We start from the raw sequence: 115,343 nt of genomic DNA on the forward strand, positions 1-115,343 counted from the left end.
AGCAGAAGATGATACTCGCGTGAAGCTTACAATAAAAGCCGATATGAATCCGATGATTAAAATGGTAGCCAGTAAGCCCATCAAGAAGTTTCTGGAAGTATTGAGCGATGCCATTGCCAATCATCAGTATTAATATAAAGCTGTCAGTTATTGCTTATTTGCAATTGGCTGTCAGCTTTGCTCTTTTTCATTATATCACAAATTGCACCTCTTTAAAGGCATATTCACGCTTTTGCTTATTAGTGTCTACAAGTGTTAGCAAGCCCATCTCGTTTACCGAAGCTATCTGTGCCTCAAATGTCTCCTTATCGTCCCGGTAGCTGTAGGTACCTTCCTTGCGATACAGGTTGGTCAGGTAATCGTCATTTATCAATGCCATGCGGTGTGTTTCCAGCTGATGGTAACGCTCATTAATATTGTCGAGTAATAGTTCCAGTAATAGTTCCAGTTCAAAGTGCTGACCAGTTAATTGTTTCAGCGAAATCGGGTTGGGGGCATCAGAAATAAACGCTTCCTGGTTGACATTCAGACCAATGCCCACAATGCAATAATCAAGTGCACTTCCCAGTATCGAATTCTCAATTAAAATCCCTGCCACCTTGGAGTCATTAATGTAAATATCATTGGGCCATTTAATGGTGGCATCTTGTTGGCTTACTTGCTTAATGGTGTCAATCAGCGCCAGTGACACTGCTTTTGAGATATAAAACTGCAGGTGTGGCGCCAAAAATGTTGGTTTGAGCAGCAGGCTGAATGTGAGATTACTGTTTTGTTCACTCTCCCATTTATTGCCTACCTGTCCTTTGCCCGCTGTTTGGTGGTTTGTAATCACAACACTATGCTCAGCCAGTTTTCTTTCGTTTAAGAGCCGTTTGAGTTCGGTATTGGTAGAACCCAGTTCGGGGTATACTAAAAAATCAGGTGCTGAATATGTCATCATTACAGTTTATTGTGAAAATATGTCAGGCCAGGCGGCTCATTATCTATTTGACAAAAATAGATGTTTATAATTTTTTAAAAGTAGTATCTTTGAGCAAAAGTATACCATTGCCGGAAAATGTTGATCCAACAGGAGTCGTGCCCCAGGTATATTTTAACCTATACTTTATAACTGCAAAACAAAGCAACAGAAAAGACAACAACTGCGGATGAATGAAGAGAATTACTCTGCTAAACAATTAGCAGATGCTATTGTTGAAGGTATTCAGGATAAGAAAGGCACAAATATTGCTATCTTGGATTTATCAAAATTAGATAATACGATTTGTCAGTATTTTGTGATTTGTGATGGTGAAAGTACTACACAGGTAGATGCGATTGCTGACGGGATTGAAGATTACGTGCGTAAGCATTTAGGCGATAAACCAAATCATGTTGAAGGGCGCGAAAATGCGCTTTGGATTTTATTGGATTACTTCGATGTGGTGGTGCATGTTTTCCATAAGGAGCAGCGAGGGTATTATAACCTTGAGGCGCTGTGGGCCGATGCCAAACGTACGGATATAGAAAACCTATTTTAACTAGAAAGTAAGCACATGTCAAACGGAAAACCGAATACGCCGGGAGGTGACAAGGATAAGTCAAAGTTTCCGAAATTTAATCTGTATTGGGCCTACGGCTTAATAGCCATTGCACTTATATTGGTCAGCCGAATGGACTTCGGACAGGGACCTCATAAGATTTCCTACAGTGATTTTAAAAATGAGGTACTTGTTGGAGGTGATATCGATAAAATCATTGTTGTACGAAATGAAGGTGTTGCCGAAGTAACCATTAAAGAGGATAAGCTGGATAAGTACAAGCACCTGTTTAATGAAAATTTGACCAATTCTGGTCCGCCAGCTGCAGGTCCACATTTTACTTTTAACTTATCTACAATTGATAAGTTTGACGAAGCGGTGGCATTGGCCGAATCAGAGCAAAACACAACCATTCCAGTAGATTACGAAACGCGAACCGATTTCTTTGGTGAGTTTTTTACTTTTATGTGGCCACTGTTACTATTGGTGGCTATCTGGATATTCATCTTTCGCCGGATGGGTGCACAGGGTGGCGCCGGTGGTGCCGGTAATATATTCAACGTTGGCAAGTCAAAAGCCAAAATGTTTGATAAAGAGTCAGACATTAATGTAACATTCAAAGATGTGGCAGGCCTGGTGGAGGCCAAGCAGGAACTTGAAGAGATTGTTGAATTCCTGAAACGTCCTGAAAAATATACCGAGTTGGGGGGTAAGATACCTAAAGGCGCCTTATTGGTAGGCCCTCCGGGAACAGGTAAAACATTATTGGCAAAAGCTGTTGCCGGTGAGGCCAACGTACCGTTCTTTAGCATGTCAGGTTCAGACTTTGTGGAAATGTTTGTGGGTGTTGGTGCCAGCCGTGTGCGCGACTTATTTAAGAAGGCCAAGGAAAAATCACCTTGTATCGTGTTTATCGATGAGATTGACGCCATTGGTCGTGCCCGTGGCAAAAGCCCTAACATGGGTGCCAACGATGAGCGTGAAAATACCCTGAACCAGTTACTAACCGAAATGGATGGTTTTGGAACCAATAGTGGTGTAATTATTCTGGCTGCCACTAACCGTGCCGATATTCTGGATCGCGCCCTGATGCGTGCGGGACGTTTCGACCGTCAGATACATGTAGAGTTACCAGACCTTAAAGAACGTAAAGCTATCTTTGAAGTACACCTGCGTCCACTACGCCTGAAAGATGATGTGGAGAGCGATTTCTTGGCAAAGCAAACACCTGGCTTCTCAGGTGCCGATATTGCCAATGTATGTAATGAGGCGGCATTGATAGCGGCTCGTGGCGATAAAAAGATTGTTGAGAAAGAAGATTTTCTGAGTGCAGTTGACCGAATTGTTGGCGGTTTAGAGAAGAAGAATAAGATTATTTCAAAGGATGAGAAAAAGGCCATTGCCTATCACGAGGCTGGTCATGCTACCATCAGCTGGTTACTGGAATATGCTCACCCGCTGGTAAAGGTAACGATTGTGCCAAGGGGTAAAGCTTTGGGTGCTGCCTGGTACCTGCCGGAAGAACGCCAGTTAACAACTACCGAGCAAATTTTGGATGAGATGTGTTCAACGCTTGGAGGACGTGCCGCTGAAGAAATCATGTTTGGTAAGATTAGTACCGGTGCCTTGAATGATCTGGAGAAAGTAACAAAGCAGGCTTACGCAATGGTGTCCTATTATGGCATGAGCGATAAGGTGGGCAATATCAGTTATTTTGATTCTTCAGGTCAGTCTGATTACTCATTTAATAAACCATACAGCGAGAAGACAGCTGAATTAATGGATGAGGAAGTAGGACGTATTATTGATCAGCAATATAAGCGCGCTAAGAAAATATTGGTTGAGAATCATGAGAAGCATACTAAATTAGCTGAATTGCTACTTGAAAAAGAAGTGATTTTCAGTGAGGATCTCGAAAAAATATTTGGTAAACGCATTTCGGAGCATGTTATTCAGGAAGAGGATATAAATGATAATGAAGCTGCTGAAGACTCAAAGCCTGCAGCCGAAGCATCTTCGGATGATAATGCATAATCGAACAAAAAAAATATCAGATAAAGCACGGGCCAACATTTTAAGTAGGCTTGAAAGTGCTGATCAAAAAAACAGCGGACTGATGCCTGAGAGGGTGCAGTCCGCTGCTGTTTTTTCATCGCCAGATAATTTGTTATCCACCTTTATTGACGAGTTTGAGAAGGTTAATGGTCAGGTGGTTGTCTGTGATAATCAACTGGCGGTGGCGAGGCAACTGGTCGAACTGGCTGACGAACACTGTTGGAATAATGTCTTTTGTCTTGAAGAGTCATTGTTGCCCTATATACCCGATTCAATTCAATTGGGTAATGATGAAGATTTCGAATCGATGCAGGTAGGAATTACCGGATGCGAGCTTTTGATTGCCCGGACAGGCTCCGTTATGGTGAGCTCGGCAGTTGCATCGGGGCGCCGCTTAAATGTTTTTCCACCGGTGCATGTTATCATTGCTAATGTTGATCAGTTGGTGCCATTTTTAGATGATGCCATTAGCCGTTTCAATGAAAAATATAAGGATAATATGCCATCTCAGGCAACAGTCATTACCGGCCCAAGCCGCACGGCAGATATTGAAAAGACCTTAGTTATGGGTGCGCATGGTCCAAAAGAACTTATCGTGCTAATTCATCAATAATGATGATTTTCTTTTTTGGCAGGATATGTTAACTTTGCACCACTAAAGATAATCGATGAATAATTTCTTACAGCGCACTTTAACGGGTATCTTGTTCGTAGGAGCAGTAGCCGGTTCTATTTTTATACATCCCATTGCCTTTTTTCTGGTGTGTTTGCTGGTAGCTGTATTAGGTATTTTAGAATTAGGTCGATTATTGGAACGTAAATATGGTAAGCTCAACATATTTGCATCACTTCTGCTGGGGCTTACATTTCAGGTCTTAGTGTTTCTCGATTCGCAAGGCTATATTGACCGAACATGGTATGTGATTTTAATGCCAATGGTGTGGTTGCCTTTTGTATATGAGTTATTCAAAGGAGGGGAAAATCCTTTTCAGCGCATCGCATTAACGCTGATGATACCTGTGTATATTTCGCTTCCCTTATCGTTTCTGTTTTTAACTGGTTGCATTAATGGCGTTTTTCAGGCTTCCATTCTGTTAGGCTTTTTTATTTTGGTTTGGAGCAACGACTCTGGTGCATATATAGTAGGGGTGAGTATAGGTAAGCATAAATTATTTGAACGAATATCTCCAAAAAAGACCTGGGAAGGATTTATTGGAGGCATCATATTTACAATTGTAGCTGCAGTCATTATTTTTAAGTTATCGGGTATTGCCAGTCTGGGTGTTTGGATAGGAGCAGCCTTAATTGTATCGATTTTTGGTACCATAGGCGATTTGGTTGAATCGATGCTTAAGCGTAATGTTGACATCAAAGATTCTGGTTCTATATTACCCGGACACGGAGGAGTGCTGGATCGATTTGATGCAGTGTTGTTTGCAGCCCCAATGGTATTTGCCTTGTTTGTATTATTTGGATAAAAGGATTAAGAAGTAACACAATGACAATTCATAAAGAAGGATACGGAACGATTATCGTTGTGCTGGCTTTTTTGCTGGCACTTAACTATGGAATATTTTTTCTGACAGGTGTTGAGGTCACTAAATTTACAAGTCTGGCCTCGTTTGTTGTATTTGCATTAGTACTCAATTTTTTTCGCAATCCTAAGCGTGAGGCTGTTGTGCAGGATGGAGCTATCATTGCGCCAGCTGATGGTAAGGTTGTTGCCATCGAAGAAGTAGAGGAGGATGAGTACTTAAAAACTAAGTGCCTGCAGGTTTCGATTTTTATGTCGGTGTTTAACGTGCATATCAACTGGTTTCCAATCAAAGGTATTGTGAAGTATTTTCGTCATCATAACGGGCGTTTTATGGCAGCTTACCTGCCAAAGTCATCCACCGAGAACGAACGTACCAGTGTTGTGATTGAGAACGAAAAAGGTACGCAGATTCTTGTACGTCAGGTGGCGGGAGCAATGGCTCGTCGGATTGTTTGCTACGCCGAAGAAGAAAAAGGGATTGAGCAAGGTCAGCAAATGGGCTTTATCAAATTTGGTTCGAGAGTTGACTTGTACCTGCCGGTCGATACGCGCATTGATGTGGAATTAGAGCAAAAAGTAACCGGGCGTCAGACCATATTAGGATGGTTAAAATAATCCCGAGCAACTAACAATATAGAGAGCTGTCCTACCGGGATGGCTCTTTTTTTTATCCCGATGCAACTTCTATGGCTTAAGTTTGTTATGTACAGGCAAACAGATTTTAGTGCTTTTACGCATGAAAATATAGGCGCAAAATAGGTAATTAAATACTTTTATATATTTTTATCGCCTTGTTCATACAATAAACACTGAAGCTTGAAGTCGTTAATAAAATCATGTTATTATGAGTCAATCATTATCTATGGCAGGTAATCTATCGGAAAAAAAAGAATCTACGCTAAGTGGCATTTGGCTTTTTATATTTATTGAGTTACTCCTATTTGCAGGTCTGTTTCTGTTATATGGAGTTTACAGGTATAAAAATCCGGTAGCTTTTGACCTGGCAGCAGGTGAGTTAAGTATCACATCAGGTGTGCTGAATACCATCATTATCCTTGGGGCGAGCCTCGGTATGGCGTATTCATCAGTAGCCATACGTAAAGGCAATAAGATGGCAACCCTATTCTGGTTATTGACAACGCTGTTTATCGGATTTATGTTTTTGGTGAATCGCTATTTTGAGTGGAAAGGAAGAATTGATTTTGGCTTCTTTCCGGGCAGTGAGGAGTTGGCCCGTTTGGGGCACGGTGATGTGCTATTCTTCGGGTTATATTTCTTTATGACCGGTTTGCATGCCATTCATTTACTGGTTGGATTTATCGGATTAATCTATGTTACCAGCCGTGTTAACAATAATTCTTTAAACGGTGGCAATTATGCATTGCTTGAGAAAACTGGTTCGTATTGGCATCTGGCAACACTCATTTGGGTATTGATTTTCCCACTGTTTTATTTATTGTAAATCTAAAACCTTAAAATTATGGATAAGCAAAATATCATCTCCGCAAAATCATATACCCTTGTTTTTATTGGTTTAGTATTACTGACGCTAATATCGACCGGGTTGAGTTCACTCAATTTGGGTTATATCAGTACCATTATTGCATTCGGATTAGCCATTGTTAGTGCTCTGGTAGTATTATCAAAGTTTATGAATGTAAAGCTTGATGGCAGCTTTGCCCGCTTGCTATTGGCTGGCATACTGGCATTGGCGTTACTCATCTTTTTTGTGGGATTTGTAGGTTAAAATCATTTATATATACAAAGAAAGGCGATGGTATCCATCGCCTTTCTTTGTATATATAAATGTTTTGTTCTTAGTGTTCGTCCTCAATATGAACAGGCTTTGATTTCTCAGGTAAAATCAGGTTTAGAATAACACCTACTAGTGAAGCCAACCCAATGCCGGCCAATGAAAAGTTACCAAAATCAATTACTGCGCCTCCAATCCCAACAGTGAGAATAACCGAGACAATCACCTGATTGCGTGTTTTGGTTAAGTCAGCTTTAGAATCAACCAATGTGCGGATACCAACACTGGCAATCATCCCGAATAATAGTAGCATAATGCCTCCCAGGACTGCCTGAGGGATTGATTTAAGTAATCCACTAATCTTACCAATCAGCGAAAAGCAAATAGCGGTAATTGCCGAAATACGTAATATTTTAGGGTCTGTTATCTTCGTTAAAGAAATGGCTCCGGTAACCTCTGAATAGGTGGTGTTGGGCACACTACCTATCAGTGCAGCAAAAGATGTAGCGATACCATCACCCAGCATGGTGCGATGTAAGCCCGGATCTTTTACATAGTTTTTATCAGCAACCGCACCAATGGCATACATATCGCCCACGTGTTCAATAAGTGGAGCAATGGCAACCGGTATCATATAAACAATCGCTTTCCAGCTCCATTCAGGCATGGTAAATGGCGGTAGTGCAAACCAGGCTGCATCTTTAATGGGTGTGAAGTCAACTTTTCCCAGTATCAACGACAACACATAACCGGCCACAATACCCAGGAATATTGGAATCAGTTTGATAAGGCCTTTGGTATAAATAACAACGATAATAGCAGTTAATAAGGATACCACAGCAATCAGCCAGTCAGTTTTAGCCATATCAACCCCTACCGAGGCTAATGAAAGTCCAATTACCATGATAACGGGCCCAACTACCACTGAAGGAAACAGGCGTTCGATAAAGCCTAATCCCCGGGCTTTAATAAGCGCCGAAACGGTGATGTAAACGATACCTACAGCAATTAATCCGGATAAAGTTCCTGGCAATCCAAAAAGCTTGGTTGCTTCCACAATAGGCGCAATAAATGCAAAACTACTCCCCAGAAAAACAGGTACCTTGCCTTTGGTGATTAAATGAAAAATTAATGTTCCTACACCGGCAGAAAATAAGGCGATAGATGGATCAATACCTACCAGTAACGGAACTAATACCGTGGCACCAAAGGCCACAAATAAGAATTGAATGCCAATAATGACCTGTTTACTAAGGTGCATTGAAGGTTTTGTTTGCTTCATGATGACGATTACGTTATGTGTTTGACGCTGCAAAAGTAAGCATATCAATGTAATTACATATGGATTAGTTCTTATTTAGTGACTTTCTCAATAAGAATGCGGGATGAGTGTTGCAATTTTTGGGCAAGCCAATTAAAAATATTAGGTTTGTTTGAATTGACAGTATACCTATGCAGAAAACACTAACAAATCCTAACGCCGGTTTTGGGGCAATGGCTGTTTTTATGACAGCTGTTTCTACCATTTTAGGAGCCATCTTATTTTTACGTTTCGGATATGCATTAGCAAATGTTGGTTTGGGAGGTTTGTTAGCCATCATCATTATCGGGCACGCTGTTACAGTGCCTACAGCACTTGCCGTAGCCGAGATAGCTACCAACCAGCGCGTACAAGGTGGTGGGGCTTATTACATCATTTCACGTTCTTTTGGCCTTAATATTGGAGGCGCCATTGGTTTGGCCTTATACTTATCGCAAGCCATCAGTGTGGCTTTCTATATTATCGCCTTTGGCGAGGCATTTGATCCGCTCATTCCTTATTTACCTTTTGAAGTTGATGCGCTTGTTTTTAAAAAGATAGTGACCCTGGTGCTGATGACTATCCTTTCTGTGGTAGTGCTGTTAAGAGGTGCCAATATTGGAATGAAGGCACTTTACGGAGTAGTGGCCCTTTTGTTTGTATCCATCCTGTTCTTTTTAATGGGAAACCCAATTTCAGAAGGAATCGAACTGAGTTTCAATAATACCATTGAAGGTGGCGACACCTTTTTTATGGTTTTCACCATTATATTTCCTGCCTTTACAGGTATTGCGGCTGGCCTTGGCTTGTCAGGCGATTTAAAAGACCCTAAGAAAGCCATTCCTAAAGGTACTTTGCTGGCTACCTTGGCCGGTATGATTATTTACGTGTTGGTGGCGTTTAAAATGGCGCTTTCGGCCACACCTGAGGATATGCAGGCCGACCAGCTGATTATGTCGCGTATTTCAGTTTGGGGACCTATTATACCGGTTGGTTTGGCTGCCGCTTGTTTGTCTTCGGCTATTGGTTCGTTACTGGTGGCACCGCGTACTTTGCAGGCCATTGGTTTTGATTGTATCATGCCTTTTGACCATTTTAATAACTGGATTGCTAAAGGTCGTGAGGCTGATAATGAGCCGATTAATGGCAGCGTGATAACCATTGTCATCGCATTTTTCTTCATTATTATTGGTGATGTTAATTTTGTTGCCGAGATAATCTCCATGTTTTTCATGATTACCTACGGTTTTATCTGTCTCATTTCATTCCTCGAACATTTCGCAGCCGATCCATCTTATCGCCCCACCTTTAAATACAATAAGTGGTATTTCTCACTTATTGGTGCCATCCTTTCTTTCTGGCTCATGTTCCAAATGAAGTGGACGTATGCAGCGCTGGCATCGCTTTCAATGGCCATTACCTATTATTTTATAACGGTAAGTAACCCCGAAAGGCAAGGTCTTGAAAAACTGTTTAAAGGTGTGATTTTTCAGCTCAGCCGACAGATTCAGATATTTATTCAAAGGGCCAATAAAGATGAGGAAGAGAGCCATTGGCGACCTTTTGCCATTTGCGTTACAGAAGATTCATTTAAACGACAGGCTGCCTTTGACCTGCTGAGGTGGGTGTGCTATAAGCATGGATTTGGTACCTATATCCATTTTATTAAAGGATTTCTGAATAAGGATACATACGATGAGTCGCAAGAAGCACTGAGCAGGTTGATTAACCAGGCCGAGGGCAGCAAAAGTCGCTTGTACCTCGATACGATCATTAGTCCGTCTTACACATCGGCCATTGCCCAGGTAATCCAGCTATCGGGCATAAGTGGAAAAGGAAATAACCTCATATTATTTGAGTTTTCGCGTAGTAACCCTGAAGCCTTAAAGCATGCGTTGGAGAACTATCAGTTATTTGATGCGACGGGTTTTGATGTATGTGTGCTCAATTCGTCCTATAAAGGTTTTGGCTATAAAAGGGAGATTCATGTGTGGATTGGAGCCCACGATTTTCGTAATGCCAACTTGATGATTTTGCTGGCTTATATCATTTCAGGACATCCGGAGTGGCGTAATGCCGTGATTAAAATATTTGCTTTCTTCCCCGAAAGTCAGGTTGAGAAGCAACGCAAACGACTGTTGGGCCTAATTCAGGAAGGACGCCTGCCGATTTCACCTTCCAACGTTGTGTTTTTGCCAATGAGCGGCGATGAAACGCCTCGTCAGGTAATTATGCAGCGCAGTACCGACGCCGATTTGGTTATCGTTGGGTTTAAGCCTGAAAATTTTAAGGATGCGCCTGAGGCCATGATTGATTTTGGTGATATGAGCAACATCTTGTTTGTTAATACCTCTCACAAAAAGGATATTTAAGAAGTAATGAAATTGAAAGACAGATCTGCCGGCGATGTTTTTTCCGTTGTTGAAGCATGGTGCTCCAGGCATCATCAAATATTGATTGGAAGTATAATGGTGTTGTTCTCAATTTTTTCATTATTACTTTTCAACCTGCGAGTCAGCGAAGGCGGCGACGATAGCACCTACATCATACGGGCCGTTAATTTTATTAATAATGGTACATATCCTTCATTTCAGGGGCCGCTTTATCCCTTGTTTCTATCACTATTGGTAGGCTTGTTTGGTATAAAGTTGGGCTTGCTTAAGCTATCATCTTTTGTGTTGATGCTGGTGGGTATTTGGTGTACATTCAGAGTTTTCAAAGAGCGTATTAACTATACATTGCTATTTTCCACTTTATTAATCAGTAGTTTAAGTAGTTTCTATATCTATTTTAGTAGCCAGACCTACAGTGAAGCTCTTTTTATTTTAATTCAGATACCTGTTTTTGCCTTCGTGTTTAGGTTGATAGATGATGCCTCTGATCAATGGGCATGGAAACCGCTCATCCTGTTAAGTCTGACGATTGTAGCCGGCTACCTTACACGCACCGTTGGTGTTGGAGCTTTAATTGCTGTACTGCTGTTTATGACCATCAGTAAGCGTTGGAAGGAAATGGGGGTATTGCTAATTTCATGTGCAGGTATTCTTTTCCTGTTTATACTGATAAAACAAGCCATATGGAGTAATGGGTGGTTCGACGGCGGACAGGCCAGTACACTATTATACAAGCATCCATATCAACTCGATCAGGGAAAAGAAACACTATCAGGTTTTATCAGCCGTTTTATTGATAATTCAAATCTCTATCTCTCAAAGCATTTTCTGCATATGATAGGCCTAAAGGATGTCGCTGTCAAATCAACCAACGGACTGATTACGTTAGTGCTGTATGTGCTGTTTTTAGGTGGGAGTTATCGTGCATTTAAACGTAATAAATACATCCTGTTTACTGCCATCTATGTGGCTACCATGCTGGGCATAACTTTTATAGTCCTGCAAAAGCTGTGGGATCAGTATCGCTTAATTGTACCATTCTTTAGCATGATGTTGTTGGTTGTGCTTTATGGCTTATTTCAGCTGGCTGAAATAAGTAAAAGTAAGATGGTACAGCGATTAGTGTTAGGGCTTGTCCTGTTTAGTGCAGGTAGTGTTTTCTCTCATTCTGTTTCGGAAGTGGATTTACTAACGCTAAGAAAAAACCTGAGGGGTGATTTGTACGAAGGGTATACCGATGATTGGCGTAACTATTTGTCGATGGCCGAATACGTGGGAAAAGAGTTGCCTGAACAGGCATATGTAGCTGTTCGAAAGCCCAATATGGCACGTATATATGCCAATGGTAAAAAGTTTTACGGTATATACAGGTACGATACTGATGATCCTGACGAACTGTTGAAGCGACTGAAAGAACGCCAGGTGAGTCATGTGATAATGGCCAGTCTGCGTAAGAATCCGGCGATTAATAACGGACAAACGATTAATACTATTCAACGCTATTTATACATTATATCGCAAAAATATCCATTGGTTTTTAAGCTTGAACATCAAATAGGTACCAGTGAACCGGCTTATTTATTCAGAGTGGATTATGATGCTGCAAAAATTGGTGAATGACAAAAGGGCTGACAATGAAAGTTAACGAGGAGCGGAGAGCTTATTTTGAATCTAGGGCAAAAAACTGGGTAAAATACCGAAAGAGAAGAAGCTACTATTGGGATTCAATTACGCGCTATTGTAATTATTTTATTCATGATGAGAGTTCTGTTTTAGAAATAGGATGTGGCTCGGGAGAGTTACTGGCAGCTGTCAACGGGAAAAGTAAAACAGGGATTGATTTTTGCTCACCCATTCTTGAACAGGCCCGTGAACAGTTTCCTCACATTCAGTTTGAGCTCATGGAAGCCGAGAATATACAGCTGAATCAAACTTACGATGTCATTATTCTGTCGAATTTGATTGGGGTAATAGATGATATCGAGCACGTATTTAACCAGCTAAAGAAAGTGTGTCACCCGGAAACCCGGATTATTGTCACCTATTATAATCGTATTTGGGAACCAATTATACGTCTGGCCGAATGGGTTGGCATCAAAAAACGGACACCTGAGCAAAACTGGTTGTCAACCGGTGATATTGCTAATCTGTTGTACTTGTCCGACTTCGATGCGTATAAAACCAATCGCAGCATGCTGATGCCTTACCGCATACCACTGGTGTCCGGATTACTCAATCGTTTTGTTTCGCGATTGCCTTTTTTTCAGCTATTTGGTTTGAACCAATTTGTGTTTGCCCGGCCCTTTCCGCCTCGCCTGACGCAGGAGGAGGTTGACCAGCGTTATTCTGTGTCTGTAGTGGTGCCTGCACGCAACGAAAGTGGTAATATCGAAGCAGCTATTCTGCGAACACCACAAATGGGCCGATTCACCGAACTTATTTTTGTTGAGGGAAATTCAACTGATGATACCTGGGCGACCATACAGCTGATGGCCGAAAAATATAAAGATACGCACCGTATTAAAATTATGCAGCAGGACGGAAAAGGCAAGGGTGATGCTGTAAGAAAAGGTTATGCAGCTGCTGAAGGAGATATTCTGATGATATTAGACGCTGATTTGACGGTGCCGCCTGAAGACCTGCCAAAGTTCTACAACGCAATCACCCGTGGAAAAGGCGAGTTTATCAACGGTGTTCGGCTGGTATATCCCATGGAGAAGAATGCCATGCGCAGCCTAAACACCATTGGTAACCATTTCTTTTCGCGCCTGTTTAGCTGGATACTGGAGCGGCCCATCAAAGATACCTTGTGTGGGACTAAGGTCATGTTCAGGAAAGACTATATTAAGCTGGCACGAAACAGAAAGTTCTTTGGTGATTTTGATCCTTTTGGTGATTTTGACCTGCTTTTTGGAGCCTATAAACTCAACCTTAAAATAATTGATTTACCCATTCGCTATCGCGAGCGCAAGTATGGAGATACAAATATTTCGCGTTTTAGTCATGGCTTTATTTTGCTGCGCATGTCGGCTTTTGCAGCAGGTAAAATTAAGTTTTGGTAGATAAAATACCGGTTGATAACTTGTCAGAGCGGCTATTTTTTCCAAATTTTACGGTCTTGTAACTTATTAATGGCACTGCTGTCACCTGACCAAACAACTTGAACTGGTGCCTTATGCTGATACTTAAATAACTATGAAAATAGCCATATTCCCGGGTTCATTCGATCCCTTTACAGTCGGACACGAAGATGTTGTAAGAAGAGGTTTAAGCCTTTTCGATAAAGTGATTATTGCCGTTGGTTATAACTCCAATAAAAATGATTTCTTCCCGTTGGAAGACCGGATGAAATGGATTCGGGACGTGTTTGTAGATGACGAACGCGTGAGTGTTGAAAAGTATGAAGGATTAACCGTTGATTTTGCCAAAGAAGTGGGCTGTACCCATATCTTAAGAGGTATCCGCACAGCAGCTGACTTTGAGTACGAGCGCGCTATTGCACAGGTTAATAAGGCAATGAGTGGTTTTGATTCGGTCTTTCTGTTAACAACGCCTGAGCACACGCCTGTTAATAGCTCCATTGTTCGCGACATTGTTAAGCATGGAGGTGATGCAGGTCAGTTTCTGCCAAAAGCTATTCAGATTAATATTCAAAATTATCTGTAATGCGCTTGTTTGTTCTCCTGATAGCCTTATTAAATATAGGCTCGCTACTGGGTCAGCAGCCGCTCAGGTGGGTTACCGTTAAGGGAAATGCACCTGATTATGCGGGCTATGATCTTGTCGTGCAAAAGGTAGTTAATCCCATTTCTATGGAAATGGCTGATTTAATGGTTGTCAGGGTGAATGAAAAGGGTGATTTTGAGCAAAGTATCGAACTGGCGGCAGTTACGCATGTCAGTATTGACATGGGGAAATTTCGGGGCCATATATATCTGGAACCAGGTCAAAGCTATGAACTGGTGCTGCCTCCTTTCAAACCACGCTCCGATGCCGATAGATTTAATCCGTATTTTGTACCTGAAGAAATAGAGTTAGGAATAGCCAACGCCGATGCCCAGGGACTGAATCGATCTATTACGGCTTTTGACAACTATCTGACTGACCAATACAATGGTAATGCAGTGCGCATTTTTGCCAACGCCGATGTAAAGCTGGCCAATCATATCATGAGTACAACGGATAGCCTGCACTCATGCACTCACCCTTATCTTTCGAAGTACCGGCAGTATGCCTATGGCGAATTGCGCATGCTGGCCTATAAGCGTAATAAGCGAAAAGCCATTTATGAAACCTTCAAAGGCGATTCTATTAGTGTTATGATGCCTTCGTTTATACAGGCTTTTAATATCTATTTTAAAGGCTTCTTCAATTATTATTTCTCGTCATCGGCCGGTGAGGCATTGCGCGATGCCTATGCCAAAGGAGCCCGCTTCGACAGTTTATCAACTATTTTGCAGAAGGACACTTTGTTCGCTGATGGCCTTTTTGCTGAATTAGTATTATTAAAAGGTTTTTATGATGGTTTTTACTCAGGCCGGTATGAGCAGGAAACGATTATTCGCCTCTTTAAAGAAGCTACCGAGCAAAGTAAATTCTATCGGATTAGAGAAATAGCAGCGGGTTTGCATAAGCAGGTCACCTGGCTGCGAACAGGCTCAGCTGCGCCACAGTTTACGCTTTATCGACTCGATGGTAAAGAGCGTTCTTTAAATGATTATGAAGGCAAATTTGTTTACCTCAACTTCATGCATACCAGCAATCATACCTGTAAGGAGGAATTGCAGTTGCTGAATGTGCTGTATAAACAACTGCGACGTGAATTGACGATTGTCACTGTTATTATGGATGAGGACCCAACTGCCGCTGAGCAACTGGTGAAGGCTAATAAGTTTAAATGGGATTTTTTGCATTATGGAGCCATGCCCAAAGTGGCGCTTGACTACCGTATTAAAGCCCTTCCGGCCTATTTTGTGATTGATCCAACTCAGAAGTTGCGCTTATCGCCTGCTCCATCGCCGAAGGAGAGCTTTACCCCAATATTTATGGAGGCCCAGCGTAAGTACCATTATGAGCAATTGCGCCGTGAGCAACCAAAGCAAAAGAGTATTTACGATTTGTAAAACGTTATCGGTTAATAGCCTGTACACTCTCTGGGGATAGTGGCGATCATAACTGACTTTTCCTTAATTCATTAGTTGATTCATGATTTTATCAAAGCAAAGTATTGACCACCTTTACGTATGTTTTTGCTTTTTCATGCTTACACTTTTTTATTTTTACCCGGGTCAACGTATGCTTTAACTAGGGTTAAAAATATATTTAACCCGGGTTAAATTACTAAATGCACAGTAGGTTTTTTAAAAAGTTTGCTTATGAAAAAGCATACTCCTGCCGTATAATTACCAACAATGTACCTTAGAAAATAGAGATAGCTTATTTCTTTACCCGTCCCGGGTTTTTGCTGATAAAGTCTTTCCAGCTTTTAGAACCACCGGATAGAGTTACTCTCTGGTTTTGAAGAAAATGGCAATAGGCAGCTGCCAATCCATCGGTGGCATCCAGGTATTTGGGTAGTTCACCAATCTTAAGCAGGTTTTGCAGCAGCATGGCTACCTGTTCTTTGGAGGCACGGCCATTGCCCGTGATGGCTTGTTTAATGCGGAGAGGTGCATACTCAAAAATTGGTACCGAGCGCGAAAGAGCGGCCGCCATGGCTACCCCTTGAGCGCGACCCAGCTTCAGCATCGACTGTACATTTTTGCCATAAAAAGGTGCTTCAATGGCCAGCTCATCCGGGTGGTAGGTGTCTACCAATTGAACCACACGCTCAAATATCTTTTGCAGTTTCAGGTAGTGGTCGCCGTATTTATGTAGTTCGAGCACACCCATGGTCACCATCTCGGCCTTGTTGCCTATGGCGCGTATAATGCCATAGCCCATAACGGTTGTGCCGGGATCGATGCCTAATATAATGCGCTCTTTAGCCAAGCTGTACCTCGTTAAGAATAGAACTAAAGGTTAAACACTTATCGCCGAAGGTGCCCTTGGCGTTGTTAATCAGGATGGCGTTGTACTTATTGATGGTGTCCAAATCAGCGGGGTTATATACCTGCATCTGGCAGGAATAGTTAGTGTTACCTTCCTCTACAACGGCCATTACCTCATATAATTCAACACGGATATTTTTAACCAAATCTTTCATGGTTGGTACGTAATTGCGGTTCATCCACTGCTTCCAATCATCCACAATGGTATCGTTAATCATAAAAGTGGTGTTGAATATATACATAGTCAATTAGTTTATACAGTAATAAATAGGCAGAAGGCAGAAGTCTGTTTAAAAATCTTCTGCCTTCTGCCTTGATTTTTTGTTTACTTGATAATATCAAATCCAGTATAAGGAACCAATGCCTCAGGTACTCTGATACCATCAGGAGTTTGATTGTTTTCAAGGATGGCAGCCACAATTCGTGGTAATGCCAATGCACTGCCGTTAAGCGTGTGGGCCAGTTGTGCTTTTTTCTCACCGTCCTCTTTGTAACGCAATTTCAGGCGGTTAGCCTGGTAGCTTTCAAAGTTTGATACTGAGCTAACTTCTAACCAGCGCTCCTGAGCTGCTGAGTATACCTCAAAATCATAGGTGAGGGCAGATGTAAAGCTCAGGTCGCCACCACACAAACGCAGAATACGCCATGGTAATCCCAGCTTCTCAACCAATGTTTGAACGTGAGCCACCATTTTGTCAAGAATCTCGTATGATTCATTTGGGTGGGCCACTTGTACAATCTCTACCTTGTCGAACTGGTGCAGACGGTTTAATCCGCGCACATGGGCACCCCATGAGCCAGCTTCACGACGGAAACAAGCTGAATAAGCACAGTGCTTAACCGGCATTTCTGAAGCCTTCAGAATCACATCGCGAAAGATGTTGGTAACAGGTACCTCGGCCGTTGGAATCAAATACAGGTTATCGGCTGTAACATGATACATTTGTCCTTCTTTATCGGGTAGCTGCCCGGTGCCAAAGCCCGAGTCTTCGTTTACCACTAATGGTGGAATCACCTCGCTGTAACCTGCTTTTTCAGCTTCATCAAGAAAGAAATTGATCAAAGCGCGCTGCAAACGTGCGCCTTTGCCCTTATACACCGGGAAACCGGCGCCTGTTATCTTGGTGCCTAATTCGAAATCAATCAGGTCATATTTCTTAATCAAATCCCAGTGAGGCTCTTTTACCTCCAACTGTGGCATGGTGCCGCCGTTTTTCACTTCCACATTGTCTTCCTCGCCTTTACCCGGAGGAACAATCTCATTAGGGATGTTAGGAAGGGAAACTAACTGCTCGTTCAGCTGCGATGTTATTTCATCCAGGGAAGTGTTTAGATCCTTGATCTTATCTTTTAATTCACCGGTGCGTGCTTTAGCCTGGTTAGCTTCTTCAGCTTTCCCCGCTTTAAACAACTGACCAATCTCTTTGGATAGGGCATTCATCTCTTGCTGAAAAGATTCAGCTTCTACCTGTGTTGCTTTTCGGCGGTTATCCAATTCGATGATGCTGTCAACGATTGTGCTGGCATCGAAGTTCTTTATTTTCAGTCGCTCAACGACTAATTCTTTATTGTCCTGAATGAATTTTAACGTCAACATATTGTTGTATGGTTAGCGAGTAAAAAAAATCTCCTGAAATTATTACGAAAGTAATAAAAACAGGAGATTTAATAATCTTTTCAAGAATCTTATTCAGCAGTGAATGGTACTACTGAAACATAAGATCTGTTGTCTTTCTTCTTGCGGAAAGCTACAGTACCTGTTACCAAAGCGAATAATGTGTGGTCTTTACCAATACCAACATTCTCACCTGGGTGGTGCTGAGTACCACGCTGTCTAACGATGATGTTACCAGCTTTGGCAGCCTGACCGCCATAAATTTTTACGCCAAGTCGTTTACTTTCCGACTCTCTACCGTTCTTCGAACTACCGACGCCTTTCTTATGTGCCATCTTATTCTAATTTTTTGAGTTTTTAACCTACGATTTCTTCAATCTGAATTTGAGTGAAGTACTGACGATGTCCGTTCTTCTTTTTGTAACCTTTTCTTCTTTTCTTCTTGAAAACGATTACTTTATCACCTTTAACGTGTGATAGAACTTTCGCCGTTACTTTAGCACCTTCTAAAACAGGAGCGCCAATTTTAACGTCACCTTCGTTGTCTGTTAAAAGTACTTTTTCAAATTCAACTGTAGCACCTTCCTCGGCACTCAATCGATGCACAAAGATTTTTCTTTCTTTCTCTACTTTGAATTGCTGTCCAGCAATATCAACAATTGCGTACATGTCACCAATTTTTATGGTTTTATCCAGGAGGTGGACTTCCGTTTTAAAGCCACTTTTTCGACCCCACAGGATTCAATGGAGTGCAAAAGTATATAAAATTACTTTTCGGCACAAATATTTTTGTTACTGACAGCTGAAAATTAGTTTTTTATGGCTTGAAATCGAGGCCGCTGATAGTTATAAAACGGTGTTGGCCTGTCAATGTTTAAAACTAATTGTTATATTTGCTTGAATACAAAGAATAACACTCATTCACTCATTTTATTGCATTCATTAGCAAATGAGTGAAGATCTAATAAGCCGCTATGAGTAGAAAAAAAATCAAGTTAAATATTCTTGGTTTGTCATATAGCCAGACTCAATCTGGAGCCTACGCGCTGGTGTTAGCCGAAGAGGATGGAGAAAGGCGTATTCCAATTATAATTGGTGGTGTTGAAGCCCAGTCTATAGCCATTAAGCTTGAAGGATTGGAGCCTCCTCGACCCCTAACACATGATCTCTTTTTAAATTTTTCTAAGTCTTTTAATATTGATGTTATTGAAGTAGTTGTTTACAAACTTGAGGAAGGAATTTTCTATTCCGAGCTGGTTTGTCGTCGTGATAATGAGCAACTGCATATCGATTCGCGTACATCAGATGCTGTCGCTTTGGCTCTGCGTTTTGGCTGTCCTATCTACACTTATGAAGACATTATTGAAAAAGCTGGTATTGTGCTTGATTTCGATAAGAAGGAAGAAGGTCACTCAATTACTCCGGTGGAGCGTAGTGAGAGTAAATCAGTCAGTACAGAGTACAAATCAAAAACGATTGCTGAACTGAAGAAGATGCTTGATGAAGCCATCATGGCTGAAGATTATGAAAAGGCCTCTAAGATCAGAGATGAAATTAACCGAAGAGAAAAGTAGAAGTATTACCCCCCTGAATCATTTACATTATTCAATTTAATCCTAATCCTTATGAAGAAATTTCTTCTAGTAGCTACTTGTCTCCTTATGGGACAGTTGATATTCTCGCAAGATACAACTGAACAAGTGGTGGAAGTTGGCACTGCGGCTTCATTTGATATGATGAGCATCGTGAGAGGCTTGTTTGGTATGGCTGTGTTAATTGGTATAGCCTGGTTATTTAGTCTCGATCGCAAAGCAATCTCCTGGAAAGTGGTAGGCATTGGTTTAGGTATTCAGTTGTTGTTGGCTGTGTGTGTGTTATATGTGCCTTTTGTGCAAAGTCTCTTTGAGTTTTTAGGAAAGCTGTTTACTCTGGTACTTGATTTTACAAAAATCGGCACAGAGTTTCTGCTTGGGGATTTTTTGGATACCTCTAAATTCGGTTATATTTTTGCTTTCCAGATATTACCAACCATCATATTCTTCTCGGCGCTGACCAGTGTTATGTTTTACCTGGGCGTTATTCAAAAAGTAGTGTGGGCATTGGCCTGGATGTTAACGAGGGCCCTTAAGCTGTCAGGAGCTGAAAGCTTGTCAGTTGCGGGTAACATCTTTCTTGGACAAACCGAAGCGCCTTTAATGATCAAAGCCTATCTGCCTAAGATGAATGCCTCAGAAATGTTTTTAGTGATGGTGGGAGGTATGTCCACAGTGGCTGGTGGTGTTCTGGCTGCCTACATTGGTTTTTTGGGTGGCGATGATCCGGTACAGCGACTGATGTTTGCCAAGCATTTGTTAACCGCATCGGTGATGGCGGCTCCGGGTGCTATTGTTATCTCCAAGGTGCTCGTTCCTCAAACTGAAGAAATAGTTTCTGAGATTAAAATATCAATGGATAAAATTGGCAGCAATATACTGGATGCCATGAGTAATGGAACTACCGAGGGGTTAAAGCTGGCTGCCAATGTGGGTGCTATGCTACTGGTGTTTTTTGCATTTATCGCCCTTATTAACTATGGATTTGATAAGGTGGGTGAATGGACAACATTAAATAATTCGATTGCGCAGTGGACCAGTGGACAGTATGAACACTTTAACCTTGAATTTATTCTGGGCTATTGCCTGGCGCCACTAATGTGGTTGATTGGTGTGCCTTCGCAGGATATTGCCCTGGTGGGCCAATTGTTGGGAGAGAAGATTATTGCCAGTGAGTTTGTAGGCTATACAAGTCTGGCAGGATTTAAAGCTTCAGGTGCTCTGACAAGCAGTAAATCGGTTATTATGGCTACATATATGCTTTGTGGATTTGCCAACTTTGCTTCCATCGGCATTCAAATTGGGGGTATTGGAGGTTTAGCACCCAATAAGCGCGAATTCCTTTCACGCTTTGGATTTAGAGCATTGCTGGCAGGAACTTTAGCATCATTGATGTCGGCCACCATTGTAGGTATGATTATGGGCTAAAAAAAGCCTCTGACTTAATTGCAGAGGCTTGATATTTTGGGTCGAAATCAGGCTATTAGATGCCTCTTGCGTCAACCTTTACTGGTTGCTGAAGAATGAGTGTTAAACCATCTGAGGTTTTACAAACAGCCACAATGTTAAGTGTTTTATTCATCGAACTACCTTGTGGGAGTTTGATGCGAATTTCACCTTTCTTAGATGAAAGCTTATGAGCTGGTGACAAATTTTTGTGGTAGTATTTATCTTCAATCAGTTTGCCTTCATAAAACTCAACCGATTTAATGGTTTTAGCACCTTCTCCTGCCAATGATACAACTAGGTTATAAGTGCCGTTTGTTCTTATATTATCAACTTTTTGAACGTTAATAGCCGGGTCAGGGCGTTGCTTGCCAAGGTTGGTGTAGCGCTTCAGCCCAACGCCAGGTAAGCCATTTTTATATTCGTACTCGGCTGTTAGCTGGCCATCTCTGTCATAGCGTTTACAGATGCCGTTCAGTCTACCATCTTTGTAGGGTTGTTCCTTGTAAACTTTACCGGTTGAGTGGTAGGTAAGGCGCATGCCATCTTTCTTATTGTCGGCATAATTGATGCTCTCCAATAGTTTGCCAGTTGTAGAATAACGCTTGGATAATCCATGGCGAATAGCCGACTTGCTTCCATCTTTAAACTTCATGGATACTTCCCATTCAACAGGAGCGTTAAGATCATCGTTAAAGTGGCTCTTTTTAATAAAAGTTCCATCGGCATTATTGTTGCCTGTCTTTACGACTTGTTTCTGTGGTCCGAAAAACTGGCAGCTGCTAAAAATCAGCGCCAAAGCGACCGTAATTAAAATTGTCTGTTTCATTTTTAAAGGGGGTAGTTTTAAAATTAAGGATTAAAAAAAGGCTGTCAATTACCTGACAGCCCTTCCTATTTTGTATGCTTATACTATAAAAGAGCATCCAGTTTAGATGCCAAAATAGTTTTAGGAACAGCTCCTACTTGTTTGTCAACTACTTCACCGTTCTTGAAGAACAGGATAGTTGGGATGTTACGAATACCAAACTTCACTGAAGTACCTGGGTTGCTGTCAACATCCATTTTTGTGATAACGGCCTTCTCACCGTACTCTTCTGCCAATTCTTTTACAATAGGAGTTACCATACGACATGGTCCACACCATTCTGCCCAGAAATCAACCAATACAGGTTTATCTGAATTTAGTACTAACTCTTCAAAATTGGCATCAGTAACTTCGATCAACATAGCAAATCTGTTTTACTTTATTAGTATAAAAATTTTAACTTCTTAATTTGAAAGTGATTGCCAAAGTTATACAAAATAATTTCGGCATGTTCAAAAATACACAATTTTTAGTATATACATGTAACAAAAGAAACCTGATTCTTGTCAAGCACCTTTATGCAATACTCATTTCTATATCTTCATGTTCGTCAATGTATTTAATGAGGTCATCGTTCAGATCAACCCGCATGCTGCGCGATAAAAATTGCACCGCATTCTTAGTCTCCGGGTCTTGTACCATAAACTTTAACGTTACATTGCCTTCATTTGTTTGCAAAATATTCGATAACTCAGTTATTAGCTCTTGCGAGATGGCGTTAAGCGGTACTTTCAGCGTAATGGTGTTAACCAGTGTATCTCGTAATTCGCTCAGAAACTTAATGTTGTTGATTTTAAGTTCCAGCTCTTCCTGGTTGAAACGTTTAGGCTGTACTCGTCCTTTAACCATTATAAAATAGCCAATCTCCAGATAGGGCAGATACTCGGTGAAATCATTACCAAAGAAAGCGAACTCGTAGGAGCCGGTGTAATCCTCCATGGTCATAATGGCGTATGGATTTCCCTTCTTCGTAGTGCCACGTCTGACATTGACCACACTGCCAGCTACAGTGATATCTCTACCTCGTATTGCCTCCAGGTCATCCAGCTGCTTAAGGCGGTGGTGGATGAAGAAGTTCATCTCCAGTTTGTACTGGTCTAGCGGGTGAGCCGACAGGTAAATGCCAATATACTCCTTCTCGTGGTTAAGCTTTTCAATAATGGAGTATTCAGGGCAGTTGGGCATGTCGGGCGTTTTGATTTCAATGCCAGCGCCTATTGCTCCAAAAAGTGAGTTTTGCGATGATGCTTTATCAGCCTGGAAGCGGTTGCCATAGCGGATAAGGTGTTCAATAAAGTTCAGTTCATCGTTCTCTTGCTTGCCAAAGAATTGAGCCCGGTGATAATTACCCATGGTGTCGAATGCACCCGAGTAGGCCAATGCCTCAATGTTTTTCTTGTTGACAGTGGTTAATGGCAAGCGCTCTACAAAGTCATAAACCGATTTGAATGGCCCATTCTTTTCCCGTTCCTGGATGATAGCATCTACAGCTCCTTCTCCAACACCCTTAATACCTGCCATACCAAAACGAATGGCTCCTTCCTTGTTTACCGTGAACTTGCGGTACGATTCGTTTACATCAGGTCCCAATACGTCCATCCCCATGTTTTTACACTCTTCCATGAAGTTGGTAATCTTGGTGATATCGCTGAGGTTGCGGCTTAATACGCCCGCCATAAATTCAGCCGGGTAGTGCGCTTTCAGATAACCTGTCTGATAGGCAATGTAGGCATAGCATACCGAGTGCGATTTGTTGAAGGCATAACTGGCAAATGCTTCCCAGTCTTTCCAAATCTTTTCAATCAAATCTTCCGGTTTGGCAATGGTTGTCTTGCCATCTTTGCAGGCCTGCACAAATTCCTCACTATCCAAACAGCCTTTAATGAACTTCTCCTTCAATTTGTCCATCATGGCCATTATCTTCTTACCCATGGCTTTACGGAGCGAATCGGAATCGCCTCGCGTAAAGCCCCCTAAGGCCCGTGATTGAAGCATCACCTGCTCCTGATAGACTGTAATCCCGTAGGTGTCTTTTAGGTAAGGTTCCATCATGGGATGGTCATAAACAATCTCTTCTTTACCATGCTTACGGGCAATAAACGAAGGTATGTATTCCATTGGTCCCGGACGGTACAGGGCATTCATGGCCACCAGGTCTTCAAAGCGGTTTGGCTTAAGGGCCTTTAAGTGCTTCTTCATCCCGGGCGACTCAAACTGGAAGATGGCGGTGGTTTCACCTCGGCTAAAGAGTTGGAAAGTCTCTTCATCTTCGAGGTTGACATTGTTAATATCTATATCAATGCCCTTGGAGAGCTTAATGTTACCAAGCACTTCTTTAATGATGGACAGGGTTTTTAATCCCAGAAAGTCCATCTTTAGCAGGCCAATGTCTTCAACGAAACGACCATCGTATTGAGTGGTAAGTAGATCTTCGCCTTTCGTCGGCATTACCGGTACATGTTCATCCAGCGGATTTTTACCAATGAGTACTCCACAGGCATGCACACCAGTTTGCCTTACAGAACCTTCCAATGCCTCTGCAAACTTTATGGTTTTGGCAATTAGCGGATTGGAGGACTCCTTTTCTTCCAGTAATGCAGGTTCTTCCTTATAAGCTTTTTTGAAACTCATCTTAGGTGCTTCGGGCACCATCTTGGCCAATCGATTGGCTTCAGCTAGTTCCAGTCTTAGAACACGTGCCACATCTTTAATGGAACTTTTAGTGGCCATGGTACCAAATGTGCAGATATGTGCCACTTTCTGCTGACCATATTTATCGGTCACATAATCAAGTACATCCTGACGTCCATCATCATCAAAGTCGATGTCGACATCGGGCATGGAGATACGATCGGGGTTCAGGAAACGCTCAAACAGCAAATCGTACTTAATGGGATCGACGTCGGTAATACCAACACAATAGGCAACGGCGGCACCGGCAGCAGAACCACGTCCAGGCCCTACGAGTACACCATTGTCTTTAGCCCAGTTAATAAAGTCCTGTACAATCAAGAAGTAACCCGGAAAACCCATAGTTTTAATGGTTTCCAGCTCGAACTCCAATCGTTCTTTTTTATCATCAGTTAACTCATCACCCGGATAACGTTTTTTGGCCCCTTCAAAAGTCAGGTATTCCAGGTAGTCGGACTCTAACTTAATGGGTAATACCTTGTCATATCCGCCAAGCTTCTCATAGCGTTCTTCGCCAAACTCTTCAATTAATTTAGATTCATCAAACTGCTCCTTGTACGATTCAAGCGAACCAAAATCCTCAGGAATATCAAAAGGTGGCATAATCGGGTTAGAGTCCAGCTTAAAGTATTCTACCTTCTCAGCTATCTCTGCTGTGTTGGCTAGCGCTTCGGGAACATCAGCAAATAGCTCATTCATTTCTGCTGTGGTTTTAAACCACTCCTGCTTGGTATAACGCATACGTGTAGGATCGTCATAATCGCGTCCGGTACTTAAGCAGACTAATACATCGTGGGCCTCAGCATCTTCAGGATTCATAAAATGCGAATCGTTGGTGGCGATAATCTTAACGCCCAGTTCTGCACTCAGGCGTCGTATTACTTTATTTACTCTTACCTGATTCTCCCACACATCGGTTCTTAAGCGTGGATCGTTGTTTCGGTGACGCATGATTTCCAGGTAGTAGTCCTCGCCAAATACATCTTTATACCATAAAATGGTTTCCCGTGCCTTGTCGATGTTACCGGCCATAATGTTCTGAGCTACTTCGCCTCCCAGACAAGCACTGCTGACAATCACACCTTCGCTGTATTGTTCGAGTAACTCCTTATCAATTCGCGGCTTGTAGTACATCCCTTGAGTGTGGGCAATAGACGTAAGTTTCAGCAGGTTTTGATACCCTGTATAGTTTTTAGCCAGTAAAATGATGTGGTGACCTCCCGAATCGGTTTTATCGTCTTTTCGCAAGTGTCCTCTTTTGGCTACATAGGCCTCAACACCAATGATGGGTTTTATGTCAGCCTTGCTACATGCCACATGAAATTCTTTGACCCCAAACATGGATCCATGGTCGGTAATAGCTACAGCTGGCATGCCATCTTCTTTAGCTTTGGCCGCAATATCCGCTGTTTTGGCTGCTCCGTCCAATATCGAGTATTGCGAGTGCACATGCAGATGTACAAAAGGTTGCGGAGCGATGTTTTTCTTGGCTTCCTCCCACTTGCGCTCTTCCTCTTCAATCGATACTTCATCAAACGCTGAACTGACTTTGAATGATTCGTATTCAATGCCGGCCAGCTCAATGGTGGTAGGATTATTAAGCTTAAAGGCCTGAATTTGATCAGGCGACATATTCAGCAACTGCGTTGGCAGACCATCCACCCTAATTAGCTCAAGAAAACAGCGTGAGGTGGCTTCCACATCGGCAGCTGCGTTATGTGCTTCGGCAAACGGCACGCCAAATAGTTTTAGGTGCAGCTCGGTTAGAGTCGGATTTTTGAGTTGTCCTTTTCGTTTTAGGTCACAATATTCTTTACTGCCCGTCATGGTGTCCAGTGTTGGCGCGTTGACCAACACTTTTTCATCCATTTCACAGCGGAGTAGTTCGCATCCAACAATGTTGATGTCGAAGGATACATTGTGCCCAATCACAAACTTGGCTTGCTTGACGTCTTCAATGAAATCGAGTAAGGCCTCTTTTAACGGAATACCTTTCTCGTGAGCTATTTCGGTAGAGATACCATGGACCGCTACTACGTCTTCGGGTATTGTGTAGCCGTCTGGTGTGATAACATGGTTTTTGGCAAACAGAAAATTACCCTCTGTATCATGACACTGCCAGGCTAATTGCACCATTCTTGGCCAGTTGTCAAAGTCATCTAAGGGGGCTTTCCATTTTTTTGGTAAACCGGTTGTTTCGGTATCAAATATTAAAAACATCTCAGTATCAGAATTTTCTATTTCCTTGCTTATTCGTCTGGGTGGTTGGCGAAGTTAATGAATTAATAGGGGAATGCCGAAGGGAAACAAGTTAATGTGTTGTTAGTATTTAGCGCTTTCAAATCGGAAAAGTACCAGTTTTCATATGGTTGTTACCGGCTAAAAATAAATGACTTGTATTAATATTTGCGCTCAAAACATTGGCGGATACATTTATTAGCTTTATCTTTGCAGTCGCAAAACGAGTTTTTGCAATTGTTTAATTTATAAAACGTAATACTATGCCTGTAAAAATTAGACTGGCACGTCACGGACGTAAAAGGTATGCTTACTACCACATTGTAGTAGCCGATAGCAGAGCGCCACGCGATGGTAAGTTCATTGAAAGAATTGGTTCTTACAACCCGAACACTAATCCTGCTACAATCAACTTAAACTTTGACAAAGCCCTTGAGTGGTTAGGAAAAGGTGCTCAACCAACAGACACTACTCGTGCGATTCTTTCGTACAAAGGTGTGATGATGAAGAAGCACTTGTTAGAAGGTGTTAAAAAAGGCGCTTTTGATGAGGCAGAAGCTGAAAAGCGTTTCGACGCTTGGTTAGCTGGAAAAGAAGGAAAGATTCAGGCTAAAAAAGATCAATTAGCAGGTGCTAAAGCTGACGCTACTAAAGAGCGTTTAGAGCAGGAAGCTAAGATCAATAGCGAAAGAGCTGAGGCCCTGGCTGCTAAAAAAGCTGAATTAGCTGCTGAGGCAGAAGCTGCTGCTAAAGCTGCTGCTGCAGAGGCTGCTGGTGAAGAAGCAGAAGAAGTTGCTGAAGAAGGAGCAGAAGAGGCTCCAGAAGCTCCGGCTGCTGAGTAATTCAGACCGATCTTTTTCAAAAAATATAAAAGCCATCCGTTAGGGTGGCTTTTGTTATTTTATGACGATCGATTGCGCAACAATACCAGGGTGGACTACAATTATGACTGTTTTATTATCAGTACTTAAAGTCTTTTAAGATGTTAACTGGTCTAGAAAATTAATGAACCTGCAAATACCACCAACCCACCTAGAATAAAGCCTGTGTGCACTTGCGCTGGCGTGTGTGCTTTAAGATACAAGCGTGCGGTACCCACCATTCCGGCAATAATAATGGCTAAGGAGAATAGTATCCAAATATCCAGGCCGAAGCGAAAAGAAAGCGCCAGGAGCGCACCAGTTAAACCACCGATACCTATCATGTGCATACTAATTTTCCAGAAGAGTGTGATAAGTAATGCTATTGCAATTGCAATGATAGTGGCCAGCATAAAGCTTTGAATAAAACTTGGCACAACCGGTATGCGACTTAAAAAGAAATAACCAAGGCAATAGAAAATACCTGTGAATACCGTTGGAAGAATGCGTTCTTGCCGGTTCTTCATGTATATGCTTTTAATAACACCCAATAACATAAATAGGGGCATGAGACTCAGCGGCAATGCACAGGTGCTTAAAAATACAATCAGGTAAATGATTCTTTTATGATCGAGCGGAAGATAGGAGAAGTGACCACCAATATTAAAGATGAGGAACAATCCCAGTGTAGGAATGAGCATGGGATGAAATACGGTGGATATTATTTTAGAGAAGGTGCGCATTGGGTGTATTAAAAAGCCGGTATTAACCGGCTGTTATTATAATTCTTTTCTTAATCGGGCCACAGGAATATTAAGTTGTTCACGGTATTTGGCCACCGTTCGGCGTGCAATATTATATGATTTTTCTTTAAGAATGGCTGCCAGTTTATCATCCGTTAACGGTTTGCGTTTGTCTTCATTGGCAATGCATTCCTCAAGTATTTTCTTAATTTCCCGGGTACTCACTTCCTCACCGGAATCGGTTTGCATACCTTCTGAGAAGAAATACTTCAATGGGAAAATCCCAAAGTGTGTTTGGATATATTTGCTGTTAGAAACCCTCGAAATGGTTGAGATATCCAAATTGGTTCTCTCGGCAATGTCCTTCAAAATCATTGGTTTTAGCTTGGTTTCATCACCTTCTAAAAAGTAATCATGCTGATAATCGAGAATAGAATTCATCACGGTCATTAGCGTATTCTGCCGTTGTTTGATGGCGTCGATAAACCACTTCGCTGAATCGAGCTTCTGCTTAACGAACATGACAGCGTCTTTCTTCTCCTGCGTCTGATTCTTTTTGTTACTGCTGTAATCTTGCAGCATATCCGAGTAGGCATTGCTGATGCGCAGTTCGGGTACGTTTCTGTTATTAAGGCTTAACTGAAACTGTTCGTCCTCAATCTCCAGGATGAAATCCGGAATAATGTGCTGAACAGTTTTGGTCATTGGGTTGCTGTAGGAGCTACCAGGTTTGGGGTTGAGTTTAAGAATTTCGCCAAGCGCATCCTTTAGCTCATCTTCATCGATGTGAAGGCGTTTGGCTATCTTATCGTAGTGCTTTCGCGTAAACTCCTCGAAGTGATGCCTTAAAATCTGGTAGGCATTTTCTATGTCGGGGAAAGTACGGTCTTTACGTTGTATTTGTAAGATAAGGCATTCCTGCAGATCACGGGCAGCCACGCCAGCAGGGTCAAAATCCTGCACAATCTCCAGCACATCCAATGCTTCGCGTTCGTCAACCTCTATGTTTTGAGCAAAAGCCAAATCGTCAATAATCTCATCTACTTCTCTGCGCAGATAGCCATCTTCATCCACATTACCAATGATGTATTCTGCAATATTTCGTTGTCTGTCTGACAGAATACGCAGCCCAAGCTGAGCTATCAGATGCTCGTGAAATGTAGCGCCAGTTGAAAAAGGAATGTCTTCGTGTTTATCGTCCTTTGAAAAGTTACGTGACTGAAGCTTATAGGCTGGAATATCTTCATTGTTGATGTACTCATCAATAGATAGTTCATCGCGTTCAATTTCCTGCTCAGGTGCATCCATTTCATCCTTGTCCGGATCAGGTTGTTCGCGTTCCAGTTCCAGAATTGGGTTTTCTTCCAACTCTTTTTTTATTCGCTGCTCAAGCTGTACTGTTGGAATTTCCAGCAGCTTTATCACCTGTATCTGAAGAGGTGATAGTTTTTGAAGTAGCTTTTGTTGTAAACTCTGTTTTAACATTCTTCTTGCTTCGTTCTTGTCATGCCTGCGCCGAGCGCAATGCTTACATCCCTTAATGGTGAGTTTCAACAAAATTAAGATTTATTCATCAAAACCTATATACGCGCTCCGTTTTTTGATGAATATTAAAAAGAAATGCCGGATATCTGTCATATCCGGCATTTAATATCTTGAAAAACATGCGCTTCAATTAAAATTCAGCTGTTTTTGGTGTGCGTGGGAATGGAATAACGTCGCGAATGTTGCCCATGCCCGTTACAAACAACATCAGGCGTTCGAAACCTAAACCAAAGCCACTGTGCACAACCGAGCCAAAACGACGGGTGTCAAGGTACCACCACATCTCTTCGGCTGGTATGTCCATCTCCTCCATGCGATAAACCAGTTTATCGTAGTCTTCCTCACGTTGCGAACCACCAATAATTTCACCAATCTGTGGGAACAATACATCCATTGCCCTCACTGTTTTGCCATCATCATTCTGCTTCATGTAGAAGGCTTTGATGTCTTTCGGGTAATCGGTCAGGATAACTGGCTTCTTGAAATGTTTTTCAACCAGGTAACGCTCGTGTTCCGACTGCAGGTCGCTGCCAAAGCCATCAATTGGGTACTTGAATTTGCCTTTTTTGTTTGGCTTCGAGTTCTTTAGTACTTCAATGGCCTCGGTATATGGCAGGCGAATGAAGTCGTTAGCTAATACAAACTGCAATTTTTCAATGAGCTCCATTGAGCGCTCGTCGGCTTTTTTGTTCTTTTCTTCCTCTTGAAGCCTTTTGCTCAAGAATTCCAGATCGTCCATGCAGTTATCCAATGCATATTTGATCAGGTATTTAAGAAATTCTTCAGCCAAATCCATATTATCATCCAAATCGTAGAAGGCCATCTCTGGTTCAATCATCCAAAACTCCGCCAGGTGACGAGATGTATTAGAGTTTTCAGCACGGAAAGTTGGTCCAAAGGTGTAAATTTCGCCCATGGCCAAGGCTGCCAGCTCACCTTCCAACTGACCTGATACTGTCAGATTGGTGGCTTTACCAAAAAAGTCTTGTGAATAATCAATGGCACCTTCCTCTGTGCGCGGCATATTATCGTAATCCAGCGTGGTTACTTTAAACATCTCACCAGCTCCTTCAGCATCTGAAGCAGTTATAATTGGTGTATGAATATTAACAAATCCTTTCTTTGTATAGAATTCATGCACTGCAAAAATCATGGCGTGACGAATGCGAGCGATGGCTCCGAAAGTATTGGTGCGGTAGCGCAAATGAGCATTCTCACGTAAAAACTCCAGTGTGTGCTTCTTAGGCTGAATCGGGTATTTTTCCGGATCGCAATCGCCCATCACCTCAATTTCTTTAGCCATTATCTCTACCTTCTGGCCGCTACCAGTTGATTCTGTTATCTCACCATTGATAGAAACAGCTGCACCTGTAGTGATACGTTTGAGTAATGCCTCATCAAAGTTAGGTACATCAACAACTATCTGAATATTATGAATGCATGATCCGTCATTTAGTGCAATGAAATTAACTTGTTTATTACCTCGCTTGGTTCTTACCCAACCTTTCACATTAGCTTGCTTACCAAATTCGGTACTTTTCAGCAGCTCCACAATTTTTGTTCGACGAATCTGTTCCATTTTTAATATCTATTTATATTCAGGTTTGCAAAATTAATGATTTGTTTTTATTGAGCGCTAAGTCACTGGTTAAATGCAAGTGAATTACACATTTTTCTGTCAGATTATATATAAAAAAAGGTGACTCATTGCGAATCACCTTTCTTTTGCCTGCATACGCAGTTTATTTTTTTGTGAATCGCTCCATTTTATTGTCGTAATTAATGTAGTAACGCCCCTTTTCGATACCGGCCACATTTACTTCTGAACCATAGCCCTTAAATACAATGCCTCCATATTCATCATAGATTTCGTATAATGTAGGAGAGGAGAAGCTGATCTTATCATCTACTTTATTGGGCGAGAAGGTTACTTCAGCCTGTGTTGAAATCATTTTTGTTTCCTGCGAGTAACGTGGCTTATTACGATAGTCAACTTGCTTAATTCTGAATTTATTTTCACCAGTATGCTGACGCACATCTACACTGTAAGTGTTTGATTGGTTGGAACCATTGCCTTGAACTTCGCCTACTTTTACCCATTTGTTCCAGCGGTATTGCTCAACAATAAAAGGTAATGCGCCGGCTTCTTTGGTGGTTGTCCAGTTTAATTTGTTGTTGGAAACTGTCAGATTAACAACCTCAAAGGTTGCTCGCGGATTAAGCACCTCAGGATTCAGTACTTTGGGTTCGCAGTCATCTTTAAATTTGATGCCTACAATAATGGCCTCGCCTAAGGTAAACTGAAATACTCCTAAATCAATCTCAAAGGCGCTTGAATTAATTTCGTCAGTTGTCGTTTGGCCGTTTACAGTTACTTCGTATACGCAGAACCCAACACCGGAAGCGGCAAATGGATTCTTTACATACAGGTTTTCACCCTGAAATGTGCCTCTCAGCTCAAGCTCACCAGCTTGAACGTTAACCATGGTTAAAACCGTCGCAAAGAATAATAGAAATATCCGTTTCATTTAGGCTAGACTCAATTAGTTATTTTTGGGATACGCAATTTATAAAATTAGACCCAGATAGCAAAAAAATCACTCCGAACGATTCAAAAAATCCACGACCGGACGTATTTCTTTGATTAAAAATCATTTCTGAGGTGGTTCTACCCAATCTCCATGCTCTTTTATCAGGTTAATTAGTTCGTCAACGGCCTCTTCTTTTGAGAGGTTTCGTTTAATCAGTTCACGTTTTTTAAACAGGCTAACCGTATCAGGACCGGAGCCGATGTAACCGTAGTCAGCATCAGCCATTTCGCCAACGCCATTTACCACACAACCCATAACTGCCACTTTAAGCCCTTTAAGGTGCGAGGTGCGTGCTTTTACCTGTCGTGTTGTTTCCTGCAGATCAAATAATGTTCGGCCACAACCCGGGCACGAGATAAATTCTGTTTTGGTAAATCGTACCCTTGATGATTGTAAAATACCGAATGCCGTGTTAATGATTTCCTGATGTTTTATCTTCCCCAGATTATGTAAAAACAAACCATCGGCTAAACCATCTAGAAATAAGATACCTGCATCAGCTGCCGATTTTATCTGAAAATCTTCATCGTTATCGTCCTCATAGTTATTGTTTAGCACCACAGGATGTGTTAACTGCTGCTCAATCAGTTTGAAGATAAGTGCTCTTTGCTCAACGGGCCGGTTGATATGGGATGACTCCAGTAGAATAATAACTTGTTTGTTTTCACGCAGCTTTTCAGCTATTTCATCGTTAAATCCTGGGTAAGAGATTGCTAAAAAGCAGTTTTCAGGGAGTTCAGGGGTGTCGATAAATTCTGTAGTAGTTAATACCGGAACGGTATTAGCTGAGGTGTTGGCCGTTTTCCATGCCTTGAATGGGATAAGGTATTTCTGATAATGGTTTCTGACATCATCAGGACTTTCAATCATCAGATAGTCGGGTTTAAGTGCTTTTCCTGTTGTAAACTCATCAACAGCCTCGCAAATCACAACAGGAGCATTGTCGCCACCAATATTGAGTACAACATGTGTTTTTCGTCTGTTGTATTCAAAAGGGGTGAAATACAGCTTATCCATTGAGGGTATTGGCTGATGGTTATTTCTGGCAGTGATATGTTTAACCAGTTTTGTGGCAACCGGCACTTCTTTCTCAGGATCTTCGGTCAATGAAACACGGATGGTATCACCCAATCCGTCAACAAGCAACGCGCCCGAACCAACGGCCGATTTTATGCGTCCCTCATCCTCACTACCTGCTTCCGTAACGCCCAGGTGGAGCGGGTAATTCATATTTTCCTTCTTCATGGCTGTTACCAATAACCTCACTGTATGCACCATGATGCGCGTATTGCTGGCTTTGATGCTTAAAACAATATCCTTAAAATCAAGCTCTTCACACGTTCGAAGGTATTCCATACAAGCTTCAACCATGCCTTGAGGGGTATCGCCGTAACGGCTCATAATACGGTCAGAAAGGGAGCCATGATTGGTGCCTACTCGAATAGCAGTGCCATATTGTTTGCAAACACCCAAAAAGGCTGACAGCTTTGACTTGGCTACAGCCAGTTCTTCGTTGTATTGTTGGTTGGTATAGTCAAAATTGAACTTTTTGGCCCCACCAGAGAAATTACCCGGATTGATACGGACCTTTTCTACATTGGAGGCTGCTACCTTGGCAGCATTAGGATTGAAGTGGATATCAGCTACCAGCGGTGCCTCATAGCCTTTATCACGGATGATGCGCTTCACTTCTTCAAGTGTGTGTGCCTCACTACGTCCCTGGGTGGTAATGCGCACAATGTCAGCCCCGGCATCCAATATGCTCATCACCTGGGTGGCAGTCGCTTCTGCATCTAAGGAATTGGTGGTGGTCATCGACTGGATTTGAATAGGACTGTTTCCGCCAATAGTTTTAATACCAACTTTAACCGGACGTGTCGGGTTGCGGTGATAATTAAATAAATCTTCGCAGTATAATGGCTCGTGTGACATCTGATTGTAAATTGATTCAATGATTAAATGCAAAAGTAAGCATTAATGTTTAGCGGGCTATGCACAATTATCAAAGTAAATGATGACTCGCATTTTTTAGGTCTTTATCCCGATTCATTTCTTTATCGTACTTTTGAGATATTAAATCAATCAGTATGTCAATTGTTGTAAAAAACGTTGTTAAGGAATTTGGGCAACAGAAAGCTCTTAAGGATGTTTCATTTTCCATATCTTCAGGTGAGATAGTTGGTTTCCTTGGACCTAATGGTGCAGGCAAATCGACGATGATGAAGATAATCTCAGGTTTGTTACCGCAGTCGGCCGGAGAAGTTGAGGTGTGTGGCATTAGTAACAACGATTACAATGAGGCATTTCGTCGGAAGATTGGTTATTTGCCGGAGCATAATCCCCTATATCTTGATATGTATGTGAAAGAATACCTTTTGATGGTGGCTGAACTATACAAGCTGGGTAATAAACGAGCGCGTGTTGATGAAATGATTGAACTGACTGGTTTAGGCTTAGAACAGCATAAAAAGATTGGTGTTTTATCGAAAGGGTATCGGCAACGAGTGGGGCTGGCACAAGCGCTGATTCATGATCCCGAAGTGCTCATACTCGATGAGCCAACCACAGGCCTAGATCCCAACCAGATTCTGGAAATACGTAACCTTGTAAGAACTGTAGGGCAGGAGAAGACGGTGATGCTGAGTACCCATATTATGCAGGAAGTGGAAGCTATTTGTGAGCGCGTAATAATTTTAAACCGGGGCGAATTGCTTATCGACCATCCTTCCACCGATTTATCACAACTAGAGGCTGGTAATAGTTCAACGGTGTTTGTTGAGTTTGATCGGCAGCCCACTTTAGATGAACTGCGAAATGCTATTGAAGCAGGAGAAATCAAAAACGTATCGGGATATGGCTATGAAATTAATGCCCAGGCCGATATCCGAAAGGCTGTTTTTGACTTTGCGGTGGCACAGGGATTAACCATACTGACCTTGACCCGACAAGAGCGGAACCTGGAAAGTGTGTTTCACGGATTGACCAAAGAATAGTATCTGGCATTTAGGGTGCTAGCTGTCTGATAATCCAGTTGTTATCTTCTAAGCGGTACTGAAAGCGATCATGCATCCGATTGGCCTTACCTTGCCAGAACTCGATGCTGATGGGTTCTAGTAAGTAACCGCCCCAATGCAGCGGGCGTGGTATGCTTTGATCTTCATACTGTTTCTTCAGTTGCTCAAACTGATTGGTTAGTTGCTGGCTACTGTCTACCACCTGGCTTTGGTTGGAAGCCCATGCACCCAGCTGACTTTCGCGTGGGCGCGACTGAAAATATTCATCCGATTTTAGTGAGGGTACTTTTTTAATGGTGCCTCGTATGCGCACCTGACGCTCCAGTTCAGGCCAGAAAAAGTTAAGTGCAGCCTTGTTTGTTGCAGAAAGTTCCTGCCCCTTCTGACTGTTGTAATTGGTGAAAAAGACAAAACCATCTGAATGTACATCTTTCAATAAAACTATCCGACAATTGGGCATCAGGTCCTTATCTACCGTTGCCAATGTTACTGCAGTAGGTTCATTGCACTGGGCAATCAAGGCTTCCTGTAGCCAATCGTTAAACTGTTGAAAAGGAGAGGTTTTCAGGTTTTCTTTTTGAAGGTAGCCCTTGGTGTACTCTTTACGTATATCTGCCAATTTGTTCATTGTTCTGTCATTAATTAAAATCAGAACAAGAAATGATAACTATTGTTTACAACATAAGAGGCCTTAACTGAGCAAACTTTTTAATGAGCTTTGTGTTTAAGGTCTTTAAACTTTCAATTAACAGACAGAATCTTTATATATGAAAATATATACAAAAACAGGAGACAGGGGACAAACAGATTTACTGGGTGGCGTTCGTGTTGCCAAAGATGATATCAGGGTAGATGCCTACGGAACATTCGATGAGGTCAATTCTTTTATTGGTCTTTTGCGTGCTAAGCTCGCTCCAAAACATCTCTGGCAGGATAAGCTGCATCATATTCAGGTTGAGCTGATGAATACCATGAGTCATCTGGCAACACCTTATGAACTGAAGGATAAGAATACCATGCCTTTGCCCGAAGGGATGGATAAATTCTGTGAAGAATGGATTGACGAAATTGAAGCAGACTTAAGCAGCCGATCGGATCATTTTATATTACCCGGTGGCAATGAAGTATCGGCCTTATGCCATGTAGTGCGTTCACAGCTGCGTAAAGGAGAGCGTAAACTCACCACTTTGCATCGGGTTCACCCCGTTGAGCGTTCAATCTTGTTTTTTATTAATCGTTTGTCCGATTTGTTTTTCAGTTTATCAAGAGCAGCCATGGAAGAGGCGCACTTAACTGAAGAGCGCTGGAAAGCCTTTCTGTACAAACGGGGGAAGTGATGGAATGTATATAGCTGTTAGCTTTTTTTCTACCTTTGCAGCAAAAGTATTTCAATGATTGAGAAACATACCTGTCGTCAGATTGGCGTTATTGTTAAAACACACGGCATTGCCGGAGAAGTTGTGCTGCGATTGTTTAATGAATTTTCCATTGATGATGTGGATGTGGAGTTTCTTTTTCTGGAGTTAGATGGTGGTTTAGTGCCTTTTTATCTGGAGGAGGCGCGTGAGAAAAATCAAACCGATGTATTGGCAAAGTTAGAGCAGCTGAAAGATGATCAGCAAGCTTTAAAGGTGATTGAGGCACCGGTTTATGTCCAAAAACAGGGAGAAGAAGCGATTGAGGAAGCACCTTTTTCGGCCTATCAGCTGGTGGGTTACGAAGCCCAGGCTGCAGGTCATGGCTATATTGGCGAGATTGTGGCCATCCGTGAGATCTCTAAAAATCCGTTGTTTGAGCTGGATAATGATGGAGAAGAGGTGCTGATTCCGATAGTTGACCATTTTATTGCCTCTATTGATGATGAGCAGCGACTGGTCATTTTTGATTTGCCCGAAGGATTAATATAGCCAACAGCTGCATAAAGCTAGCTGTCGGCAGATTCTCTAAATGCCTGAGTTCAAAATTTAGTTCAAACTCAGGTTAAAAGTCTTTTCCTTCATATTGAGAGATGGTTTTGCGCCATTCCGGCAGTAGCTCCAACCCTTCTTCGGTGGTTTTATTGAAGCCAACCATTACTGAGCTACACGTGGCCTTAACCGTTTGTGTGGCGTTGCATACCACCTGTTGTTCCATCTTTAAGCTTTTAGTTCCCAAGCCAACAATGGCAGTTTTAACTTCTATGGTGTCTTTCAGGTAGATGGGGGTGAGAAAATCAGTGTTAATGTTCACTACAATTAGCGTTTCTTCATTAGCAAATATGGTTTTGCCCAATACCTCGGTCATATAATACATACGGCCGAGATCAAAATATTCCTGAATGATGGTGTTATTTACATGACCTAAGCCATCTATGTCGTTAAACCGGATTTGGACCGGTGTACTATGCTTATATATTGTTTCTTTCATGTAACTATAACTTATAGCCAACAACTTTGTTTACTCCCTTATGATTGTAACCTGCCCATCCTTAGTTAATTTGATAATGCTCGATGGAGCCGGATTTTTCATTTCGTCTTGCCTGAACTTAACGATGTAATCAACTCCTGCCTTTATTACTTCATTCACTTGAGCAAAATTCTCAGGTGATGGCTCGCCGTTCGAATTGGCAGATGTTGATACAATAGGCTTTTTAAAACGGGCACATAACTCTTTCGAAAACTGTTCCTCAGTGATGCGGATGCCCACACTGCCATCGGCTGCCAAAAGATTAGTTGCCAGGTTTTTGGCATCATCATAGATAATTGTTAATGGCTTAGTGGTGAGTTCGGCCATATCGTAAGCTACCTCAGGTATGTCATTCGCGTAGCCGGCCAGCTTGGCTGTATTGTCAAGCAAAACCAGCATGCCTTTAGAGTTGTCTCGCTGCTTTAGCTCATAGACACGTCTTACTGCGTCGGCGTTAGTCGCATCGCAGCCTATGCCCCAAATAGTATCTGTTGGGTAAAGGATAATACCGCCTTTGCGCAGCACTTCAAGTGCTTGTTTTAAATCGTCGTGCATGGTAGTTTGTTTTTTACGAAGATAGAAAAAGGCGATTGAAGATGATAATGGATTGCCGGATTTTAGAAATGATAGGTTTGTCAAGGGCTTCCTTGTAAGGAATCAATTAATGAAGCTTCTGATATAAAAAAAACCTGACAGGATGCCAAATCCCATCAGGTTGTTTTTTGTACGTTAAACTATAAACTACTTAACTATTAAACTCCTCAACTAAGCAAGCTGTTAATTATCTTTTGTCTATAAGTCTAGCATCTATTATTCTGTAATTAAACCGCAACATTATTTTCGCGCAGTGCGTCATTCAATGAGGTCTTTTTATCTGTTGACTCTTTACGCTTACCAATAATCAGGGCTGCAGGCACCTGGAATTCGCCGGCAGGGAATTTTTTGGTATACGAACCAGGAATGACCACAGAACGCGGAGGTACATAACCTTTGTATTCAACAGGTTCAAATCCGGTTACATCAATGATTTTAGTAGAGCCGGTGAGTACAACATTGGCTCCTAATACGGCTTCTTTACCTACGCGACAGCCTTCTACAACAATACAACGCGACCCGATAAAGGCATCATCTTCTATAATTACCGGAGCTGCCTGCACAGGTTCCAATACACCACCGATACCAACACCACCACTTAGGTGTACGTTTTTACCAATTTGTGCACAACTGCCAACAGTAGCCCAGGTATCCACCATGGTACCACTTTCTACATAGGCGCCAATATTTACATACGATGGCATCATTACTACGCCACTCTGCAGATAAGAACCATAGCGTGCTACAGCGTGAGGTACAACGCGAACACCAAGCTCTTTATAATTGTTTTTCAGGGCAATTTTGTCATGGAATTCAAATGGGCCCACCTCAATGGTTTCCATTTGCTGAGTTGGAAAATAAAGAATAACAGCTTTCTTCACCCATTCATTTACAATCCATTCGTCTCCCTGTGGTTCTGCCACACGAATTTCTCCTTTGTCCAGTTGTTCAATTACTGTTTTGATGGCTTCAACGGTTGCCGGGTTATTTAGCATCGACCTGTCTTCCCAGGCTTTTTCAATGATACTCTTCAAATCGCTCATTTACTTCTGATTTTTATGTTTGATGGCAAAAATAGTTCTTAATTATAAGACTTCACTATAAAAAACTAGTATGCAATTTTGTTTTAACTAATTAGTTTTTACCTGTTAAAAGCTGTTAATTATCTCTCCGTTTGTTGAAAAAATAACACGCTACTTACTAACTTGTTTTATCTTAACCTTGCCTAATCTCTGTATATGAAGAAAATCTGTTTATTAGTTGTCTTTTTAATTTGTGTGTGTGCTTTGTCTGCTCAAACCAGGCAAGTGTGGTTGCACGGTAAAGTGGTGACACAGGGTGATAAACGCAATATACCACTTGCTCAGGTGGCCAGCTTTAAAAAAATGAATGTATTTGCGGCTGATTCAGCTGGTGAGTTTAAGGTGATACTAGATGCCACTGACAGCATAAAAGTATTTGCTTTGGGCTTTGAGGCCCGCACGTTTTATTTGGATAGTCTCCATATTGACCCCGATTTAATGTATCTGTTCCCACTTAAGGCTGCTTCTTACCAGATTCAGCAGGTGGATGTTAATTCGAACAAGCATTATATGGATTATCAGGATAAGCTGAAGATGATGAGGAGTAAGCAGATGGAAATGGACCTGATGTTGCCGGCTGATATTGAACTTGGCCGTAGACCAGATGTTCCTGTAGATATACTGCCTACTTACCGGAAAAATCCGCCAGTGCTGGCTGCGTTTTTTCAGCCGGCTAATGTTATCTATTACTATACATCTAAAACAGAAAAGCAAAAGCGAAAAATGATGAAGTTGCTGAAGTATGAAAAACAGCGGCAGATGATGACGATAGAGATGTTAAGTGAAGTGAGTGGGTTTAAGGGAACTGAATTGGATGAGTTTATTATGTATTGTAATGCACACATTAAGTTTAGTGAAATGGATACGCCACTTAGTATCAAATACAAGGTGGTTGATTTGTTCGAGGAATATAAAAAAGATGAATAGGATGCGCGCACTGATAACGATATTGGTTTTAATGGCTACTCAATGGCTAATGGCTCAGAATGAAGATGATCGCCGTGTTATTCTGGTAGGTAAGGTTGTTAAAAGTGACAGTGTCACAGCGGTGCCATTTGCCTTTGTGGCCAACAGTCAAACAGGTTATGGTAAAGAAACCAATGAAAGTGGAGTGTTTAAGTTAACTACTATGGCTTCTGACACCCTGTTTTTCAGGTGTCTGGGTTATCAGGATACCATGCTTGTTGTTAAGGATGAAATGCTTAGTGATACTTTGCTTTTGGTAGTCAATGAAAAAAGCTATGAACTAGGGTCAGTTGATGTGCTGATGTTTAAGTCTTATGCCTCATTCAGGCACATGGTGGCCAATATGGATATGATGCCCGATAACCGCTATCACATGCCCATTAGTGTTAATGTAATGGCCGTTAAGAAGGCTATTCGGGAAAAGGATAAAAGGTTCGGTCCTGGTATAGCGTTTGGCAGGGGCAGTGCTACCCGAAAAGAAAAACAGTACGCCGCTTTTTCGGCCAACGAAAAACTTTATGAACGATTCAGGGAGTTGACTTCAAGGGAAAATATGCAATACCTGACAAAGTTGGATGGAGCCCAACTGGATTCGTTTTTAGTATTTCTAAGAACTAAGCATAAAATCGATCCTGATTTTAGCGATTATAAAATGATGGAGGCTATTAATCTGGTGTTTGAGGAGTTTCTCGCTCTAAATTCGGATACCCTTAAAGCTGGAAATAATGACATGTATCACCCTTGAAATTGAACTTACATTTTCTTGAAAATTATAAATGAAAATTAAATATGCGTAAATGGCATAATATGAGGGTGTAAGAATAGGATATGCAAATCCATTATTAATCATTTTATTTCGACTGCTTATTTATATATAGCAAGAAGGTGTAAATAGTAAGCGTATAAGGCCTCGAAAATACGAATTGTAAAAAAAAACGATATTTTTTTGACTATTTCTTTGGTGTTATGAAAATCAATCCTACATTTGCTAGCGTAAAAAGCAACAACGGTGTTTCGGGTTAACCAGAAGTGCCAATATTTTTTTTAAAGAGACAATTTCAAGATGAAATTCAATTTATCACTCATTCTCAACATTATTATTATTCTCGTGGTCATTATTATTAGAACCTAGAGGAGTGAGAATGCTATGTAGATAAACAAACGATATAAGTTACTAAGAGCTTTTCTCACACATACGGGAAAAGCTCTTTTTTTTGATACAAACGGAAACGATACAATGAAAATAACACTTAGAAGCGCAACATCAACACAAGGTCGGCGTATGGCCGGAGCCAGAAGCTTATGGCGTGCCAATGGCATGAAGGAGCAGCACTTTGGTAAGCCGGTTATTGCAGTGGTTAACTCCTTTACGCAGTTTGTGCCTGGTCATGTGCATTTGCACGATATTGGACAGATGGTGAAGCAGCGTATCGAAGCCAACGGATGCTTCGCTGCTGAATTCAATACCATTGCCATTGATGATGGTATCGCCATGGGGCATGATGGGATGCTGTATTCGTTGCCATCACGCGATATCATTGCGGATAGTGTGGAATATATGGTCAATGCGCATAAAGTGGACGCCATGGTTTGTATCAGTAACTGTGATAAAATAACGCCTGGTATGCTTATGGCTGCTATGCGCTTAAATATCCCAACCGTATTTGTTTCTGGGGGTCCAATGGAAGCCGGAAAGGCTGGAGGCAAGGCGCTTGACCTGGTGGATGCCATGGTAATGGCTGCTGATGATTCAGTATCGGACGCTGAAGTGGAAGAGGTGGAACGCAATGCATGTCCAACCTGTGGGTCCTGTTCGGGTATGTTCACTGCCAACTCAATGAATTGCTTAAATGAAGCAATAGGTTTGGCTTTACCAGGTAATGGAACCATCGTTGCCACACATGTCAATCGTAAACGCTTGTTTGAAAAAGCTGCAGATTTAATCGTTGAAGTTACCAATCGGTACTATGGCGAAGGCGATGAGTCGGTTTTACCACGTTCAATCGCCACCTACAAGGCTTTTGAAAATGCTATGACACTGGATATCGCTATGGGGGGTTCTACCAATACGGTATTACACATTCTGGCCATAGCTCATGAAGCAGGTGTCAACTTTACTATGGATGATATAGACCGTTTATCGCGCACTACACCTGTTCTATGTAAGGTGGCTCCTAACTCGCATTACCACATTGAGGATGTGAATCGTGCAGGTGGTATCATGGCGATATTGGCTGAGCTGAACCGAGGTGGTTTATTACATACCGATGTGAGTCGTGTTGACTTCCCAAGTCTGAAAGAAGCTTTAACAGCTTATGATGTGATGGGTGACTCAGTATCGGACGAGGCAAAGGATGTTTATTCAAGTGCACCTGCTGGCATGTTCAATTTAACCATGGGCTCGCAGAAAACACAATACGCACAACTGGATTTGGATCGTGAAAAAGGCTGTATCCGCAGTGTGGAAGGCGCTTACTTCAAAGATGGTGGTTTAGCCGTATTGTTTGGTAACCTGGCCGAGAAGGGTTGTATCGTTAAAACTGCCGGTGTAGATGAGTCCATCTTCACTTTCAATGGTACAGCTAGAGTATACGAGTCGCAGGATGATGCCTGCGAAGGTATCCTGTCGGATGAGGTGAAGGCTGGTGATGTGGTGATTATCCGCTACGAGGGCCCCAAAGGCGGTCCGGGTATGCAGGAAATGCTATATCCTACCTCTTACCTGAAGTCGAAGCACCTGGGTAAAGCTTGTGCCTTATTAACCGATGGTCGTTTCTCTGGTGGAACATCAGGTCTGTCAATTGGTCATGCATCGCCCGAAGCGGCTGGTGGAGGTAATATTGCACTGGTGCAAAACGGCGATCCTATTTTAATTGATATTCCAAATCGAAAAATAGAATTACAGATAAGTGAAGATGAGCTGGCTCAGCGTAGAGCAGCCGAAGAAGCAAAGGGTGATAGGGCCTTTAAGCCTGGTCATCGCGAAAGGTATGTATCAAAAGCCCTTAGAGCCTATGCCAGTTTGGTAAGTGCTGCTGATAAGGGAGCAGTAAGACTGATTGACTAAAACATTAACAGGGATAGCTATTAGCAAGTAACTATCAGCCATAAGCTAAATATTATGGAAACACAAACGCAAACATCAACCATGGAAGCCAAAGAAATGAAAAAGAAACGGATGAGTGGCTCCGAAGCCGTAATGCAATCTTTGTTGCATGAGGGAGTAGATTTATTATTCGGATATCCGGGTGGGGCGATTATGCCGGTGTACGATGCACTTTACCACTACCAGGATAAGTTGAACCACATTCTGACACGTCATGAGCAGGGAGCTGTTCATGCGGCTCAGGGCTATGCGCGAGTCACTGGCAAAGTTGGCGTTTGCTTTGTTACAAGTGGACCTGGTGCAACCAATGCCGTTACCGGTATAGCCGATGCCATGGTGGATTCAACACCGCTTGTTGTCATCAGTGGTCAGGTGGCTTCACCGTTATTAGGCACCGATGCTTTTCAGGAAACTGATGTAGTAGGTATCACGCAGCCGATTACCAAATGGAATTACCAGGTGAAGCGTGCCGAAGAAATACCGGAAGCTATAGCCAAAGCTTTTTATATTGCACGAACTGGTCGTCCCGGGCCTGTGTTGATTGACATAACTAAAGATGCTCAGTTTGCTCAATTCGACTTTGAATACAAGCCTGTTAATAAGGTGCGCAGCTATAAACCACGAACGGCCGTAAAGGCAGATAAGGTCGCTGAAGCGGTTCGGCTAATTAACCTGGCTAAAAAACCTTTGGCCCTGGTAGGACAAGGAGTGGTGCTTGGTGGTGCTGAAAACGAACTGATGGAGTTTTTGCAAAAAACAGGTATGCCTGCAGCCTGGACACTTCTGGGATTGTCAGCTATGCCATCCGATTTTGAACAGAACGTTGGAATGCTTGGAATGCATGGTAATTACGGGCCAAATGTTAAAACCAATGAGGCAGACCTGATAGTGGCTATCGGCATGCGCTTCGATGACCGTGTAACGGGTAATGTGCAGAAATATGCCAGCAATGCCAAAGTGGTGCATCTGGAGATTGATCCAGCAGAAATCAATAAAATCATTTACGCCGATGTGCCGGTGTTGGGCGATGTGAAAGAATCATTGCCAATGTTAACCGACATGGTGTCGAAGAATAATCATGAGGCCTGGTTAAGTGAGTTTAAGGCTTGTGATAAAATTGAAACTCAAAAAATTATACAACCAGAGCTTTTTCCGGCCAAGGAAGGCTTAACCATGGGAGAAGTGATAAGGCGCGTGACTGAGCAATACAGTGATGATGCCATCATGGTAACCGATGTTGGCCAGCACCAGATGATGGCATCACGCTACTTCAAGTTTAAACAAACAAGAAGCGTGGTAACATCCGGCGGACTGGGAACAATGGGATTTGGTTTGCCAGCGGCTATGGGTGCTAAATTAGGTCAACCAGATCGTCCGGTATGCCTGTTTGTTGGCGATGGCGGATTTCAGATGACCATACAAGAGCTGGGGACTATCTTTCAAACACAAGCTGATGTGAAGATAATTCTGCTGAATAATAACTTCCTGGGAATGGTTCGTCAGTGGCAGGAGTTGTTTTTTGACAGACGCTACGCATCAACCGAATTGATTAATCCCGATTTCCAGATGATTGCCAAAGGGTATGGCATAGCCACCGAAAAAGTAACCGAACGTGATGATTTGGATGCTGCCGTAAACCGTATGGCTGAGCACAAGGGAGCCTATTTATTGGAAGTGGTGGTTGAGAAAGAAGGTAACGTGTTCCCGATGGTACCAACGGGCGCTTCAGTTTCAGATATTCGCCTTGAATAGTACCAAATTAACAGATTACCAAATCGACAATTCAACATTTAAAGAAGATGAAACAAGAATTCACATTATCAATATATTCTGAAAACCACGTAGGTCTTCTAAACCAGGTGACAACCGTCTTTACACGTCGTCATATTAATATCGAGAGCCTGACAACTTCAGAATCAGCCATTCCGGGCATTCATAAGTTTACCATTGTGGTATTTACATCTCGTGAGCAGGTCAATAAGCTGATGTTGCAAATTGAAAAACGCATTGATGTTATTAAGGCCTATGTATTTACGGCCGATGAAATTGTGCATCAGGAAGTAGCATTGTATAAAGTAAAAACGGAGTCTTTACTCAATGGTAATGAAATTGAGCGTTTGGTTCGCCAGTATGGTGCGCGTATTCTAGAGGTGACCAAAGAATATACGGTTATCGAAAAGACCGGGCACAAGCGCGAAACACAAGAGCTGTTTGAAAAGCTTGACCATTTTGGTGTTCAGCAATTCGTTCGTTCAGGTCGCATTGCGGTAACCAAACTCAAGGAAGAGCTGCTGTCTAATTATCTGAAAAAGCTCGAAAAAGAGAAGAGTCTTTTAGACTAGAGTTAAGTATCAAGACTAAATAATAAAGAAATAAAAGCTAGTAGCTGGTTTCTAATGATCAGTTGCTCAAAGAAATAAACATTAATCAAATAAAATCATGGCAAAAATTAATTTTGGAGGCGTTGAAGAAAACGTTGTAATGAGGGAAGAATTCCCATTGGAAAAAGCACGTGAAGTATTAAAAGACGAAACGATTGCTGTAATTGGTTACGGTGTGCAAGGTCCAGGGCAATCCCTTAACCTGAAAGACAACGGTTTTAACGTGATTGTTGGTCAGCGCAAGGAATCAAAAACATGGGATAAAGCAATTGCTGATGGTTGGGTTCCTGGTGAAACTCTTTTCGAAATTGAGGAGGCGCTTGAAAAAGCAACAATTATCCAATACTTGCTGTCTGACGCTGGTCAGATTCAGATGTGGGACACTGTGAAAAAGTACTTAACACCTGGTAAAGCACTTTATTTCTCACACGGATTCGGAATCACTTACAAAGAGCGTACAGGTATTGTACCTCCTGCTGATGTGGATGTTATCCTTGTTGCTCCAAAGGGATCAGGTACTTCATTGCGTCGTATGTTCCTTGAAGGACGTGGCCTGAACTCTTCGTACGCGATCTTCCAGGATGCTACAGGTAGAGCCAAAGACCGTGTTATCGCATTAGGTATCGGTGTTGGTTCAGGTTATCTGTTTGAGACAGATTTCAAACGTGAAGTATACTCTGACTTAACTGGCGAGCGAGGTACCTTGATGGGATGTATCCAGGGTATTTTTGCTGCTCAGTATGAGGTGTTACGTGCCAATGGACACACACCTTCTGAGGCATTTAATGAGACTGTTGAGGAATTAACTCAGAGCCTGATGCCGTTGGTAGCTGAAAATGGTATGGATTGGATGTATGCCAATACATCAACCACCGCTCAGCGTGGTGCTTTGGATTGGTGGAAGCCTTTCCGTGATGCGACTAAGCCAGTATTTGAGAAATTATATTCTGAAGTAGCGGCCGGTAACGAGGCACAACGTTCAATCGACTCTAACAGTCAGGCCGATTATCGCCCTAAGTTAGAAGCTGAGTTGAAAGAGTTACGCGATTCAGAAATGTGGCAGGCAGGTGCTGCTGTTCGTAAATTGAGACCAGAAAACCAATAATATGAGAGCTATCGGGATTATCTGATTGTAGCTGATCCCGAAGCTTAACTCTTTTGTGAGATATAAAGAGCTAGCAGTTAATAGCTATTGGCTGATAGCTTTTTTGTCGCAGACAAAACAAAATCCGAAGGGGATAGGAATTCGGAAAACCCAAAAAACATTAATCATGGATAATAAAGTTTATATATTCGATACCACTTTAAGAGACGGCGAGCAAGTGCCGGGATGCCAGTTAAACACTATTGAAAAGATAGAAGTAGCCCGTCAGCTCGAGAAGCTCGGCGTGGATGTGATTGAAGCTGGATTCCCCATTTCGAGCCCTGGAGATTTTAATTCGGTGGTCGAGATTTCAAAGGCTGTTCAAAATCCAACTATTTGTGCTTTAACACGCGCTGTTAAAAAAGACATTGAAGTGGCGGCCGATGCTTTGAAGTTTGCCAAGCGTGGCCGCATACACACCGGTATTGGTACATCACCTTATCACATCAAATACAAATTAAATTCTAACGAAGACGAAATTGTAGAGCGTGCAGTGGAAGCTGTTAAATACGCCAAGCGATTTGTTGAAGATGTAGAATTCTATGCCGAAGATGCTGGTCGTTCAGACAATGAATACCTTGCCCGCGTGGTGGAAGCAGTGATAGCTGCCGGAGCTACTGTTATTAATATTCCGGATACAACAGGTTATTGCCTGCCATCCGAATATGGTGCAAAAATTGCCTATCTGGTTAATAATGTGCCTAATGTCGATAAGGCAATTCTTTCTACACACTGTCACAATGATCTGGGAATGGCGACTGCCAACACATTAGCAGGAGTTGTTAATGGGGCCCGCCAGGTGGAAGTCACCATTAACGGATTAGGTGAGCGAGCTGGTAATACATCTCTTGAAGAAGTGGTGATGGCCATGAAATCGCATCACGATCTGGACTATAGAACAGGAATCGATACGAAGCAAATCATGAAAACCAGCCGATTGGTTTCTACCTTGATGCGTATGCCGGTTCAGGCCAACAAAGCCATTGTAGGGCGTAATGCATTTGCTCACTCATCGGGTATCCATCAGGATGGTGTGTTGAAAAATCGTGAGAACTACGAGATCATCGATCCGGCTGAGGTAGGTGTAAAAGAGTCTAGTATTGTATTGACTGCACGTAGTGGTCGTGCTGCATTGAAGCACCGTTTGCATGTGTTGGGTTACGAATTTGAAGGCCCGGAATTGGACGAAATCTATCAGCAGTTCCTTGATTTGGCCGATAAGAAAAAAGATGTGGCCGATGAAGATTTGGAAGCATTGGCTGGTTCTGAAAAAGAAAAACAAGATCGTTCTATTAAGTTAGAATCCTTGCAGGTGATTTCAGGTAGCTCAACCATACCAACTGCAACAGTGGCAGTGAGCTTCAATGGTGATGTATTTACCGAAACCGCTTCGGGCAATGGCCCAATTGATGCTTCTTTCACCGCGGTTAAAGCATTGGTAAAAAGGAAAGTGCACCTTGAGGAGTTCCTGATTCAGGCCATAACGCGTGGTAGTGATGATTTGGGTAAAGTTCATGTCACAGTTGAACACAAAGGGCATACATATTACGGCTTCTCGGCTAATGTGGATATCATAACCGCATCGGTTGAAGCGTTTTTAGATGCCATTTCAAAAATCGGATAATTAGTGATTAGTCAGTAGTTAATAGGCAGAAGGCGGAAGATGTTGCCAAGTGCCTAAAAAATAAGCTAACGGCTCACAGCCAGCAGCTAATAGCTAAAAATATGGGAAAAACATTATTTGATAAAATATGGGACAGTCACGTTGTCAAAACGATTGACGACGGACCTAATGTCCTTTATATCGACCGTCACTTCATCCACGAAGTAACGAGTCCACAGGCTTTTGGTGGTATAAAAGCCAGAGGAGGAAAAGTAGCACGTCCATCGCAGGTGATTGCTACACCTGACCACAACATTCCTACAGTTAACCAGCATTTGACCATTCAGGATGAGCTATCGCGTCATCAGGTGGAAACGCTGAAGAAGAACTGTGAGGAGAATGGCATTACCATGTATGGTTTGAACCATCCTTATAATGGTATTGTGCATGTTGTGGGGCCTGAGTTGGGTATTACACAGCCGGGTATGACTATCGTTTGTGGTGATAGCCACACATCTACACACGGTGCATTTGGTAGCATTGCCTTTGGCATCGGTACCAGTGAGGTGGAGATGGCTTTGGCCACACAATGTATCATGCAGCCTAAGCCAAAGAGCATGCGCATTAACATTGAAGGCGAGCTTGGTAAAGGAGTGACTTCAAAAGACATCATCCTTTACATTATCTCTAAGTTATCAACAGGTGGTGGAACCGGCTATTTTGTTGAGTTTGCAGGTTCTGCTATTCGCAGCCTATCGATGGAAGCCCGCATGACTGTTTGTAACATGAGTATTGAAATGGGTGCCCGTGGTGGAATGATCGCACCTGATGAAACCACTTTTGAATACATCAAAGGACGCGAACAGGCTCCTAAAGGTGAAGCATGGGATAAGGCAGTGGCTTATTGGAAATCACTGGTGACTGATGCAGATGCTAAGTTCGATAAGGAACTGACTTTTGATGGCGCCGATATTGAGCCGATGATTACATACGGTACCAACCCTGGCATGGGTGCTAAAGTGTGTGAGTACATTCCTACGCTTGATTCGATTGAAGATAGTTCTCAAGGTTCTTTCCAGAAGTCGATGGAGTACATGGGCTTTAAAGCCGGTGATAAGCTGGAAGGCAAGCAGGTTGATTACGTTTTTGTTGGTAGCTGTACTAACGGTCGTATAGAAGATTTACGTGCTTTTTGTGAGGCTGTAAAAGGCAAGCAAAAAGCTGAAAGTGTTACTGCCTGGATTGTACCTGGAAGTAAGCAGGTTGAGAAGCAAGCTATTGAAGAGGGTTTAAAGGAGCAGTTGGAAGCAGCCGGTTTTGAATTGCGTCAGCCTGGTTGTTCAGCTTGTCTGGCGATGAACGATGATAAGATTCCGGCAGGTAAGTATGCGGTGGCTACATCTAACCGTAACTTCGAAGGTCGTCAGGGACCTGGTTCACGTACTATGCTGGCTAGCCCGTTAACAGCGGCTGCTGCTGCAGTAACGGGTGTTGTAACTGATCCACGTACCATCTTTAACTTATAATCAGGAGGAAGAAATATGCCAATAGATAAATTTGTAACAGTGCAGACTTCGTTTGTTCCAATGCCAATCGAAAATGTGGATACAGACCAGATTATTCCGGCCCGATTCCTGAAGGCAACCACCAAAGATGGTTTTGGTGATAACCTGTTTTACGATTGGAGATACGAAAAAGATGGTTCACCCAAAGCCGGTTTTGTATTAAACAATCCAGCATACTCAGGTACTGTGTTGGTAGCTGGTAAAAACTTTGGAAGTGGCTCCAGTCGAGAGCATGCGGCCTGGGCAATTGCCGGCTATGGATTCAAAGCGGTTGTTTCCAGCTTCTTCGCCGATATTTTTAGAGGTAACTCTTTAAATAATGGTGTGTTGCCGGTTCAAGTGTCTGAAACATTTTTAGCCGGATTATTCAAGGCGGTTGATGCGGATAATAAGGCAGAAGTGAAGATTGATTTGGAGAATCAGACCATCACTAATGTTTCAACAGGCGAGTCAGAAGGTTTCGAAATCAACTCCTACAAGAAAAATTGCTTAATGAATGGCTACGACGATATCGACTATTTATTAAGCCTGGGTGAGGAGATCGAAGCATACGAAGCACAGGCTGTTAAGTTCTAGCAGAACAACAGCTGATTAATGTTTAGCAGAGTTTGATAATAGATAGAAAGTCATCTCGACTACCGTTCGGCGCGCCATCGCCGAACGGGGTCGGAATGATGAAAAACTGGCTAAACAGATAGCAAAACCAATAACCACAAAAACCAAGAGATTACATGACTATAGAGCTAATGGATACCACTTTACGCGACGGCGAGCAAACTACCGGGGTGTCGTTTAACGAATCGGAGAAGCTGGCCATGGCGACCATGCTGCTCGAAGAGTTAAAGGTGGACAGGATAGAAGTAGCATCAGCGCGGGTCAGCGATGGCGAATATCGGGCGGTGCAGAAGATAACAGAGTGGGCCGCAAAAAAAGGTTTGCTAGATAAAGTTGAGGTACTGGGTTTTGTTGACGGAAGAACATCTCTGGAATGGATACAAAGTGCCGGAGGAAGAGTCATTAATCTGCTGACCAAGGGATCGTTGAAGCACGTTACCGGGCAGTTGGGCAAAACGCCCGAAGAGCATGTAGCTGATATTAGGAAGGTATTGCAGGCTGCTGAAGAAATGGATATTGATGTAAATATCTACCTGGAAGACTGGTCGAATGGGATGATTGACTCACCCGACTATGTTTATTTCATGCTGGATCAACTGCAGGATTCAACCATTAAGCGTTTTATGCTGCCTGATACACTGGGTATTTTAAACCCGGATCAGGTAAAAGAGTTCTGCTCTTCTATCATCACGCGCTATCCAAACCTGCATCTTGATTTTCATGCCCACAACGATTACGATTTGGCTGTGGCTAATGTGTATGCCGCTATTAAAGCAGGTGTGCAAGGCATTCATACAACCATCAATGGTTTGGGCGAAAGAGCAGGAAACGCACCTTTGGCCAGTGTAGTAGGTTTAGTGAACGATCAATTGGGGGTTAAAACAAATATTGAGGAGGCTAAGATCACAAAGGTCAGTCAGTTGGTCGAAAGCTTTTCAGGCATTCGCATACCAACCAATAAACCGTTGACTGGCGAGTTTGTTTTTACGCAGTGTGCAGGTATTCATGCCGATGGCGATAATAAGGATAACCTGTATTTCAACCGCCTGATGCCTGAGCGGTTTGGGCGAGTGCGCAAATATGCGTTGGGCAAAACATCGGGTAAGGCCAATATCCTTAAAAACCTCGAAGAACTGGGGATTGACCTTTCTTCTGAGGAAATGAAAAAGGTAACAGAGCGTGTTATTGAGCTGGGTGATAAAAAAGAAACGGTAACTACCGAAGATTTGCCTTATATTATATCAGATGTGCTTAAGAGTTCATCTATCAAAGAGCACATTAAAGTAAAAAATTACAGCTTGCAATTGACCAAAGGACTGATGCCTTTAGCCAATGTGAGTATTGAGATTGATGGTGAGCTACACCAGGAAACAGCCAATGGCGATGGGCAGTACGATGCTTTTATGCATGCCATCTGGAAGATTTATGAGAAACTGGGTAAAAATCATCCGGTACTGGAGGATTACATCGTAACTATCCCGCCAGGCGGAAAGACAGACGCGCTTGTAGAAACAGTTATCTCATGGGAGTTTAAGGGCAAACTATTTAAAACACGTGGCCTGGATGCTGACCAGACTGAAGCAGCCATTAAGGCAACTGTTAAGATGCTTAACCTGATTGAAAACGGAAATTTGAAAATTATAAACTAGACTGTTAGATATTAGACCAATAGATGATAAGACAAATTCTTATCGGAAAAAGGTCTAACAGTCTAATGTCTAATAATCTATTATCTAACGATGAAATTAAACATTGCAGTTTTGCCGGGTGACGGCATCGGACCAGAGATAGTGGCACAAGCACAGAAAGTAATTGATGCGATTGCCGTTAAGTTTGACCACGAAGTAAACTACACAAATGCACTGGTTGGTGCTACGGCAATCGACAAGGTGGGAAATCCTTATCCGGATGAAACGCACGAGATCTGTATGAATTCTGATGCTGTGCTTTTTGGGGCCATTGGTGACCCTAAATACGATAATGATCCTAAGGCTAAAGTGCGTCCTGAGCAAGGATTACTGGCTATGCGCAAGAAATTGGGATTATATGCCAATATCCGTCCGGTAACAACATTCCCATCTCTTTTAGATAAGAGCCCATTGCGTCTGGATATCGTTGAAGGAGCTGATTTTGTAGTGGTACGTGAGTTAACTGGCGGTATCTATTTTGGTGAGAAAGGGCGCTCAGAGGATTTGAAAAAGGCCTTTGACACGTGTACCTACACAACAGAAGAGATTGAGCGCATTCTGAAGCTGGCTTTCTCATATGCCGGTAAGCGCGATAAGCGTTTGACTGTGGTAGATAAGGCCAATGTACTGGCCACTTCTCGCTTGTGGCGCGAAACAGCTCAAGCTATGGAAGCTGATTATAAAGATATAGAGGTGGATTACATGTTTGTTGATAACGCTGCCATGCAATTAATACAGTGGCCAAAGAAATTTGATGTAATGGTCACAGAGAATATGTTTGGCGATATTATCAGCGATGAAGCTTCGGTTATCACTGGTTCACTTGGCTTGTTGCCATCAGCATCAGTAGGTATTCATACTTCTGTGTTTGAGCCTATCCATGGTTCATACCCACAGGCGGCTGGTAAAGATATTGCCAACCCAATTGCAACGGTATTATCCGCTGCTATGCTTTTGGAATCACTTGACCTGCTGGACGAGGCCAAAGCAGTGCGCGATGCTGTTAATGAATCACTCGATGCAGGTGTGGTGACCGAAGATATAGCCCGAGATGGCAAAGCAAGTAAAACGTCGGAAGTAGGCGATTGGCTCACTAATTTCATCAAGAATAATTAATAGTACCAAACCTGTCAGTTTCATATGAACTGACAGGTTTTTTGTTACAAATCCCAACAACAAAATGACAACAAAAAACGGAATAGCAGCTTTTAAGGATTATTACCCAACACTGGAGGCTGTCCGACAAGCTAAAAAGACAATAAGTGAGGTGGTTGAAACAACGCCACTGATGCGCAACTTCAACCTCTCAGAACAGTATTGTTCCAATATCTACCTCAAAAGAGAGGATTTACAGACAGTACGTTCATATAAAATTCGTGGTGCCTACAATAAGATTAAGAGTCTGACCAAGCAGCAGGTATCTTCAGGTATTGTGTGTGCCAGTGCTGGCAACCATGCACAAGGTGTGGCCTATTCGTGCAAAAAACTAGGCATCAACGGCTTTATATATATGCCCACCACTACGCCTAAGCAAAAGGTGAATCAGGTCAAGATGTTTGGGAAAGGCTATGTTGAGGTGGTGTTAAAAGGTGACACTTATGATGATGCTTACAATGCAGCTATGGAAGAGTGTTCACGTACGGGTCGAACATTTATTCATCCCTTTGATGATCCCCAGATAATCGAAGGTCAGGCCACCGTTGGACTCGAAATATTAGAGCAGACCGATAAGCCCATCGATTATATCTTTGTACCCATTGGCGGAGGTGGATTAATCTCTGGCTTAGGGGCGTATATCAAACAGATCACCCCGGATACAAAGATCATTGGTGTTGAGCCTGCAGGAGCACCGGCCATGCAGCAGTCTATGGAGAAAGGCGAGGTTGTTGAGCTGGAGGAGATAGATAAATTTGTGGATGGAGCGGCGGTTCAAAAGGTGGGAAACATAACACTGCCAATATGCCGACGCGTGATGGATGATCTCATACTGGTACCTGAAGGTAAAATCTGTACAAAGATATTAGAACTGTATAACTACGAGGCTATTGTGGTGGAACCGGCAGGCGCATTGAGTATTGCTGCACTGGATTTTTATGCTGAGCAGATTATTGGTAAAAATGTGGTTTGCATACTTAGTGGCAGTAACAACGACATTACCCGTACAGAAGAGATTAGAGAACGCTCCCTCCTGTACGAAGGCTTGAAACACTATTTTATAGTACGTTTCCCGCAGCGTGCAGGGGCTCTGAAAACCTTTGTTGATAAAGTACTGGGACCTGGTGACGATATCACCCATTTCGAATACAAAAAGAAGACAGCCCGTGCCATGGGGCCTGTTGTGATTGGTGTTGAAGTGCAAAAGCCTGAAGACTTTGAAGGTTTGCAAAAGCGCATGGCGGAAAATGGATTTGTTGCTGAATATTTAAATGAGAAACCAGATCTGTTCCAGTATCTGATTTGATTTCAATAAGATAATAAGCAAAAAGCGTCTTGCAGTGCAGGGCGCTTTTTTGCGTTTTACAATCTGAGTTTGTTAATGACTAAGCAATTCCGTTATCTTTGAGGCATTAACCCATATAACCAGTTGGCTTGGACCAGTCCGGCGAAAATATTAACCTGTCACTCATCCAAAATGGCAATCACTTTGAGTTTGCGCGTTTAATGGATCGCTATTCTGATGCACTTTATCTATTTGCAAAAGGTATATTGGCCAGCTCTCCTTTGGCCGAGGAAGTGGTGAGTGATATCTTCGTTAAAGTGTGGCAGACACGTCATCAGCTCGATAAGGTAGCTAATATTAAAAGTTACTTGTTTAATGCTGTCAGGAACCAGGCTATTACCTATCTGCGCAAACAACACCAGGAAGTGGTTTCCATAGAGGATATCAATCATTATTATTTCGAACCGATAGATACTCCTGATGAATCCGCACTTAAAGAAGAGCAGTTAAGGCGGATATACAAAGCTATTGATTACCTGGCTCCACAAACCAAAATGGTATTTTCTTTGGCCAAGATACAGGGACTTAAGTACAAGGAAATTGCGGAATTACTGAATATCTCAGTTAAAACGGTTGACTACCACGTGGCATCGGCCGTTAAGAAAATTTGCGAATCCATTGATAAGGAGGAAGGTGGAAATGGCTTAAACACCTTACGTATTTTTCTTGCTATATCTGGTTGTTAACGGTGATGGTATGACTTATAGATTGTGATATGCATCCTTATTTTTCGTTAAAGAAATCGATTGCTATTTGATTTACCATTTTAGGTTTCGATCCAAAGACATAATGATTAGTATTTGGCAATATACATAGTTGAGAATTCTCGATGTAATTGGATAACTCTACAGCATGTTCATTTTTTATCCCATCTTTATCCCCTTGCATAATCATTGTAGGTATTTTAATTGACTGAACCTTTTTATCTTCCACATAAACTTTCGTCAGCCACATTTTTTTAGTGTTCTCAAGATAAATATCTGATCTTTCAGGTTCTTCCAGCAATGGTAAAATGTTTTTACTCCACCATCCATCCTTATTCTTAGCCCACTCAATCATATCATTTCTCATCCAGTTAATTGAGCCTTCACTAAGTGCATCTAATCGTATATTAGCACCTATAGCAATTAATTTTCTTACTTTGTCAGGTCGGTCTGCTGCGAGCTGCAGTCCCACTACAGCACCATCACTAAAGCCAAGTATATATAAGCTGTCCAGCTTCAGATAATCAATAAACTCTGATATCCTTTCGGTAAGATAGGGATAACTTAAAGAGTCAACATGGCTTGAACGACCATGTCCCGGACTATCTATTGCAATAACTTTAAAATGTTCCGAGAAAGTGGGAATTGAATACATGAAGTTCGAGATGGATCCTAATCCACCATGGAGTAACAATAAAGGAGTACCTTGTCCATAAGTCTCATAGTAAATTTTATTACCATTAATTGTTGCATACTTTCCAATTTCAAGATTTGAACCGTAAATGTTTTCTTTTGTTGATTGACCATAACCGTTTATTAAAGAGAAGGTCATTAAAAATACTAACAAATAAGTTTTCATAAGATTGTTTTTAAGTTCATACCTTGCTTATAGATAGCGGCAGTATATCAGTTAGATATAATCGAATTTCAAAATTTTATTAAAAAAAATCAAAAAATTCACTGGGGATTTTCATGCTCTTTGCGTCATGTATATGCAAAGCAGATGATGCATGGATAATATTGAAGAGAAATACAGATTACTGGCCAAACAGTTGAATGGCGAACTGACTGATACTGAGCATGAGTTATTAACTGATGAACTAAAGCAAGATGAAACATTAGTGGCTAAGCAGCATGTTCTTCAGATGTTCTGGCAAAAGTTTTTTCCAAAGGTCAAATCACAATCACGTGAACGTATCATGACAGATACGATGAAGCGAGTGATGGGTGTTAAGGATGTTAAGCGACCTCAAATGACCATTTGGTATAGTGCCGTGGCCATTTTAGTGGTTGCACTGGGCATTTCATTAGCCTGGAATTTGTTGGTTGATAAGAATAATGAGTTGATACAATATGTGGCTAATGTTGGGGAAATAAAGAAAGTTGTGTTGCCCGATGGAACAAAAGTTGATCTGAATGCCGGCTCATCGTTGGTAATTCAAAAAGATTTCACGGCAGATAAACGACAGGTTATCCTATCAGGGGAGGGTTACTTCGATGTAGCTAAAGATGCAGACAAACCTTTCGAGATCACAACATCCCATTTGAAAGTAAGTGTTTTGGGTACCAAGTTTGACCTGAAAGCATATGCTGATGAGGACGAGATAAAGGCAGTGCTGGATGAAGGAAAAATCCAGTTGGACGGAGAGTTTAACAAGCAACAACCGGTTTTTCTGAAGCCAGGATATGCTGCCACACTGAATAAAAAAACCGGGGAACTACAGATACAACCTCACAAGCAGCAAATTGCGGAGCAGTGGCGCGATGGTAAACTGGTGTTTTACAATCATACGATGGCTGAAATTGTCCGTATACTGGAGCGACGATTCAATGCCAGGATTATTATTCTTAATGATGAGGTAAAAGCATATCGTTTTTCAGGTGATTTCAGTAATGCCAATCTGTTTGAGCTCTTAGGATTCCTATCGGCAGCCAGACCATTTACTTTTGAAACATCTGGAGAATATATTGTGATATCGAAATAATACAATAAAAATCAGCAGCAATGTAAAGACAAATAAAAAGGAGATGCGCCAACATCTCCTCAAAAATTAGATTTCAATTTTTTTGTTTAACACGTAAACAGTTCAAATTTATGAAAAAAAAACCGTTCCGGGAAGGATTGTGTTTAGACAATTCCTACGGTAAATTGTGGAAAGTCATGAGATTGACATTAGGATTAATCATCTTTTTCAGCCTTCAGGTTTCGGCTCTTACCGAGGCGCAATCGCAGAAGGTAAACGTTAAGCTTAACAATGCAAGCCTCAAGGAAGCATTGGAGGTTTTGAAAACTCAAAGCGATCTTAACTTTATTTATAACAATGACTTGGTTAATGATAACAGCCAGGTTACTATTAATGCCACTAATAAAGAAATTTCTGAAGTGCTTCAGATATTACTAAATCAAAAGGGGCTTGATTACCGAATCGTTGACAATAATGTTATTATTTATCCTGTTAGTGCTTCAGCTAATCAGGGACAGGACAATACCGGGCAGATGGCTCAACAGCAATTGGTGGTGTCGGGTCTGGTAACTGATGATACGGGTGAACCGTTACCTGGGGTAAACGTGTTCGAAAAAGCTAATTCAGCAAACGGTGTTATTACCGGTGTAGATGGCACCTATAAGATTGAGGTAGGCTCAGAGGATGCGGTTCTGACTTTCTCATTTATTGGCTTTCAGGCTCAGGATGTGAATGTGGCTGGTCGTCCTTCTATCGATATTACTTTAGTTGAAGAGTCTATTGGTTTGCAGGAAGTGGTAGCTGTGGGATACGGTATCCAGAAGAAGACTGAGGTAACCAGCTCAATTGCTAAAGTAACAGCTGATAACTTCAATAAAGGATTTGCAACCAACGCTTTGCAGTCAATTGAAGGTAAAGTAGCCGGATTACAGATTGTTCGTACAGCAGGTACTGATCCAAATGCGTCTCCCCGAGTACGTTTGCGTGGTACTTCTTCGTTAAATGCAACATCCGATCCGTTGATTATTATCGATGGAATCACGGGCGGTGATATTAGCTCAGTAGCCCCGGAAGATATTGAAAGCATGGATGTACTCCGCGATGGATCGGCAGCTGCCATTTATGGTACACGCGGAACCAATGGGGTTATCATCATCACTACCAAGAAGGGTGCAACAGGTGATTTAAAAGTTGAGTATTCAGGCTATGTATCTACAGAAGATGCAGTGGCTTTACCAAATGTACTATCTGCTGATGAATACCGTGCTTACGGTGATGCTACCGGTATTAATTATGTTGATGGCGGTGCCAATACCAATTGGTCTGAAGAGATCATCCGTAAGAATGTGTCACATGTTCACAACGTTTCATTCTCAGGTGGTAACCAGAAATTGAGCTACCGTGCTTCTGTCAATTACCGTAACCTTGAAGGTATCGTTATTAATACGGGTCAGGAATATCTGAACGGTCGTATTAATCTGACTCATAAAGGCTATGATGATCGTTTGAAAGTACAGTTGAACATGTCATCAACTATTATTGATAAGGATTATACTTCCTATTCGGCTTTCGATATGGCGGCTATTCTTAATCCTACTCAGCCTGTTAAAAATAGCGATGGTACTTATTGGCAACCAAGTGGCTATGGTGAGTTCAACCCGGTTGCCAGTCTGGAGCAGGAGCGTCGTGGTGGAAAAGAGAAAAATAGCCAGATGAGCTTAAGAGCCGATTTTGAAGTGTTTGATAATTTCACTTTGAGTGGTTTTGGTGCCATTGACGTACGTGATTTGCTGGAGCATGAATACGATGAGATTGGTTCACGCAGTTCAGAAACAGGAGGTTACCTGGGGCGAGCCAAGCAAAAGACATGGCACAACTATAAAAAGATGTTTGAAGGTACAGCCAACTACAAAAAAGTAATTAACAGTCATGTGTTAACCTTGTTAGGTGGTTATAGCTATGAGGGACGCTCATACGAAGAGTTTTGGGCTGAGAATAAAGACTTTATCAGCGATGCGCAGAAGTACCATGATTTAAGTGCTGGTAGTGGCCTGGCTGACGGTCGTGCAGCAATGGACAGCTACAAACAAACTGAAAAACTGATTGCTTTCTTTGGTCGATTCACCTACTCTTATGAGAGTAAGTACCTGTTTTCAGCCACAGTGCGTCGCGAAGGTTCTTCTAAGTTTGGTGAAAACAACAAATGGGCAACATTCCCGGCTGTTTCTGCCGGTTGGCGTATTGTTGAGGAAGATTTCCTGAGCGATACAGATTGGCTGAATGAGTTAAAATTAAGAGTAGGCTATGGCGTTACAGGTAACATTGTTGGCAGCCCCTACCTGTCTATTCCACGAATGGGTGCAGGCGGTTTATATGTGCTGAACGGTCAGTATATTAAATCATACGGGTCAACGACCAACCCTAACCCATACCTGAAGTGGGAAACCAAAAAAGAAACTAACATTGGTGTTGATTATGGGTTTTTCAATAACCGTTTAAGTGGTTCGGTTGATGTATATCAGCGTAAAACAAGCGATTTGTTATGGAATCTTGTAGCACAGGTACCACCAATGATTCATAACGAAGTACTTTCAAACATTGGTGAGATCAATAACCAGGGTGTTGAATTGGCTTTGAACACTAAAATTTTAAATAATGGTGTTTGGAATGTTGGCTTAGACGCTACTTTCTCGTACAATAAAAATAAGTTGGTGAGCTTGTCTGATGATACTTTCCAGTTCCAGGCGGTTAACTACGAAGATCTGCCTGCTCCTGGTCAGCTGGGGACTATTTTCCGTTACGAAGAAGGCCATCCAATCGGTTCATTCTATGGCTACAAGTATAAGGGTCTCACAGAAAACGGGGAATGGATTTTTGAGGATTTTGATGGCGAAGAAGGCATTACCGATGCTGACCGTACCTTTTTAGGTAATGGTAATCCCAAAATCAATCTGTCTTTTAGTCCGTATGTAAACGTTAAAGGCGTAGATTTCTCAATGAACTTCAGAGGGGCCTTTGGTTTTGACATCCTGAATGTGAATAAGATGTACTATGGCAATCCGCTTTGGTACCCGGGTAACATGTTACGTTCAGCAAGTAGTTCACCGGTTAATGCCGATCCTCAATACTCCGATTATTACCTCGAGAAAGGTGATTTCCTGAAACTGGACAATATTACATTAGGATATACTTTACCTAAAAAATGGTTATTCGGTTTGGATTATACACGCGTATATTTTTCCGCACTGAATGTGGCCACCTTCACAAACTATTCAGGATTGGATCCTGAGTTGGAGCTGGGTGCCAGAGCCGGTGTTGATCAGCGTGGTTTCTATCCTCGTACAACAACATATACTTTAGGTTTAAACGTTAAATTCTAAAAATCAAATCGATGAAAACGAATAGATTATATAATTCATTTACAGCATTACTCATCCTGATAGGTTTGGCTGCCTGTACCAACCTGGATGAGAAGGTGTACTCTGAAACCACCACTAAAACATTCTACAGTTCTGCAGAAGAGGTGACAGCTAATTACCTGAAGCCCTACACGCGTTTGTATGTTACCTCGTCACTGGCACACTGGATTTGCGGAGAGTTAAGCTCGGACTGTGCGGCATGGACTCAAAAAGGAAAACACGGGTACGATGGCGGTAAGTGGCAGCAATTGCACTACCACACCTGGACCCCGGAGCACCATGAGATTAAAGGTGCCTGGAATAACACTTATCAGGCCATTGGATATTGTAATGAATTCCTGAATAACATTGAGAGTGTGGATGTATCGAATATGAACCTGCCTGTTTCCATTGAACAGATGAAGGCTGAGATGCGTGCTCTGCGTGCTTATCATTACTACTTGTTAGTGGATAATTTTCGTGATGTGCCGGTAGTGACAAAGGTGGGAGAACCACGTTCACCAGAACCATTGGCCGCCGCCGATGTGATTCAGTTTATTGAAGACGAAATAGCTGCAGTCATTAATGATTTACCGGTTAAAGGCGATGCTTCAGCTTATGGACATTTTACAAAAGCGGCGGCTCACATGCTATTGGCAAAAGTATATTTGAATAGCGAAGTGTATACCGGAACCGCCCGTTGGCAGGACTGTATCAACGAAGTGGATAAAATTCAGGGCTATACAATGGTGGCAGACTGGAAGGAGCCTTTCAAAGCCAGAAATGAAAACTGTGACGAAAATATCTTTGTTATTCCTTTCGAAGAAAGTAAGATTACCGGCTTTTATCATCATGCATTTATGATGCATTATAGTCATCAGCATGGATTTAATCTGCAATACATGCCCTGGAATGGTATTGTAGTACAACCAGATCACTATCGTTCATTTGATGCAGCCGATACACGCCTTGAGCAATTCCTTGTCGGACCACAGTTTGATCAGGATGGTAACCCATTATTGGGTGTTGAGGAAGCCAAAGATGAACCATTGGTACTGACTGTTGACATTACCAGTATGACCAATTCACGTGAGGATGAAGGTGCCCGAAGTGTGAAGTATGAGGTAGTTGTTGGCGAAGCTTGGGAGCTCAATAACGACTATGTTATCTGGCGATACACCGATGCGCTGATGATGAAAGCAGAAGCTTTAGTAAGACTTAGTAAGGCTGCAGATGCTTTGCCAATTGTAAATGACGTACGAGAGCGTGCGTTTGGCAATGCCGATCATAACTATAACGAAGCTACTTTAACTTTGGATGAGTTCCTGGCTGAAAGAGGACGTGAGTTTTCGTTCGAAGGACACCGTCGTCAGGATTTAGTGCGCTTTGGTAAGTTTGGTGAAGCCTGGTGGGATAAAAAGCCAACAGCAGGCAAAGAGGTATTCCCCTATCCTTTAACAGCTACCGATAATAACCCTAACTTATCCAACTAGTTGTTTAAAAAGTGAGGTTTTAAGAATGCTTCTTCCGGCTGTGTCTGATTTCAATATGCGTTTCAGATAATTATCAGGCACAGTCGGAATTTTTCAAATAGTTTATTTAACAGACTGCTGATGACATATTTTAAACTGATTACTCTTCTAAGTCTTTATATACTTGTTGCATGCGCTCCAAATGCCAGGCAGGAGCAGACAACACAAAAGGATTACACCCAATTTGTTAAGCCTTTGGTTGGCACGCTTGGCGAGGGCAATACCTATCCGGGTGCACAGGTACCTTTTGGAATGGTACAGCTTAGTCCGGATACTGAAAAGTGGCAATGGGGTGCTGCCTCAGGCTACGAATATTCAGATAGTACCATCTATGGCTTCTCAATGACGCACTTACATGGAACAGGTATACCTGATATGGGCGATATTTTATTTATGCCAACTGTAGGACAAACGCATATCCGCCCTGGTAAAAAGGATTTTTCAGAGCCTGGCTATCTGTCTAAGTTTTCGCATGAGAATGAAACGGCAGAGGTTGGTTATTACTCGGTTGTGTTAGATGATTACAACATCAAAACAGAGCTGACATCGACCAATCGTGCAGGTATGATGCGTTATACCTTTCCGGCTTCGGACAGTGCGCATGTGGTGCTGGATTTGAGTCATGTATTGCGTTTTGATGTGGTTTGGTCCAATGTGCAGGTGATCAATGAAACCACCATTGCCGGTATGCACCAGGTAAAAGGTTGGGCCAAGGAGCGCTATGTTTATTTCACGGCCGAATTCTCACGTCCGTTTGATGCTGCGCGCATCTTTTCAGGAGGAAAAGAAGTAAAGTACGATTCGTACAAAACGTATCGTTTCCGAAGCAGTAAAGAAGCAGCCGGACCGGATATTCAGTTGGTGGCCGATTACCAGACAAGCGAAGCAGAGCAATTGAGCGTGAAGGTGGGTATTTCGCCTATTAGTACGGCCAATGCCATGAAAAACCTAAAGGCGGAAATGCCTGACTGGGATTTCGAGAAATATGTGTCAGTAAGTAAGAATTTGTGGAATAAGGAGTTGGCAAAGTTTGAAGTGGAAGGCACGCAAAACCAGAAGGAAACGTTCTACACCGCGGCGTACCATGCGTTTATGTCGCCTACAACCTATTTCGATGTGGACCGCAACTATCGTGGGCTTGACCAGAATATCCACGAGTGTAAGGATTTCGATAATTACACAGTGTTTTCATTGTGGGATACTTATCGCGCCACGCATCCTTTGTTCTGTTTGACACAGGCTGACCGGAATGCGAACATGATTAATGCCATGTTGGCGCATTATCAGCAAAGTCCTGATAAGCTCTTGCCAATCTGGTCGTTCTGGAATAACGAAACCTGGTGTATGATTGGTTATCACGCCGTACCGGTGATTGTTGACGCGTATTTCAAAGGTGTTCAGGGAGTGGATTGGGAACTGGCTTACGAAGCTTGTGTGAACTCCGCCACGCATCCTGAGTACGATGCAACGGCAGAGTATGAGCAGTTGGGTTATGTACCTTACGATTTGGAGAACGAGTCGGTTTCTAAAACATTAGAGTACGCCTACGATGATTATTGCATTGCTCGTTTTGCCAAGGCTTTGGGTGAAGAGGCTGATTACAAACGTTTTAGTAAACGTGCTTTGGCTTATAAGAATCTGTTCGATAAGGAAATTGGCTGGATGCGCCCAAAAGACAGCAAAGGGCAATGGATGGCTGATTTCGATACCCATCACTTTGAGCACTTGGGGGCATTTACCGAAGGTACTACCTGGCAATACACCTGGACCGTTCCGCATGATGTAAAAGGATTGGTAGAACTGTATGGCAGCAAAGAGACGATGGCTAATAAGCTGGATTCTGTATTTGCTTATAGCAGCGGTAAAGATTACAAAGGCGTGGATGATATTCACGGACGTATTGGCGAGTACTGGCACGGTAATGAGCCAAGTCACCATGTAACGCATTTGTATGCCTATGTTGGTCAACCATGGAAAACGCAGCAGTTAACCCGTCACATTATCGATACCCAATATGGCAATGAGCCTGGCTCGCTGTGTGGTAATGACGATTGCGGACAAATGAGTGCCTGGTACATCTTTAATGCGATGGGCTTCTATCCGGTTTGTCCGGGTAGCGATGAGTATGTAATTACTTCTCCGGCAATACCTTCTGTAACAATGACCTTGAGTAACGGCAACAAATTAGTTATTGATACTGAAAATTATTCTGATAAGAATGTTTATGTTCAATCGGTGATGATAAATGGTGTGGAATGGAATAAAAGCTGGTTCTCTTTCAATGATATCAAAGAGGGCGGACATATCCATTTTGTATTGGGTGATACACCAAACAAAGAGTGGGCTTCTGCGGAAGAACATTATCCACCATCCATGTCAACTAGCAAGCTTTAATTTTCGTCAGGAACTCAATGTGTTGCACACATTACTCTGGCAATGTTCTGAAATACAACGATTATGAAAAAGATATTACTAAGTAGTCTGTTAATAATTCAAGGTTTGATGCTTAAGGCGCAAAATGAGGATTTTACGCAATATGTGGATCCCTTCATCGGTACGCAGGAAATGGGACACGTTTTTCCGGGTGCATGTGCACCTTTCGGAATAGTGCAGTTAAGTCCCGAAACCGACAGCGTACAGTTTTTTCACGAAGGCAAATACAATAAGGAAGTGTACCGCTACTGTGCCGGTTATCAATATACCGATCTGTCGATTGTGGGTTTTGCACACACGCATTTTAGTGGAACAGGTCACTCCGATTTAGGTGATTTCCTGGTGATGCCAACGGTGGGCAAGGTACAGCACAACCCGGGTACTATCGATGATACGTCAAAAGGGTATCGCTCCATGTTTCGCAAAGAAACGGAAGCGGCTGAGCCTGGATACTATACGGTTGAGCTGGATGATTATAAAATCAAAGCGGAACTGACAGCGACACAGCGCGTAGGCTTTCACCGTTATACCTTTCCAAAATCGGATGCGGCGCATATTATTTTGGATTTGACGCATGGTATTTATAATTACGATGGAAAGGTATTGTGGTCAACCATTCGTGTTGAGAATGATACTTTGGTAACGGGTTATCGCATCACTCGTGGATGGGCGCGTACTAACTACCAGTATTTTGCCATGAGCTTTTCAAAGCCTATCAAAAGCTATGGCTGTAGCAACAACGAAGAGGTGAAGTACAATGGTTTCTGGCGTAAGTTCGACCAAACGGATAACTTCCCGGAGATGGCGGGCAAAGCCTTAACGGCTAATTTTGATTTCGATACCGAAGAAGGAGAAGAGATTAAAATCAAATTTGCTTTGTCAGCAGTGAGTACCGATGGAGCGCTGAAAAACCTGCAGGCCGAAGTGCCTCATTTCGACTTTGATCGTACACGCAGTGAAGTAAAGCAGATGTGGAATAAGGAGTTGAGTCGTATTAAAGTAGAGGCCGACGCAGAAAAGAAGACAGCTTTCTATACGTCGATGTATCATTCATTCATTCATCCAAGCGAATATATGGATGTAGATGGTCAATACCGCGGTTTGGATCATAATATTCACCAGGCCGATGGCTTTACCAACTATACAATCTTCTCGTTGTGGGATACTTACCGTGCTCAGCATCCGTTGTTAACATTGATTCAGCCTAAGCGTTCATCGGATATGGTGAATTCTATGTTGGCGCATTATGAACAAAGTGTTCATAACATTTTACCAATCTGGAGCCATTACGGAAACGAAAACTGGTGTATGATTGGATACCATGCCGTACCGGTTATTGCCGATGCATATGTAAATGGTATCAAAGGGTTCGATGCGGAGAAGGCCCTCGAAGCATGTTTGTCAAGCGCCAATTTTGACAGTTACGAAGGCATTGGTGAGTATAAAAAGTATGGATATGTTCCACATGAAACCAGTCATTACGGGGCTTCCATCACTTTGGAGTATGCTTACGATGATTATACGATTGCTCAGTTAGCTAAGGCGATGGGTAAAGAGTCTGTTACAAAAGAGTATATGGAGCGTTCGGAGTACTGGCGAAACCTGTTTGATGCTCACACAGGCTACGTACGCCCTAAAACCAAAGCAGGCGATCATCTTCCTAATTTTGATCCATTGGATACGCATGGTGCTGGTTTTATCGAAGGTAACTCATGGAATTACTCTTTGTATGTGCCTCAAAATGTAGGTGGTTTAATCAATGAGATGGGCGGTAAAGAACGCTTTGCTCAGCACCTCGATTCGTTATTCACCATGCATATTCCTGATGAGTACTTTGAGCACACCGAAGATATTACCCGTGAGGGGATTATGGGTGGTTACGTTCATGGTAACGAGCCAAGTCATCACGTAGCTTACATGTACAACTGGGCCGGTAAACCATGGAAAACAGCTGAGCGTATCCATGAGATTATGCGCACCAAATACCTGAACAAGCCGGATGGGTTGTGTGGTAATGATGATTGCGGGCAGATGTCGGCCTGGTACATATTCTCATCGATGGGCTTTTATCCGGTTTGTCCGGGTTCGGGTGAGTATGTGATTGGTTCTCCATCGGTGGATGAGGCAGTGCTGCAATTGGAAAATGGCAAGCAGTTCACGATCCGTGCTAAGAATGTGTCTTCAAAAAATATCTATATCAAGTCGGTGACATTGAATGGTCAACCTTTGAACAGAACATTCATCAAGCACAGCGATATTGTTGAAGGCGGAGAGCTTATCTTCCATATGAGCAGTCGACCAAATAAAAAATGGGGACTTGAAGGTGATGCTTATCCCTATTCGTTCACACCTGTAAAAGAGTAATATTTCTTTTTAGGATAAAAAGTTAGATTATTATGAAAATGAATAAGATAGCAGGCCTAAGCTTGGCCTGCTCTACCCTTCTCATGTCTTGTTTGAACCAAAATGATGTGCCGGTAGTTGTGACAGACTATAAATGTCAGGTTCAGGCAACGGATAGTAATTCTCCTGTTGGAGAGGAAGTTGTAAATGTGGTTGATGGCGATATTTACTCAAAGTTTCTAACATTTACTTCATCAGCATCGCTGGAGCTAACACCGGTAAAACGCAGCCGATTAAACAGCTACACATTGGTCTCGGGGAATGATGAGCCACTGCGCGATCCAGCCAGCTGGACCTTGGAAGGCAGTCGTGATGGACAAACCTGGGAACTTTTGGATACACAGTCGGATGTTACCTTCCTGGAACGAAATCAGAGTCAGGAATTTCAAGTGGTAACCGAAGAAACGTTTGCGCATTATCGCTTTCATCTCGCTACCAACGGGCACGATATTCTGCAATTATCAGAGATTAAGCTGAATGGTGTTTGGGACCGCAATGATAAGCAGCCTATTGCCCAGTTCAAGGCTGACCAGACTGCTTTTTTCGATAAAGGAACAGTGCAGTTTCAAAACCTGTCGGTGCAAGGCGATTCGTATCAGTGGTACTTCGAAGGTGGTGAGCCGGCAACAAGTACCGAGGCGAATCCAACTATTAACTATGAAGCTCACGGGAAGTATCCTGTTAAGCTGGTAACGGTTAATAATCAATTAGCTGATACCGCGTTTTACGACGCATTTGTTAATGTGAAGCGTTTGGATGGCTGGGATCATTTTGAATATCCACATATCAACTTTGTGAACACCACGCTGGGCGGTAACGGCGATTTGTACCAGGAATTGGTTCCGGAACCCATTGAGCTGATCAACAAGGTAAGCCTTGATGTTTGTCAGAAGCTGTATCGCAGTGTTGATGAGGTTAATGTGCTTAAAATTTTAGACTATTCAATTGAAGATATAGAGACTATTTCTGCAAAAGGCGGTAATCCACCTCATATTAATATCTTTTTCAGTTCGAGCTATTTAAAAAATAAGAAGGGCGAACTGAGTGATGAAGAGCTGATTGCAGAGATTGTTGGAGTGTTGTACCACGAGCTTACTCATGGATATCAGTATGCGCCTAAGGGTGCAGGCGGTTATCAAAGGGGAGCCGATTACTTTGGGCTTATCGAAGGTGTAGCCGACTACGTGCGTCTGAATGCTGGTTATTCAAGTTATGATTACCGCAAGGTTGGCGGTCATTGGAATGATGGCTATAAAACATCAGCCTTCTTTATTGATTGGTTGCACACCAAAGACCCTGATTTTGTGTATAAACTCAATCAAAGTGCACAAACAATTATTCCCTGGTCCTGGGAAGCAGCTTGTCAAAGCATTCTGTCTGCCTCTGTTGAGGATTTATGGAACGAGTATCAGGACTATCTAAAAACCGAAGAATCAATTTAATCAAATCACAAGAAAATGAAAAAATCAATTATCTATACACTCATGATGGCCTTGGTTTTACTGCTGTCATGTCAGAACGAAGCAGAGTTTAATATCGACCATCTGCAAAGTCCTCTTAAAGCAAAGTTTGAAGCTAACAAAACGCGCGTTTTCATCGATGAAGAGGTACAATTCACTAATAGTTCGATAGGAGCAAAAGCCTATGAATGGAGCTTTGAAGGTGGCACACCATCAACAAGTGCAGATGAGAGTCCGGTTGTAAGTTATGCTTCTGAAGGTACTTATAAAGTTGTTTTAACCGTTAAGGACGGAGCCAAGCAGAATGTGCTTACACAAGAAAGCTTTATAACTGTTTATGGCGATGAGTGCTGGCAAGATATGGTGATGCCAACCATCAATTTCAAAAATACTTCGGCAGATAAAACTTTATACGAACAAATCGTACCAGATCCTCAGAAGCTAATTCATACAGCTTGTTTTGATGTGGCTCGCTGGTTATTTATTTGTCCCGATGAAATGGACGTATTGCAGACCATTAATTACTCGGTTGAAGATAAAGATGGCATTTCAGCAAAAGGAGGCCAGGCACCTCACATCAGTATTTTCTTCAGTGCTACCTACTTGCAAAGTTGTAAGGATAAGGGGATGACTGATGCGCAACTCCTTGATGAAGTGAAAGGAGTATTGTACCACGAAGTAACACATGGTTACCAGTTTTCACCTCAGGGAGCCGGAGAATACAAGCCAGGTGATGATTTCTATGGCTTTATCGAAGGTATGGCCGATTATGTCCGATATGTGAGTGGTTACCTGACAACAAGCGATCGTGGGCAAGGTGGTCATTGGAACGATGGTTATAAAACATCAGGCTTTTTTATCGATTGGCTGCATTCAAAAGATGCTAACTTCCTGAATAAGTTGAATCATTCTGCTAAATCAATCAATCCATGGTCATGGGAAGCTGCTACTCAGAGTATTACTGGTAAATCTGTTCAGGTGCTTTGGGAAGAATACCAGGATGATATGAAAACAGGTAAAATTGCCGAAATAGACGAACTGTTGAAGCGTTTACGTGCCGGCGAAGATGTTGATTTTGGTGTTGAGGATCCTGCTCCGGCAACATTGATTGATATCACCGATCAGAATCCAACTGTTAGCTATCAGGCCGAAGAGTTTGATTTCTTCGAATGGGGAACGCCTGAAATGGCATTCGATAATGATCCGGGTTCTTCTTTCTTCAATATGAATAATACTACCTGGTATACATTCGAAACGGCGAAGAGTTATAATGTAACAAAGGTAGCTATTACAGCAACTGCCAACTTATTGGGTATTGATTATGTATTTACACCAGACGAATTTGTCGTGTCAGGTTCAAATGACGGTACAGAGTGGACTGAAATTACGAAAGTTGAAAACACCGGAATTGTGAGTTTCGAAGAGCGTAAAGAGTTTACTTTCGAGAATGCAACATTCTATAAGTTCCATAAAATAACATTGGCTGCCGATATTGAAGAAGGCGATAACAAGCGTATTATGATTGCTGAGTTGGAACTATTTGGTGCTGAAGTAGAAGGAGGCGAAACACCTCAGGCTAATCTAACTGATATCACCAAAGATAATCCAACAGTTACTGTAAAGCCGGCTGGCGATCAGGCTTATCCGGAGTGGGGCTTGCCTGAGCATGCTTACGATGGCAAACAGGATACTCAATTTTTTAATTGGGTGAATGATACCTGGTTGGCATTTGAAACTGCTAAAAAATACAATGTTACAAAAGTGGCATTGAGTGCTTCCAATAATATTTTTGGCATTGAGTATGTATTTTCGGCTGATGAATTTACGCTGTTAGGGTCTGATGATGGCACTAACTGGACAGAGATAACAAAAGTTGCCGACACAGGAATCACTGCTTTTCAACAAAAGGAAGAATTTATATTTGAGAATACAGCCTACTACAGATATCATAAAATTGAGCTTACTGCTGATGTAGAAGAAAATGGACGTATTGTGATTGGTGAGCTGGAAATCTGGGGTGTTGCAGAATAATACTTAGTAAACTTCCAGGTAATTAATAGGTGGATTATTGTTTCCCGGCTTATGTTTTAACTTTGGTTAAGGCTAGGCCGGGATTTTAAAATTTAGATAGATGAAACAAATTTGGTTTTTGATGATATTCGGTATTGTATTAAGTGCCTGCAATAAGCAGAACAACTATACCGAATATGTTGATCCGTTTATCGGAACGGGTGCGCACGGTCACACTTATCCTGGTGCACAGGTGCCATTTGGCATGGTGCAACTAAGTCCTGATACACGTAACGATGAGTCGTGGGATGGCTGTGGTGGCTATCACTATTCCGATTCATCAATCATTGGTTTTAGCCATACGCATTTATCGGGAACAGGAGTCAGCGATTATGGTGATGTTTTGCTCATGCCCATTATGGGTGAGTTAAAGCTTGAAACCGGTACAAGCGAGCAGCCTCAAAACGGTTATCGCTCTTTGTTCTCGCACGATAGTGAAACAGCTTCACCTGGCTATTACTCGGTTTATCTGGATGATTATCAGGTAAAAGCTGAATTGACAGCCGGTAAGCGAGTTGGTTATCACCGTTATACTTTTGATAATGCAGGTGAATTGCAAATGATGCTCGACCTGATTCACCGCGATCCGGTGATTGCAGCTGAAATTGAAGTAACCGGGCCTAATACTTTACAAGGGCAGCGTCGTTCAAAATACTGGGCTGGCGATCAACATTTGTATTTTGCCATTGAGTTCTCAAAGCCTTTTAAGTCGGTTGATTTGTATGAGAAAAAGAAGCTGCATTCGGCTGATAAAGCTATAAAAGGTTCGCATTTGCAATCGGTTATAAACTTTGATGTTGAAGCAGGTGAGCAGTTGGAGGTGAAAGTAGCTTTATCCATGGTGAGTGCCGATGGGGCGGTTTCCAACTTAACGCAGGAAAGCACCAATATCAATTTTGTTAAGGCTTATGAGTTAGCGTTAATTGAGTGGCAGGAAAAACTAGGCAAGATTGCTGTTGAAGGTGGCTCATTAAAAGAGAAACGTAATTTCTACACCGCTTTGTACCATTCATTATTAACCCCAAATCTTTCTCAGGATGTAGATGGTCGTTACCGAGGCATGGATGGAAAGGTTCATCAGGCCAAAGGCTTCACTAATTACACGGTCTTCTCCTTGTGGGATACTTTCCGAACGCTGCATCCATTGCTAACGATTGTAGAGCCTGAGTTAAGTGCTGATTTTGTGAAGTGTCTGGTGCAGAAGAGTAAAGAATATGGTGAGTTGCCGATGTGGGAGCTGGCCTCTAATGACACGCGTTGCATGATTGGTTATCATGCGGTTTCGTTAATTGCTGATGCGCATGCCAAGGGCATTAACAATTTTGAGTTGGAAGAAGCTTATGCCGAGATGAAACGCACTGCCATGTTGGATAAGCGTGGATTAAAGGATTACCGCACCTTAGGTTATGTGCCTTCTAATAAGAGTAGTCAAGGTGTATCAAAGACGCTCGAATATGCCTATAACGATTGGTGTGTGGCCCAAGTAGCCAAGGCTTTGAATAAATCTGATGACTACCATTATTTCATGAATCGCTCTACAAACTACCGGAATATTTATGATGCATCAACTCAATTTATGCGTGGCCGGATGGCTGATCATAGCTGGGTGAGCGATTTTGATCCAATGGCCGTGGGCTATAACTATACCGAAGGCAACGCCTATCAGTACAGCTTGTTTGTGCCGCAAGATGTGATTGGTGTTACCCAACTATTGGGTGGACAAAACGCATTGGAAGAATGGCTCGATCGTTTGTTTGAAACCGAGATGGCTTATGAGCTTGAAGAAGGAACGGATGTAACAGGTCTCATTGGGCAGTATGCACACGGTAATGAGCCGAGCCATCACATGGCTTATTTATACAATCATGCAGCAGCGCCGTGGAAAACGCAGCACATTGTACGTGAAATCATGGCCACCCAATATGCCGATACGCCTGGTGGTTTGTGCGGGAACGAAGATTGCGGTCAGATGTCTGCCTGGTACGTGATGAGCGCTATCGGGTTGTACCCCGATAATCCTGGCTCGCCTTATTATTCGGTTGGTTCACCAATATTTGATAAGGTGACACTAAATCTCGACAATGGCCAAAGTTTTGTTATTGAAGCAAAAGGTAGTAGTAGCAGTAATATTTATATCCAAAAACTTGGGCTTAACGATAGTAATTATCACAAGAGCTTTATCACCCATCAGGACTTGCTAAAGGGCGGAAGCTTGAAGATGCAAATGGGTGTGGAGCCTAATAAAGAATGGTTTACGCAGCATTTGTCTAACGAAACGACCTACAAAGCCGCTCCACATTGCTACCTGAGCAACTCATCCGATTTGTTTATTGATGAGTTTGTGGTTGATATGCGCTGCGACGATGAGGAGGCCGAAATACGTTTCACCTTGGATGGAACAACACCAGACAAAAACAGTACTTTGTTTACGAAACCTTTTACGATTAATCAATCAACCACGCTTAAGATGCGCTCTTATAAAGATGGTTGTGAAGACGGTATTGTGGTAACGCGTGAATTGAAGAAAGAAAAGGCTTTATCGGTTAGTGCCTCTCAACTGAAGAAAGGATTGAAGTACTCCTATTACGAAGGCATCTATCGTTCTATCTACGATTATGCACAGGACGAGCCAGCTAAGACTGGTGTTGTTGATGTGCCTACATTGGCTATTTGCGGCCGCAACGAATGGATTGGGGTAGCATATGATGGCTTAGTGTATATTCCGCAAAATGGCACTTACAATTTTTACGTTTCGGCCAATGATGGTTGTATGTTAAAGATTAATGGAGAAGAGCAGTTTGAGAGCGACGGTCGTAAGTCGTTCCCGTTTGCGCAGCAATGCAGCATTGAGTTAAGCAAAGGATATCACCGCTTTGAAATTGGGTTTTACCAGTGCTCAGATGGTATTGAGTTAAAAACGGAATGGGAAGGACCAGGCTTTAAACGTCAGGCAATGCCGGCTAACTGTTTCTTTCATCAATAGAATTTAATCCCACACGAAGCGCCATTGTCCATCGCTTTGGCGCTTCCATACCGTGTGGAAGATGCCCTCTGATGTTTCGCCATTAGCATGGTTAATTAACTGATAGTTACCATAGGTATAGGCCAAGTCGCCTGACGCAGCCACATCAATCTTATCAGGATGCCATTTTAACTCAATATCCCGATAGCTATTCGCGTTCTCTTCAAAATAGGTTTGGATGGCGACTTTTCCTTTTATCAATTGCTTGTTCCTCATTATTACGGCATCTTCAGCAGCGAAAAACAGAAAGGCTGCCGCTACTCCACTTTCCTTAGCCATTTGAGCAAAGGCCAATTCGGTTTGTTTAACCTCTTCCTGATAGTTAGTCATGGTGTTTGTTTTTGGCGTACATGAGACAAATGCTATAAGTAATATGAGAGCAATACGAATCATAGAAATGATATTTTAGAAAATGAGCAACTTCCTTAGAAATTGCTCATATGGTTATTCATCTTCAGAAGTATTGTCTTTCTTCTGTTTTAATCGTTTGGCATCTTTTAAGCATTTATGAATCATCCATTCAAGCTGACCATTGACACTTCTGAATTCGTCGTCAGCCCACTTTTCAATCTGCTTAAATGTTTCAGGGTCAATTCTTAGGACAAATGATTTCTTTTTACTCATAAATTAGTTGTGTAATGTGCCGGTATTAATCACGGGCGTCGCTTCTTTATCACCGCACAAAACTACCATTAAATTACTAACCATTGAGGCCTTTTGATGTTCATCAAATTCAATGATCTCATCCTCAGATAGTCTGGTTAGTGCGTCTTCGACCATGCCCACGGCACCTTCAACAATTTTTTTACGCGCTGCAACAATAGCCACCGCTTGCTGACGTTTCAGCATCGATCCAGCTATTTCAGGAGCATAGGCGAGGTAACCAATGCGAGCTTCAGTTACTTCAATACCAGCTATGGCCAATCGTTCGGTGATTTCTTCTTCCAGGGCCTCATTAACTTCATGCATACCCGAACGCAAGGTTACTTCTGCCTGTTCATCATCAAAATTATCGTAAGGATAAGAACCGGCCAGTTTACGAACGGCTGCATCTGTTTGGACTCTTACAAACTCTTCATAATGATCCACTTCGAAAGCGGCTTTGTAAGTATCCTTTACTTTCCATACCAATATTACATTGATAAGGATGGGATTACCAATTTTGTCGTTGACTTTAACTTTGTCACTGTCAAAGTTGCGGGCTCTTAAAGAGATGCGCGTCTTGGTGTAAAATGGGTTGGCCCAGAAGAAGCCGTTGTCTTTCACAGTGCCTTTGTAGGCGCCAAATAAGACCAATACTTTCGACCCGTTCGGGTTCACAATAAAGAAGCCGGGCAGAATAGCCAGGATGAATGGGATAGCTATTATCAATGGATATAGCTCCAGTTTAATGATGGTGGTAAGGGTTGCCGCCAGCAACACCAGGAATACGATAAGCATCGTATATCCACTGCTAGGTTTAGTTGTTTTTTCTGTTTTCATAGTGATATCAAAATAGTATCACAATGATAAAATGATTTTATTAGATTGTCAAGCTTTACTGAAAAATATTATTCATATTAGATGATTATAAATCTCCTGGTTTACTATTTTAGCTTCTAAAATTTAACAAAATGAAATATTGGCTCCTACTCTTTATATCCTTTTATACATTATTGAGCAATGCCACAAATTGGTGGTATCAAGGTTATGTGATAACCAATGATGATGAAAAGATCTATGGTGAGATTTATGTTCCGCCTCATAGTCAGACAACAGGAGCATTAGTCATATCAGGAATTGATCTGGAAGGTTTTTATAATCGTGTCTGGTTCAAACACGATGGTTCAGAATCCGATTATGTACCTGAAATGATTCGTGAATTTGGTTTTACATATATGGGAAGTGATTACAAATTTGAAAGCACTTGTCTGCATTTTAAGAGTATTGTTAAATCAGAGAGGACCAAGCATCGGTTTTTAAATGTGGTGCATCGTGGAAATATCTCTTTACTTCGGGATTGCAGAATGTTCCAGGATGGTGTTGCTGGTAGAAGTGGCTATCCCGAATACTTAACTTATTATGATTATTACCTGTCCTCATCGGATGGTAAACTGATCCGTTTGTTTTCCTCAAATGAAACGGAAGACCTTAAAATGGTATTGGAGCAGTTAGGAATGGACAAGCGTTTTTTATATAGTATTGGAAGGATCAAGGTTCGAACGCTCGCCGATGTGCTCTATCAATACGACGTATGGTTATCTGAGCAAAAAAAGCCTGTACAGGTCGTTATCTGATTAGCTTAATCATCTTAAGAACGACAAATAGAACTGTTAGTGTGAAAATGATGGTCGCACCTGAAGGCAAGTCAAGAAAGTAAGCAATTAATAGCCCGGAGAGGCTTCCGACAACACTGATTAATACGGCACCAATCATCACTTTATTAAGATTTTTGGCATACAGATTAGCCGCTGCTGCAGGAATCGTAAATAATGATAGTACCAGAATAATTCCCATTACTTTAATAGAAAGAACTATGGCGATAGATACTAATGCTGCACTGATGTATTTGATGGTTTGAACAGGTAAACCGGATACCTTAGCAAAATCGGCATCAAAAGCGACAGTTACTATTGCTTGGTAATATAAGCTTATCAGAATGATGCAAAGCATTGCTGTACCAGCCAGCCATATCAGATCGGTCACTTTAACTGTAAGTATATCGCCAAACAAAAAACCCATTAGGTTGGGGGTGTAGCCAGGTGTGAGAAATACAAAAAGGATACCGATAGCCATCCCAAGCGACCATAAAATAGCAATCGAACTGTCTTCTCTGATACCAGCTTTACTGCTGCTCCATTCGATACCAAGGGCTGATAATACTGCAAAAATACCTGCACCTAAAAACGGTGGAAATCCTAGGTAGTAGGCAATACCCATGCCTCCAAATGATGCGTGAGTAATACCGCTGCTAATGAATACATTGCGACGAGCAACAATATAGCTGCCAATTATTCCTGCAATGATGGAAGATAATAAGGCGGCCAGCAGGGCATTACGGAAAAATGCAAAGCTGAATAGTTCAAGAAGTTCATTCATGGCCGTGATGTTTTAATACCCTGTGCGGAACATGACCGTGGCTGACGAGTTCAATTGGGCAGTTATACGATTGGAGAATTTCATTGGTAATCTTATTCGAAGGGTGGTAATGCAAACCACCATTGACACAAGCGATGGTTTTAACCATAGAAGAGATAGTCCCAACATCGTGTGAGACCAATAATATCGCCATTTGCTCATTTAGTTCACCAAGCAGATTATACAAATTAGCCTCAAATGTTTTGTCAACATAGGTATTAGGTTCGTCCAGAATCAACAGATTTGGATTACTGATTAAAGCTCTGCATAAGAATACGCGCTGCATTTGTCCGCCTGAAAGCTCCCCAATTGGCACATTGTGTGATCTATCCAGGCCTATAAATTCAAGCAGTTCATCAACTCTAATAAGCTGTTCTTTATTTGCTCTCTTCCACCATTTGTCTGTAGCAAACCGGCCGGATAAAACTACATCTTTGATGGTGACCGGAAATTGCTTATCGATAGTGTTAACTTGTGGAAGGTAGCCAATATTGACCTTATCAGATTTGATTATCCGACCCGATAGTGGCTGAATCAGGTTCAGTATAACTTTAAGAAGCGTTGTTTTGCCACCACCATTTGGTCCTATTATGCCTATAAAATCGTTGGAATGAACTGTTAAGTTTACCTGGTTCAAAACAACGTTTTTGTCATAAGCTGCCCGAATGTTATCAAGCTGAATAAGTGGTTCCATCTTATTGTTGTTCCAGATGACTGATAAATCGATCCATCTCCTTTAGCCATTCATAGGAAAGTGGGTTAACTTGTGTAGTTTCGGCACCAATTTCATCTGCAATAACCTGGGCATTTGTTTGGTCAAACTCCTGTTGGATATAGATGGTTCGGATATGCTTTTGATGAGCTAATTCAATGGTTGCTTTTAAACGAGAAGGAGAAGGTGTTTTACCTTCAAATTCAATCGTTAATTGTTCAAATCCATAGTCTCTGGCCAGGTAAGTATAGGCAGGATGAAATATCATAAATGCCAGACTGTCATTCTTTGCTTGCAGATTGTTCAAACGTTCATCCATCTCATCCAATTGATTCAGGAATTGCTCATGATTTAAGGCAATCAGCTCTTTGTATTGTGGAAAAAGTTCAGTCAGGTAGCTTTTTAGATTTTTCATGATGCGCCTCACTTGTTTGGGTGATGTCCATGTATGCGGATCAACACCTGCTGAGCAAACATGGCCCGGCTCATGGTTATGATGATGATGCTCTCCCTGAATCATTTCAATGCCTTTAGACAGATCGTACCATTGCATGGTTTGGTTGGCCGCTTTTAGCTTATCTGCCCAACTTGATTCAAATCCCAGATGGCCCATTTTTATATATGCCACAGAACCTGATAGCTTTTTGATTTGAGCTACAGATGGTGCATAACTAGCATGGTCAGCGCCTTGTGGAATCATGATGTTAACTTCAATAGAATCTTTTAGAAGGTGATCAATGAAATACTTCTGTGGAGCAATGCTTACCGACACAATTGGCTTTTCATTGGTCTCTTTGGCAGTTTGGCAGCCTGTAAGAATAACAATCGCCAGTAAGCTGACTAATATCGCTTTTGTCATTTATATCTGTTTGTAATGCGGTTGTATACCATAGTATTTGCTATCGCAAAAATACTAGAATACAGTTAATATTGCAACAATGTTGCAATAAATATCAGACTCTGGAGTCTTTAATGACTTTGGCCAAACAATTCAAACACAGCTCCGGTATATGTTTTAGAAACAGGTACTTCAACTAAAGGTTGCGTGTTTAGTTTAATACGCAGACCTTCTTTGGTTCGTTCAATCAGCTTAACTTTCTGAAAATTGACCATATAAGAGCGATGGACACGTATGACTTCAAATGGCTTAAGAGTGTCTTCCAGCCGTTTGAGTGTATTACGCAGAAGAAACTTTTCCTGTTTATTGTGATTTGAATAATAGATAGTAACATAATTGTCGGCACCTTGCAGGTAGAGTAAGTCTTCCAGTTTAATAGTTAATCGCATGGTTCCTTTTTCATCTCTGAACGGTACCATCCCAATTTTCTCCGTATTTTGATTATTGCCTTCTGCAATAGCCTCCAGTTTTTCTTTATTGTCTATCCAGGCAAAGTATAGCCAGGTAACTGTATATGGAATGAGTAACACCAGTGCCGTATTTTGGATGGAAACTTTAATAGCCTCATCAAATGATCTGGGATCATGCAAAATCAGCATCTCGTATAGTGTATAAAACAATGACATGCTACTTATCTCAATAGCAATCCAGATAAGGTAACGACCAATTGAAATATATTTCCCCCTTTTGGCCAGCTGGTACATGATGATACGGCTGATGACAACCACCAGTACGCCAGTTAGTATCACCAGGCTGGAATATAAAAGAAGTTCCAGCTTTGATATATTAAACCAGGTGGTAACACCAAATGGTGCATAGATATTAATAAATACCAATGCAAACGCAGCCGTAAAAAGAATAAGACTGACAATATTCTTTTTCTTGACCAGATAGGATGGTATTTTTTTGCTTAAATCCATGGTGTATAAAGATGCACTAAAATCTTTAATTATGATGGCAAAGATGATTGGTTTTTGGTGCTTCATCAAAAAATTGACCCCGAATTTAATCCCAATATTTGAAATTTCACCCCTAAATATGGTTTTTAAGCCCAGTAAACCTGTGTAAATCACATAAAATTGCAAAGCTAGCGATTCTTGATTTGGTTTGCATTCGAAGATGACAATGTGCATCTGATTAGCGTATAATTATGAAACTCCATGAATTATTTTTTTCTATATCAAACTCTGAAAGCACAATTTTCATCGGGAGATGCCACACACACTCCCGGTGAGAGTGCTTTTGGTTTTTATACGCATGAGTTTCATTCGAGGCAATCTATTCCATACCTCACCCAGGCAACTTCTCCATTCGATATTGAGTGTTCAGAGACTAACTTGAATAAGGATTTTACATATCCCGTTTTTCATCCTGATAAAGGCATCGCATCTGAAGGGTGCATTATTTTATTGCATGGTCTTAATGAGCGCTCATGGGATAAGTATTTGCCGTGGGGTTATCAATTGGCAAATTATACCAGAAAGACTGTCATCTTATTTCCTATAGCGTATCATATGAACCGTTCACCAAAGGAATGGTGTGACCCTCGTAAGATGAATGCTTTTGTTAAGGAGCGAAAGACGACCATTCCAGGTATTGATGGTTTGAGTGTAGCTAACGTGGCTTTAAGTGATCGATTGACAAAGCATCCCGAACGTTTCTTCCTTTCCGGATATCAGGCTGCCAATGATTTACTTGATTTAATTGCTTCCATACGTGAAGGGGAGCATGCACTGATTAAAAAAGATGCGCAGATTGATTTTTTTGCCTATTCAATCGGTTCTTTCCTGTCTCAAATTATGTTTTTGGCACATGGAGATGATGTGTTAGCCAACAGCCGACTGTTTGTATTTTGTGGAGGCAGTGTTTTTGAGGATTGGCAGGGGGTATCGCGGTTCATAATGGATAGTAAGGCATTTAATCGCCTGCAGGATTATTATAAGAGTGACCAGCAGTTTAATAATACAGCGGTTAAACGTATTATTAGTAATACAGCCTTAGGGCAGGCGTTTGTCGATATGATTTCGATGAAGAACCTAAGAAAAAGGAGTAACAGCTATATTACGGCATTAAAAGATCGGATGGCTGCTGTTGTTTTGAAGAATGATACTGTGGCTGTTGCTGATAAAGTAAAACATACATTAAGCGGAATGCAGGTAGAGGAATGGGATTTTAATTATGCTTATTCCCACATCATGCCATTTCCATTGCTTTCTAATAAATTGGTTAATCAGGTTAATGAGGCTTTTGACAAATTAATGTTAAGGGCTACCCTGCTTTTTACAACATAACGAGAATGATTGAATGTTAACCTGAAAAAAAGGGCGATGAGTTAAACGTAACCATCGCCCTTTTTTAGAATTATTTTGTATTTGCTTAGCCTAGCATCTCAGTAACTTGTTTAAGTACGTTTTCGCCAGTGAAGCCAAATTTCTCGTCCAATACAGTGTAAGGAGCCGAGTAACCAAAGTGATCCAGTCCCCAAACTGTGCCGTTAAGACCAACCAAACCTTCCAAAGTAACAGGTAGTCCTGCTGTCATACCAAATCGTGGCACATCTGCTGGCAATACTTCAGCCTGGTAAGCTTTATCTTGGTTGCGGAATAAACCTTCTGATATAACAGAAACAACATTTACTTTCAAGCCTTTCTGTTCACGCAGTAACTTAGCACCTTCAACCAAGGTTCCAACTTCTGAACCAGATGCCAGTAGCACAACGTCAGGCATATCAGCATCCTTTTCAACAATGTAGGCTCCTTTTTCGGCCTGTAGTGCATTATTGTAGCTACTATCAGGTAAATTAGGAATATTCTGACGTGAAAGAATCAATGCAGTTGGTGTTTTAGTATTCTCCATTGCCATCTTCCAGGCTACAGTTGTTTCATTGACATCAGCCGGACGAACAACCAGCATGCCGTTGTCACCATGGTGATTCTTCAGTTTTTCTAACAGGCGAATCTGTGCTTCCTGCTCAATAGGCTGGTGAGTAGGTCCGTCTTCGCCAACACGGAATGCATCATGAGTCCAAACATACTTAACCGGCAATTGCATTAAGGCAGCCATACGGGCAGTTGGTTTCATGTAATCAGAGAATACAAAGAAAGTACCACATACTGGAATTACACCACCGTGCAAGGCTATACCATTGGCAATGGCACCCATAGTTAGCTCAGCCACACCAATTTGCAGGAAGGCTCCTGAGAAATCACCTTTCTTGAATACTGTGGTTTTCTTTAAGAAACCATCAGTTTTATCTGAGTTAGCCAAATCGGCCGACATCACAATCATGTTTTCAACTTGCTCAGCGAATACGCCAAGAACAGTTGATGAAGCACCGCGTGTAGCTGCTCCTGCCTTTTGCTCAATGGCCGCATAATCGATATTGGTTTCACCAGAGATGAATTGAGCCAGCTTGGCTGCCAATTCAGGATTAGCTTTTGCCCATTCAGCTTGTTCAGCCTTTTTATCAGCAACATATGCTGCTTTTTTGTTGTTGGCTTCATTATAAAGCGCTTCAACCTCGGCAAATACCTGGAATGGATTTTCAACCTCAGCACCCAGGTTCTTAAGTGTGTCGGCAAATGAAGCACCAGCTGCACTCAATGGCTGTCCGTGTGTTGAAACCTGCTTTTCGAATGAGTCGCCGCTTGCAGTAACAGCACCTTTACCCATAATGGTTTTACCAATAATCAGGAATGGTTTTTCTGTTTCAGCACTTGCTGCATCTAAAGCCTTTCGAATCTGGTCATGGTCGTTACCATCAATAGTCATGGTAGCCCATCCCCAGGCTTCGTATTTCTTAGCAGTATCTTCAATGGTTACATCATCAGTAACTGTTGATAGTTGAATGTCGTTTGAATCATAGAACATTACCAGATTGCCAAGGCCAAGGTGTCCGGCAATACGGCCAGCACCCTGCGAAATTTCTTCCTGGATACCCCCATCTGAAATGAATGTGTAAATATTGTGGCTCATCCATTCACCAAAACGTGCGGCTAAAAAGCGCTCTGCAATAGCAGCACCAACTGCCATTACATGACCTTGTCCAAGTGGGCCTGATGTATTTTCAACTCCTCTTGCAAAATCCACTTCAGGGTGACCAGGTGTTGGGCTTCCCCACTGGCGGAAGTTAGCAAGTTCTTCCATGCTATAAGTACCTGTTAATGCTAATCCGGCATATAACATTGGTGACATATGTCCTGGGTCAAGGAAAAAACGGTCGCGGTTAAACCAGGTGCGATCCGCCGGGTCATAGTTCAAATACTCCGAAAACAATACATGCATAAAATCTGCTCCCCCCATTGCACCACCGGGGTGACCTGATTTTGCTTTTTCAACCATTGCGGCTGATAAAATCCGAATGTTGTCGGCTGCCAACTTTGAAATGTTCTTGTCCATTACGTTTTTAAAATTTTTTAGATTTCATACAGTCATTGTTGCTGTATGGAACTAGTTGTTAGGCCTGTTAAGCCAGGCCTAGCAACAGGTTGCTATTGCTGTTGATGTTTATAAAAACCGCACAGCAGCAGAACCGTCTTCAAACATGGCGCAAAAATACACTTTTTTCTGAACCCTATAAATTTAAATAGATATGACTTTTGTTGCTTTTGGCTGATCTGCCACTTCTTATGAGGAATTTAACTGCTATGTGCTATGCTAAACGGTAGGTGAAGAATGGCAGGTAATTGTTACTTTTGTGTTTGAAATAATAGGATGTAGCTATGCTAAAAATTGTTGCTGATAATAAAATACCTTTCCTGGAAGGAGCCTTGGAACCATTTGCTGATGTAACATATTTTCCGGGAGGAGAGATTGATAACGAGAAGCTGAAAGAGGCCGACGCCTTGGTTACGCGCACACGAACCAAATGTAATGAAGCAACATTACAATGCACTAGTGTTAAGCTTATTACTTCAGCCACGATTGGTTTTGATCATATTGATACTGATTGGTGTGAAACGCATCAGATTAGCTGGACCAATGCACCAGGTTGCAACTCCGAATCGGTTAAGCAATATGTTGCCGCCATTCTGGCATTGCTGGTGGAGGAGCAAGGTTGGCAGCTGGCGAACAAAGCAATCGCTGTAGTTGGTGTTGGCAATGTTGGCAGTAAGGTGAGTGCCTTGGCTCAAGCTTTGGGTATGACTGTGTATGAAGTTGATCCTCCCCGTGCTAGACATGAGGGTGGTCAACGCTTTTATCAATTAGATGACATAATTGACAAGGCAGACATTATTACTTTTCATACGCCATTGACAAAGGAAGGTGATGATCAGACATATCATTTGTGTGATCGCGGCTTACTTTCAAGAATGAAACCAGGAGCTGTGGTCATTAACTCATCGCGGGGTGAGGTGATTAATGGAACTGCTTTAAAGGAAGCGATAGAAAGCAAACAAATTGGACAGGCGGTGTTGGATGTTTGGGAAAATGAGCCTGAAATTGATAGTGATTTGTTGGATAAAGTTTGGATAGCGACACCACATATTGCCGGTTATTCACAGGATGGAAAGGCTAAGGGTACAGAAATGAGTGTCAGGGCGGTTAGTCGTTTCTTTAAGCTGGGGATTGATGAATGGGAGGCCCAAAATATACCTCAACCCGAAGAGCCTGAAATCTCAATTGATTGTAAAGGTCTGGATGAAGACCATATTATTGCTACAGCTATCCTGCATACATATCCAATAAAACGTGATGATACTGATTTACGGGGTGATGTAAGTCAATTTGAGTATTTACGCGGAGCTTATCCGGTTCGCAGAGAGTTTCATGCTTATGAGGTTGTGCTGCATAATGGAACCAAGGCATTGGCAGATAAAATGAAGGCCATAGGTTTCAGAGAGGTGATAGTAAAGTAGAGTGGCAGCACAGAACTGCACTGCCACCCTAGATAAAACCAGATGCTAAACCTTACTTAATTGAAGGTTTTGACTGATGACGAACTCTTTAAGAGTTTCGCGTAATGTTGGCTGACCTATCTCCTGTAGGTCATAGTAAACTCTGGTGTTAGGCTTATTAATTTTAACAATACGGTTTAAATCAATTGGCGTACCAATAATTACAGCATCGCATTGTACATTATCAATGGTCGCTTGTAAATCTTTAACTTGCTCATTGCCATATCCCATAGCGGGCAGTAAAGTGCCAATATTTGGATATATCTGATAGGTTTCGGCTAGTTTACCTACGGCATAATCACGTGGGTCAACTATCTCGGCAGCACCAAATTTTTTGGCGGCCACAATGCCTGCACCAATCTTCATCTCACCATGTGTCAGTGTTGGGCCATCTTCAATTACCAATACTCTTTTGCCTTTGATGACGTTAATATTATCTACCCGAATGGGTGATGCTCCATCAATCACTGTGGCATTCGGATTAACCATATCGATATTGGCTCTTAGCTGATTAATGTCTTCAGGTGCGGCACTGTCCATTTTGTTGATAACCACAATATCTGCCATACGCAGGTTTACTTCTCCCGGGTAATAGCTGAGCTCATGATTAACTCGATGTGGATCAGCTACCGTAATCAGCAGGTCTGGTTTGTAGAATGAGAAATCATTATTGCCACCATCCCAAAGTATCACATCACACCCATCAGGATCGTTTTCTGCTGCATCAATTATTGCCTGGTAGTCCACTCCTGCATAAATTACATTACCTCTCACAACATGTGGTTCATACTCTTCCATTTCTTCAATGGTGCATTTGTGAAAAGCCAGATCGTCAATAGTGGCAAAACGCTGAACTTTTTGTTTAACAAGGTCGCCATAAGGCATCGGGTGACGAATAGCCACCACTTTTAGCCCTTGGTCCATTAGTTGCTCAATCACTTTACGAGAAGTCTGGCTTTTGCCGCAACCGGTGCGTGTTGCACAAACTGCAATAACAGGTTTGTTGCTTTTTATCTGGGTGTCATTAGGGCCAAGTAGCATAAACGATGCGCCGGCTGCATTTACCCTGGCTGATAAATTCATAACCCTGCTATAGGGTACGTCGCTGTATGAGAATACACACACATCGGCTTCTTTCTCGATGATAAGCTTTTCAAGGTCTTCTTCTGCAAATATGGGAATGCCTTCGGGGTACAACTCGCCAGCTAATGCAGCTGGATATTTACGTCCGTCAATATCCGGTATTTGTGCAGCTGTAAAAGCAACCACTTTATAGTCATGGTTTTTCCTGAAAAAGGTGTTGAAGTTGTGAAAATCTCTTCCGGCAGCGCCGATAATAATGGCTTTTTGCATAATCTTGTTGATTTGGTTAGTGAAAATTAATGGTGTTCGGTTCTCAAAAAGTGAGATACTATAAATGTACCTGAAGGAAATATAAATGGCTAGTGGGATAAACATGTTAAGAAACAGAATGTTAATCTTGAAATAGTCATCCTGTTAATGTATTTTTATAAGTTTGCCGCATGAATTTTCTGGCTCATCTATATCTTTCGGGTAATATACCACCTGTTCAGGTTGGTAATTTTATAGGCGATCATGTAAAGGGGCGCGACTATGAGAAATATGCTCCTTTAATTAAGCAAGGAATTCTGCTACATCGCAAGATTGACCATTTTACCGATACGCATCTGGTTGTTAAGCAAAGTACTCAACGGTTAAAGGAACGCTATGGGCGTTATGCAGGTATTGTAACTGATGTTTTCTATGATCACTTTTTGGGTGTTAATTGGGATAAATACAATGATACTTCTCTCAATAAGTTTGTGAGTCAGAGTCATAAGGTATTACTGAGGCATTATTTTAGTTTGCCAGCCAGTGTAAAAAGGTTTTTGCCATTTATGGTTAAAAGCAGGCGACTGGAAACATATGCCACAAAAGAAGGTATCAAGAAGAGTCTTGAGATTATGGCCAACTATTCATCACTTCCCGATGAAGCTCATTGGGGGCTGCAACAGATGGAGTTGCACTATGAAGCGTTTAATGAAGAGTTTTTGACTTTCTTTAATGAATTAAGAATAATGGTGGATGAGGAACTTTCCTTAATTGAAACTTAAGTCAGTTGAGCCTTCATCATTCTATCTTTTCCATTAATATCTTTTCGGCATTCAATGTTTGAGTAACCTGTATCTCTTAAAAGTTCAGTCATTTCTTTAGCCAGGTATTCATTAATTTCAAAATACAGGTAACCGCGTGGACTCAATATTTGAGTGGCCAACCGGGCTATGGTTCTGTAAAAAATCAATGGATCGCTGTCGGAAACGAAAAGTGCGGAAGAAGGCTCATAATTTAAAACATTGGCTTCCATCATGGTTTTTTCCAATTCACGAACGTAGGGTGGGTTACTAACGATGCAATCAAACTGCCTGTCACTGCTTGTGCAGTTTAATACATCCACCTTCTCAAATATTACCTCTTGCTTCAGGCGCCGGGCATTGGTGGCAGCTGTCTCCAGGGCTTTATCTGATATATCCCAGGCAGTAACCCGGGTATCTGGCCAATGCGCTTTCAGCGATAGGGCAATGCACCCACTACCTGTACCTATGTCTAATAAACTTTTCGGTTGATGATTGTCCTTGAGTATCCAGTCAACCAGTTCCTCTGTTTCAGGGCGTGGAATTAGTACTGAAGGATTGACATCAAATGAGAGACCGTAAAACTCTGTTGAGCCAATGATGTATTGGAGTGGTACATGGTTTTTGAGTTGTTTTGTATAGGTGTCCAGTGTGTTCTTATCTTCCTCGTTTAGCAAATCGTTATTCATCAACAGTAATTGTGTATTATCAACTTCTAAAACATGTTGAAGCAGGAGCCTTCCAAACTGTTTGATTTCATAGCCAGGATAGATGTCCTTAAGTTCGGAAAGGAGATTGGCTGTGTATTGCAGAATCGTAGTACCACTCATTTTTTGTATCTTGAACGGCAAAATTACTAAACTCAAATGAATCATTTGTCGCAAGAGGAGAAATACATGCAACGTTGTCTGCAGTTAGCTCAAATGGCTGAAGGAAATACATATCCTAATCCAATGGTAGGAAGCGTGATTGTACACGAAGGAAAAATTATTGGAGAAGGATATCACCGAAAAGCTGGCGAACCGCATGCCGAAGTGAATGCAGTCAATTCAGTAAAGGATCAATCACTTCTGTGTCAATCGACTCTGTATGTTAACCTTGAGCCATGCGCTCATTACGGAAAAACACCACCTTGTTCGAAACTAATAATCGATAAGGCAATTCCTAATGTGGTTATAGGGTGTATTGATTCATACTCTGAGGTTGCAGGGAAAGGCATTGAAATGATGAAGCAGGCCGGTGTAGATGTTAAAACCTGTGTTTTGGAGGCTGAGAGTTTAGAATTGAACCGTCGATTCTTCACATTTCATAATAAGCAACGGCCATATATTATATTGAAATGGGCCGAAACGCAGGATGGATTTGTGGATATTGAACGAACAAATGCTGATTATGGTACGCCAACATGGATTACAAACGAGTGGGCGCGAAGAGCAGTTCATGAGCAGAGAGCTAATGAACAAGCGATATTAGTTGGCACGCAAACTGCCTTGAAAGATAATCCATCTCTTACTGTTCGTGATTGGGTGGGTAAGCAGCCATTGCGCTGTGTGATTGATAAAGAGTGTACACTTGATGGTCAGTATCAATTGCTTGATAACAGGCATCAAACGGTTATCTTTAATCTAAAAAAGGATGAACGTATAGAATTGATTGAATACGTTAAGCTGGACACTGCCAAAGATTTGACATTACAGGTTCTTGAAGATTTATGGCAGCGTAACATCCAATCGTTGATTGTTGAAGGTGGAAGCGCGACTCTGCAGCGTTTTATTGATGCTAACCTGTGGGATGAAGCGCACAGGTATGTTGGCGATGTGTTTTTTAAAAAAGGCATAAAAGCCCCTGCTTTTGTAGCTAATCTTCAGCAAAGGCAAACTTTTGGTGGTAGTCAGCTATTTGTGTATCGTAATAATTTGTAAATTCATCATTCACATAATCTGACCAAAGCAAATGGATTTTATTGAGAGCATTCCTCCACTTGTCATAAACATTGTTAAGGCCGCCTACGTGCTGGCTATGCTTATGATTGTGTTTTTGGTAATGCTCGAGAACCGAAGCCCCTTGAAGGCTATACCATGGATGTTGGTATTATTATTTGTGCCAGTGCTAGGCGTGGTATTTTACATCTTTTTCGGCCAAAACCTCAGGAAGGAAAAGATAATCAGGCGAAAAGGATTGAAGAATCACGATCTGGTCAGTAAAATTGCACATGCACAAAGTCATAAGCTGGCAGATGGTGTTATGGATGATTTGCCAAGTCTTGAGACCCACAAAAAGCTTATTCAGCTATTCCTTAACAATTCATCGTCGATACTAACGATTGGCAATCAAGTGGATGTGCTTAATAACGGAGAAGAGACTTTTAACGCCATCTTAACCGCACTCAGGCAGGCTCAGCATAGTATTCACCTCCAGTACTATATATTTGATGAGGATGAAATAGGTAATCAGATTCTCGATATATTAAAAGAGAAGGCTATTGAAGGCGTTGAGGTGCGTATGATAGTAGATGATGTAGGCAGCTGGGAGCTTAAGCGTTCCTTTTTTAGCCAGATGAAAACCTACGGCATTGAAGTATATAGCTTTTTAACGGTTCGCTTTCCATCGCTTACTTCGAAGGTTAATTACCGTAACCACCGGAAGATTGTGGTTGTCGATGGTGAAACAGGGTTTCTGGGAGGCCTTAATGTAGCCGATCGTTACATTAAGGGTAATCCTGCCTATGGTACCTGGCGCGATATGCATTTACGTATCACCGGAGATGCTGTCAATGCCCTTCAGTCGGTGTTTTTTGTTGATTGGTATTTTGTCAGCCAGCAGGATATTGCCGATCCAAAGTACTTTCCGCATAAAAAACCTGCTGGTGATAAGTTGGTTCAAATAGTTACCAGCGGACCAGATTCTGACTGGCCTGGCATCATGATGGGATACTATCAGGCCATAGCTACGGCACAAAAATATGTATACATTACCACCCCTTATTTCATGCCTGGCGAAAGTGTGCTAATGGCACTAAAGGCATCGGCCATGAGTGGCGTCGATGTGCGTATTATTATACCAGAGAAAAGTGATGCATATTTTACGGCTCTGTGCACCAAGTCTTATATTAAAGAGATGTTGGCCGCTGGCGTTAAGTTCTATTTCTATCAGCCAGGCTTTCTACATAGTAAGATGATGGTAGTGGATGATGAAGTGTGTACGATCGGTACCACCAATATGGATTTCAGAAGTTTTGAACAGAATTTTGAAGTCAACGCATTTATATACGATCGTGATAAAGCTCAGGAGGTCAGAAGATACTTTTGCAACGATTTGCACCAGTCAGTATTAATAGATGCTGAAGAGTGGCGCAAGCGACCACGCTGGCAAAAGGCCAAAGAATCGTTCGCGCGCTTATTTAGCCCATTGCTCTGATTGGATATTGGTACAGTTGTTATCTTTTTGAATAGAATCACTAAAAAACTGTGGGTTCATCAGCTTAAGTGTCTTATAAAGTTGATTTAACAGCACCGCCTTCCAGCGTATAAACCTGTCCGGTTACAAATTCTGCCAATGGCGATAAAAGCCAGGCTGCTAATGTACCTAAGTGGGCCGGATTACCTAGCTGTTTGGCCGGTATGGCATCTATAAAAGCCAGTTTAGTCTTTTCAAATTCCTGACCAGTCATCTGACTCTTCTTTTCAATCAGTCGGTTAATAGCCGGGGTGTCGTGGGAGCCAGGTGCCACCATATTGAAGTTAATGTTTTGTCCGCTGACTTCCTGAGATACTGTTTTCATCATCCCCACAACCGATAGCCTAAGTGAAGTGCTTAATACCAGGTTTTCGTATGGTTGCTTAACTGACGAGCTTTCGATGTAAACCACTCTTCCATAGTGTTTAGTTCTGAAATGGGGAAGCAGTTTTTGGGTTAGCTCCACTTTCCATCTGAGAATATTACGGTAAGCATCGTCCCAGTCTGATAAGCGTGTTTCTTCAAAGAGTTTAGCCGGAGGTCCGCCAGCATTAATTAAGATGCCGTCTATGTCGTGTTCATTGGCGAGACTGGCAACGTGGTTGATTGTATCTGATGAGGTGATATCGCCTTTAACGGCTATGAATTTATTTTTATATATGGCTTTCATTTGATCAAGACCACCTTGCTTACGGGCAATGCCAATTACTTTAGCTCCATCATTCATGAGAGCGATGGCGGTTGCCTGTCCAAAGCCGCTTGTGGCGCCGCATATAATAAAGGTGTGGTTTTTAATCTGTAAGTTCATGGTTAAAAAAGTTTCCTTTATTGACAAATGAAGGCCCAAAAGGTTTACTTTTTCTTACTTGATTTGGCCATAGGGTTAAAATCGAGACATCGTTGTACCCATTTATCTAAATCATCATCCATATCAATGCCTGTAGGTTCAATCATGATAAATCCTTTCATGGGTCGGCCGGTGAAATCCATTTGTTTGCAGCCTTTCTCAGATAGATATTGCTCGTAATGGTCGGGCGAAATACGCGCCATTAGGTCGGTTTTAATGATGCCAACGCACATTTTATCATCTACCATAAAGCATAATCCGCCCATCATTTTCTTCTCAATGAACTTAGCAGCTTTGCTTTTTAGCGATTGCCTTACTCTATCAGCCAAATATTCGTCGTAGGCCATAATGGTTACATAAATGGATATCCTACACTAATGTAGGCTCTGGCTTTCCAATCGTCAAGATTGGTGCCAATGCCCAAAGTTATTGGGCCGATGAGGCTATTAATGGCGATACCACCACCAAAGCCAATAATATGCTCTTTAGGACCAAGGAAGAAGGATTGATCGGCAAATATATTATTGCCAAAATTAGGCGCATAAATACCATTTACAACAGCATGGGCATAAAGCACCTTAGTGATGTTAAAGTTCAGTTTTATGCTGGCTAGTCCATAGTTTTCTGCAATCTTCTCACGGTAGTTTAATCCAACAAAAGCCGCATCTCCTGTACTGATGTTATAGGCTGTACCGCCAATATTATGCATGTCGAAAAACGGCGCATTTGCCGAAAAAGCGGCTATTGATAGCCCGGTTTCTATGGTAGAATTTTTTGAGGTTGTGATGGCTTTTGTATAGCGAAGTGAACCTGCCAGGTAGTGTTCTTGAGGTACCTTTATGAATGGCTCGATGATGGCTTTGCTACTGGCTTCCCCATCATAATATTCGTAGGTTTTAAAGTTGGCTTTACCGGCAAAGTGCAAATGATGTCCGTTAGTTGCAAAGAAACGTTTATTGAGGGTGTTACGATCAATGATGAATGAGCCGTAGATAAAACCATTACCAAAACGTTTCACTCCTTGATCGAAGATATCTGAAAGTCCGGTTTCCTGACTGACCTTTATTTCCTGCCAGTCAAGCTTGGCTGTTACGATGGTATTTGTTTTGTATGACAGGAAAATACCTGCTCCGGCTTGAGCTTTATAGAAATTTAGGGTACCGGCTGTTTTTAAATTTTGCTGGTAGATTGGCAGATAAGTGCGTTCAAAATATCCATCGCCAATAAACCCGGTAAATTGCTGTTCTCCCAGGTAGGCAATCATTTCGCCATGTGCCCTTGGCTTTTCCGAGATGTCGGTGGTTAGGGACAGGCGACTGTTTTTAAACAACAGGTTTCTGATTGTAAGGTTAGAAATAATACCTGCTTTTAACTCATTATCGTAATGAATCGAAAACTTCGCCTGCGCCAGATTAGTTTCTTCTGTTTTGAATATCAGGGTATATGCTCCGTTGTTACTTTCTATATTGTAGGTGATTTGGTTGTAAAAGCGCGTGCCTATCAGTCGTCTAACACCTGTGTTTATATCCTCTACACTTACTGTATCACCTTCGTGGATGCCTAGTTTTGTGAAGAAAAAGTTTTGTGATACATGTTTCCGGTTGATAATCTTGATATCGGAAACAATTATTTGTTCGGGTGTATAATTTTGGGGGGATTGTAAAGTTATAGGATATCTGTTTATTGAATCTCCTAATTGCTGCAGTTGTGCAATTTGCTCACGGGCCGCTTGTTCGCCTCTTTCAATAATAGCGGTGCCGTCAAAAAAGCTGGCCGATGTATAAGGGTGTAATTCGGGTGTGATAATATAATCAGTGGCATCAATGGACTCCTGAAGCACAATATTGCTACCTATCATAGCTGATGTCATCAGAATTTCGGTTATGCTCTTGAGTTCATCGATTTTAGGCTTATCACTTGTGCCAACATTCACACCAATGATTATGTCGGCTCCCATCTCGCGGCAAAGTAAAACCGGGAAATTATCTAATACACCACCATCAACCAGGTACATGCTGTCCTTTTCAACAGGGGTGAAAACCGAAGGAATGGCCATGCTGGCTCTCATTGCTTCTGACAGGTCTCCTTCTTTAAAAACATATGGCTTACCTTCAACCAGGTCAACCGCAACACAGCGAAACGGAATAGGGAGCGCATCAAATGAGTGACAATTTGATACATGCCAGGTTAGTTCAGAAAGCATTTCGGATATGCGATGACCTCGCACCATGCCTGCCGGCAGGCTAAGCCCTTTTTTAGTGATGTCAAAACTTAACTGAAAACGGTTGTAGTCAGCTTTCTCTTCAGGTACGACATCACTCAGAGGTATTTGATCACTCAGAACAACCGCCCAATCAATATTATTAACAATTGAATCTAATTCAGCAGCTGAGTATCCGGAAGCATACAAGCCTCCAATAATACTTCCCATGCTGGTGCCTGTTATATAATCAGGTTTGATGCCGGCTTCTTCCAACACTTTTATGACACCAATATGTGCCAGCCCCTTGGCGCCACCACCACTGAGTACCAAGCCTATTTTCGGCCTTTGCTCCGGCGTTTGTGCATGCAATAGCTGATTAATTGTACACACGAAGCTGATAACTAAACAAAGTATATACCTGTGCATGCTACCTATCGTTTGTTTTTAATCATTACAACTGAACCATACATATCTGGTAATTGTATAAAGATCTCAGGAATGGTTTGTTCAAATTCATCAACTGCTTTTTTTACGCCTTCCCAATTGTGATTGTAGTCGTGGATAATGATGGTGCCCCCATCGCTAAGTTTTGGGTAAAAATATTGGAGTGCATCAATGGTGGACTGGTACAGATCGGCATCAATATGAACAAAGGCATAGTTAGTTTCTGTTATCCCCTCCGTAGTGTCAGGAAACAAGCCTTCTTTGATGATTAGGTTTGATGCATCGCCATCGATATATTTCAGAACTTCATCGGGTGTGGTGTTGTCAAATTTAACTGTTTGAGGACGCACTGTTCCATCGCAATCTTCTTTAATGACTTGCTTGGGCAGTCCGCTAAAACTATCGAACAGATAAAATTTCCGGTCTGGCAACATATGGTGAATCAAACGCGCTGTTTCGCCCTTGTATACGCCCAGTTCGGCAACTGCCCCTTTAATGTTTCTATCACTAATGCGTTTGAGTTGAAGCCATAGCGAATAATAGCGTATTTTATCTTTGAAATTTCTTTCCTGGCTGGCAATTGGCTTTTTTAGCTGCTTGTGCTTTTGAGCATCGAGCCAGGCGAATGGCTTAAATAGTTTGTGTGTATAAAAGCTCCAGAAGTAGCTAAGAGCCATTAGTACAACAAGATTAATAAGAATCAGATTGAGGAATTGGATAAGTGTCATGCCTAATATTGCTTGGTATAACACAAATATAATTCAAATATCAGGCAAAAAAGTGGAATTATCCCGAATTGGGAATATTGTCTATTGAACTGTCTTTTATTTGGCATTAAATCGGCTGATGCGGGGCTTGTTAATTTTATATTATTTTTAGTACTGAGAAATATAACAATCATGAGATACTTTATTGCCATTTCTTTTCTACTTATTGTAGTGGCTTGTCAAAAGCCAGATAGACCAACCAAAGAATGGGCTATTGCCTTGCATGGTGGTGCTGGTAACATGGATAGCACGAAATTTAGCGCAGAAGATATTCAGCTTTATGAAGATGGCTTGCGTGCAGCATTAGATATTGGTAAGAAAGCGCTGGAGGATGGGCATTCTGCTATTGATGTGGTGGAGATGGTCGTGAAAAACCTTGAGGATAATCCGCTTTTTAATGCTGGTAAAGGAGCTGTTTTTACCAATGATGGGCGTAACGAGCTGGATGCGGCGATTATGGATGGGCGAGACTTAAATGCCGGAGCTGTGGCGGGTGTGGGTGATGTGCGTAACCCAATTAGTGCTGCACGATTGGTGATGGAGCAATCGCCACATGTGCTGTTGATTGGTAAAGGCGCTTCCCTTTTTGCGTCAGAACACGGTGTAGAGATGGTGGATAGCAGTTATTTTTACACCGAAAAACGATGGCAGCTACTGCAACGTTCGCTTCAAAAGGCAGGTAAAAACGGAACCGTTGGCTGCGTTGTACTCGACAGAAATGGCGATCTTGCAGCAGCCACTTCAACTGGCGGCATGAACAATAAACGATATGGACGAGTGGGGGATGTGCCAGTTATTGGAGCCGGAACTTATGCCAACAACAATACCTGTGCTGTTTCAGCCACAGGTCATGGAGAGTTCTTTATCCGTTACACGGTGGCTCACGATATTTCTGCTCTAATTGAATACAAAGGATTAGCTTTAGATGAAGCTGCCAAAACTGTAGTTAATGGTAAACTGACAAATAAGGCCGGCAATGGTGGAATCATCGCCGTAGATAAATATGGAAATATTACCCTGGAAATGAACTCAACCGGTATGTTCAGGGGCTGGGCTGATGCTTCAGGTAACGAGGGAGTTGCTATCTTTAAATAAGCTGCTACAAGAAAAAATAAGCCATAAGGTCTTGCTCATGCATTAACCTTATGGCTTATCTAATTATTTAAGTGTGGCTAAAGTTCATCTGAATAATAGGCAATGGGTAGTTCTCGCAAATTGTATCGGTTAGCCATTATTTCGCCATAGGCACCGGTTGAGCGGATAGCAATCAGGTCGCCTCTGCTGGTATGTGGCAGGTCAACCGCTTTACCAAAGCAATCGCTTGATTCGCAGATGGGCCCAACTACATCGTATTTTTCTTCCTCTTTATCAGAACTCAGGTTTTCGATTTTATGATAGGCCTGATATAGTGCCGGACGAATTAAATCGCTCATGCCTGCGTCAACAATAGCAAATTTGGTATTAACACCATTTTTTACATAGAGCACTTTTGTTAGCAATGCCCCACATTGTGCTACAACTGAACGGCCTAATTCAAAATGCAACTCCTGGTCTGGTTGTAGTTCCAGAAACTCATCAAATAATTTGAAAAAGCTCTTGAAGTCTGGAATCGATTTACTGTCTGGCTGTTCATAATCAATACCAAGTCCGCCGCCAACATTAACCACCTTGGGGCAAATATGACGGCTAATAAACCATTTTTGCAGCTCATTTACCCGAATGCAAAGGTCTTTGAATGAGAGCAGATCCGTTATCTGTGATCCAATATGAAAATGGATGCCTTCAAGTTCAACGTTCTTCAGGCTGTTCAACACATAAACCACATTGTCCAGATCCCATTGGTTAATGCCAAATTTGTTCTCTTCCAATCCGGTGGTAATGTAATGATGGGTGTTGGCATTTACATTTGGATTAATGCGCAATGCCACTTTTGCTATTTTGCCTTTTAAGCCAGCCAGCTCATCAATAATTTCCAGTTCAGGAATCGATTCAACATTAAAGCAGGCAATGTCATTGTCCAGTCCAAGGTTGATTTCCCAGTCAGCCTTTCCAACGCCGGCAAACACTATGCCACTGGCATTAAAGCCGGTTTCTATGGCTTTCTTAACTTCGTTGCCACTTACGCAATCTGCACCAAAACCAGCATCACAAATGGTTTTTAAGATGCGATCGTTGGCATTAGCTTTAACGGCATAATGTACTTTAAATCCGTACTGGCCAGCTTCTTGCTGAATGGTTGATAAAGTGGAGTTCAATATCTCCATGTCGTAATAGTAGAATGGAGTTTGAATCTGTTCTAATGCTCCAACAGGGAAATTAAATTTCATTGGTTTCCTGGTTAAACAGTTTATCACTCAATAGATTTAAAGCCTTCTTTTTGTCTTTGGCACTAATTAATAACGACAGGTTGTAATTACTGCCACCGTAAGATATCATTCTGATAGGAATGTCTTTCACAGCGTCAAAAATAGTATTGGCATAGCCTTTATTGTCGGCCACCAGGTCACCTACCACACACACTATCACCTGATCGTTATCTACTTCAACCGTACCGTATTTTTTCAGGTCATTTACAATTTCATCAAGGTGCTTATTGTCATCGATTGTTACCGATACGCCTACCTCCGATGTGGTAATCATATCGATTGGTGTTTTATAGCTTTCGAATATTTCAAATACCTTTCGCAGAAAACCATAGGCCAGTAACATGCGTCCCGACTTGATTTTGATAGCGGTAATACCATCCTTTGCTGCAACAGCCGCCATGCGCTCTTTGCGCTGGTTGGATGAAATCAGTGTACCTTCTGCATTGGGCTCCATGGTATTCAGCAAGCGTACTGGTATGTTTGCAAGTTTTGCTGGTAATACGCTCGTTGGGTGAAGTATTTTAGCCCCGAAATAGGCCAGCTCAGCTGCCTCGTCAAATGATAGTTCCGAAATACTTTTGGTATTCTCCACATAGCGTGGATCATTGTTGTGCATGCCATCAATGTCGGTCCATATTTGTATTTCTTCAGCTTCAATTGCTACGCCAATAAGTGATGCTGAGTAATCACTGCCACCACGTTGCAGGTTATCAATTTCGCCAAAAGCATTGCGGCAGATATAACCTTGCGTAATGTAAACCGCTTGTTCTTCCTGTTCCTTCAGTATTTTATTAATGTTTTCCTTGATGTATGCTCCATCCGGTTCATTGTTTTTATCAATGCGCATATAATCCAGTGCCGGAAGCAGGGCTGATTGCTTGCCTTTTTCCTGTAAATGAAAGTGAAATAGTGCAGTTGAAATTAATTCGCCTTGCGCTAAAATGGCTTTTTCCTCAAATACCGTGAACATGTCGATGGTAAATGATTTAATAAACTCAAAATGAGATTTAATTAGATCACGACCTCTAGATTTAAATGCTTCACTTATGAATAATTCATCAACCACCTGCTCGTATTTAGTTTCAAGTGTATTGATTACTTCATTAGCTCCGTCGTGGTTTTTCTGGTATAAGTAATTGGCAATTTCAACCAGGCTATTGGTTGTGCCTGCCATTGCTGATAATACCACAATCTTTTGATGTTTATCATCTATCAGGTCTGCGACTTCTTTCATTCGTTGAGCCGAACCAACCGATGTTCCTCCAAACTTAAGTACTCTCATTTTGTAATACTATAATATCTACAATAACTTAATGATGCAAAATTATAAGAATTATCAGCACTAATGCTCACTATTTGATAGAAATAGACCGTGCTGAATTTTGATTATTAACAAATAAATAGCGCCAGAAAGAAAAACAACTAAAAATAACAAAAAGTTAAAAAAATAACAACAAATTTTATTTTCATGAGTTTTGTGAATAATTTGTATATTTTACACAAAATGTGAGTTTTTCTTTCGTTAAAATGCCACTACCTTTGTTGAAAATTATTGACGCCATGCGAATTCAATCAGCTCAATTTTATACAAGTAGTTCTAAGGCCAACCAGTGTCCCAAAGAGGATAGGCCTGAATATGCTTTTATTGGCCGCTCCAATGTGGGGAAGTCTTCATTAATCAATAAGCTATGCGACCGAAAATCGTTGGCTAAAACATCTTCTACGCCTGGTAAAACCCAGCTGATTAATCATTTTGACATTGATGGCAAATGGTACTTGGTGGATTTGCCAGGATTTGGTTATGCCAAAGTTTCGAAAACGCTACGTTCTACCTTTGGTGCGCTTATTACCGATTATATCTCGAGCCGAAAGAATCTGATGTGCCTGTTTGTGCTTATCGATTCGCGAATTCCTATGCAGGATATTGATCTGGTATTTATGAATTCAATGATTGAAAACGGCGTACCCATTGCGCTTGTGTTTACAAAAACAGATAAACTTAACAAGACCCAATTCAGCACTAACATGAAAAAGTACGAAGAAAAGTTACTGGAATATTGGGAAGAATTACCACCGGTTTTTTATACCTCATCAAAGAACGGACTTGGCTCAGAAGAGTTATTGACTTTTATTGATGATTTGAATAGTAAGTGGTAAGTAATTGCTAATGAATAGGATGTTCTAAAATCTCAACAATTATACTTTTTTATGATGTTTGTTCATGTTAAGAAAATATGAATTGCTTACCTTTGCACCCACAAAGCAACATTGAAATAATCTGATAAACATCAATTTAAATGCCACCGAAAGCTCCTATTAAGATATTTGCGGGAACTAGTACCAAGTATCTTGCTGAAAAAATTAGTCTTTGTTCCGGCAGAGAACTGGGTAGTGTTAACTGCTTGCGATTCAGCGATGGTGAATTTACAACTATGTACGAAGAGACCGTTCGCGGTTCTCACCTGTTCTTAGTTCAGTCTACTTTTCCTCCTTCAGATAACCTGATGGAGTTATTAATGATGATTGACGCAGCCAAGCGCGCTTCGGCTTATAAGATTGTAGCCGTAATGCCTTACTTTGGTTTTGCACGTCAGGATAGAAAAGACCAGCCACGTGTGGCTATTGGTGCCAAGTTAGTTGCCGATATGCTACAGGCAGCAGGAGTCGATCGTGTAATTACAATGGACTTGCATGCCGATCAGATTCAGGGATTCTTTAATATCCCCGTTGATCATCTGTATGCATCATCGATTTTTGTACCGCACATTAAGCACATGAACCTTGAGAATTTGGTAATTGCTTCACCAGATGTGGGTGGTACAAAACGTGCAAATACCTACGCCAAGTTTTTGGAGACACCAATGGTTATTTGCCATAAGCAGCGCTCCAAAGCGAATGTTGTGGATGAGATGCGTATTATTGGTGATGTGACTGATAAGAATGTGATTATTGTGGATGATATGGTGGATACCGCTGGTACTTTGACTAAAGCTGCTGATATGATGTTGGAAGCTGGAGCCAGAAGTGTACGCGCATTTACTACACATGCTGTATTGTCAGGTCCGGCTTATGAGCGTATCGAAAATTCAGGTTTGGCTGAGTTGTACGTTACCGATTCAATTCCGTTAAAACAGAAATGTGATAAGATTAAAGTGTTGTCGGTAGCACAGCTTTTTGCCGACACCATTGAAAAAGTATATAATTATCAGTCGATAAGCAATCAATTTTTGATCTAAAGTATTATCTTTGCAGCCGCTTTAGAGCAAGCGTGTGATGGGAAATTTAGCCTCACATGGTTATAATTTTGAGTAGCACTTAAAAAAAAGAATTATGCAAACAATTGAAATTAAAGGTACTGTACGTACTGAGTTAGGTAAAAAGTCAACCAAAGCATTACGTGCTGAAGGTAAAGTACCTTGTGTGATTTACGGTGGTGAGCAGAATGTTCACTTTACAGCTCCTGAAGCTGAGTTCCGTAAAGTAATTTACACACCAAATGTTTACATCATTAATGTAAACGTTGATGGAACAGTTTATCCTACTATTCTTCAGGATACGCAATTCCACCCTGTTAAAGAACAAATGTTACACGCTGACTTCCTTTTGGTAAAAGAAGATAAGCCAGTTGTAATTGAGATTCCAGTGAAGTTAGAAGGTTTTGCAGAAGGTGTTAAGGCCGGTGGTAAACTTCAGCTTGAAAAACGTAAACTGAAAGTTAAAGCTCTTGCAAAAGACTTACCTGATACATTAAACATCAACATTGATAGCCTTGGTTTAGGCAAAACAATGCAGGTTGGTCAGTTAAACTTCGATAACCTTGAGTTATTGAATGCAAAGAATGCTGTTGTAGTTGCTGTACGTCTGACTCGTGCTGCTCGTGCTGCTGCTCAGCAAGCTGCTGCGAAATAACAGTAATATATTATATAAGGAACCTCCATATTTACGTATGGAGGTTTTTTTATATTTTAGCCAAATTGTCGGGCATTAGAATACCAAACTATGATTGGGCTAATAAAGCTATTTAAGAGAACGGAAAAAGATAATACGCCTTCAGATATGAAGTACCTGGTTGTTGGTTTAGGGAATATAGGTGAAGAATATGAGCAAACCCGTCACAATGTTGGGTTTGAAGTGTTAGATGCAATAGCCAAAAGCAATAGTGTAAAATTTAAGGATGAGCGCTATGGAGCCATTGCCACTTATAAGTTTAAATCACGAAACATTATTTTGCTGAAGCCTAATACTTATGTTAACCTAAGTGGTAAGGCTATTAACTACTGGATGCAGAAGGAAAAAATACCATTGTCAAACGTGTTGGTGGTGGTGGATGATTTGGCATTACCTTTCGGGACATTGAGGCTTAAAACAAAAGGTGGTGATGCCGGTCATAATGGCTTAAAAAGCATACAGAGTACTCTGGGAACTGCTGCATATTCACGTTTACGTTTTGGTATTGGCGATGAATTTTCGAAGGGAAGACAAGTTGATTTTGTTCTCGGTCGATGGACGGATGAAGAATGGTCAGCATTGCTTGAACGCGTAAAAGTAGCCGAAGACATTGTTAAAGCTTTTGCAACTGTGGGCGCTGCTCGGGCAATGAGCCAGTATAATAATAAATAAAGTTGTACAACAAACGCTTTATGAGTGATGAGTGAATCAGGGGTGAGAATCGATAAATATTTATGGGCGGTCAGGCTGTTTAAAACCCGGAGCATTGCAGCAGAAGCATGCAAAAAGGGTAAGGTGATGATTAGTGGCATGCCTGTTAAATCTTCGCGTTTGATTAAAGTTGGTGACGAAATAGATATTCGTATTCCACCAATTGTACGACGATTTAAGGTGCTTGATGTGGCCGAGAAGCGCATGGGTGCCAAACTAACACCTGATTTCGTAAGGGATATAACACCACCTGATCAGATTGAATTACTCGAGTTATCCAAATTAGCCAGTAATGCCAATCGTGCAAGAGGATTAGGTAGACCTACGAAAAAAGACAGACGTGATTTAGAAAGGCTCCAGGAAGGAGAATGGGATTTTTAATTGATAAAGTATGATAGTTGCTCAGCAGAAGAAAAAAGAAAATATTATTGAATATATACTGTATATGTGGCAGGTTGAGGACCTGATACGGGCCAATAAACTCGATATGTCTTTAATAGATAAGCACATTATGCCTGGTTATCAACAGTCCGACGATGTCATCCTCGAAATCAGAGACTGGTGGGCCAACTTAGCTGAAATGATGCGCCTGGAAAATAAGGCAGAGAAAGGACACCTGCAGGTGAATATTAATACAGTTAATGACGTTAACCGCCTGCATAATCAACTGCTGAAAGCACCTAATGAAGTAGCCTATCAGCATCTGTATAATAGTATGGCTGCAACCATTCAGGAGTTCGACAATAAGTCGGGCAACAAGTTATCCAATGATATTGAGATTTGTCTTACGGCTATTTACAGCTCATTTCTGCTAAAGCTAAAGAATCAAAAGGTATCTGAACAGACCGAACTTGCCATTAAGAATTTTAGTAAGCTACTGAGTATGCTTGCCAAAAAGTACAATGAAGAGCAGGCAGGAAAATTGGAACTTTAATTAATGGAACAGGAGGTTGTACCAAACCATTGATACCTGTTTCGAGCCAATGCATAATATAGTTTTTTGAGAAGAAAAGGCGGTAGCAGCATTAGAATAAGTGCAGGCAGATAACATATGCCGCCCATAATCTTTAGTAATTTAATAAGAGCCTTGTCTGCTTCATAACTTTCAGAATTACTTACAATAAGCAATTCTTCAGGTACTTTGATGCTAACTAATTGAAAAGGTATCAGGTTCACTTTTCTGTCAAGGTTGTATTTTTGGAGTTGTTGTACCAAACCAAAACAGAAGTTACACCGGCCATCGTAATAGGCAATAGGTAACTGATTTTCTTTTTTGTACCTTTTCATGTGTGTTTTTATTGCTCAGGTTCGGAGTTATTCGCCGATTCTGATTCTAGTTCTGCCCGATTATCTGATAGATTCGATGATTCTGGCAAAGTATTCGCATTGGGTAAAAAGCCATTGTTTTGGAAGATATCAAAGATGAAGTCCTTGTCGCTTAGGTTTTTACACCGTAGGGCCTTAGTTGTTCTCATATACTCTAGTTTAAGAAGTTACATATGTTGGCAATGTAAACACGATTAATACAGATTGGATTAATCGTGTTTTACCAGATTGTTAATTGTCGTGCAATTCAATCTACTTCTGGTAGCTAAAGGTAAACATAAGGAGCATCAAAAGGTTCAGTTATGGCTTAAATACTACCACATCAGCTCTTCGGTTAATTACCCTAATGGCGCTTCTTTTACTGGTATCTTTTGGTAAAAGCAAATCATCATCTCCCTTGGGGTAGAGCCTGAAGCGTTCCTTTTCTAACCCTAAATCGTCGACAAAATAGGAAAGTACCTGCTCGCAGCGTCGCTTACTGATGTCAAGGTTTTCAAGTGCATTGTCCCTACTGTCATTGTAGCCATAGATATCTACTGTTGAGCCGGGATTTTTCACCATATATAGGCCAATGGTGGCTAAATCTACCTGATCTTTGGTGTCGAGCTTACTGTCAGACGAATCAAAATAAACGGATACCATGTTGTTACTGCCATAAATACGCAACGCATGATGCTTAATAGTAACTGTATCAATTTTAATTATTTTTTTCGATTCAAATTGCTTTAATTCTTCTTCAAGTAATGCTACTTCGTCGGCCAAAGGATCTTTTTTGGGTTTATCAAACACATTAAAGCCATAGCCGCGATGTGTCCACCTGGAGTGACGCTTATCTTTTTTACCAATTTTGTATGCCAAATGAATATTGGTGTACCAATACTTATCATTATCGGCTCCCAGCAACACATTATCAAGTTTATCTTCTATTGACCAGCGCATGGATGTTTCCAATCCAATGTCAAAGCTTCGGTTGATGCGGTATTGGAGCCCAATGCTTAAGGGCACCACCAATTCATTAACGCGGGCTGTTTTTTTATAGGGATCATCAGCATCATAGCCCAAAACCAGGTAGCCTGCTCCGGCATTTTGCGGTGCCCAGTCGCGATAATGAACAACTGAATCAGTGGCTGTGTAATGCACACGTGTACGATAAGATGTCAATCCTACACCAATGCTCAGGTATAAGTTCCATTTATCGCGCATTGGCCCGGGGTAGGCAAACCACTGATTAATATATGTAACTGCGTTAATGGAGTAATCAAATAAGTTTCCAGCGCTATAAAACTGGTCGTTACCAGAGCGGAAATCACTGTTCAAAACCTGAAAGTCAACTGCCCAGGCAGGGTGAATTTGCTTGGATAATTTAACCATTGGCCCAAAATTCCAGTGCCTATCAGGGAGAATAGCATACGATGTTAAATCGTTTTGCATCACAAGTGGCCCATAACCGATGGCTATTGACCAGGTATTGAAAGACTTATCTCTTGAATAGCGCATGTGCTCTTCCAGCTGCCTATGATCAGTTGAGAACTGTGCATGTACGCTTGATGCACAAAAAGCTAATAGGCACAAACAGATAAAGTATATGGATGTAAATCTCATCATGTTTATTCAATGATCACAAATAAATCAACTCGTCGATTCACCAGGTGAAGGCCTCTTGGTGCCAGTTTCTGTGTGTCTGACAGCAGTTCTGCTTCTCCTTTATAGTCTATTTCAAAGCGATTAGGATCGATGTTATAGTCATTGACCAGCGTTCTTAAAGTGGCATTACAACGACGTTGACTCAGCTTTACATTGTATTCGTATGAACCTCTCTCATCACAATAACCAACAATCTTTACACGTAATGATTTATCCTGATTCATGACGTAGGCTACCTTAGCAAGCGACATGTGGGCTTCCTCTGTAATGTCTGACTTGTCAAAATCAAAGAAGATAGAAGCTGATACGCTTTCTTTATACTCAACAGATTCGGTGATGATTGTGCTCGTGTCAGATTTAACCGAGTCAAGCATCGACATGTATTCTATTTGCTTCTTCAGAGAATCAAGCTTTTGAGCCATAGGATCATTATCACGCTGGCGCTTGTAGTTGATATTAAAATCTTTATAGGTCCATGCTGCATGGCGTTTGTTCTTCTTGCCCAGCTTATAGGTAAGATTAACGGAAGCCAGCATATAGCTGTCATTGTCTGCACCAGTCAGGTTTACATCCAGATTGTCAGCACTCATCTGTCGCATCAGAATTTCAGTACCTACATCAAAGCTCTTGCTGATTCGGTATTTTACACCAACACCAAATGGTATCACTACCTCATTTTGCCGACTGGTTTGCTTGTCAGGAGCACCTTCCCCTCTTCTTTCGTAGCCCATCACCAGGTAGTCGGTGGGCAGCCAGCCATGTGGTGTTGGGTAACCCGCAGTGCCTTCGTATACGTCGGAGACAATAAGTACGCGGTTATCCGATAAAGAATGCTGTCTGCTCCGGAAATAAGTCAATCCAATACCAAGTTTTGCATATATGTTCCATTTGTCGCTAATGGGTCCAAATATGGCCAGCTGATTAATATTCAGCGTTCCATTAAGTGAAACGTCATATAGATCACCTTCAAAGTAACGACCGTTCTTTTGACCGTACATATCAGCCATTAGCCATTGTAAATCAATACCCCATGGACGGTTGAACTGCTTGCTGACCATGATGGTTGGCGCAAATTTCCAGTTGCTGTTAGGGAAAGCGGTGTAGTCAATCACATCAACGTAGTAGATTAGGGGGCCTGCGCCAACTGATACCGACCAGGTATTGTATTTGTTCCCTTTGCGATATATCTGCTCTTCTGAAAGTTGTCCAGGGTTGTTCTGTGCTGCTAACCAGATTGGTAGCAGTGCAAAGATCAATATATTTATTAATATCTTGTCCATACGGTTTGGTTTAATGCCAATAATCAGTTAAAGCTATGTTATTTAGCTATTTATAAAAAGAGCTGGGAATAAGATTTTTACTAATCGTTTTATTTTGTCCATTAACGCCAGTAATTATCTGTCAAAAGAAAAGCCCTTCCGAAAATGGAAGGGCTTTATCCGATATATGCGGTATGATTAATTACCTGCTTTTGTATTGTTCTAAGCCATCTAACAGCCAGTTTTTATACTTTTTGATATCCGGGTCGTAAGCCACCGGAGTATTCAATGTCTTTTCGTCTTCATCAATTATTACATAGTATGGCTGACCTTGTTGCTGGTAGCGCTCCATCTGAAATTCAGCCCATTTTTGTCCAACGGTTCTGATTTTCTTACCGGTAATTTCAGATACATAGGGTTCATCAAGTTTCTTACGGTCATCAACATAGAGTGATACCAATATATAATCATTAGCCAGCATAGCTTTGATGGACTCGTTAGACCATACCTTATCCTCCATCTTACGGCAATTGGTACATCCTAATCCTGTGAAATCCAATAGCAATGGTTTGTTAACTTTCTTCGAATAGGCTAAGGCCAAATCGTAATCCTTAAAGGCAGGTATACCTTGAGGTCCATAATGCATTCCTTCGGGCATGCCTCCATGATTATCGTTGCTGCTAACAATGCCCTGTACGGGTGTTTGGTCGCCCACTCCAAATGGAGACTCTGCATAATTCTTTGGAGGAGGGAAGCCACTGATTAGATTTACCGGAGCTCCCCAAAGACCTGGGATCATGTAGATAGTGAAGCTTAATACTAATAATCCCATTAAGAACCTTGATACAGGGATGTATTCCATTGGCGAGTCGTGTGGCAGGCGCAGTTTTCCAAGCAAATAAAAGCCCATTGCGCCAAAAATGGCGATCCAGATAGCTATAAATACTTCCCTTTCGAGAATGTGCCAGCCCATTGTCATATCGGCAATAGATAAGAATTTGAAGGCAAACGCCAGTTCCAGAAAACCGAGGATAACTTTAACTGAGTTAAGCCAGCCACCTGATTTTGGTAATGAATTAAGGTAGCCCGGGAAGGCCGCGAAAAAGGCAAATGGCAGTGCTAAGGCTGATGAGAACCCGAGCATGCCAACGATTGGACCTACTAAGCCTCCTCTTGCTGCATTAACAAGTAATGCTCCAACAATTGGACCTGTACAGCTAAATGATACTAAAGCCAGTGTGAAAGCCATGAAAAATATGCCTAGAAAGCCACCCTTATCTTCATTTTTTGTAGTAAAGTTAACCCATGAACTAGGCATGACTATTTCGAATGCACCAAAAAAGGAGGCTGCAAACACAACGAGCAACAGAAAGAAGAAAAGATTAAACCAAACATTTGTTGATAATTGGTTAAGTGCACTGGCGCCAAAGAAAAATGAAACGACAACACCTAGTAGAAGATATATCACGATGATGGACAGTCCATACAATATTCCATTTCTTATACCTGCTGCCTTTGTGGCACTTGTCTTTGTAAAGAAGCTTACAGTCATCGGAATCATCGGGAATACACAAGGGGTAAGCAAAGCTGCCAAGCCACCACCAAAGGCGAGGAAGAAAATACCCCAGTATGACTCCTCTTCTTCACTTTCGTCCGCACTTTTGCTATCTGTTACTTGTTCAGCTATAGGTGCAGCAGTGTTTACAGTTAACTCGAAGTCCACCATTTCAGGAGGCATGCAGGTTTCGTCATTGCAAATCATTGATTCAATATAACCTTTGATGATAACGTCACCTTCCTGCTTTAATTGAACTACTTTCTTGAAAGTCACTTTCTTATCAAACCATTTTAGTTCGGCACCAAATGTTTCGTCAAAATGCGCAGTAGGTTTTGGCTCTTCAGTTATCCCGTCAAGGATGGAGTATGCTTCGCTTTCTTCAACTTCAATACTAGTTGGGACAGCTGTATTTTCGGGCAATTCTGAAGAGTAAACATGCCATCCGTCATCGATGCTTGCTTCACAAATAATTTCAACCTTTCCGTCTTCCAGGTTATTGGTTGAGAATTTCCAGGTAATGTGTTGCTCCATATCCATCTGGGCATGTGCACCTGTAAAAATGGCCACCAGAAGTGTTAGTGCTGCTAATGTTCTTTTCATGTGTGTAAAATTTTCATTTTATGTGCCACATGGAACTCTCAGGAGTTGCATTCAATGCATATAGCATTTTGATGCGTTCCCTGTTCGTTTCACACGCTTTTTAATTGTTTCAAAATGTCTAATCAGATCGTCTGCAAATTTCAATTTGTCTGATAGTGGACTTTTGTTAATAGGCCTTTGAATTATATTGGATGACTCCATCATAAACCGGCCTTGATACAGCAATATTTAAGCCAACTATCTAAATCTGTACATGTGTACAAAGTTACAACATTTGAGCCTTTTGAAGCCTATGTAAACTTGTTATAGAAACGTTAATATGGCCTCAAAGAGTATGATTTTGCGCACTCTGCTAGCATAAGCAGGCAAAAGGGTATTTGACAAATGTGTTACTTGCAATAAAGACACCTAAAGTGTGAAAGGGGGTGACAGCATGTTCGATAATCCGACATGACTTATATCACTGAAACAAAAAAAGGCTGACCTAAGACAGGTCAACCTCTTGTTTATCATTATCTAATATCTTGAATTCTAGGATTCCTAGTGAGTCGGAAGGTACAATTTTAAGTCCATGCGTATATTTGAACTTCCATTTAAGACTAATGGAAGGAAAACCTTTCTTCAGGTAAGCATGCACCATTGGGTGTACATTCAGGATCAATTTTTTCATTTTCAAGCCTTGCACAGCTTGTTTTACAGCAGTTTCAATCTTTTCGGGCCAGAAAAGTGCCGGAGCAATTTTTCCGGTTCCGTGGCAGGTAGGGCATCCTTCGGCTGTTTTAATATGCATCTCAGGTCTTACGCGTTGGCGGGTGATTTGCATCAAACCAAACTTACTTAAAGGTAAGATGTTGTGTTTGGTTCGATCAGACGCCATAGCCTGTTTCATTTTTTCGAATACCTTTTGGCGATTCTCATTGTTTTGCATATCAATGAAGTCGACAACAATGATGCCTCCCATATCGCGTAATCGTAATTGTCTGGCTATTTCATCTGCAGCAGCCAGGTTTACTTCTAAAGCATTGTTTTCCTGATTAGAAGCCGATTTTGAACGATTACCACTGTTAACATCAATAACATGAAGGGCTTCGGTATGCTCTATGATTAGGTAGGCACCGCTTTTAAATGAAACGGTTTTGCCGAAGAGCGCTTTAATTTGACGGTTCACCATGAACTGATCAAAAATACCAGCTGCACCTTTGTAGTGTTTTACAATCTTTTGTCGGTCGGGGGCTATAAGTCCCACATACTCCTTAATTTCCTTACATACTTCTTCGTCATTTACATAGATTGAGTTGAATGACGGATTCAATATGTCTCTTAATAAAGCAGAAGTACGTCCTATTTCACCCATTACCAAACCAGGAGCTTTCACATCTTTAATGCGCGATGTGTGTTCTTCCCAGCGTTTAACAAGCATTTTTAACTCTTTGTCTAACTCTGCTGCTTGCTTGCCTTCTGCTACGGTTCTGATAATGACGCCGTAGTTTTTAGGTTTGATACTCGTTAAAAGTCGTTTAAGTCGTGCTTTTTCTTCTGATGAAGATAATTTCTGACTAACCGATACTTTATCGGAGAAGGGTAATAGTACAATGTTTCTTCCTGCTATTGAAAGTTCTGATGTTAACCGAGGGCCTTTGGTTGAGATAGGTTCTTTGGCTACCTGAACCAATACATGTTGCCCTGCTGTAAGAACTTCCGGAATGGTCCCGTTTTTGTTAATATCGGGTTCCGGTTTAAGCTTGTGCAATGACACTACTCCTTTCTTCGCTTGTGTTATGTTCAGGAATTTCTGTAGGGAACGAAATTGTGGTCCAAGATCTAGATAATGTAAAAAAGCATCTTTCTCGTAACCTACATCAATAAAGGCGGCATTTAGTCCGGGCATAATTTTTTTGACTTTGCCCAAGTAAATATCGCCAACCGCAAATTGAACATTGCTGGTCTCCTTACGGAGTTCAACTAAGCGCTTATCTTCCATTAATGCTAATGAAAGATGATCAGGAGTGACATCTACAAACAGTTCTGCATTCACTATATGATCGCAATTTTATTTCAAAGATCGTTGTATATAAATACAAACAACAAACAGAAAGTGTTACACTTTCTGTTTGTAAAAATTTTAAGACGTAAAGAAGATTACTTCTTCTTCTTATGACGATTTTTTCTTAATCTTTTCTTACGCTTGTGCGTAGCCATCTTATGTCTTTTTCTCTTTTTTCCACTTGGCATGGCTCAACGTTTTAAATGGTTATAATTATTTCTTTACGTTATTCTTAACTTTTGTTACAAAGCTCTTAGAAGGCTTGAACGAAGGAATGAAGTGGGCTGGAATAATAATAGTAGTATTCTTAGAGATGTTACGAGCTGTTTTTTCAGCGCGCTCTTTCACTACGAAAGAACCGAAACCTCTTAAATATACGTTCTTACCTTTAACCAAAGAACCTTTGATAGTATCCATAAAAGCCTCAACAGTCTTCTGAACTGTAACTTTTTCAATTCCAGTATTTTTTGAAATTTCGTTTACGATATCAGCCTTTGTCATTTTTTCTTAAAATTATTTAATTATCAATTATTTACAGTCGTTTTCTAAAATTCAGATTGCAAAGATAAATGAAATCTCAATAAAAAAAAACAAATGCATTATTTTTGCTTAAAATTTTAATAATGACGGATTTCGGAATAAAATTGCTACAATGGTATCATGTTAATAAAAGGTCGCTCCCATGGCGCTCAGTTAATGATCCATATAAAGTATGGCTATCAGAGATTATACTGCAGCAAACCCAGGTTGTGCAAGGTCTTGCGTACTATGAGCGATTTGTTCAGGAGTTCCCGGATGTGCACAGTTTAGCTAAGGCTTCAGAGGAAAAAGTGTTGAAGTTGTGGCAAGGGTTGGGATATTATTCACGAGCAAGAAATCTGCACGCGACTGCGCGTTCTATTAGAACTGAACTAAATGGGATCTTTCCATCAACCTACAAGGATATTCTCAAGCTAAAAGGAATTGGGCCTTATACAGCGGCTGCTATCAGTTCCTTTTGTTTTGGCGAACCACGAGCGGCCATTGATGGAAATGTGTATCGGTTTATTTCGCGACTTAAAGGAATACACACTCCCATTGATACTACCGAAGGAAAGAAGGAATTTGCCTTAATGGCAGAAGTTTTATTGAATAAGAATGAGCCTGGCGATCATAACCAGGCCATGATTGAGTATGGTGCATTAGTGTGTAAGCCTGCCAACCCCATGTGTAACGAGTGCATTTTTAATAATGACTGCATAGCCTTTAGTCAAAGAACAGTGCCCGAGTTGCCTGCTAAGTCGAAGAAACTTAAACAGCGTCCGCGCTATTTCAACTACTTTCTTATAGAAAATGAAGGAGCTGTTTACCTGGAAAAGCGTTCGGGAAATGATATTTGGAAGAACCTTTATCAATTGCCGCTGAAGGAGACTGAACATGAAGTTAGATCTGAAGATTTGTCTGGTGAGTTGGGAACAGAGGTGGTGTTAATTGCTCAAAAGAAGCATATTTTGAGCCACCAGGTGATTAACGCCTCCTTTTACTTTGCAGATAATTCAGTTGTAAATGGTCTCGAGGGTGATTATGTTCTGGTCGGCTTAAACGAAATTATGAACTATCCCTTTTCACAATTGGTCGCTAATTTTCTTGATGAAAGAATCCGAGTTAGGCAGGATTAATCTACTTTTGTTTTAACTTTAAAGTTTTGTATTTTTAAAATTATTTAAACCTAAACAGTAAAACCATGTCGGTTAATAAAGTAATTTTAGTTGGTAATGTAGGTAAAGACCCGGAAGTTCGATATCTGGATAATGATGTTGCAGTTGCAAATTTCTCGTTGGCAACAACAGAACGTGGCTATACAGGTAGAGATGGACAGACTGTGCCTGACAGAACTGAATGGCATAACATAGTAGCATGGAGAGGTTTGGCAAAAGTGGTTGAGAACTTTGTGAAGAAGGGAACGCAGTTGTTTATTGAGGGTAAGATCAGGACGCGTTCATACGACGATAAAGATGGCAACAAACGTTATGTTACGGAAATCTATGCCGATAATTTGCAGCTTCTTGGACGAAAATCCGATAATCCGGCTACAGGCGAGCAGGGTGGTGGTATGGCATCGTCATCTCAGCCTACCCAGCCGAGTGCACCAATGAATACGCCAGCCCAGGAAGATACTTTTTTAGGTAATGACGAAACTGATGATTTACCATTCTAATTTCTTTAACTTAAAAGTACTTGTTTGGAAACCGATAGTATTAGTACAATAATCTCCTCCAGCTCTTCGGGGCTGGATTTTTTACCTTTTACAATAGGCACGCTTTTCGCTATTATTATCAATTTGTGCCTTTTGCTGTTGTCAGCATTAATCTCAGGTTCTGAAGTGGCCTATTTTTCTCTAGAGCCCAGTGATTTAAAGTCCTTAAAGGAAAACCAGAGTAAAAAAAACAAGCTGGTGCTCAGTCACCTTAAGAATAAGGAAACACTTCTGGCAACTATCTTAATCAGCAATAATTTCGTCAATGTAGCCATTGTTATTCTCACATCTTTTGTGGCAGCAACTATTGTCGATTTTGGCGAAGACACAATTATCAAATTTGTTTTTGAGGTCATCTTTATAACCGGCATCATCCTGTTCTTTGGTGAGATTTTGCCTAAAGTTTATGCTTCGCAATACCCGCGGAAATTTGCTGGTTTTATGGCTTATCCGCTGATGGTGTTAACCCGCATTCTGAAACCATTGAGTATTGTGTTGACGCAGTCCACCAGTATTGTCAATCGCCGGATTGCTAAAAAAGTAGGCAGCCTGTCTATGGATGACATTTCACAAGCTTTGGAATTGACGGGGAGTGATATTTCAGAAGAGAAAGATATTCTCGAAGGGATTGTCAAGTTTGGGAATATTGATGTGTCAGAAATTATGACCGCACGCGTTGATGTGATTGATGTGGAGATAAAGAGCAACTATAACAAGGTGCTGCAGGTTATCATTGATTCAGGCTACTCACGTATTCCGGTTTTTGAAGAAACACCGGATAATGTGAAAGGCATCCTGTATGTGAAAGATTTATTGGCACACCTTGATGAAGGGCCTGAATTTGAATGGCAATCCCTCATAAGAAAGGCGTATTATGTGCCTGAAACAAAAATGATTAATGATTTACTGGAAGAGTTTCAGGCGCAAAAAATTCATATGGCCATTGTTGTTGACGAGTATGGAGGCACTATGGGAATTGTCACTTTGGAAGATATATTAGAAGAAATTGTTGGCGATATTAGTGATGAACTGGACGATGATGAAGAATATTTCACTAGGATGCCAGATGGCTCAATCGTATTTGAGGCGAAGGTGCTATTAAATGATTTCCATAAAATCACCGAGACGGACGAAGAACTATTCGCCAAAGTGAGGGGCGAAGCCGAAACATTGGCCGGATTAATTCTTGAGCTAAAAGGACAAATTCCTCAAAAGAATGATGTTATCAAGCATGGTGACTGTGTTTTTACGATTGTAGCAGCCGATAACAGGCGGATAAAAAAAGTGAAGTTCGAAATAAAGAAGTAGGTATGCTAAGAGTTATTATGAGGCTGGGGTTAATGTTATTGGTTGTAATGTTTGTGGCAAGTGCCTGCCGCCAGAAAACTACGCCCAAGCCAAGGGGCTATTTCAGAATTGTTTTGCCCGAAAAGGACTACCAGGCATTTGACCAGCCATTTCCTTATCAGTTTGAATATCCTTCTTATGCCAAAGCTATGCCCGATACCAGTGTTAACGCTGAGGCATACTGGTTGAATATTGTTTTTCCGGAGATGAATGGCCAGATTCATATCAGTTATAAGGCAGTTAATGATAACTTTAATGACCTGTTGGAAGATAGCCGTAAGTTAGCTTATAAGCATACGATTAAGGCTGATGCGATTAACGAACGCATGTTTTACAATGAGCAAAAGCAGGTGATGGGCATTCTTTATGAGATTAAAGGGAATGCGGCCTCACCACTTCAGTTTTTTGCCACTGACAGCTTACGTCATTTTATTCGGGGCTCATTATATTTTAATGCCAAACCTAATCAGGATAGCCTGGCTCCAGTGATTGGTTTTGTTGAAGAGGATGTCATTCGTCTTATGGAAACGCTTGAATGGACTAACAGATAACTGATGCCTTTTGATAAACGAATAGATATATCAGCGCACCATAAGGTGGCGGTATGGAAGATTGAGGAGAGTGTTGGGCAGTTAAAGCATTTATTAGGCGTTTCAGCAAAAGATGAAGCAGTTGTAAACGCTTTTAGACTTGACAAACGGAAGCAGGAGTGGTTGGCATCGCGCTTGTTACTGAAAGAAATATTAGGCTTTTATCCTGAGCTGATTTATGTGGAAAACGGAAAGCCAACCTTGGCTAATGGTTCATCATATATCAGTATTTCGCATACCGATGGTTTCGCAGCAGTGAGTATGTCAGATCAGCCAACAGCCATTGATATTGAAAAGTGCCAGGCAAGAGTTGAAAAGGTCGCCAGCCGGTTTGTTCATCCCGATGAAGCAAGTTATATCGAAAATAAAAAGAAGTTAAATTACCTGACTTTATTGTGGTCAGCCAAGGAGGCCCTTTATAAGTATTACAATGTTTATGGAGTAATATTTAAAGAGCAATTCAAGATACATCCGTTTCAGTTAAGCACCGAAGGTGATTTGTTGTGCGATTTTGTAAATCAGAACACCCTTAGTAAACTGCAACTGACGTATCTTGCAAATGAAGCTTATACATTGGTCTATTGTTAATGACGAATAAAATGGTTTATAAACAGATAGAAGAACAATACCATAAAGGAAAGAAACAGTTGGCATTTCTAATCGATCCTGATAAATTTTCCTTCGATAAGATGGCAGAGCTAAATGAGGTTTTAACTTCATCAAAGCCCGATTTGCTGCTTGTGGGAGGTAGTCTT

Annotated in this window: 103 protein-coding genes (2 of these 103 cut by a window edge); 60 read left to right on the forward strand and 43 right to left on the reverse strand. The window is 41.6% G+C overall.

Annotated features, from left to right (window positions below):
- A protein-coding gene (locus KDU71_RS04060) for an SRPBCC family protein (protein ID WP_212188629.1) crosses the window boundary here: on the forward strand, positions 1-133 show its 3' portion. Its footprint begins 272 nt before the window's first position; the window shows 133 of its 405 coding nt (coding positions 273-405); the start codon falls outside the window, past its left edge; the stop codon is at positions 131-133.
- A 57-nt stretch (positions 134-190) separates the two neighbouring features.
- Here the strand turns inward: KDU71_RS04060 and KDU71_RS04065 are convergent, their stop codons facing one another.
- Positions 191-940, reverse strand: a complete 750-nt coding sequence (locus tag KDU71_RS04065; protein WP_212188630.1) for a biotin--[acetyl-CoA-carboxylase] ligase — start codon at positions 938-940, stop codon at positions 191-193.
- 208 nt (positions 941-1,148) lie between these two features.
- Between KDU71_RS04065 and rsfS the strand changes: the two genes are divergently transcribed.
- From rsfS to KDU71_RS04100, 7 genes are all read left to right on the forward strand, one after another.
- Positions 1,149-1,520, forward strand: a complete 372-nt coding sequence (gene rsfS / locus KDU71_RS04070) for a ribosome silencing factor (protein ID WP_212188631.1) — start codon at positions 1,149-1,151, stop codon at positions 1,518-1,520.
- Between the two features lie 15 nt (positions 1,521-1,535).
- Positions 1,536-3,554 carry an ATP-dependent zinc metalloprotease FtsH gene (gene ftsH / locus KDU71_RS04075; RefSeq protein WP_212188632.1) on the forward strand — a complete coding sequence of 673 codons (2,019 nt, stop codon included), beginning with the start codon at positions 1,536-1,538 and terminating at the stop codon, positions 3,552-3,554.
- Positions 3,496-4,188, forward strand: a complete 693-nt coding sequence (locus KDU71_RS04080; protein WP_212188633.1) for a LutC/YkgG family protein — start codon at positions 3,496-3,498, stop codon at positions 4,186-4,188. The genes ftsH and KDU71_RS04080 overlap by 59 nt, the downstream gene beginning before the upstream one ends.
- A 55-nt stretch (positions 4,189-4,243) precedes the next feature.
- Positions 4,244-5,053 carry a phosphatidate cytidylyltransferase gene (locus KDU71_RS04085; protein ID WP_212188634.1) on the forward strand — a complete coding sequence of 270 codons (810 nt, stop codon included), beginning with the start codon at positions 4,244-4,246 and terminating at the stop codon, positions 5,051-5,053.
- A 20-nt stretch (positions 5,054-5,073) separates the two neighbouring features.
- Entirely contained in the window at positions 5,074-5,727 is a 654-nt protein-coding gene (locus KDU71_RS04090; protein ID WP_212188635.1) for a phosphatidylserine decarboxylase family protein, read from the forward strand.
- Positions 5,728-5,956: 229 nt separating this feature from the next.
- Positions 5,957-6,574, forward strand: a complete 618-nt coding sequence (locus KDU71_RS04095) for a cytochrome c oxidase subunit 3 (protein WP_212188636.1) — start codon at positions 5,957-5,959, stop codon at positions 6,572-6,574.
- Between the two features lie 18 nt (positions 6,575-6,592).
- Complete coding sequence (locus KDU71_RS04100; RefSeq protein ID WP_212188637.1) at positions 6,593-6,859, forward strand: cytochrome C oxidase subunit IV family protein; 267 nt, start codon at positions 6,593-6,595, stop codon at positions 6,857-6,859.
- Between the two features lie 70 nt (positions 6,860-6,929).
- Here the strand turns inward: KDU71_RS04100 and KDU71_RS04105 are convergent, their stop codons facing one another.
- On the reverse strand, positions 6,930-8,147 hold the full coding sequence (locus KDU71_RS04105; RefSeq protein WP_212188638.1) for a uracil-xanthine permease family protein: 1,218 nt from the start codon (positions 8,145-8,147) through the stop codon (positions 6,930-6,932).
- A 170-nt stretch (positions 8,148-8,317) separates the two neighbouring features.
- Here KDU71_RS04105 and KDU71_RS04110 point away from each other — a divergent pair, with 170 nt between their 5' ends.
- The 5 genes from KDU71_RS04110 (at position 8,318) to KDU71_RS04130 (ending at position 15,681) form a co-directional block, all read left to right on the forward strand.
- Positions 8,318-10,537 carry an amino acid permease gene (locus tag KDU71_RS04110; protein WP_212188639.1) on the forward strand — a complete coding sequence of 740 codons (2,220 nt, stop codon included), beginning with the start codon at positions 8,318-8,320 and terminating at the stop codon, positions 10,535-10,537.
- Positions 10,538-10,543: 6 nt separating this feature from the next.
- A complete protein-coding gene (locus tag KDU71_RS04115; protein WP_212188640.1) occupies positions 10,544-12,178 on the forward strand; it encodes a glycosyltransferase family protein in 1,635 nt (544 codons plus the stop codon).
- 14 nt (positions 12,179-12,192) lie between these two features.
- A complete protein-coding gene (locus KDU71_RS04120; RefSeq protein ID WP_212188641.1) occupies positions 12,193-13,620 on the forward strand; it encodes a glycosyltransferase in 1,428 nt (475 codons plus the stop codon).
- Between the two features lie 133 nt (positions 13,621-13,753).
- Complete coding sequence (gene coaD / locus KDU71_RS04125; RefSeq protein ID WP_212188642.1) at positions 13,754-14,224, forward strand: pantetheine-phosphate adenylyltransferase; 471 nt, start codon at positions 13,754-13,756, stop codon at positions 14,222-14,224.
- The gene (locus KDU71_RS04130) at positions 14,224-15,681 is read left to right on the forward strand and encodes a TlpA family protein disulfide reductase (protein WP_212188643.1); all 1,458 of its coding nucleotides are present in this window, start codon (positions 14,224-14,226) and stop codon (positions 15,679-15,681) included. The genes coaD and KDU71_RS04130 overlap by 1 nt, the downstream gene beginning before the upstream one ends.
- 313 nt (positions 15,682-15,994) lie before the next feature.
- On the opposite strand, the gene ruvC is transcribed toward KDU71_RS04130, so the two are convergent.
- From ruvC to rplU, 5 genes are all read right to left on the reverse strand, one after another.
- Entirely contained in the window at positions 15,995-16,549 is a 555-nt protein-coding gene (gene ruvC / locus KDU71_RS04135; RefSeq protein WP_212188644.1) for a crossover junction endodeoxyribonuclease RuvC, read from the reverse strand.
- The gene (locus tag KDU71_RS04140; RefSeq protein WP_212188645.1) at positions 16,542-16,850 is read right to left on the reverse strand and encodes a DUF4286 family protein; all 309 of its coding nucleotides are present in this window, start codon (positions 16,848-16,850) and stop codon (positions 16,542-16,544) included. The genes ruvC and KDU71_RS04140 overlap by 8 nt, the downstream gene beginning before the upstream one ends.
- An 83-nt stretch (positions 16,851-16,933) precedes the next feature.
- A complete protein-coding gene (gene serS, locus KDU71_RS04145; RefSeq protein WP_212188646.1) occupies positions 16,934-18,205 on the reverse strand; it encodes a serine--tRNA ligase in 1,272 nt (423 codons plus the stop codon).
- An 89-nt stretch (positions 18,206-18,294) separates the two neighbouring features.
- Positions 18,295-18,558, reverse strand: a complete 264-nt coding sequence (gene rpmA / locus KDU71_RS04150) for a 50S ribosomal protein L27 (RefSeq protein WP_212188647.1) — start codon at positions 18,556-18,558, stop codon at positions 18,295-18,297.
- 22 nt (positions 18,559-18,580) lie between these two features.
- On the reverse strand, positions 18,581-18,892 hold the full coding sequence (rplU, locus tag KDU71_RS04155) for a 50S ribosomal protein L21 (protein ID WP_212188648.1): 312 nt from the start codon (positions 18,890-18,892) through the stop codon (positions 18,581-18,583).
- A gap of 305 nt (positions 18,893-19,197) precedes the next feature.
- On the opposite strand from rplU, the gene KDU71_RS04160 reads away from it, so the two are divergent.
- Complete coding sequence (locus KDU71_RS04160; protein ID WP_212188649.1) at positions 19,198-19,797, forward strand: bifunctional nuclease family protein; 600 nt, start codon at positions 19,198-19,200, stop codon at positions 19,795-19,797.
- A 51-nt stretch (positions 19,798-19,848) separates the two neighbouring features.
- Complete coding sequence (locus KDU71_RS04165; protein WP_212188650.1) at positions 19,849-21,243, forward strand: NupC/NupG family nucleoside CNT transporter; 1,395 nt, start codon at positions 19,849-19,851, stop codon at positions 21,241-21,243.
- 55 nt (positions 21,244-21,298) lie between these two features.
- Here KDU71_RS04165 and KDU71_RS04170 read toward each other — a convergent pair whose 3' ends face one another.
- The 3 genes from KDU71_RS04170 to dnaE all read right to left on the reverse strand — a co-directional run bounded on the left by KDU71_RS04170 (position 21,299) and on the right by dnaE (position 27,040).
- Positions 21,299-22,090, reverse strand: coding sequence for a toxin-antitoxin system YwqK family antitoxin (locus KDU71_RS04170; RefSeq protein ID WP_212188651.1), 792 nt, complete (start codon positions 22,088-22,090; stop codon positions 21,299-21,301).
- 83 nt (positions 22,091-22,173) lie between these two features.
- The gene (gene trxA / locus KDU71_RS04175; protein WP_212188652.1) at positions 22,174-22,491 is read right to left on the reverse strand and encodes a thioredoxin; all 318 of its coding nucleotides are present in this window, start codon (positions 22,489-22,491) and stop codon (positions 22,174-22,176) included.
- Between the two features lie 154 nt (positions 22,492-22,645).
- Positions 22,646-27,040, reverse strand: coding sequence for a DNA polymerase III subunit alpha (gene dnaE, locus KDU71_RS04180; protein ID WP_212188653.1), 4,395 nt, complete (start codon positions 27,038-27,040; stop codon positions 22,646-22,648).
- Between the two features lie 281 nt (positions 27,041-27,321).
- On the opposite strand from dnaE, the gene KDU71_RS04185 reads away from it, so the two are divergent.
- Complete coding sequence (locus KDU71_RS04185; RefSeq protein ID WP_212188654.1) at positions 27,322-27,900, forward strand: 30S ribosomal protein S16; 579 nt, start codon at positions 27,322-27,324, stop codon at positions 27,898-27,900.
- Positions 27,901-28,052: 152 nt separating this feature from the next.
- Here the strand turns inward: KDU71_RS04185 and KDU71_RS22980 are convergent, their stop codons facing one another.
- On the reverse strand, positions 28,053-28,445 hold the full coding sequence (locus KDU71_RS22980; protein ID WP_244828169.1) for a hypothetical protein: 393 nt from the start codon (positions 28,443-28,445) through the stop codon (positions 28,053-28,055).
- 99 nt (positions 28,446-28,544) lie between these two features.
- Here KDU71_RS22980 and KDU71_RS23160 point away from each other — a divergent pair, with 99 nt between their 5' ends.
- Positions 28,545-28,673 (forward strand): hypothetical protein, encoded by a 129-nt coding sequence (locus KDU71_RS23160; protein ID WP_262898249.1) that lies wholly within the window; start codon positions 28,545-28,547, stop codon positions 28,671-28,673.
- A gap of 24 nt (positions 28,674-28,697) precedes the next feature.
- Here KDU71_RS23160 and rpoN read toward each other — a convergent pair whose 3' ends face one another.
- From rpoN to ispG, 4 genes are all read right to left on the reverse strand, one after another.
- Positions 28,698-30,146, reverse strand: a complete 1,449-nt coding sequence (gene rpoN, locus KDU71_RS04195; protein ID WP_212188656.1) for an RNA polymerase factor sigma-54 — start codon at positions 30,144-30,146, stop codon at positions 28,698-28,700.
- Positions 30,147-30,336: 190 nt separating this feature from the next.
- Complete coding sequence (gene asnS / locus KDU71_RS04200) at positions 30,337-31,785, reverse strand: asparagine--tRNA ligase (RefSeq protein WP_212188657.1); 1,449 nt, start codon at positions 31,783-31,785, stop codon at positions 30,337-30,339.
- A gap of 163 nt (positions 31,786-31,948) precedes the next feature.
- On the reverse strand, positions 31,949-32,734 hold the full coding sequence (locus KDU71_RS04205) for a hypothetical protein (RefSeq protein ID WP_212188658.1): 786 nt from the start codon (positions 32,732-32,734) through the stop codon (positions 31,949-31,951).
- A 123-nt stretch (positions 32,735-32,857) separates the two neighbouring features.
- On the reverse strand, positions 32,858-34,729 hold the full coding sequence (gene ispG / locus KDU71_RS04210; protein ID WP_212188659.1) for a (E)-4-hydroxy-3-methylbut-2-enyl-diphosphate synthase: 1,872 nt from the start codon (positions 34,727-34,729) through the stop codon (positions 32,858-32,860).
- A 155-nt stretch (positions 34,730-34,884) separates the two neighbouring features.
- Between ispG and KDU71_RS04215 the strand changes: the two genes are divergently transcribed.
- Positions 34,885-35,790, forward strand: coding sequence for an ATP-binding cassette domain-containing protein (locus KDU71_RS04215; protein WP_212188660.1), 906 nt, complete (start codon positions 34,885-34,887; stop codon positions 35,788-35,790).
- Between the two features lie 10 nt (positions 35,791-35,800).
- On the opposite strand, the gene pdxH is transcribed toward KDU71_RS04215, so the two are convergent.
- The gene (gene pdxH / locus KDU71_RS04220) at positions 35,801-36,439 is read right to left on the reverse strand and encodes a pyridoxamine 5'-phosphate oxidase (protein ID WP_212188661.1); all 639 of its coding nucleotides are present in this window, start codon (positions 36,437-36,439) and stop codon (positions 35,801-35,803) included.
- A 139-nt stretch (positions 36,440-36,578) separates the two neighbouring features.
- On the opposite strand from pdxH, the gene KDU71_RS04225 reads away from it, so the two are divergent.
- A complete protein-coding gene (locus KDU71_RS04225) occupies positions 36,579-37,148 on the forward strand; it encodes a cob(I)yrinic acid a,c-diamide adenosyltransferase (protein WP_212188662.1) in 570 nt (189 codons plus the stop codon).
- A 54-nt stretch (positions 37,149-37,202) separates the two neighbouring features.
- The gene (gene rimM, locus KDU71_RS04230) at positions 37,203-37,718 is read left to right on the forward strand and encodes a ribosome maturation factor RimM (protein ID WP_212188663.1); all 516 of its coding nucleotides are present in this window, start codon (positions 37,203-37,205) and stop codon (positions 37,716-37,718) included.
- Positions 37,719-37,791: 73 nt separating this feature from the next.
- Here the strand turns inward: rimM and KDU71_RS04235 are convergent, their stop codons facing one another.
- From KDU71_RS04235 to KDU71_RS04245, 3 genes are all read right to left on the reverse strand, one after another.
- On the reverse strand, positions 37,792-38,217 hold the full coding sequence (locus KDU71_RS04235) for an acyl-CoA thioesterase (RefSeq protein ID WP_212188664.1): 426 nt from the start codon (positions 38,215-38,217) through the stop codon (positions 37,792-37,794).
- Between the two features lie 30 nt (positions 38,218-38,247).
- Positions 38,248-38,811: an L-threonylcarbamoyladenylate synthase gene (locus KDU71_RS04240; protein WP_212188665.1), complete on the reverse strand. Its 564-nt coding sequence runs from the start codon at positions 38,809-38,811 to the stop codon at positions 38,248-38,250.
- A gap of 266 nt (positions 38,812-39,077) precedes the next feature.
- The gene (locus tag KDU71_RS04245) at positions 39,078-39,893 is read right to left on the reverse strand and encodes a 2,3,4,5-tetrahydropyridine-2,6-dicarboxylate N-succinyltransferase (RefSeq protein WP_212188666.1); all 816 of its coding nucleotides are present in this window, start codon (positions 39,891-39,893) and stop codon (positions 39,078-39,080) included.
- Positions 39,894-40,088: 195 nt separating this feature from the next.
- Here KDU71_RS04245 and KDU71_RS04250 point away from each other — a divergent pair, with 195 nt between their 5' ends.
- The 13 genes from KDU71_RS04250 (at position 40,089) to KDU71_RS04310 (ending at position 56,186) form a co-directional block, all read left to right on the forward strand.
- Positions 40,089-40,859, forward strand: coding sequence for a hypothetical protein (locus tag KDU71_RS04250; RefSeq protein ID WP_212188667.1), 771 nt, complete (start codon positions 40,089-40,091; stop codon positions 40,857-40,859).
- A 1-nt stretch (position 40,860) separates the two neighbouring features.
- A complete protein-coding gene (locus KDU71_RS04255) occupies positions 40,861-41,643 on the forward strand; it encodes a carboxypeptidase-like regulatory domain-containing protein (RefSeq protein ID WP_212188668.1) in 783 nt (260 codons plus the stop codon).
- A gap of 492 nt (positions 41,644-42,135) precedes the next feature.
- Entirely contained in the window at positions 42,136-43,965 is a 1,830-nt protein-coding gene (gene ilvD / locus KDU71_RS04260; RefSeq protein ID WP_212188669.1) for a dihydroxy-acid dehydratase, read from the forward strand.
- A gap of 54 nt (positions 43,966-44,019) precedes the next feature.
- Positions 44,020-45,756, forward strand: a complete 1,737-nt coding sequence (ilvB, locus tag KDU71_RS04265; protein WP_212188670.1) for a biosynthetic-type acetolactate synthase large subunit — start codon at positions 44,020-44,022, stop codon at positions 45,754-45,756.
- Positions 45,757-45,803: 47 nt separating this feature from the next.
- The gene (ilvN, locus tag KDU71_RS04270) at positions 45,804-46,346 is read left to right on the forward strand and encodes an acetolactate synthase small subunit (RefSeq protein ID WP_212188671.1); all 543 of its coding nucleotides are present in this window, start codon (positions 45,804-45,806) and stop codon (positions 46,344-46,346) included.
- Positions 46,347-46,443: 97 nt separating this feature from the next.
- Entirely contained in the window at positions 46,444-47,490 is a 1,047-nt protein-coding gene (ilvC, locus tag KDU71_RS04275) for a ketol-acid reductoisomerase (RefSeq protein ID WP_212188672.1), read from the forward strand.
- A 166-nt stretch (positions 47,491-47,656) separates the two neighbouring features.
- Positions 47,657-49,153, forward strand: coding sequence for a 2-isopropylmalate synthase (locus KDU71_RS04280; protein ID WP_212188673.1), 1,497 nt, complete (start codon positions 47,657-47,659; stop codon positions 49,151-49,153).
- Between the two features lie 101 nt (positions 49,154-49,254).
- Positions 49,255-50,658, forward strand: coding sequence for a 3-isopropylmalate dehydratase large subunit (gene leuC, locus KDU71_RS04285; protein WP_212188674.1), 1,404 nt, complete (start codon positions 49,255-49,257; stop codon positions 50,656-50,658).
- Positions 50,659-50,673: 15 nt separating this feature from the next.
- Positions 50,674-51,273 (forward strand): 3-isopropylmalate dehydratase small subunit, encoded by a 600-nt coding sequence (gene leuD / locus KDU71_RS04290; protein ID WP_212188675.1) that lies wholly within the window; start codon positions 50,674-50,676, stop codon positions 51,271-51,273.
- A 155-nt stretch (positions 51,274-51,428) separates the two neighbouring features.
- On the forward strand, positions 51,429-52,961 hold the full coding sequence (locus KDU71_RS04295; RefSeq protein ID WP_212188676.1) for an alpha-isopropylmalate synthase regulatory domain-containing protein: 1,533 nt from the start codon (positions 51,429-51,431) through the stop codon (positions 52,959-52,961).
- 90 nt (positions 52,962-53,051) lie between these two features.
- Positions 53,052-54,116 (forward strand): 3-isopropylmalate dehydrogenase, encoded by a 1,065-nt coding sequence (gene leuB, locus KDU71_RS04300; RefSeq protein ID WP_212188677.1) that lies wholly within the window; start codon positions 53,052-53,054, stop codon positions 54,114-54,116.
- A 64-nt stretch (positions 54,117-54,180) separates the two neighbouring features.
- Positions 54,181-55,461 carry a threonine ammonia-lyase gene (gene ilvA / locus KDU71_RS04305; protein ID WP_212188678.1) on the forward strand — a complete coding sequence of 427 codons (1,281 nt, stop codon included), beginning with the start codon at positions 54,181-54,183 and terminating at the stop codon, positions 55,459-55,461.
- A gap of 128 nt (positions 55,462-55,589) precedes the next feature.
- Entirely contained in the window at positions 55,590-56,186 is a 597-nt protein-coding gene (locus tag KDU71_RS04310) for an RNA polymerase sigma factor (RefSeq protein WP_212188679.1), read from the forward strand.
- Positions 56,187-56,223: 37 nt separating this feature from the next.
- On the opposite strand, the gene KDU71_RS04315 is transcribed toward KDU71_RS04310, so the two are convergent.
- Positions 56,224-57,063 (reverse strand): alpha/beta fold hydrolase, encoded by an 840-nt coding sequence (locus KDU71_RS04315; protein WP_212188680.1) that lies wholly within the window; start codon positions 57,061-57,063, stop codon positions 56,224-56,226.
- A gap of 151 nt (positions 57,064-57,214) precedes the next feature.
- Between KDU71_RS04315 and KDU71_RS04320 the strand changes: the two genes are divergently transcribed.
- The 8 genes from KDU71_RS04320 (at position 57,215) to KDU71_RS04355 (ending at position 74,447) form a co-directional block, all read left to right on the forward strand.
- Positions 57,215-58,189, forward strand: coding sequence for a FecR family protein (locus KDU71_RS04320; protein WP_212188681.1), 975 nt, complete (start codon positions 57,215-57,217; stop codon positions 58,187-58,189).
- Positions 58,190-58,365: 176 nt separating this feature from the next.
- A complete protein-coding gene (locus KDU71_RS04325) occupies positions 58,366-61,548 on the forward strand; it encodes a TonB-dependent receptor (RefSeq protein WP_212188682.1) in 3,183 nt (1,060 codons plus the stop codon).
- 11 nt (positions 61,549-61,559) lie between these two features.
- Positions 61,560-63,059 carry a RagB/SusD family nutrient uptake outer membrane protein gene (locus KDU71_RS04330; RefSeq protein ID WP_212188683.1) on the forward strand — a complete coding sequence of 500 codons (1,500 nt, stop codon included), beginning with the start codon at positions 61,560-61,562 and terminating at the stop codon, positions 63,057-63,059.
- Positions 63,060-63,179: 120 nt separating this feature from the next.
- Complete coding sequence (locus KDU71_RS04335; protein WP_212188684.1) at positions 63,180-65,492, forward strand: GH92 family glycosyl hydrolase; 2,313 nt, start codon at positions 63,180-63,182, stop codon at positions 65,490-65,492.
- Between the two features lie 63 nt (positions 65,493-65,555).
- On the forward strand, positions 65,556-67,895 hold the full coding sequence (locus KDU71_RS04340) for a GH92 family glycosyl hydrolase (protein ID WP_212188685.1): 2,340 nt from the start codon (positions 65,556-65,558) through the stop codon (positions 67,893-67,895).
- A 38-nt stretch (positions 67,896-67,933) separates the two neighbouring features.
- Entirely contained in the window at positions 67,934-69,376 is a 1,443-nt protein-coding gene (locus KDU71_RS04345; protein WP_212188686.1) for a basic secretory protein-like protein, read from the forward strand.
- Positions 69,377-69,391: 15 nt separating this feature from the next.
- Complete coding sequence (locus tag KDU71_RS04350) at positions 69,392-71,425, forward strand: basic secretory protein-like protein (protein ID WP_212188687.1); 2,034 nt, start codon at positions 69,392-69,394, stop codon at positions 71,423-71,425.
- A 100-nt stretch (positions 71,426-71,525) separates the two neighbouring features.
- Positions 71,526-74,447, forward strand: coding sequence for a GH92 family glycosyl hydrolase (locus tag KDU71_RS04355; RefSeq protein ID WP_212188688.1), 2,922 nt, complete (start codon positions 71,526-71,528; stop codon positions 74,445-74,447).
- A 3-nt stretch (positions 74,448-74,450) separates the two neighbouring features.
- Here KDU71_RS04355 and KDU71_RS04360 read toward each other — a convergent pair whose 3' ends face one another.
- Genes KDU71_RS04360 through KDU71_RS04370 form a run of 3 tightly spaced genes read right to left on the reverse strand, consistent with a single transcriptional unit; the run spans position 74,451 to position 75,968 of the window.
- Complete coding sequence (locus KDU71_RS04360) at positions 74,451-74,879, reverse strand: YybH family protein (RefSeq protein WP_212188689.1); 429 nt, start codon at positions 74,877-74,879, stop codon at positions 74,451-74,453.
- Positions 74,880-74,930: 51 nt separating this feature from the next.
- Positions 74,931-75,110, reverse strand: coding sequence for an Arc family DNA binding domain-containing protein (locus KDU71_RS04365; RefSeq protein WP_212188690.1), 180 nt, complete (start codon positions 75,108-75,110; stop codon positions 74,931-74,933).
- 3 nt (positions 75,111-75,113) lie between these two features.
- On the reverse strand, positions 75,114-75,968 hold the full coding sequence (locus tag KDU71_RS04370; RefSeq protein ID WP_212188691.1) for an SPFH domain-containing protein: 855 nt from the start codon (positions 75,966-75,968) through the stop codon (positions 75,114-75,116).
- Between the two features lie 131 nt (positions 75,969-76,099).
- On the opposite strand from KDU71_RS04370, the gene KDU71_RS04375 reads away from it, so the two are divergent.
- Positions 76,100-76,762: a hypothetical protein gene (locus tag KDU71_RS04375; protein ID WP_212188692.1), complete on the forward strand. Its 663-nt coding sequence runs from the start codon at positions 76,100-76,102 to the stop codon at positions 76,760-76,762.
- On the opposite strand, the gene KDU71_RS04380 is transcribed toward KDU71_RS04375, so the two are convergent.
- The 4 genes from KDU71_RS04380 to KDU71_RS04395 form a co-directional block, all read right to left on the reverse strand.
- Entirely contained in the window at positions 76,755-77,564 is an 810-nt protein-coding gene (locus tag KDU71_RS04380) for a metal ABC transporter permease (protein ID WP_212188693.1), read from the reverse strand. The two genes, KDU71_RS04375 and KDU71_RS04380, sit on opposite strands and share 8 nt — an antisense overlap.
- Positions 77,557-78,297 (reverse strand): metal ABC transporter ATP-binding protein, encoded by a 741-nt coding sequence (locus KDU71_RS04385; RefSeq protein ID WP_212188694.1) that lies wholly within the window; start codon positions 78,295-78,297, stop codon positions 77,557-77,559. Before KDU71_RS04385 ends, KDU71_RS04380 begins: the two co-directional genes overlap by 8 nt.
- Before the next feature lies 1 nt (position 78,298).
- The gene (locus KDU71_RS04390) at positions 78,299-79,174 is read right to left on the reverse strand and encodes a metal ABC transporter solute-binding protein, Zn/Mn family (RefSeq protein ID WP_212188695.1); all 876 of its coding nucleotides are present in this window, start codon (positions 79,172-79,174) and stop codon (positions 78,299-78,301) included.
- A gap of 110 nt (positions 79,175-79,284) precedes the next feature.
- On the reverse strand, positions 79,285-80,199 hold the full coding sequence (locus tag KDU71_RS04395; RefSeq protein WP_212188696.1) for a LytR/AlgR family response regulator transcription factor: 915 nt from the start codon (positions 80,197-80,199) through the stop codon (positions 79,285-79,287).
- A gap of 174 nt (positions 80,200-80,373) precedes the next feature.
- Between KDU71_RS04395 and KDU71_RS04400 the strand changes: the two genes are divergently transcribed.
- Positions 80,374-81,504, forward strand: coding sequence for a DUF6051 family protein (locus KDU71_RS04400; protein ID WP_212188697.1), 1,131 nt, complete (start codon positions 80,374-80,376; stop codon positions 81,502-81,504).
- A gap of 85 nt (positions 81,505-81,589) precedes the next feature.
- Here the strand turns inward: KDU71_RS04400 and KDU71_RS04405 are convergent, their stop codons facing one another.
- Positions 81,590-83,611 (reverse strand): transketolase family protein, encoded by a 2,022-nt coding sequence (locus KDU71_RS04405; RefSeq protein ID WP_212188698.1) that lies wholly within the window; start codon positions 83,609-83,611, stop codon positions 81,590-81,592.
- A 323-nt stretch (positions 83,612-83,934) separates the two neighbouring features.
- Here KDU71_RS04405 and pdxB point away from each other — a divergent pair, with 323 nt between their 5' ends.
- Entirely contained in the window at positions 83,935-85,071 is a 1,137-nt protein-coding gene (pdxB, locus tag KDU71_RS04410) for a 4-phosphoerythronate dehydrogenase PdxB (RefSeq protein ID WP_212188699.1), read from the forward strand.
- 45 nt (positions 85,072-85,116) lie between these two features.
- Here the strand turns inward: pdxB and KDU71_RS04415 are convergent, their stop codons facing one another.
- Positions 85,117-86,463 carry a cyclic 2,3-diphosphoglycerate synthase gene (locus tag KDU71_RS04415; protein ID WP_212188700.1) on the reverse strand — a complete coding sequence of 449 codons (1,347 nt, stop codon included), beginning with the start codon at positions 86,461-86,463 and terminating at the stop codon, positions 85,117-85,119.
- Between the two features lie 170 nt (positions 86,464-86,633).
- Between KDU71_RS04415 and KDU71_RS04420 the strand changes: the two genes are divergently transcribed.
- Positions 86,634-87,224, forward strand: a complete 591-nt coding sequence (locus KDU71_RS04420; RefSeq protein WP_212188701.1) for an acyl carrier protein phosphodiesterase — start codon at positions 86,634-86,636, stop codon at positions 87,222-87,224.
- Here KDU71_RS04420 and prmC read toward each other — a convergent pair.
- Positions 87,221-88,072 (reverse strand): peptide chain release factor N(5)-glutamine methyltransferase, encoded by an 852-nt coding sequence (gene prmC / locus KDU71_RS04425; protein ID WP_212188702.1) that lies wholly within the window; start codon positions 88,070-88,072, stop codon positions 87,221-87,223. The genes KDU71_RS04420 and prmC overlap by 4 nt on opposite strands.
- 36 nt (positions 88,073-88,108) lie before the next feature.
- Between prmC and ribD the strand changes: the two genes are divergently transcribed.
- Both ribD and cls read left to right on the forward strand, forming a co-directional pair.
- Complete coding sequence (gene ribD, locus KDU71_RS04430; protein ID WP_212188703.1) at positions 88,109-89,164, forward strand: bifunctional diaminohydroxyphosphoribosylaminopyrimidine deaminase/5-amino-6-(5-phosphoribosylamino)uracil reductase RibD; 1,056 nt, start codon at positions 88,109-88,111, stop codon at positions 89,162-89,164.
- A gap of 31 nt (positions 89,165-89,195) precedes the next feature.
- Positions 89,196-90,659 carry a cardiolipin synthase gene (gene cls, locus KDU71_RS04435; protein WP_212188704.1) on the forward strand — a complete coding sequence of 488 codons (1,464 nt, stop codon included), beginning with the start codon at positions 89,196-89,198 and terminating at the stop codon, positions 90,657-90,659.
- Between the two features lie 73 nt (positions 90,660-90,732).
- Here cls and KDU71_RS04440 read toward each other — a convergent pair whose 3' ends face one another.
- The 4 genes from KDU71_RS04440 to KDU71_RS04455 are packed head-to-tail and all read right to left on the reverse strand — an operon-like array spanning position 90,733 to position 94,920.
- Positions 90,733-91,506, reverse strand: a complete 774-nt coding sequence (locus KDU71_RS04440) for an SDR family oxidoreductase (RefSeq protein ID WP_212188705.1) — start codon at positions 91,504-91,506, stop codon at positions 90,733-90,735.
- A 44-nt stretch (positions 91,507-91,550) separates the two neighbouring features.
- Positions 91,551-91,892, reverse strand: a complete 342-nt coding sequence (locus KDU71_RS04445; protein ID WP_212188706.1) for a TfoX/Sxy family protein — start codon at positions 91,890-91,892, stop codon at positions 91,551-91,553.
- Between the two features lie 5 nt (positions 91,893-91,897).
- On the reverse strand, positions 91,898-94,174 hold the full coding sequence (locus tag KDU71_RS04450) for a patatin-like phospholipase family protein (protein WP_212188707.1): 2,277 nt from the start codon (positions 94,172-94,174) through the stop codon (positions 91,898-91,900).
- Between the two features lie 5 nt (positions 94,175-94,179).
- Positions 94,180-94,920 (reverse strand): TylF/MycF/NovP-related O-methyltransferase, encoded by a 741-nt coding sequence (locus KDU71_RS04455; RefSeq protein ID WP_212188708.1) that lies wholly within the window; start codon positions 94,918-94,920, stop codon positions 94,180-94,182.
- Between the two features lie 171 nt (positions 94,921-95,091).
- Here KDU71_RS04455 and KDU71_RS04460 point away from each other — a divergent pair, with 171 nt between their 5' ends.
- On the forward strand, positions 95,092-96,054 hold the full coding sequence (locus KDU71_RS04460) for an isoaspartyl peptidase/L-asparaginase family protein (protein ID WP_212188709.1): 963 nt from the start codon (positions 95,092-95,094) through the stop codon (positions 96,052-96,054).
- Between the two features lie 77 nt (positions 96,055-96,131).
- Here the strand turns inward: KDU71_RS04460 and lysA are convergent, their stop codons facing one another.
- Both lysA and KDU71_RS04470 read right to left on the reverse strand, forming a co-directional pair.
- Positions 96,132-97,286: a diaminopimelate decarboxylase gene (gene lysA / locus KDU71_RS04465; protein WP_212188710.1), complete on the reverse strand. Its 1,155-nt coding sequence runs from the start codon at positions 97,284-97,286 to the stop codon at positions 96,132-96,134.
- The gene (locus KDU71_RS04470) at positions 97,276-98,607 is read right to left on the reverse strand and encodes an aspartate kinase (protein ID WP_212188711.1); all 1,332 of its coding nucleotides are present in this window, start codon (positions 98,605-98,607) and stop codon (positions 97,276-97,278) included. Before KDU71_RS04470 ends, lysA begins: the two co-directional genes overlap by 11 nt.
- Before the next feature lie 257 nt (positions 98,608-98,864).
- On the opposite strand from KDU71_RS04470, the gene yihA reads away from it, so the two are divergent.
- The 6 genes from yihA to KDU71_RS04500 all read left to right on the forward strand — a co-directional run bounded on the left by yihA (position 98,865) and on the right by KDU71_RS04500 (position 102,918).
- Entirely contained in the window at positions 98,865-99,482 is a 618-nt protein-coding gene (gene yihA, locus KDU71_RS04475; protein ID WP_262898250.1) for a ribosome biogenesis GTP-binding protein YihA/YsxC, read from the forward strand.
- Positions 99,483-99,622: 140 nt separating this feature from the next.
- On the forward strand, positions 99,623-100,561 hold the full coding sequence (locus KDU71_RS04480; protein WP_212188712.1) for a ribose-phosphate pyrophosphokinase: 939 nt from the start codon (positions 99,623-99,625) through the stop codon (positions 100,559-100,561).
- Positions 100,562-100,655: 94 nt separating this feature from the next.
- Positions 100,656-101,234 (forward strand): 50S ribosomal protein L25/general stress protein Ctc, encoded by a 579-nt coding sequence (locus tag KDU71_RS04485; protein ID WP_212188713.1) that lies wholly within the window; start codon positions 100,656-100,658, stop codon positions 101,232-101,234.
- 90 nt (positions 101,235-101,324) lie between these two features.
- Positions 101,325-101,945: an aminoacyl-tRNA hydrolase gene (gene pth / locus KDU71_RS04490; RefSeq protein ID WP_244828171.1), complete on the forward strand. Its 621-nt coding sequence runs from the start codon at positions 101,325-101,327 to the stop codon at positions 101,943-101,945.
- A 27-nt stretch (positions 101,946-101,972) separates the two neighbouring features.
- Complete coding sequence (locus KDU71_RS04495) at positions 101,973-102,365, forward strand: RNA-binding S4 domain-containing protein (RefSeq protein ID WP_244824831.1); 393 nt, start codon at positions 101,973-101,975, stop codon at positions 102,363-102,365.
- 10 nt (positions 102,366-102,375) lie between these two features.
- A complete protein-coding gene (locus tag KDU71_RS04500) occupies positions 102,376-102,918 on the forward strand; it encodes a DUF4924 family protein (RefSeq protein WP_212188715.1) in 543 nt (180 codons plus the stop codon).
- Here the strand turns inward: KDU71_RS04500 and KDU71_RS04505 are convergent.
- The 7 genes from KDU71_RS04505 to KDU71_RS04535 all read right to left on the reverse strand — a co-directional run bounded on the left by KDU71_RS04505 (position 102,915) and on the right by KDU71_RS04535 (position 110,916).
- A complete protein-coding gene (locus tag KDU71_RS04505) occupies positions 102,915-103,271 on the reverse strand; it encodes a DCC1-like thiol-disulfide oxidoreductase family protein (RefSeq protein ID WP_212188716.1) in 357 nt (118 codons plus the stop codon). The genes KDU71_RS04500 and KDU71_RS04505 overlap by 4 nt on opposite strands.
- Before the next feature lie 8 nt (positions 103,272-103,279).
- Positions 103,280-103,459 carry a hypothetical protein gene (locus KDU71_RS04510; protein ID WP_212188717.1) on the reverse strand — a complete coding sequence of 60 codons (180 nt, stop codon included), beginning with the start codon at positions 103,457-103,459 and terminating at the stop codon, positions 103,280-103,282.
- Between the two features lie 151 nt (positions 103,460-103,610).
- Positions 103,611-104,915, reverse strand: a complete 1,305-nt coding sequence (locus tag KDU71_RS04515; protein ID WP_212188718.1) for an OmpA family protein — start codon at positions 104,913-104,915, stop codon at positions 103,611-103,613.
- A gap of 2 nt (positions 104,916-104,917) precedes the next feature.
- Positions 104,918-106,234: an OmpA family protein gene (locus tag KDU71_RS04520; RefSeq protein WP_212188719.1), complete on the reverse strand. Its 1,317-nt coding sequence runs from the start codon at positions 106,232-106,234 to the stop codon at positions 104,918-104,920.
- A gap of 181 nt (positions 106,235-106,415) precedes the next feature.
- Positions 106,416-108,371: a protein-disulfide reductase DsbD family protein gene (locus tag KDU71_RS04525; RefSeq protein ID WP_212188720.1), complete on the reverse strand. Its 1,956-nt coding sequence runs from the start codon at positions 108,369-108,371 to the stop codon at positions 106,416-106,418.
- A gap of 484 nt (positions 108,372-108,855) precedes the next feature.
- On the reverse strand, positions 108,856-110,406 hold the full coding sequence (locus KDU71_RS04530) for an Rne/Rng family ribonuclease (protein WP_212188721.1): 1,551 nt from the start codon (positions 110,404-110,406) through the stop codon (positions 108,856-108,858).
- Positions 110,407-110,628: 222 nt separating this feature from the next.
- Positions 110,629-110,916 carry an HU family DNA-binding protein gene (locus tag KDU71_RS04535; protein WP_212188722.1) on the reverse strand — a complete coding sequence of 96 codons (288 nt, stop codon included), beginning with the start codon at positions 110,914-110,916 and terminating at the stop codon, positions 110,629-110,631.
- Positions 110,917-111,038: 122 nt separating this feature from the next.
- Here KDU71_RS04535 and mutY point away from each other — a divergent pair, with 122 nt between their 5' ends.
- The 6 genes from mutY to KDU71_RS04565 form a co-directional block, all read left to right on the forward strand.
- Positions 111,039-112,073, forward strand: coding sequence for an A/G-specific adenine glycosylase (mutY, locus tag KDU71_RS04540; RefSeq protein WP_212188723.1), 1,035 nt, complete (start codon positions 111,039-111,041; stop codon positions 112,071-112,073).
- 65 nt (positions 112,074-112,138) lie between these two features.
- Positions 112,139-112,612: a single-stranded DNA-binding protein gene (locus KDU71_RS04545; RefSeq protein ID WP_212188724.1), complete on the forward strand. Its 474-nt coding sequence runs from the start codon at positions 112,139-112,141 to the stop codon at positions 112,610-112,612.
- A 24-nt stretch (positions 112,613-112,636) separates the two neighbouring features.
- Positions 112,637-113,959: a gliding motility-associated protein GldE gene (gene gldE, locus KDU71_RS04550; protein WP_212188725.1), complete on the forward strand. Its 1,323-nt coding sequence runs from the start codon at positions 112,637-112,639 to the stop codon at positions 113,957-113,959.
- Between the two features lie 2 nt (positions 113,960-113,961).
- Positions 113,962-114,549, forward strand: coding sequence for a gliding motility lipoprotein GldD (gene gldD / locus KDU71_RS04555; protein ID WP_212188726.1), 588 nt, complete (start codon positions 113,962-113,964; stop codon positions 114,547-114,549).
- A gap of 3 nt (positions 114,550-114,552) precedes the next feature.
- Positions 114,553-115,176: a 4'-phosphopantetheinyl transferase family protein gene (locus tag KDU71_RS04560; protein ID WP_212188727.1), complete on the forward strand. Its 624-nt coding sequence runs from the start codon at positions 114,553-114,555 to the stop codon at positions 115,174-115,176.
- Positions 115,177-115,187: 11 nt separating this feature from the next.
- On the forward strand, positions 115,188-115,343 hold the start of the coding sequence (locus tag KDU71_RS04565) for a geranylgeranylglyceryl/heptaprenylglyceryl phosphate synthase (protein ID WP_212188728.1). Its footprint extends 582 nt past the window's final position; only the first 156 of its 738 coding nucleotides appear in the window; the start codon lies at positions 115,188-115,190; the stop codon falls past the right edge of the window.

It is taken from the genome of Carboxylicivirga sediminis (assembly GCF_018156225.1).
GTDB lineage: Bacteria > Bacteroidota > Bacteroidia > Bacteroidales > Marinilabiliaceae > Carboxylicivirga > Carboxylicivirga sediminis.

Coding starts and splice junctions, on each gene's coding strand:
- KDU71_RS04170 (WP_212188651.1), bottom strand. CDS start 22,090: ATGAAACAGACAATTTTAATTACGGTCGCTTTGGCGCTGATTTTTAGC.
- rsfS (WP_212188631.1), top strand. CDS start 1,149: ATGAATGAAGAGAATTACTCTGCTAAACAATTAGCAGATGCTATTGTT.
- KDU71_RS04385 (WP_212188694.1), bottom strand. CDS start 78,297: ATGGAACCACTTATTCAGCTTGATAACATTCGGGCAGCTTATGACAAA.
- KDU71_RS04250 (WP_212188667.1), top strand. CDS start 40,089: ATGAAGAAAATCTGTTTATTAGTTGTCTTTTTAATTTGTGTGTGTGCT.
- KDU71_RS04215 (WP_212188660.1), top strand. CDS start 34,885: ATGTCAATTGTTGTAAAAAACGTTGTTAAGGAATTTGGGCAACAGAAA.
- KDU71_RS04080 (WP_212188633.1), top strand. CDS start 3,496: ATGAAGCTGCTGAAGACTCAAAGCCTGCAGCCGAAGCATCTTCGGATG.
- ftsH (WP_212188632.1), top strand. CDS start 1,536: ATGTCAAACGGAAAACCGAATACGCCGGGAGGTGACAAGGATAAGTCA.
- KDU71_RS04370 (WP_212188691.1), bottom strand. CDS start 75,968: ATGAAAACAGAAAAAACAACTAAACCTAGCAGTGGATATACGATGCTT.
- dnaE (WP_212188653.1), bottom strand. CDS start 27,040: ATGTTTTTAATATTTGATACCGAAACAACCGGTTTACCAAAAAAATGG.
- KDU71_RS04090 (WP_212188635.1), top strand. CDS start 5,074: ATGACAATTCATAAAGAAGGATACGGAACGATTATCGTTGTGCTGGCT.
- KDU71_RS04315 (WP_212188680.1), bottom strand. CDS start 57,063: ATGAAAACTTATTTGTTAGTATTTTTAATGACCTTCTCTTTAATAAAC.
- KDU71_RS04480 (WP_212188712.1), top strand. CDS start 99,623: ATGCCACCGAAAGCTCCTATTAAGATATTTGCGGGAACTAGTACCAAG.
- rpoN (WP_212188656.1), bottom strand. CDS start 30,146: ATGTTAAAACAGAGTTTACAACAAAAGCTACTTCAAAAACTATCACCT.
- KDU71_RS04510 (WP_212188717.1), bottom strand. CDS start 103,459: ATGAGAACAACTAAGGCCCTACGGTGTAAAAACCTAAGCGACAAGGAC.
- KDU71_RS04245 (WP_212188666.1), bottom strand. CDS start 39,893: ATGAGCGATTTGAAGAGTATCATTGAAAAAGCCTGGGAAGACAGGTCG.
- KDU71_RS04525 (WP_212188720.1), bottom strand. CDS start 108,371: ATGAAAAGAACATTAGCAGCACTAACACTTCTGGTGGCCATTTTTACA.
- leuC (WP_212188674.1), top strand. CDS start 49,255: ATGGGAAAAACATTATTTGATAAAATATGGGACAGTCACGTTGTCAAA.
- KDU71_RS04110 (WP_212188639.1), top strand. CDS start 8,318: ATGCAGAAAACACTAACAAATCCTAACGCCGGTTTTGGGGCAATGGCT.
- KDU71_RS04085 (WP_212188634.1), top strand. CDS start 4,244: ATGAATAATTTCTTACAGCGCACTTTAACGGGTATCTTGTTCGTAGGA.
- prmC (WP_212188702.1), bottom strand. CDS start 88,072: ATGAGTGGTACTACGATTCTGCAATACACAGCCAATCTCCTTTCCGAA.
- rpmA (WP_212188647.1), bottom strand. CDS start 18,558: ATGGCACATAAGAAAGGCGTCGGTAGTTCGAAGAACGGTAGAGAGTCG.
- KDU71_RS04455 (WP_212188708.1), bottom strand. CDS start 94,920: ATGACACTTATCCAATTCCTCAATCTGATTCTTATTAATCTTGTTGTA.
- KDU71_RS04225 (WP_212188662.1), top strand. CDS start 36,579: ATGAAAATATATACAAAAACAGGAGACAGGGGACAAACAGATTTACTG.
- KDU71_RS04380 (WP_212188693.1), bottom strand. CDS start 77,564: ATGAATGAACTTCTTGAACTATTCAGCTTTGCATTTTTCCGTAATGCC.
- KDU71_RS04390 (WP_212188695.1), bottom strand. CDS start 79,174: ATGACAAAAGCGATATTAGTCAGCTTACTGGCGATTGTTATTCTTACA.
- KDU71_RS04545 (WP_212188724.1), top strand. CDS start 112,139: ATGTCGGTTAATAAAGTAATTTTAGTTGGTAATGTAGGTAAAGACCCG.
- ilvD (WP_212188669.1), top strand. CDS start 42,136: ATGAAAATAACACTTAGAAGCGCAACATCAACACAAGGTCGGCGTATG.
- KDU71_RS04350 (WP_212188687.1), top strand. CDS start 69,392: ATGAAAAAATCAATTATCTATACACTCATGATGGCCTTGGTTTTACTG.
- KDU71_RS22980 (WP_244828169.1), bottom strand. CDS start 28,445: ATGAAGAACCGGCAAGAACGCATTCTTCCAACGGTATTCACAGGTATT.
- lysA (WP_212188710.1), bottom strand. CDS start 97,286: ATGAAATTTAATTTCCCTGTTGGAGCATTAGAACAGATTCAAACTCCA.
- rplU (WP_212188648.1), bottom strand. CDS start 18,892: ATGTACGCAATTGTTGATATTGCTGGACAGCAATTCAAAGTAGAGAAA.
- KDU71_RS04100 (WP_212188637.1), top strand. CDS start 6,593: ATGGATAAGCAAAATATCATCTCCGCAAAATCATATACCCTTGTTTTT.
- pdxB (WP_212188699.1), top strand. CDS start 83,935: ATGCTAAAAATTGTTGCTGATAATAAAATACCTTTCCTGGAAGGAGCC.
- KDU71_RS04130 (WP_212188643.1), top strand. CDS start 14,224: ATGCGCTTGTTTGTTCTCCTGATAGCCTTATTAAATATAGGCTCGCTA.
- KDU71_RS23160 (WP_262898249.1), top strand. CDS start 28,545: ATGATCGAGCGGAAGATAGGAGAAGTGACCACCAATATTAAAGATGAG.
- KDU71_RS04280 (WP_212188673.1), top strand. CDS start 47,657: ATGGATAATAAAGTTTATATATTCGATACCACTTTAAGAGACGGCGAG.
- KDU71_RS04255 (WP_212188668.1), top strand. CDS start 40,861: ATGCGCGCACTGATAACGATATTGGTTTTAATGGCTACTCAATGGCTA.
- KDU71_RS04240 (WP_212188665.1), bottom strand. CDS start 38,811: ATGCACGACGATTTAAAACAAGCACTTGAAGTGCTGCGCAAAGGCGGT.
- KDU71_RS04165 (WP_212188650.1), top strand. CDS start 19,849: ATGAAGAAATTTCTTCTAGTAGCTACTTGTCTCCTTATGGGACAGTTG.
- serS (WP_212188646.1), bottom strand. CDS start 18,205: ATGTTGACGTTAAAATTCATTCAGGACAATAAAGAATTAGTCGTTGAG.
- KDU71_RS04560 (WP_212188727.1), top strand. CDS start 114,553: ATGCCTTTTGATAAACGAATAGATATATCAGCGCACCATAAGGTGGCG.
- KDU71_RS04445 (WP_212188706.1), bottom strand. CDS start 91,892: ATGGCCTACGACGAATATTTGGCTGATAGAGTAAGGCAATCGCTAAAA.
- KDU71_RS04440 (WP_212188705.1), bottom strand. CDS start 91,506: ATGAACTTACAGATTAAAAACCACACCTTTATTATATGCGGCGCCACA.
- ribD (WP_212188703.1), top strand. CDS start 88,109: ATGAATCATTTGTCGCAAGAGGAGAAATACATGCAACGTTGTCTGCAG.
- KDU71_RS04520 (WP_212188719.1), bottom strand. CDS start 106,234: ATGGACAAGATATTAATAAATATATTGATCTTTGCACTGCTACCAATC.
- KDU71_RS04420 (WP_212188701.1), top strand. CDS start 86,634: ATGAATTTTCTGGCTCATCTATATCTTTCGGGTAATATACCACCTGTT.
- KDU71_RS04515 (WP_212188718.1), bottom strand. CDS start 104,915: ATGATGAGATTTACATCCATATACTTTATCTGTTTGTGCCTATTAGCT.
- KDU71_RS04335 (WP_212188684.1), top strand. CDS start 63,180: ATGACATATTTTAAACTGATTACTCTTCTAAGTCTTTATATACTTGTT.
- KDU71_RS04450 (WP_212188707.1), bottom strand. CDS start 94,174: ATGCACAGGTATATACTTTGTTTAGTTATCAGCTTCGTGTGTACAATT.
- KDU71_RS04485 (WP_212188713.1), top strand. CDS start 100,656: ATGCAAACAATTGAAATTAAAGGTACTGTACGTACTGAGTTAGGTAAA.
- KDU71_RS04415 (WP_212188700.1), bottom strand. CDS start 86,463: ATGCAAAAAGCCATTATTATCGGCGCTGCCGGAAGAGATTTTCACAAC.
- pdxH (WP_212188661.1), bottom strand. CDS start 36,439: ATGAACAAATTGGCAGATATACGTAAAGAGTACACCAAGGGCTACCTT.
- KDU71_RS04065 (WP_212188630.1), bottom strand. CDS start 940: ATGATGACATATTCAGCACCTGATTTTTTAGTATACCCCGAACTGGGT.
- KDU71_RS04345 (WP_212188686.1), top strand. CDS start 67,934: ATGAATAAGATAGCAGGCCTAAGCTTGGCCTGCTCTACCCTTCTCATG.
- KDU71_RS04105 (WP_212188638.1), bottom strand. CDS start 8,147: ATGAAGCAAACAAAACCTTCAATGCACCTTAGTAAACAGGTCATTATT.
- KDU71_RS04095 (WP_212188636.1), top strand. CDS start 5,957: ATGAGTCAATCATTATCTATGGCAGGTAATCTATCGGAAAAAAAAGAA.
- coaD (WP_212188642.1), top strand. CDS start 13,754: ATGAAAATAGCCATATTCCCGGGTTCATTCGATCCCTTTACAGTCGGA.
- leuD (WP_212188675.1), top strand. CDS start 50,674: ATGCCAATAGATAAATTTGTAACAGTGCAGACTTCGTTTGTTCCAATG.
- ilvN (WP_212188671.1), top strand. CDS start 45,804: ATGAAACAAGAATTCACATTATCAATATATTCTGAAAACCACGTAGGT.
- KDU71_RS04355 (WP_212188688.1), top strand. CDS start 71,526: ATGAAACAAATTTGGTTTTTGATGATATTCGGTATTGTATTAAGTGCC.
- KDU71_RS04140 (WP_212188645.1), bottom strand. CDS start 16,850: ATGTATATATTCAACACCACTTTTATGATTAACGATACCATTGTGGAT.
- KDU71_RS04205 (WP_212188658.1), bottom strand. CDS start 32,734: ATGAAACGGATATTTCTATTATTCTTTGCGACGGTTTTAACCATGGTT.
- trxA (WP_212188652.1), bottom strand. CDS start 22,491: ATGTTGATCGAAGTTACTGATGCCAATTTTGAAGAGTTAGTACTAAAT.
- KDU71_RS04495 (WP_244824831.1), top strand. CDS start 101,973: ATGAGTGAATCAGGGGTGAGAATCGATAAATATTTATGGGCGGTCAGG.
- KDU71_RS04115 (WP_212188640.1), top strand. CDS start 10,544: ATGAAATTGAAAGACAGATCTGCCGGCGATGTTTTTTCCGTTGTTGAA.
- KDU71_RS04325 (WP_212188682.1), top strand. CDS start 58,366: ATGAGATTGACATTAGGATTAATCATCTTTTTCAGCCTTCAGGTTTCG.
- KDU71_RS04505 (WP_212188716.1), bottom strand. CDS start 103,271: ATGAAAAGGTACAAAAAAGAAAATCAGTTACCTATTGCCTATTACGAT.
- KDU71_RS04470 (WP_212188711.1), bottom strand. CDS start 98,607: ATGAGAGTACTTAAGTTTGGAGGAACATCGGTTGGTTCGGCTCAACGA.
- gldD (WP_212188726.1), top strand. CDS start 113,962: ATGCTAAGAGTTATTATGAGGCTGGGGTTAATGTTATTGGTTGTAATG.
- rimM (WP_212188663.1), top strand. CDS start 37,203: ATGATTGAGAAACATACCTGTCGTCAGATTGGCGTTATTGTTAAAACA.
- KDU71_RS04375 (WP_212188692.1), top strand. CDS start 76,100: ATGAAATATTGGCTCCTACTCTTTATATCCTTTTATACATTATTGAGC.
- pth (WP_244828171.1), top strand. CDS start 101,325: ATGATTGGGCTAATAAAGCTATTTAAGAGAACGGAAAAAGATAATACG.
- KDU71_RS04500 (WP_212188715.1), top strand. CDS start 102,376: ATGATAGTTGCTCAGCAGAAGAAAAAAGAAAATATTATTGAATATATA.
- ilvC (WP_212188672.1), top strand. CDS start 46,444: ATGGCAAAAATTAATTTTGGAGGCGTTGAAGAAAACGTTGTAATGAGG.
- KDU71_RS04460 (WP_212188709.1), top strand. CDS start 95,092: ATGAGATACTTTATTGCCATTTCTTTTCTACTTATTGTAGTGGCTTGT.
- ilvB (WP_212188670.1), top strand. CDS start 44,020: ATGGAAACACAAACGCAAACATCAACCATGGAAGCCAAAGAAATGAAA.
- KDU71_RS04535 (WP_212188722.1), bottom strand. CDS start 110,916: ATGACAAAGGCTGATATCGTAAACGAAATTTCAAAAAATACTGGAATT.
- mutY (WP_212188723.1), top strand. CDS start 111,039: ATGACGGATTTCGGAATAAAATTGCTACAATGGTATCATGTTAATAAA.
- KDU71_RS04120 (WP_212188641.1), top strand. CDS start 12,193: ATGAAAGTTAACGAGGAGCGGAGAGCTTATTTTGAATCTAGGGCAAAA.
- KDU71_RS04400 (WP_212188697.1), top strand. CDS start 80,374: ATGAATTATTTTTTTCTATATCAAACTCTGAAAGCACAATTTTCATCG.
- KDU71_RS04340 (WP_212188685.1), top strand. CDS start 65,556: ATGAAAAAGATATTACTAAGTAGTCTGTTAATAATTCAAGGTTTGATG.
- cls (WP_212188704.1), top strand. CDS start 89,196: ATGGATTTTATTGAGAGCATTCCTCCACTTGTCATAAACATTGTTAAG.
- KDU71_RS04405 (WP_212188698.1), bottom strand. CDS start 83,611: ATGGACAAGAACATTTCAAAGTTGGCAGCCGACAACATTCGGATTTTA.
- ilvA (WP_212188678.1), top strand. CDS start 54,181: ATGACAACAAAAAACGGAATAGCAGCTTTTAAGGATTATTACCCAACA.
- KDU71_RS04160 (WP_212188649.1), top strand. CDS start 19,198: ATGAGTAGAAAAAAAATCAAGTTAAATATTCTTGGTTTGTCATATAGC.
- ispG (WP_212188659.1), bottom strand. CDS start 34,729: ATGTCACACGAGCCATTATACTGCGAAGATTTATTTAATTATCACCGC.
- KDU71_RS04395 (WP_212188696.1), bottom strand. CDS start 80,199: ATGAAGCACCAAAAACCAATCATCTTTGCCATCATAATTAAAGATTTT.
- KDU71_RS04320 (WP_212188681.1), top strand. CDS start 57,215: ATGGATAATATTGAAGAGAAATACAGATTACTGGCCAAACAGTTGAAT.
- KDU71_RS04185 (WP_212188654.1), top strand. CDS start 27,322: ATGCCTGTAAAAATTAGACTGGCACGTCACGGACGTAAAAGGTATGCT.
- KDU71_RS04365 (WP_212188690.1), bottom strand. CDS start 75,110: ATGAGTAAAAAGAAATCATTTGTCCTAAGAATTGACCCTGAAACATTT.
- KDU71_RS04235 (WP_212188664.1), bottom strand. CDS start 38,217: ATGAAAGAAACAATATATAAGCATAGTACACCGGTCCAAATCCGGTTT.
- KDU71_RS04330 (WP_212188683.1), top strand. CDS start 61,560: ATGAAAACGAATAGATTATATAATTCATTTACAGCATTACTCATCCTG.
- KDU71_RS04295 (WP_212188676.1), top strand. CDS start 51,429: ATGACTATAGAGCTAATGGATACCACTTTACGCGACGGCGAGCAAACT.
- asnS (WP_212188657.1), bottom strand. CDS start 31,785: ATGGAACAGATTCGTCGAACAAAAATTGTGGAGCTGCTGAAAAGTACC.
- KDU71_RS04360 (WP_212188689.1), bottom strand. CDS start 74,879: ATGATTCGTATTGCTCTCATATTACTTATAGCATTTGTCTCATGTACG.
- leuB (WP_212188677.1), top strand. CDS start 53,052: ATGAAATTAAACATTGCAGTTTTGCCGGGTGACGGCATCGGACCAGAG.